A 115,343-nucleotide genomic window follows, 5' to 3' on the forward strand; every position below is an offset into this window, starting at 1 on the left:
AACAACATCAAATCACACATGACGGTCCCTCTGTTCAATCCAAGTGAATCAAAACCGAGGCAACATAACAAGTAATTTAATAGGTCCTGAACCTAGTCAGCGTGTCGATCGCGGCCATCGCATCGGCGTTTTCAAGGCCGACATAGACGCGCGTGCCGTCGCCGGAGGGCCAGACACCGTGTGGCAGGTTGCCGACAGGGATCGTCGCGACCTGTTCGAAATTGTCGGTGCGGAAGACCTTCACCTCGTTGAGGCCGCCAACCGTGATGTAAGCGAAGCTGCCGTTCTTGTTGGTAACGAGGTTGACGTGGTTGGTGATTGGGCCCGTATCGATCGTCTTGATCAGATCGAAAGGCGGCTGGGCATTGAAGACCTGGGTCTTGCCGATGTCCTTCAGGGTAAACCAGACCTGTTTTCCATCCGGCGATGCCGCGATATTGGGGCAGAAGGGGCTTGCCTGCTTCACATGGCCGACAATTTGGTGATCGGCGACGGTGACGACGACCGTCTCGGGATTGAAGGACGAGCAGATGTAGCCGTACTTGCCGTCAGGCGAGAAGATCTGCATGCCGGGACCTGCCGGCACCTTGATCTGCGTCTTCTCCTCGAAGTTGGCGGCGTCGATGACGGAGATATAGTCCTCGCCGCGGACCGTCACCCAGACTTCCTTGCCATCGGGCGTATAAAATGCCTCGTGCGGCGAGCGGCCGACATAGGTGGTGTGCTTCACCGTGTTCGTCGCGGTGTCGATGAAGGTCACGGAATTGGAGCCTATGGAAACCACCGCTATCGTTTTCTTGTCGGGCGAGAAGCCCATGCCGTGGACTAAGACCTGACCCTTGTAGAGCGGCGAGAGGTTGCCAGGCTGCGGATCGCCGAGCTTGATGACGCCGAGAAGCTTGTTGGTGGCCGGATCGGTCACCGACACGGTGTTGGAGAATTGCTCGGCGGCATAGACGCGGTCCTTGCTGCTGACGGGAATGTCCGGATCAGCGGCGGCGAAGGGCGCCTGTCCTGCGAAGGCGGAAAAAGGCAATAGCATGCTGCCCGCCAGCAAGCTGGCGGCAAAAGATGTACGAATGTTCATTGGGAGGACCTCTGGGTTACATCTTCATGTTGGGGTCCATGCCCTGCATGGTCTTGCTGGGCGTGGATCCGGTGGGGGTAGTCTCCGGGGTGACCTGGGTTGGGGCCGCTTCGGATGGGGGGAGCGGATCGCCGATCGCAAGCTTCATGGCCGCGATCTCCTGCTGCTGATCCACGATGATCTCCTGCGCGATGCGCTTGAGCTGTTCGTTCTTGCCGTATTTGAGAACCGCCAGCGCCATCTCGATGGCGCCCTGGTGATGAGGCGTCATCATCGCCACGAAGTCGCGGTCGACATCGCCTGATGGCTTGACCTCCATGTCCGCCATCATCTTGTTCATGGCCGCGTCGTTCTCCGCGAGATAGGCCGCCTCGGGACCGGCGTCATCCATCTGCATCGCCGAATGATCGTGCTGGGCGGGATCATGGGCGAAGGCGGCGCAGGCGCCCGCCGTCGCGAGGATGGTGGCCGCAAGAGCCATCGACTTTCGGGAGGACCAGAGGTTCATCGGCTTCTTCCTTGTTGTTACATCGAGGTAGACACCCGGGCGCAGATTCTATTCCCGAGCGGCGTAACTTTTTTCACGCTTGCTGGAGGGACGCGCCGAGGTTGCCCAACACGCCAAGCTGGCCGAAGATGATCGTTGCGGCCGTGTAGCAATGGAAGGACGTCACCTTGCCGTCCTTCAGATGGAAGACGTCGCAGCAGGGGGCGTGCATTTCCTTGCCTGTGGTCGGGATCGTTCCGGCAGGCAGGGCGAGGGGACCTGAGTGGGTGCCGTTGAGGGTCAGTTCCACGATGACCATGTCGTCGGTCACGTAGAAGTTTCCGAGCTCGCGGTGCATGTCATGAAAGGCGGTGGCGTAGATGTCGACCGTCTTGCCGATATCGTGGCCGTAGTATTTCGCGCCAGCCGACACGTCCCAGAAATAACCGCCCTCAGCGAAGAGGGCGACGAATGCCGCTACGTCCTTCACCTCTGCGGTCCGGTAGAGTTCGCGGATGATTTCTTCGTTGGTAGGCATGTTGTTTCCTTGGCGTTGCTAGAGTCGGATCAGCGGATGGATTTGAAGGCCTTGCGCATTTCCTGCGCGAAGAGGTCGGGTTGCTCGAAAGCGGCGAAGTGACCGCCCTTGTCGACCTCGTTCCAGTAAAAGAGGTTCGGCCAGTGGGCTTCGGCCCACGCTTTCGGTGCGCGGTAGATCTCCTTCGGAAAGATCGTGGCTGCCATCGGCAGTTCGATCCGGCCGGCGTCAAAGCCGCCACCGTTGCGGGCGTTTTCCCAGTAGATGCGGGCGGATGAGGCGGCGGTGTCGGTGAACCAGTAGAGCGAGATGTCATCGAGCATCTCGTCGACCGTGAGCGCGTCTTCCGGTTCGCCGCGATTGTCCGTCCATGCCTGGAATTTCTCGTAGATCCACGTTGCCTGGCCGACGGGTGAATCGGCGAGCGCATATCCGATCGTCTGTGGCCGGGTCGCCTGCTCCTTGAAGTAGCCGAACTGATCGTTCGCGAACTTCATCGCTGCATCCATCGCGGCTTTTTCCTCGGGCGTCGGGTTCTCCGGGAATTTCTCCGGAAAGACCAGCGGCCAGTTCACATGGGCTGCCACCAGCCCATCAGGGCGCACATGTCCGAGCGCATGGGTCACGCCCGATCCCCAGTCTCCGCCCTGCGCGACCCACCTGTCGTAGCCGAGGCGTTTCATCAGCGTGGCCCAGGCATTGGCCGTCCGTACGACTGTCCACCCTTCCGAGGCTGGCTTGTCGGAGAAACCGAAGCCGGGCTGCGAGGGAATGACGACGTGGAACGCGTCCTCGGCCGTGCCGCCGTGCGCGGTCGGGTCGGTGAGGGGGGCAATGACCTTGAGGAACTCGACGACCGACCCTTGCCATCCGTGCGTCAGGATGATCGGCAGGGCGTTTTCATGCTTCGATTTTACATGGATGAAATGAATGCCAAGACCATCGATGCGGGTGCGATACTGCGGAAACGCGTTGATGCGCTTCTCGAATTTCCGCCAATCATATTTGCGCTCCCAATAGGTGATCAAAGACTTAGCCTTGTGGAGCGGAACACCTTGCGACCAGTCAGAGACGGTTTCCTGATTGGGCCATCGCGTATTCTTGAGGCGGCGCTTCAGGTCATCGATGGCGGCTTGCGGAACGGACACCTTGAAAGGCGTGATCTGGTCGGTTGCCGGTGGAAGCAGGATTTCCGCCTGCGCCGCAACCGCTTGAGATGTCAGCGATGCTACGGCGGGTGCTGCCAGGGCGAACTGAAGAATACGCCGGCGCGTTGCGACGGTCGATGGATCGGTCATGTCTTGGTCCTTGGTTTGATTTTCTGTTCCGGCTGCCATGCTGCCGGGGGATCACGATCCGATCCCGATGGCGTCAGGAGACGCGGTCGCGCGGGTCATCGATGTGCTGCTTTGCGACATCGTAGCGGATACCCTGTCGATCGAGGATCCGGACATTCTTCACGACCGTGCTCAGAGCCTTGAGGAAGATCGGCGAGTTCTCGTGCGCTTCGTAGGCGGCTTCGTCTCTCCAGCCCTCGACAAGGTGGAAGGTGTTCGGATCCGTCAGATCCTGCGCGAAGGCGTAGAAAATGCATCCGTCGATCTCGGCTGCCGCCTTCATGTCCGGGATTACCGCGTCGATGAAGGTCTGCCGATCATCCGGGTGAACGCGATAGTAGGCGCTGACGAGCATGTTCGTCGGCAGGGTCTTGTCGTGGTCGGCCATGGCCGTTTTCTCCTTTGGCTGGCTGATGATGTATTTCGGTTGCGGCGGCGCTTAGCGTGACGCGATCAGAACCGTTCCGGATTTGCCGGGCTTTTCGACAAGGGCGGCAGCCTTGCCGACATCCGCGAGATCGAACGTCTGCTCGACCTGAAAGAGCTCCGGCTTGCCGGCTGCGAGATCAAGCGCCAGCTTCAGATCGGCCTTGCGGACGTCTACAGGCAAGCTGGCCCACCGCCCGACCGTCACGCCGGACATGCGAATGTCGCGTGTCGAAAAGTAAAGCGCGGGGACCGAGATCGGCTGCCCGGAAAGATCGCCGTAGGAGACCAGGCTACCGCCTTGGGCGAGCAACCCGACCGCCGCACTGGCCGTCTCGCCGCCAACCGGATCGAGCACGACGCCGATGGGATGGCCGTCGGCGGCCGCAACGACCTTGTCCTGCCAGCCGGGCTTGTCTGTGGAAACCACCGGCAGATCAGGAAACACGACGTTGAGTTCGTTCACGCCGGCTTCGCGCCGGACGATGCCGACGACGTCGAAGCCGCGATCGAGAAGCAGCCCGATCACCAATCTGGCGACCGCGGATCCGGCGGCGGTGAGAACCACGACGTCGCGACCCGGCTTCGCGCCGGATGTCTCGACGGCCCGCAAAAGGAGTGCAGTCGTCAGCGGATTGACGTGCAGCTGTGCTGCGGCTTCGTCCGATACGTTATCGGGGATTTCGGTGACGTATTCGGCCGAGACGATGGCCTTCTCGCTCCAAGCGCCCCTGCCGGGGAAGAAGGCGACGCGGGTGCCCGGCTTCAGATCGACGCCACTGCCCGCTTCCTCGACGATGCCGTAGCCCTCGAAGCCGACGCGCACGCCCTCCTTCGGAAGCGCTGCTCCCGGCTGGTAGCGTCCAGCTATGCCCAGAAGGTCGCCGTGGTGGACCGGCCGGAGAAGTACCCGGATCAGCACTTCGTTGTGCTCTGGATGTCTAGGATCTTCGACGTCGATTGCCTGAAGAACGTCCTCAGGCTTGCCATGCTTGAAATAGACTGCGGCACGCATCGCGAGCTCTCCTTGAGAATGGGAAGTGGAGCGGCTGTTCGCCGCTCCTGCTGTGGGGTTAGACCTGAGCCTGGCCGCCATCGGCGAAGAGCTCTGCGCCGTTGACAAAGCTTGCATCGTCGGAAGCCAGGAACAGGGTCGCCTTGGCGATCTCCTCGGACTCGCCGACGCGGCCGAGCGGGATGCGCGATGCGAGATAGTCGAGCAGGCCCTGCTGCTGCTCCTTGTCGTCGCCGGCGAGTTCGACGAGGCCGGGTGTGCGGGTTGCGCCGGGCGAGACGACGTTGACGCGGATACCGGTGCCCTTGAGATCAAGCGCCCAGGAACGGGCGAGGTTGCGGACGGCGGCCTTGGAGGCGGAGTAGACGGAGAAGGCAGCGGTGCCTTCAGTTCCGGCGGTCGAGCCGGTCAGAACGACCGACGAACCCTTGCCGAGCAGCGGAAGTGCTTTCTGCACCGTAAAGATCACGGCCTTCACGTTGCGGCCGAAGGTGTCGTCGACCTGTTCCTCGGTGATCTGGCCAAGCGGAAGCATGCTGCCGCCACCGGCGTTGACGACGAGGGCGTCGAGGCCGCCCTGTTCCGCCTTAACCTGGGCGAACAGCTTGTCGAGATCAGCGTTATTGGAGGAGTCGGCCTGTACGCCAACCGCGCCATGGCCGATCTCGGCCACTGCCTTGTCCAGCGCATCCTTGCGGCGGCCGGTGATGTAGACGCGAGCGCCTTCGGCGGCGAAGAGCTTGGCGGTCGAGAGACCGATGCCGCTAGTTGCTCCGGTGACGACGGCGATCTTGTTTTCAAGTCTTTTGGTCATTGTACTCTCCTGATGCTGGGCGCGCGAAAGGGTTCAGCCCGAATGCGCGGCCTGTTGAAATTCTGAAACTGTTCGGGAGGTGGCGTTGGCTGTTGGCCTCGTCGCCGTCCGATGAGGAGAAGTTAGTTCGTCAGCTTGGCGGCGAGAAGCCGCTCAGGGTGGAGACATTATCCATGGGGATGGATGGTCTCCGTCGTTACATTGCGTCTGGCATCGACGGCTTCGAATACTTTCGCCGCCCATTCAGTGAAGGCGCGCAGCCGCGGGTTTGGAAATCGATCGGCCGGATAGACGAGGTGCAGCGGATGATTGTCCGGCTTCCAGTCGGGCAACAGCTCGACCAGCGCTCCGCTCTCAAAATAAGGCCGGGCTACGAAACCGAAGCTCTGGCCGATGCCGAGGCCCGCGAGCAGCGCGTTCAGATGCGCGCTGCTTTCGTTGACCGAAACGCCGCTGGAGGTTGGAAGATATTCGCTTCGCTCATCTCCGCGCTGGAACCTCAATGGAAACCTCTTTCCCGATGATGCGGAGAAGTAGCTGACGATCCGGTGCTTTTCGATATCATCCGGCCGCTCCGGCAAAGGCATGCCATCTAAGTAGGTGGGCGATGCGCAAATGACGTAATCCAGTTCGCACAGCTTGCGCGCCTTCATCGACGAGTCCCCAAGGGCTCCGCCGCGAATGACGCAATCGATCCCCTCGCTGATGAGGTCGGCGGGGCGATCGCTGACGCCGAGCATGAGATCGATATCAGGATACTGGCGCTGAAAATCTGAGAGCGCGGGGATGAGTATCTGGTTTGCCAGCACGGAGCCGATATCAACACGCAGCTTTCCCTTGGGCGCGCTGCGGGAACCGGCAACGGTGCCGTCCATGTCATCGAGATCGGCGAGGAGCTTCAGCGCACGCTCATGGTAGGCGACGCCTTCTGTGGTCATCGTAACCGACCGCGTGGTGCGCTCCACGAGCTTCGTTCCGAGGTGCGCTTCAAGATCCTGCACGAGTTTGCTGACAGAGGACCGTGGCAGGTTCAGCGTGTCTGCAGCCTTGGCGAATGACCCGGCTTCCGCGACGCGGACAAATGTTCGAATGGCGAGTATCTGATCCACGGGAGGTCCGGCTGCTGTTGGTTAGACGATGACCATCTAACCGGATCACGATGCCCCGTCATGCAAGTTACTGCGTGATTTGGACGATTGCGCTGTCGACAAAGCGCTCAAGCCAATTTTCTCCTCATTTGCCAAGGCGAACACAGTCAACGCGGCTTGTGAATTTGGGGGTGGCCATTGTGGAAACTCTGGCGACCGCCCTTCCAGCCGGCGACAACCCGGCCGATTTCACGCACAGCCGCCTTCGGCCCCGCGGTGTCGATGAGAATGATCGTAGCCTCTTTGCCCACCGCAAGGCCATGGGGAACGCCGAGCTGGCAAGCAGCGGATCGTGCGACCATGTCGAATACGCCTGATATCTCTGCGTCCCGAGCGAGTTGAGCGACGTTGGCATAGAGGTTGGCCATGCGGATCAGTGAAGCGTCTCCGTAGGGCGTGAACGGGTTGAGGACGTTGTTGGTGGCGATTGAAGTGACAACACCGTGTGCCGCGAGGATATGGGCGGGGGCGACGCCGCGTGGCACCAGATGGTCGTGACCGCGGCCGTTGAGGAAGAGGTCGGTGGCAGGCAGGACGGCCAGCGCGATCCCTGCTTCGGAGAGGTTCTTTGCGATCTCGATTACGGATGCCTCCGGCAATGCCGAGAGGTTGGTGACATGACCGATCGAGACCCGGCCTTGCCAACCGTGGCGTTTGGTGGCCGCGATGACGGCGGGCAGGTCGGTCTTATTGGGGTCGAGGCTGAAGTCGAGATGGAAATCGACAGCGGCATCGTGTTTCACCGCGAGTTCGAAAATCCGCGCAATATGGGCTTCAGGATTGGGGTCGGTGTAGGGGCAGCCACCGATGAGATCGGCGCCGTCGGCGAGTGCTGCGTCGAGCATCGTCAAGGTTTCAGGCTCGTTGGTAAGGCCGTCCTGCGCGAAGGCGCAGATCTCGATATCGATCGCGAAGGAATAGTCCGCTTTGATGCGCTTGATCGCCTCAAAGGAGCGGAAGCCGGCGCGCGGGTCGATCTCGACGAAGGTGCGCATTCGCACCGTGCCATGCGCGATCGCCTTCTCGACGACGCGGGCCGCTCGCTCGTAGACGTCTTCCTCGGTGAAGCCGGGCTTGGCACGTGCTGTTTCGCGCACGGCCTCGGCGAGCGTACCCTCGCAGATCGAGCAGCGATCGAGAATGCAGGCCTTGTCCAGATGGACATGCGTATCGACGAAGCCGCCGAACGCAAAGCTGCCTTCGCCGTCAAAATCCGAAATGGCATCGCAGCGGAAGTTCGGCTCGATCACGGCGATGACGCCGTGATGCACTGCGATATCGACAAGGGCACCATCTTCCTCGATGCGGACATTGCGGATGACGACGTCGAAGAGATGATCGGACATGCTGCTCATAGGCCGATGGCCCCGCCATCGCTGCGTGGGTCGTGCGCGGCTTCCATTCGTCCATCTTCCTGGATGCGGATGATGCCTGCCTGGCCGCCAAGTGGGCTGAGAGCAGAGATGGTCGCGACTTCGTGGCCCATTGAGCCGAGTGCGGCGAGCGTCTCGACGCCGACATTCTCCTCGAGTTTTAGATTGTCACGGCTATCGGAAAAGGTGCGGCCGAGCAGGAAGCGGGGCCGTGATAGGGCGGCCAGCGGATCAAGCCCATGGTCAATCAAAAGGCTAAGCAACAGCGCCAACGTTTGCGGCTGGCCATCCGCGCCCTGCGTTCCGTAGACCAGATGCGGTCGCCCGTCCTTGAGGGCGAGACCAGGGTTGAGCGTGTAGAAGGGTCGTTTGCCAGGTTGGATACAGTTCGGATTTGCGGGATCGGTGCTGAAGGCGGAGCCTCGGTTTTGCCAGAGAATACCGGTGTCGCCGGCAACCACGCCGCTGCCCCAATCGAAATAGATGCTTTGCAGCAGGCAGGCGGCCCGGCCATCGGCATCGACAGCAGCCAGAAACGCGGTGTCGCCCTGCCGGTAGGGAACGGGCCAGTCGGCGGCGCGGTCGGGATCGATTGTTGCGGCCTTTGCGGCCAGACGATCGGGATCAAGAAGCATTCCCGTGGCATCGACGGCGAACTCTGGATCCGTGATCAAATGACGATCGAGGAAGGCCTGTTTCACGGCCTCGACAAGCGCATGGTAGTAGGCAGCGCTGTCGGGCGCCTTATCCTTCGGCGCCAGCTGCGCGAGCACGGCCATGATGCCCAGCGTCGTCACGCCCTGGGTCGGCGGGGGCGGTGCTAGCAGAACGGTGTCGCCATAAGCGAGCCGCACCGGCTCCACCATGCGGGTTCGCGTCGCCGCGAGATCGGCGGCCGTCAGCGGTGAGCCTGCGGCGGCAAGACCGCGCGCGATCCGGCCCGCCAGTTCGCCCTGGTAGAATTCCCTGGCGCCATTTGCAGCGATGGCCTTGAGAGTTTGCGCCAAAGCTGGCTGGCGCTGGATGCCATCTCGCTGGAAGAGGTCGCGAAAGCCCGGCCATGTCTCGGATTCGCCCGCGCGGAAATCGTGCCAGAACGTCTGCGACGGGCTTACGGCAAAGCCGTCTTCGGCGAGTGTGATGGCATGGTGGAGCAATGCAGCAAGTTGCTCGGAGCCGCCCCATACCGTCGCAGAATGATCAAGTACCTTCTCCCAGCTGTCGACCAGGCAGGCGGTGGTCAGCGTCGAGGCGGGACCGCGCGGCGGGATCGGGCCGTCGATCTCGGCATTCGCGGCAGCCTGGCCGATACCGAGGAAGGTGTGTGCATTGCCATCCCGGTCGCAGACCATCCAGACTGCGTCACCGCCAAGGCCGCAGAAATGCGGGTAGGTGATGGAGAGCGCGGCACCGGCGGCGACCAGCGCCTCGATGGCATTTCCGCCGCGCGCTAGCACCTTGGCGCCGGCCTGGCTCGCCGCCCAATGCGGCGTCGTCACCATGCCGTCGCGCGATTGCGCGACGGCTGTTTCGGTCTGCCGGCTCCGGTAGTTCATCAGCGGACCACGGCTCCATTCTCGGCAACCAATCGGCCTTCCTTGAAGACCCGGCGGGGCTTCGGAATGGCGACGACCGCTTCTGGAACATGCTCGGCCGCAAGCGTCACGAAATCGGCCTTCGCGCCAATTTCGATGCCATACCCCTCAAGGTTCAGTGCCTTGGCGCCGGCTGCGGTCACCACGTCGAAGGCGGCGGCAAGTTCTGCGTCGGTGTAGAAGCCGGAGCGATAGGCGATGATCTCGGCGCGGCGCAGCATGTCGCCATCTCCGAAGGGCCACCAGGAATCGCGGATGTTGTCGTTGCCGGAGAAGACCGTGACGCCGGCCGCGCGCAGCAGCGCCACCGGGGGGAAGTTGTGGTTACCAGGCGCATTGGTCATGATCGCGACGCCGCTCTTCGCAATGAGAGCGGCGATCTTCTTGATCGCATCCGGTCCGAGATCGCCGAGGCCATAGGCGTGGCTGACGGCGACGTGGCCTTGCATGCCGAGCGCGACCGTTCGGGCACAGATTTCCTCGATGGTCATCGCGCCCATCGTGCCGGCGTCGTGGAGGTGGATGTCGACGTCGACGCCGCGTTTTTCGGCAATGCCGAAGACCACGTCGAGATGCCCCTTGATGTCGCGGTCGAAGGAGAGCGGATCGAGCCCGCCGACGAGATCGGCGCCCATGCCGATCGCCTCGTCCATCAGTTCAGGTGTGCCGGGGCTTTTCAGGATTCCGCTCTGCGGAAACGCCACCAACTGGATGTCGATGATATCCTTGTAGGCCTTGCGTACGGCAAGAATCGTCTCCAGCGATTTCAGCCCGACCGAGCCGTCGACCATCACATGGCTGCGCATCTGCAGCGCACCGTTTGCGATGCAGAGATCGAGCTGCTTGCGGGCGCGCTCGTCCATCGGCGCGGCTGCCGCCATATTCTCGGCCTGGAAGGCCACGCGCTCGTGCACGTCGAAGCCGTTGGTGCAGGCTTTGTGCGGGATCCACTTGTCGCCATAGAAGCTGGTGTCGAGATGGATGTGCCCCTCGACGAAACTCGGGACCAGAAGCGCGCCGGCAATGTCGACGGTCGTGGCGGCGGCCGGGCTTGCGCCGGCCTTGTTGATTGCCGAGATACGGCCGTCCGAGACGAGGATGTCGTTGAGCGAGCCGTCGGCCAGCTTGGCGTTCGTGAACAGTGTTTCGGTCACTAGGGTCTCCCTTGATGTCTTTGTTCTATCGTTATTTGCGATGCTCCTCCCCAACCAGGGGAGAAGCGATGTCGTGCGGTCGGCGCGGCGCGTCGATCAGTTCTGCGGCAGGGTTCCCTGCACGCCTTCGATCAGCCAGGTCATGCCCTTGATATCGGCATCGGCGAGTTCCTGGCCCTTGGCGACCTTCACGTCACCCTTCTGATCCTTGATCTCGCCGGCAAAGGGCTTCAGCTTGCCGCTGATGATCCCGGCCTCGGCCGCCTTCATTTCGGCGGCGACCGATTCCGGCAGTTCCGAATTGCTCGTCGTCATTTTGACGTAGCCGCCCGGCCCGAGGCCCAGCCAGCGGCTTTCCGGCTTCCAGTCGCCTGCCATCACAGCCTTGGCGGCGTTGATGTGCGCGGCACTCCAGTCCAGTTCGAAGGAAACCAGCTGCTTCTTCTTTACATAGGCGGAGAAATCGCCGGTCGAGCCGATCGACCAGACGCCCTTTTCCTCGGCCGCCAGTCCCTGCACCGGCGTGTTGGGGCTGCCGGAGATCACGTCGGCGCCCTGTGCGATCAGTGCCGCGACGGCGTCCTTTTCCTTGCCGGGATCGACCCAGGCGTTGGCCCAGACAACCTTCAGCGTCACATCGGGGTTGACCGAGCGGGCGCCGAGCAGGAAGGCGTTGAGGCTGTAGATGACCTGTGGCACGGGGAAGGCGCCGACCCAGCCGAGCACGTTGGTCTTGGTCGTGCGGCCGGCGGCGATGCCGGTCAGATAGGTGCCCTCATAGTGGCGGGCTTCGAAGACGCCGAGATTGTTGCCTGCCTCGATACCGGCGCAGCATTCGAAATGCGACTTGGGCAGCATCGGTGCCAGCTTCTTCAGCGATGCGTATTGCGAGAAGGTGGTGCCAAAGATCAGCTTGTTGCCCTGGGCGGAAAGCTGGCGGAACAGGCGCTCGCAATCCTGCACCTGGGCGATGTTTTCGAGCACCGTCACCTTCACCTTGTCGCCGAATTCCTTTTCGAGCGCTTTCCATGCGTTGGCCTGGAAGTATTCCCAGCCCGTATCGGAGATGGCGCCCATATGGATGACACCGACCTTGAGAGGTTCTTCGGCGGCGAGAAGAGGTCTTGCGCCCGCGCCGATCGCAAGCGCGCCGGCCGCGCTGGTTCTCAGGAAGTCGCGTCTGGAAAATGTGGTCATTTCGGTTCCCTCTGTTGATGTTTGATCTGGATGATGGACGGCTGTTTCAGCCCTCGGCGGCAAATGGTTTGCCGAGGGAAGCGGGGACGTTGAGGCGCATCAGCGCGGCGTTGCGCGAGATCAGCACCAGCACGACGATGGTGACGAGATAGGGAAGGGCGGACATGAGTTCCGACGGCAGGCCGATGCCGGCGCTCTGGGCAAAGAGCTGCGCGATGGTGGCGCCGCCGAACAGATAAGCGCCGAGAAAGCAGCGTCCCGCCCGCCAAGTGGAAAAGACCACCAGCGCCACGGCGATCCAGCCGCGCCCGGCGATCAGTCCCTCTGTCCAAAGCGAGGTGTAGACGATCGAGACATAGGCGCCCGCGATGCCGGCGCTGGCGCCGCCGAACAGCGTGGCGAGATAGCGGATCGTGTTGACCGGATAGCCGAGCGCATGCGCGGATGTGGGCGATTCACCGACGGCGCGCAGGATAAGCCCGCTGCGGCTGCGGTTGAGGAAGTACCAGACGCCGGCGAAGAAGACCCAGGACAGCCACGTCAGCGGATGAAGCTGGCCGAGAACCACGCCGAGCAGCGGGATTTTCGCAGCAAGCCTGGATGCCGCCGAAGGCTCGATCACGATCGCCATTCCGATGTAGGGCTTGCCGATGAACGAGGCGAGGCTGGTGCCGAAGATCGTCAATGCCAGCCCGACCGCGATCTGGTTGGCGCGGAAGCCGACGGCAAGAACCGCGAACATCAGGGCGAGCAGTATGGCTGCCAGCATGGCCGCGAAGACGGCAAGCCACAGGCTGCTCGTTGCCATCATGACGATGAAGGCGATCACCGCGCCGATCACCATCATGCCTTCGACGCCCATGTTCAGCACGCCGGAGCGCTCCGCGACGAGCTCGCCGAGTGCTGCGTAGATCAGGGGCGTGCCGGCAACGAGGGTTGCCACGAGAATGGGAAGAATCTGGTCCATCAGGCGGCGGCTCCCTGCCGGTTAGAGGACTGGAAGCGAATTCGGTACTGGATGAAGACATCCGTCGTCAGCAGGAAGAAGAGCAGCGTGCTCTGCAACAGGCCGGTGATTGAAGACGGCATGCCAAGCGACATCTGCGCGACATCGCCCGAGAGGTAGAGCAGCGCCATCAGGAGCCCGGAGAGCAGGATGCCCACCGGGTGCAGCCGCCCGAGGAAGGCGACGATGATCGCCGCGTAACCGTAGCCCGGCGAGGCGGTCGGAAAGATCTGTGCAAGCGGGCCGGCGATCTCGCCGACGCCTGCGATGCCGGCCGCCGCACCGCTCGCCAGCATGCCGATCCAGACCGCGCGGCTGACGCCGAAGCCGGCATAGCGGGCGGCGCCTTCGGAGAGGCCAGTGACCTTGAGCTGGAAGCCGGCGAAGCTGCGGTTCATGAACAGCCAGCCCGCGACAACCGCGCCGAGCGCGAAGAGCACGCTCACATTGGCGCGGGTGTCCTCGATCAGGATCGGGAATAGGGCATCCGGCGCCAGCGGCTCAGACTGCGGGAAGTTGAACCCGGCCGGATCACGCCAGAGGCCGAAGATCAACCAGGACAGCCAGAGTGCGGCGACGTAATTGAGCATCAGGCTGACCAGGATTTCGCTGGCATTGAACTTGACCCGCAACAGCGCGGGGATGGCCGCCCAGAAGATGCCGCCAACGGCGCCGGCGATTACCATCAATGGTAGAACCCACCAGCCGCCGGTCGGCCCAAATTTCAACGCGACATAGCCGGCGAAGATGACGCCTACGGTCAGCTGCCCTTCGGCGCCGACGTTCCAGATGCCGGCACGAAAGCCGATCGCCAGCCCGACGCCGATCAGTACCAAGGGCGCGGCCTTGATCAGCAGTTCGCCGAAGCCGTAGAGATCGGCGAGTGGCGCGGTCAGGAAGGTGATCAGCGCTTCAAGCGGGTTCTGGCCGGCAAGCGCGAAGAGCACCATGGCAACGATCGACGTGAGCCCGATCGCGATGACCGGCGACATCAGGATCATGATGCGCGAGGGATTGGGACGCGGTTCAAAGCGCATGGGCAAGCTCCTTGCTGGCGCGTTCATCTGGCTCGTCGCCGGTATTCTGGCCGGACATGGCAATGCCGATCGCATCGCGGTTCGCCTCGGCGATCGCTATGGCCGCCGTCAGCCGGCCGCCGGCGATAACGGCGATCTGGTCGGAGATCTCGAAGAGCTCGTCGAGCTCCTCGGAAATGACGACGATCGCCGCACCCCGATCGCGCAGGTCGAGCAGCGCCTGGCGGATGACGAGCGCCGCGCCGACGTCAACGCCCCAGGTCGGTTGCGAGACGATCAATACACCCGGCTCCTGCAGGATTTCACGGCCGATGATGAACTTCTGAAGGTTGCCGCCCGACAGGCTGCCGGCTCGCGCCTGTGCGCCGGGTGTTCTGACGTCAAATGCCTGGATGCAGCGCTCGGCATAAGCCTTGACGTGATCGAAGCGGATGAGGCCGGCGCGAACGGCGCCATTGCGATTGGCAGTGAGCAGCACGTTCTCCAGGAGCGGCAGCGAGGGGGCCGAACCCTGCTTCAGCCGGTCCTCGGGAACGGAGCAGAGGCCAAGCCGCCGCCGGCCGGCCGGATCGCGATGGCCCGCCGGCGTGCCGTCGATCATGATCGTGTCGGTGTTCGATAGCGGCGTTTCGCCGGAAAGCGCTGCCAGTAACTCCTGCTGGCCATTGCCCGAGACGCCGGCGATGCCGAGGATCTCGCCACCGCGCACCGCAAAGCTGATGTCGCTGAGTGCCGTTCCGAACGGGTCCTGTGTGGTAAGCGTCAGCCCGGACACGCTGAGACGTGTCTTGCCGGCCGACGTGTCGCCGCGATGACGGAAGCTTGGGAGATCGGCGCCGATCATCATCCGGGCCATCGAGGCCGGGCTTTCCTGTCTTGGATCGCACATGCCGGTGACCCGGCCGCCGCGCAGGATCGTCGCGGTGTGGCAGAGATCCCGGATCTCGTTCAGCTTGTGGCTGATATAGAGAATGCTGCATCCCTCGGCCGCGATCTGGCGCAGCGTTACGAACAGCGTTTCGACCGCCTGTGGCGTCAGCACCGAGGTTGGCTCGTCGAGAATGAGCAGGCGCGGATTTTGCAAAAGCGCGCGGATGATCTCGACCCGCTGCCGCTCGCCGACCGACATCGTATAGATATGCCGCTCCGGCTCCACTGGCAGGCCATAACGCGCGGCGACTTCGGCGATCCTTCTCGATAGCGGTTCGATCGCCGGGCGGCCGGGCAGCGCCAGCGCGATGTTCTCCGCCACCGACAGCGTGTCGAACAGCGCGAAATGCTGGAACACCATGCCGATGCCGAGTTTCTGCGCATCGGCGGGCGAGGCGATCGACACCTCGCGTCCATCCCACAACAGCTCGCCGGAATCCGGCCGCACCATGCCGTAGATGATCTTCATAAGCGTCGACTTGCCGGCGCCGTTCTCGCCGACGACGGCGTGGATTTCGCCCGGACGGACGCAGAGATCGATCCCGTCATTGGCGACGACGGCCGGATAGGCCTTGCGGATTCCTCGCAGTTCGAGGCGGTGTTCGGTATGTGGCGATATCGTATGTGGCATGATGACAATCTTGGCTACATGATCTCTATAATCACGTATGCAACATTGATGCCAGTCAGTATCGATAAGCGAGTCAAAGGCTGCGCAGGCGCGCTATAAGTCTGGATTCATTGCGATAAAATGGCTACGGCGCGAGATTCCGCGCAGATGGGTGCAAAATCGTGAGCGACTTTTCGTCTACATAAAATGCAATTTCATGTATACGTGATTGAAAAAGCGGCAGTCAGTCGGCAGCGCGGGTGGAGAAGCGGGAGAGGATCGAGCCAAGGTCAGGCTCGGCGGCCGCCTCGTCCTCGAACAGCGCGCGGCTTTCCACGGACGAGAGATGATCGTCCATCAAACGCTCGGCAGAGGCGATATCCCCCTTCTTGAGCGCGGCGATGAGCCCGGAGTGCTCGCTGATGGCGCATTCGCTCGAATGCGGGCGGCTGTACATGGCAAGGATCAGCGAGCAGCGCGACACCAACTCGGAGAGATAGCGCTCCAAAAGCGCATTGCCCGCAAGGTCGGCAAGCTTCAGATGGAACTCGCCCGCAAGCCGCGTCGAAAGCCGGACGTCACCCTTGGCATGGGCGGCTTCCTCTTCCTGCACGTGCTCGCGCAAGCCCTTCTCGATAGCCGGGCTCCAGCGTTTGGCCACCGCCTTCATGACTTCGCGCTCCAGCGCACGGCGCACTGCGAACGCGTCGCGTGCTTCCTCAAGGCTCGGTTGGGCGACCGTGGCGGTGCGTTTGTGATAGGTGTCGACCAGCCCCTGCGCCTGCAATTTGGCCAGCACGGCGCGCACCAGGGTGCGGCTCATGGAAAAGTGCCTGCCGATCTCATCCTCCGGCAGCTTGGTGCCGGCTTTGATCGCTTGCTCGATGATGGCCTGTCTAAGGGTGCGATGGGCGATGTCGACGCGGTCGGAATTCGATGACATGGGACTTCAATGAATGTTTCGATGACGTATACGCTATATCGTCATCACGCGTACAACAAGTGCTGAAGCCTATCTCGCAAGCAAGCAGTTATGGCGCCTCCCAAGTGGATGAGTAGGCGCGTCACGATGCCCCGGCTGTTGATAACTATCGTGCCGCAACAAACCGCAATGCGCGACAGAGCATGACCGTGACGATCGTTGAATGGTCCTCGTCGGCGCCGACCTCGAATTTCACCGCCTTTTCGCCGATAACGGGACGGATGGCATCCGCGAACTCCCGCGCGTTGTCGATCATCCGTCGCGCTTCGCGCACTTGATGATAGCGATCCGTCAGGCTTTCCAGGTCCTGCCACGGCGCGAGTTCCTGCTCCCAACGGCCGGCGGAGATATGAAGCCGCGGCGGGCTAGGGGCACGTTCCATCGCGGCGACCGCCTGCATCAGCCCGGCACAGTCCCACCAGATGGAGGGGCTGAAGCTGATATAGCCTGAGAACAACTCAGGGCGGCGGCTCATCAGGTCGAGGACGAAGTAGCCGGCAAGCGAGTGCCCCATCAGCATTCGGCGGCCCGGATCGGCAGGATAGATCGTCTCGATATGCGGCTGTAGCTGCGTGCGCAGAAACGCGACGAATGCGTCCTGTCCGCCGCAGGCGCCGCTGGAGGCATCGGGTAGAGCCGCCTCATCCGGCGCATGGCGCGTGAGGTCGAACTGCCGGCGGTCTATGTTGTAGCTTTCGGTATCAGGGTAGCCGATCCCAACAACGATGGACGGCGATATCCCGGTCGCCTGTGGGCGCCGCGAGACGCGCTTCATCGTTTCTGAGACGGTCACGAAATCGGAATTGCCATCGAGCAGATAGATAACGGGGAAACCCGATGCCGGCGGCTCGACGTCTGGAACCGACACGAAGATTTCGTAATCGAGACCGCTCACGACCGATCGCTGGCGGAACATTTCGCAACCCGCCAGGACATACGGTGTCCGGATCAATGTCGCGGGACATTCAGCCGATTCCTGGTGATGCTGTTTCATGCTGCGATCGCGCCCCGTCATTTCGTCCAATACGCTCCCGTGAGCGGCACGGCCATGAAGCCGCTAAGCTCCTTTCGCACGACCTCCACATCGATATCGGCAAACAGATCCGGATGCACCCAGCGGGCGATCAGCTCAAGTGCCAGAAGATCGAGCGGCGAATTAAAAAGCTGTTGGGAAATGCCGTGAATATTGCCCTTTTCGATCGCCGGAAGCGATGAGAAACCGGGTCGAGCGAGAAGCCGATCCAGCGACGCCTGCGTTTGCGCAGAGCCGTAGTTCGGACCGACCAAGAGACCGCCGCGCTTTTCCATGTATTGGCCGCCGCTGGCGATATAGACATCCGGTTTGGCGGCAAGTGCATATTCCAAGCTGATCTGCCCGGATGGTCTTCCCTTCAGAACCGCGCCGATATTGGCGCCGCCGGCAAAATCGATGAACCGGCCCACATTGCCCGAACCCGGCGAATTGCAGCATGCTTCATCTGTGGACGCATGCGTCTCCATGAAGACGACCGGCTTTTGCAGGGCGCCCGCCTTGCTGATCCTGTCCGTCAGCATGCGTTTCTGTTGCTGCCGGAACGCGACAACCTTCTTCGCCCGTTCATCGCGGCCGATCGCCTTGCCGAGAATATCGAGGCTCTTGTCGCTGTTGACGAAGGGATCGACGGAGAAATCGACGAAGATCACGGGAATGCCGGCCTCGTCGAGCTGCGCCAGTTGCTGCTCCGCCGGACGCGAGTGAAGCGACAGGACCACCAGATCAGGCCTTGCGGCCATCACCTGCTCGACCGCCATGTCCTGCACGTTGCTCGTCGATTTCGGCAAAGTGCCTATTGCCGGGAATTTCGCCAGGTAGGTCGCGTAGAGTTCGCGGCCGAAGCGGTCGATGTCATGCGGCCATGCGGCAACCAGGCTGACGGGATCGTCGCTCAGGAAAGACAGCGCGATGATGAGCCGCCCGTCATCGACCAGAAGCCGGCTCGCCGGCTTCTGGAGGGTAACGCTACGGCCCTTGAGGTCGGTAAGCGTCACCTCAGCATGCGCCGAACCAGCGACGCCTACTACCACAGCCAGCATGGCAATGAGGCTAAACATGCCAAGCATGCAGCGTTTCGTCGAATGGCCCAATCTCGTCACCGCGCCCATCTCCATCACCATTTATAGGCAAGCGTCGCCATGACGGTCCGGCCTGTGCCGTAGAAGCATTGCGCGGCGGAGGCGCAAGCAGCGACATACTCCTTGTTGAAGAGATTCGTCACGTTGACCGCAGCCGTCAGGCCCTTGAAATCAGGATTGTTCTGGCCGAAGTCGTAATGTACGGCCGCGTCGAACAGCGTGTAGCCAGGCACCTTCATCGCGTCGGTATTCGTGGCGTCGCCGTAAGTGCCGCCGATATAGCGCGCGCCGCCGCCGAAACCGAGGCCGGCAAGCGGGCCATCGCTCAGCGTATAATCCGCCCAAAGGTTGGCCATATGCTCCGGCGCGCCAACAGGCGTGTTGCCTTCCACATTCGCGACGTTGCTCTTCGTGACCTTGATGTCGTTGTAGGAGTAAGACGCGATCAGATTGAGGTTATCCGTCACCGCGAACTTCGCTCCCAATTCGACGCCGCGCGAACGAACCTCGCCGGTCTGCGTCTGGCACACCGTTGCACTGCAGCCCATGCTCGTTCCGGTGCCCGGATGGGCGGTGTCCGTCGTGAGTACGTTCTGCTGGGTCAGGTCGTAGAGCGCAACGGTAAAGAGCGCGTCCATGTTCTGCGGCTGATACTTGATGCCGACCTCATACTGCTGGCCCGTCGTCGGCTTGAAGTTGACGCCACCGTAGCCGGTTCCCGTGGTCGGGTCGAAGGAGGTGGAATAGCTGGCGTAGGGGGCAATGCCGTTGTCGAATTCGTAGAGAAGACCGGCTTTCCAGGTGAAGGCGCTGTCGGTCGTGTTGGAATTGCTTGTCACATTCGAGGTGAGATTGGTCGTCGCATTGTCGATGCTCGCCCAATCCTGGCGGCCGGCGAGAACGAAGGACCAATTGTCCATCTTCATCTGATCCTGGATATAGACGCCGGTCTGCCGGCGCGTCTGAGCCTGATGCCCGGTGAACTTAACGTTCGGAGCGGCCTCGTATACGGGGTTGAGATAGTTTAGGTAGGTGGTCGCGCCGTTGCCATAAGTCGAGTTCGCGTCCACCTGCTGGTAGTCGAGGCCCAAAAGCACCGTGTGCTCCAGTGCACCCGTATTGAAATCCGCCTGCGCCTGGTTGTCGACGGCCAGCGCGTTGAACTGTTCGACATAGTGGGTCGACTGGCGTGAAAGGCATAAGTAGCTCACGCCACCGCAACTCGCGGCACTTGCCCATGGGGCGCCCGGCGCGACAGAGTAGGCCTTGAACTCGCTCTCATTATGCATGAAGCGCAGGTTCTGGCGCACCGTCCAGGTATCGTTCAGGTGCTCCTCGAACTCGTATCCCAGCGTCGCCTGCGTGCGCTCGAACTGGTTGTAGTTCGGGTTGCCGCTGAAGAAATCGTAGGGGATCTGGCCGTTCGGGTTCGTCTGCAGTGTGCCGAGCGCCGGCATCCAGTTCGTCAGCGCGGCGTTTGGATCGCGTGTATAGCTCGCCTTCAGGGTCAAGGTCGTGTCGCTGTCGGGCGCCCAGGTGACCGATGGTGCCAGCGCGACGCGTGAGCTGTCCGAATAGTCAATGCCGAGGTTGTATTGGGTGGCGATGCCGGTCAGCCGGTAGAGAAGCTGATCATTGCCGGCGACCGGCCCCGTGAAATCGAAAGCCGCTTCGGAGCGACCATTGTTGCCGAAACGCGTCAACACCTCATGGGAGGCTTCCGCTTCCGGCTCCTTGCTCACCAGATTGACGAGGCCGCCGGGATTGCCGGAACCGTAGAGCACCGATGCCGGCCCGCGGGTGATATCGATACGATCAAGGAAATATGGATCGACCGACGGCACATTGTAGTTGAGCCCCGTCGGCAGCCTCAGACCATCCCAATAATGGATGTAGTTTGCGGCGCCGCCGAAACCGCCGAATCCGCGGATGAAGACGCTGTCGAACCGGTCACCGGGTCGCGAGCCCGTCGTGACGCCCGGTTCGTAGCGCAATGCGGCTGCCACGCTGGTCGCGCCGCGCTTCTCGATGTCCTCTTGCGTCACCACGGAGACCGACTGAGGCGTCTCGATGAGCGGCGTGTCGGTCTTGGTACTGGAGCGCGAGCGTTTGGCGACCGGACCCTTATCCTTCGCGCCGTCTGCCGTGATGGTGATCTTCTGCAGATCGGTCGCCGTCTGTTCCTGCGCGCCGACGGTGGCCGCTCCGAGAATGGCGGGCGTGACGACCGCTGCGCTGAGGAGAATTCGAATAGAAACCATTATGTCCCTCAGTCACCCACGAGGCATATGCTGTCCAGTCCAAAGACCGGAAACAAACGCTCGTTTAAAATATGATGGAATTAATCATGTTTATTCTCTATACGGCGAAGGGGATGTCGGGCCACCGCGAACTTGTTTGAGAAAGCCTCAATATCGTTTGCGGAACACACGGTGGTGGCGCGGCATCATAAAACGGGACTGGTTCGATGAATTCCCTGGTCAAGGCGCAGGATTTTTTTGATCATTTGCAGAAGGAGAACCAATCCTTCCGCCTGCTCGCATCCAACCGGCAGGGCGAGGACACGCTTCTGCGCGGCCGCTTCCAGAAGACACAGATCCGCAGCGGGCTTACCGTCCATTATTCCGACGTGACCAATCTTTGCGACCTACGCACCGAAACCGAAGCGCCGCCGCATCTTGGCATCAAGCTGTTCTTCCAGGGCGGTGTCAGCGCCAGTATCGGTGACAAGGATATTCCGATGCCGGAGCAGCAATCCGGTTCGGGACGCTGGGTGCCCTCAGCCACGCTGTTCTATCAAAGGGAACGGGAGGTCTTTCGCAGGCGCGCGGCGATCGGCGATCGGGTGAGGAAGCTCACCATCAAGATCTTCCCGGAATGGCTGGAATCAGGGGATGTGCTTGGTGGGTCCGGCGCCGATGCGCTGAGGCAGTTCACCTCGACCACGCTCGCGGCTCAATCCTGGAAGCCGAGCGCTTCGCTGATCGCGCTTGCCGAACAGGTGATCAACCCTGCCGGCGTCGAAACCTATCTATCGCGCCTCTATATGGAAAGCCGCATCCTGCAGATCATCGCGGATGCTTTCTCTCAGATCACGAATACTGGCCATGCTCAGCCCGAGCCTCACAGCCTCAGCCCCGTCGAACGCCAGCGCCTGACGCGCGCGGAGGACTTAATCGCGATCAACGGCCCGCCGCTTTCCGTAGACACACTGGCGGCGGAGATCGGCGTGGGCGTCAACACGCTCCAACGTCTGTTCCACAACGCCTACGGGACGACCGTGTTTCACTATATCCGCAAAATCAAGCTGGATGAGGCCCGCGTGGCGTTGGAAACCGGCAAGATGACCATCGCGCAGGCAGCGTTCGTCGCCGGCTATTCAAGCGCCGCGAATTTCGCCACGGCCTTCCGCAAAGTCTTCGGCTTTTCGCCGAAGGACGCGCGCTCCAGGTAGGCTAAGCACCAATCACGCTCTTTATGATTGCATCCTGCGTCTCAAGATAGCGATAGCCCGCCCCCGGGTGCGGCGTCTGCAATCGGGGGCCAAGGCCGAACAGCTTTTCCCGCAGGGTGCCTTTACGATAATCCTTCTTGTACACGCCTCGCTTCTGCAATTCCGGCACGAGCAGATCGACCGCGTCCTCGAAGCTCTCGGGCGTGATGGCATAGGCGAGGTTGAAGCCGTCGACATCGGTATCCTCGACCCATTCCTGCAACAGGTCGGCGACCGTCTGCGGCGAACCGACGAAAACAGGGCCGAAGCCGCCGACTCCAACCCAGTCGGCCATCTCGCGTACCGACCAGACCTTATCAGGATCGATCGTCGTGAAGGTCTCGACGGCGGATTGCACCGCGTTGGTGTAGCGGTGGCGGAGCGGCTCGTCGGGCGAGAACTGGCCGAAATCGATGCCCGTCCAGCCGGAGATCAGCGCCTGCGCGCCCTCGAAGGAAGCGTAGCGGCGATAGTCGTCGAACTTCTTCTTCGCTTCCGCATCGGTCTCGCCGAGGATCACGGTCTGCAGATTGAAGGCGAGGATCTCGCGTGGATTGCGACCGGCGCGCTCGGCTGCCTCCCGGACATTGGCGACATAACGCTTCAGCACCGGCTTAGAGGGCGCTGCGACGAAGATACATTCGGCATGCTCGCCCGCAAAATCCTTGCCACGGCTGGACGCGCCAGCCTGATAGAGCACCGGTGTGCGCTGTGGGGAGGGTTCGCTGAGGTGAATGCCCGGCACCGTGAAGTGCTTGCCTGCGTGGCCGATCGGGTGGACTTTCTCCGGATGCGTGAAGATGCCGGCGGCGCGATCACGAACGACGGCGTCATCTTCCCAGCTACCCTCCCAAAGCTTGTAGCAGACCTCCAGATACTCCTCCGCCAGATCGTAGCGGTCGTCGTGCTTGGTCTGGGCGGATTGCCCGATATTGAGCGCACCGCTGTTGAGATAGGAGGTGACGATGTTCCAACCGACGCGGCCCTTTGTCAGGTGGTCGAGTGTCGAGATGCGCCGGGCGAAGGTGTAGGGATGCTCGAAGGAGAGCGACGCCGTCAGCCCGAAGCCGAGGTTTTCCGTGACATAGGCCATGGTCGGGATCAACTGCAGCGGGTCGTTGACCGGCACTTGCGCGGAATGGCGAAGTGCCGCATCGACATTGCCGTGGAGCACATCGTAGACACCGAGCACGTCCGCGATGAACAGGCCGTCGAACTTGCCGCGCTCCAGCGTTTTTGCCAGATGCACCCAGTAGTCCATGTCCTTGTAGGTCCAGGACTTGTCGCGCGGATGTCGCCAGAGGCCCGGCGACTGGTGTCCGACGCAGTTCATGTCGAAGGCGTTCAATCTGATTTCACGGCTCATGTCATTCTTCCTGCGTATTGTCTGGACACACGCCGATCAGGCGCCGCCGGTCTTTCGGTTGATGAAGCTGAAGGCGAGCACGGCGAAGATGAGCGTGCCGGTGCCGACCTGCTGCCAGTAGAAATTCAGGCCGGTGAGCAGCAGCCCGTTGGCCACGATGCTCAGAAGCAGCACGCCGAGCACCGTGCCGGCAATATTGGGTCGGCCGAGCGGCGAGAGCGTCGTGCCGATGAAGGTCGCGCCGATCGCGTTCAAGAGAAACGCGTTGCCGGAGGAGGGGATGTAGACGGTGACCGTCGCCGTCAAGATCAGGCCGGCGATGGCGGCGACAATTGCGGTCAGAATGAAGGTCACGGCGACGTGCCGGCCAAGGCCGATGCCGGAATAGCGCACCACGCTCGGCTGGATGCCGATCGCGAGCACCACGCGGCCAACGCGTGTGCGGGCGAAGATGAATGCGGCGGCGGCAATGACCACGATCGCGATCAGTAGCGGCAGCGGAAAGCCTGATATCGTGCCGTGGCCGATGAAGCGGAAGGCGTCGGGTACGCCCGATGGCGGCAGATAGACCGGGTTGCCGCCATTGGTCAGCAGTTGCTGGACGCTGCGGCCGATGAACAGCGTGCCGAGCGTCGCCAGAAACGGCGAGACGCCGATCCCCGAGATCAGCACCGCGTTGAAGGCGCCGACGGCCGCGCCGGCGGCGAGGCCGCCAACTAGGCCGATCGCAACCGGCTGCCCGGCAAGGACCAGCGAGACGAAGGCGAAGCTTGCGAAATCGACCGCCGTGCCGACCGAGAGATCGATGCCGCCGGCTGATACCGCGAAGGTCATGGCCACGGAGACGATCGCAAGCAGCGTGAAGTTGTTGACGAGAAGGCTCTGCAGATTGCCTGCAGTCAGGAACGTCGGCGTCGCCAGGGAGAAGGCGGCAAAGACGGCGACGAGCGCCAGGATCAGGCCGTAGCGCGCGAGACCCGAGAGCACACGATGATGCCCGGGCGCGGCGGGAGAGTGGGAAGCTGAAAGCGACATGGTCAGATCTCCCGCTTGCGCAGCAATGTCGTCGCCGAGACGACGATCAGGATGAGGGCTCCCTGGACGCCGCTGACCAGCGTGCTCGAGAGGTTGAGGAGCTGGAAGCCGTTGATGAGGAAGCCGACCAGGAGCGCAGAGAGCAAGGTGCCGGTGATTGTCGGTACGAGCCTGCGGGAGAACACTGCGCCAAGCAGGGCGGTGACGACCACCGGTAGCAGCATCTCGCTGGAGCCCGTCGTGCTGCCGCTCAGGTAGGACACCGACAGAATGCCGGCGATGCCGCCGCACAGGCCACTCGCCAGGAAGGCGCCGGCGAGCAGACGCTTCAGCGGCAGGCCGGCGGCGCGCGCGGCATCGGGGAATTCGCCGATCGCGTAGAGCCGCAGGCCAAACGGCGTGTATTGCACGATCGCGGTCACCACGGCGGTGAAGCCGAGCAGCACACAGGCGAGCACGGGAATGCCGAGGGCATCGGAGGCCGATAGTGCGGTCAGGAAATCGGTGGACGCTGGAACGACCGTGTTCTGAGTGAGCACCAGTTCGAGGCCCGCCACGACATTCATGACGGCAAGCGTCGCAAGCAGCGGCACGATGCCGGCGGAGACAACGGCGACTGCATTGACCGCGCCGATCGCCAGTCCCGTCAGCAGGCTTGCGGCAACTGCGGCAGGGTCGTTATAGCCAAGCTGCGTGACGGTCGCGTAGACGGCGGCGCTGAGGCCCATATTGGCGGCGAGCGAGAGGTCGATTCCTCCGGTGACGACATTGGCGCCGCCGGCGACCAGAACGATGGTCAGGCCGATCGCCAGCACGCCCGAGATAGCGGACTGGCCGAGCACGTTGCCGATGTTGCCTATGCTCAGGAAGTAGGGTGCGGTCAGCGAGAACACCATGAGGATGACCGCGAAGGCGATCAGCGAACCGAAGCGGAGCGCCGCCGCCGCCAGATTGCGGGCGGAGCGTTCCTTGCTTTGTTCAGCGGTAAAGTCGGCCAGATCGCCGATATGGATATCAGCCGACATGGCGCAATCTTTCCGAGGCGCCGGTCGATTCCGCCAGCACTTCATCCGTTGTGGTTTCCGAAGAGATGAATTCGCGCGTCACGCGGCCGCGAAACAGGACCAGGATCCGGTCGGTGATCCCGATCAGTTCCGGCAGGTCAGAGGATAGAACGATGATGCCGGCGCCGCGTTCGGCAAGCTCGCCGATCAGCGTGTAGATCTCGACCTTGGAGCCGATGTCGACACCGACGGTCGGCTCGTCGAGAAGATAGATTTCCGAGTGGCGGCTCAGCCACTTGGCGATCGCTACCTTCTGCTGGTTCCCGCCCGACAGCGTGCGCACTAGCGCATCTCGGCCGGCGGTCTTGATCTGCAGGCGCTTGATGAGATCGTCGCTGTCGCGCCTCTCGCGCTTGCCGTTCAGCACGCCCAGGCTGGTGTAGCGATCAAGGCTCGCGAGCGTGATGTTTTCCGCGACGCTGAGATCGAGCGCGACGCCGTGGCCGCGCCGATCTTCCGGCACCAGTGCGATCTGCCTGACGACGGCGGCCTCCGGCGTACGCGCCCGATCCGCCGCGCCCGCGACGTCGATGTGACCGGACTGCGCGCGCTCCAGCCCGAACAGGGTCCGTACGAGATCCTTGGCGCCCGAGCCGAGCAGGCCGGTGATCCCGAGCACTTCGCTTCGTCGCACGGTGAAGCTGACGTCGGAGAAGCGGTTCGCAGCGGTCAGACCCTCGACCTTGAGGAGCTCTTCGCCGAATTCGACCCGTCGCTTGGGAAACATGTCGGCGATATCGCGCTCGACCATCAGGCGGGCGATGGCGTTCGCCGATGTCTCGGCAATCGGCGTCGAGGCGACGTCGATGCCGTTGCGGAGCACGGTGACGTGGTCGCAGAGCTCTTCGATCTCGTTGAGATAATGCGAGATGTAGATGATGGTGACGCCCTCGTCGCGCAGGCGGCGGATCAGGCGGAAAAGGATATCGGCCTCGCGCCGGACAAGCGCCGCGGTCGGCTCGTCGAAGACGAGCACCTTGGGATGATCAAGCAGTGCGCGGGTGATCTGGACGATCTGCCTTTCGGCGGTCGAGAGCTCGCCGATCAGGGCGTGCGCGGGAAGCTTGATGCCGAAATAATCGGCCAGCGTCTCGTTCGCCTGCCGCTGCATCTGGCGGCGATCGAGGAACGGTGTTCCCGGAAGACGCGGCTCGCGACCAAGAAACAGCGCCTCGCCGACGGTGAAGGTCGGAACGAGCAGGCGGTCCTGGTGGATGAAATGGATGCCATGGGTTTCGGCCAAATGCGGCGTCAGGTGGTCGATGCGCTGGCCCTCGATCTCGATCGTTCCTTCGTCCTGATGATGCAGGCCAGCGAGGATCTTGATCAGCGTCGATTTCCCCGCGCCGTTCTGCCCAACGAGGCCGTGGATCGTGCCGCGGTTGATCGCCAGCGATGCGCCGGCTAGCGCCTGCGCGCCGCCGAAGCGCTTCACGATGCGGTCGAAGCGGATGATGTCGTCAGGCCGCTTGGCGGGCTGCGGAGGGAGTATTGCCGTCATGTCGGGAACCCTAGTGGAGACGAGGGTGACGCGGCGGCTGCCGCGTCACCCGTCCGCAATCAGCCGATGCCGAGCTTCTTGGTGACGTCGTTGACGTTCGCCTTGTTGGCGAGCAGCGCCGGCACGTAGGTTTCGCGCGGCAGTGTCTGGCCGGCGAGCAGTCTGGCGACATTGCGGATCGCCGTGCGGCCGATCTCGGCGGGCTGCTGCGCGGCGTTGGCGCCGGCCGGCGAATTCGGGTCGGCAACGAGCTGCAGGACCTCGGGGCTTCCATCCACGCCATAGGTGCGGATCTCGGTCCGGCCGGCGGCGGAAAGCGCCTGTGTGGCGCCGAGCTGGGGAATATCCCAGGCCGACCAGATGGCCTTGATCGAACCCTTTTCCGGGTACTTATTGAGGATCGCGGTGATCTGCGTGAAGGCGTCCTGAACCGTGTTCGGGATCACGTCGCGCAGTTCCGGCTGGATGATCTTCACCTTCGGGAAGTACTTCACCACATTGACCAGCTGGTCGTAGCGGATCGCGCAGGGCGTGACGCCGTAGAAGCCGTTGAAGACGACGATGTTGCCATCGGCACCGATATCGGAGACCAGCTGTAGCGCGAGATCCTTGCCGATACCCCAGTTGTCCGATGTCGTGTTGTTTATCGAGTTGGTCGAGCCGACATCGACGGTAAGAACCGGAATGCCGGCGTCGCGGGCCTTTTTCAGCCAAGGATCGATGACGCTGAGCGTGCCGAGGATCTGGACGATCGCATCGGGCTTCTGCGCCACCAGCGTCTGCAGTTGCGCGACCAGCTTTCCGTCGTTGCGGCCGGCATCCACCGCGATCGGCTCGCCGCCGAGACGTTTCACTTCCTCGATCTGGGCGTTATAGGCCTGCAGGTCGAAATAGTGGTCGGTGCCGGTGGCGCTGATGGCGATGCGCTTGCCTTTCAGGGAAAGCCCTTCGTCGTCGGCCGCAGCAGCGGTGCCGGCACCGGCAAGAAGGCTGGTGCCGGCGAAGGTCGCGCCAGCCACGGCGGCGAATTTCAGGATTTCGCGGCGGCCGAGGCCGGAAGAGGTTGGTTCAGTCATCTCGATGTCCCTCAGTGATCAATATCCATAGAATATGTAGATTAAATGGAATTAAGAGAAACGCTTTTCCAAAAGGCGACTGCTGAAGGAAATGAACCGGAGGTCAGAAGCTGCCCCGATAGGCGTTTTCGGCGGCATTCCGGTCTCGATAAATGAGCCTGTCTTCGTTCAGGGATTGGCCCGGCCGAGGCCGTAGGTGAGCGCTAGCGCGCCCGCCAGCACGGCGCCCTTGACGAAATCCTGAGTGTAATAGGGCGCATTCAGCATCGTCAGGCCGTTGAGCAGCACTCCGACGAAGACGGCGCCGACGATGGTGCCGAGGACGTTCGGGCGGCGAAGGCCCATAACGGTGAAGCCGATCAGCGAAGCCGCAACGGCGTCCATGAGCAGCGAGCCGCCCGAGGACACGTCGCCACGCCCGACGCGGGCGGCAACGATGATGCCGCCGAGCGAAGCCAGCGTTCCCGAGATCACGTAGGCCAGCGTCTTCAGGCGCGTGGTGGAGGCGCCGGCGAGCCGGGTCGCAACTTCGTTTCCACCGGTAGCGAACAGCAGGCGGCCGATGCGCGTGCGCTCTGTCAGGACGTAGAGAACTACGGCGACCAGGATCATCAGGCCGACGGCCACTGGAACGGTGCCGGCAATGCTGTAGCGGCCAATCAGCAGGAAGCGTGGATCGTAGACGCCGAGCGCAGTCGAGCCATCAGGCAGGATGAGGCCGGCCGAGATCGAGCGACCCGCTGTCGGGATCAGCTGCAGACCCGAGAGCAGGAACATCATCGCCAGCGTCGCCAGCAGATCGGGCACTTTCAGTCGCACGATGACGAAGGCGTTGGTGAGGCCGATGAGCGCTCCGAAGGCGAGAACTAGCGGAACGGTCGCGAAAGCATCGAGGCCAAGCACGATCATCGCGTAGCTGGCGGCCATGACGCTGGAGGCGGCGACCGCGCCGATCGAGAGATCGAAGCCGCCGACGGCAAGCGTGACCGTGACGCCGGCGCCGAGAATGGCAACCACCGACACGGCCTGCAGAATGCTCATCAGGTTGTTGATATTGATGAAGGCCGGCTGGGCAGCCGTGAAGCCGATCACGAGCGCGATGAGGAGGAGGAAAACTGCGCCGGAGCGAATGACCGCAGCCGCGCGGCTCAGAAACGCACCTGTGCCCTGCTGTGACGGCGTCTCGCCAATGGTTTCATCCTGGATGGAGCTCATGCTGGAATTCCTTCGGCAGCGGTTTGGTCTTCGTGTTCTTGCGCAGGGCGGACGCTGTGGTGATCGATGACGAGGATGCGGTCGGCGACCTCGAAGGCCTCTTCCGGATCGGAAGTCGCGATCAGGGTGGCGCGGTCGCTCCGTCCCCTGATGGCTTCGATGATGTCCTGTCGGGCGCCGACATCGACGCCCTGGAACGGCTCGTCGAGCAACAGCAGCCGGCTCGGCTCTGCTTCCCAGCGGGCGAGAACCGTCTTCTGCTGGTTGCCGCCGGAAAGGGTCCATATCGATGCGTTGGGACCGGAGGCCTTGATGCGCAGCCTCTTGATTGCCTGCTCCGCCTCGCGTGTTTCGCGGTTGCCGCACAGGAAACCCCGCGGATACCATTTGCGCAGGTGCGGCAGGCTGATCGTCGCCGCCACGCTGTTTCCTGGCCAAGACGGCGGCATGAGGGAAGAATGGTGCCGATCCTCGGCTGCCATGACGATACCGGCCGCAATCGCAGCTGCGGGGCCGTTCGGTCGGTAGATTTCGCCATCGAGCGTCATGGTCCCTGAAGCCAGCGTTCCGGTGCCGAAGATGGCGGACAGCAGCCGGCTCTTGCCGGCGCCGAGCACGCCGGTGATGGCGACGACTTCGCCCTCGCGGATGGATAGGTCGAATGGTGTGCTGGTCGCGAGAAGCTTGGCATCGGTCATCTTGAAGATGACGTGGCCCGTTTTAGCGCGCGCACCCGGTTGGGCTTTCCCCAGGTTTCGTCCGATCATCGTCTCGATCGCGGCGCTGAAGTCGATGGGCCGTTCGAAGGCGCCGACCACACGACCGCCGCGCATGACCAGTGCCCGATCGGCGATGGCCTGCAGGTCGGCGGTCCGGTGCGAGATATAGAGAACGGCAAGACCCTGCGCGCGCAGGCGCAGCAAGATGTCGAACAGCCGCTGGCTTTCCTCGATCGACAGGCTGGCCGTCGGTTCATCGAGAATCAGCAAGTCCGCCTTGTTTGCAAGGGCACGCGCAATCGCCACCAGTTGCCTGTCGGCGGCGCCGAGGTGCGCGAAATCGCGATCTAGCGGAAGTTCAAAGCCGGCGGCGTCGAGCATGGCCTTTGCCTGCGCGCGGACAGCGCGTTTCGAGACGACGAACGGTTGGCTGCGGTCGGCGAAACGGTTGAGGAGCAAAACATCGGCGACCGTCAGACCCGGTGCGCCGACCAGATCGGTCGATTGGTGCACGGTCACAATGCCGCGCGCCGCTGCTTCTGCCGGCGTTCGCGGCGCGAAGGGTCGACCATCAAGCGTCACATCTCCACCGTCGGCGGAAAGCACGCCGGAGAGGATTTTCACGAGCGTCGATTTGCCCGCGCCGTTCGCGCCCATGAGAGCGACGATCTCGCCCCGGGCGATTGACAGCGAAGTGCCCGACAACGCGAGCGTAGAGTCAAAGCTACGGGTTAGATTTTCAACGGAAATCAGAGACATGGACGAATTACCGGTGAGGAGGATCGAGAGGCGGCCGTTGGGAGGATCGCCTTGGTTTAGACGTCTTCTAAGCGAGCTATTTCGTTTTGAACTGCCCTCAAAAAGACCGGTTTTATTGACGACAAGTTGCACCTGAACCTGGTGCCACAACAGGCAAAGCGTTTCCCGCCCCGCACACAAACCGCACAAAGTTTTCCCGTCGAACGGAAATATCGGACCATTTTATCTACTAAAAATGTAGAAAATATACGCTAATGAAAATGCGGGTGAAAAGCCGCGGACAATTTTGACCTCTCTAGGAGCGCATCATGAAGACCTTCACCCGCCTGGCGCTTTCTGCCGCCACGATTTCATTGGCCGGCCTTAGTGCTGTCCATGCCGAAGGGCTGGCCGGCGCGCCGGCACCATTCGACAAGGGCGGCGTCAAGCTCGCCTTGATCAGCTACATATCTGCCGGCGATTTCTTCCAGGCCTATCAGGCCGGCGCCGAAGCGCAGGCGAAGGCGCTAGGCATCGACCTGCGCGTCTTCCCCGGCCGACAAAACGCCGCCGAACAGCGCGAGCAGATACTGCAGGCTGTCAATCTCGGCGTTCAGGGGATCGTCGTCGATCACGGCCTGCCGGAATCGCTTGGCGACGTCGTACAGCAGGCGCTCGACAAGGGCGTGAAGGTCGTTGCCTTCGACGTCAATTTGAACAATCCCAAGATACCGCAGGTCGAGCAGAGCGATCATGAGCTTGCCAAGCAGGCGCTCGAACAGGCGGTGAAGGAAAATGGCACGAGCTTCAACGCCGGCTATGTCTATGTCGCCGGCTTTGCGCCGCTCGACCGCCGCAACGAGGTCTGGGAGAAATTCAAGGCCGATAACAAGGGTGTTGTCGAGAAGGCACGCTTCGGCAATGTGAGCGACACGACCGCGACATCGACGGCGGACCAGGCGAAGGCGGCGCTGACGGCAAATCCCGACATCAGCGTCGTCTTCGCTCCCTATGACGAGTTCGCGCGCGGCGTGAAACTGGCGGCCAACGATCTCGGCATCGCATCCAAGCTGAAGATCTATTCCGCCGATGTCTCCACCGCCGATATTCAGGAGATCACCGAGGAGGGAAGCCCTTGGGTGGCGACTGTCGCAACCAATCCTGCCGTCGTTGGTGCCGTATCCATTCGCGCCGCAGCCCTGCAGATCGCCGGTGAAGACGTTCCCCACAATATCACGGTCAAGCCGACCCTGTTGACGCAGGCGGCGCTGAGATCGGCCAACGTCAAGACGATCGAGGATCTGGCGAAGAAGCTGCCCGAGTTCAACACCAGCGACGTGGTGACCGCTCCCTGGATTCCGGCAAAGCTTTTCTGACAGAAGGCACACCAGTCCGGCAGATCACCTGCCGGACTGCTCTATTCTCAATGGGAGTTTTCGATGAGCCAATCCAATGTCATTCATGTCGCCGCGCGAGGCGCGACAAGGGCCGAGCTTTTCGCGCGGGCGCAGGAGATCTCGGCTGACCTCGCAAGTCGAGGCGCCGAACTCGACCGTGATGGCCGCCCGCCGCTCAGTGAGATCGTCAAGCTCAAGAATGCCGGGCTGCTCAACGCGCTGCACGCCCCGGCAATCGGCGGAGGCGGCCTCGACTGGGTCGACGGCTTGAAGCTCGTTCGCATCCTTGCCCGTGGTGAAAGCTCGATCGGGCAGCTGCTCGGCTATCACTTCGTCAACAGCCAGTACATCTACTGGGCGATCGAGGACGCGGCTCGCGCCAATGCGCTTGGCACCGAAACGGTTGCCAAGGGCCTTTACTGGGGTGCCGCCGTCAATCCTCGCGATCCTGGTCTCGTGTTGACAAGGCGCGGCAACGGTTATGTGCTGAACGGCCGCAAGTCCTTCTCCACGGCGGCGCGGATCTCCGACTACATCAACGCCAATGCCACGCTGGACGGTAAGATCGCGAGTTTCGTGGTTCCGACCAATCGGCCGGGCTATATCGCCAACGACGACTGGGACAACATCGGCCAGCGGCTTTCCGATAGCGGTAGCGTCGAGTTCCGGGACTTCCCCGTTTACGAGGAGGATTTGATTGGCGCACCGGCCGAGGAGGGAGCAGTACCCCCGGTGCTTGCGAGCTTCAACACACCGCTGATCCAGCTTGTATTCGTGAACTTCTACCTCGGCACCGCCGAAGGCGCTCTCAAGCAGGCGGTCGACTATGTCAGGACGACCACGCGCCCCTGGGTCACGTCGGGCGTCGCCCGCGCGCAAGACGATCCCTATATCCTCGAGCGCGTCGGAGAGTTCACCGCTTCGGTGAAGGCCGCCGCTGCCTTGGCGGATCAGGCTGCCGGCGCGGTCCAGGCCGCGCTGTCTCGTGGTGCTGATGTCACGGCGCGCGAGCGCGGGGAAGCCGCCGCCGAAGCCTATGCGGCCAAGGTGCACGCCACGAATGTGTCGCTCGACATCACTTCCCGCGTATTCGAGCTGACCGGCGCGCGCTCGACGGCCGAATCCTATCGTTTCGACCGCTACTGGAGAAATGTCCGAACGCACACGCTGCATGATCCCGTCTTCTACAAGGCCAAGGAAGTCGGTGAGTTCGTTCTGAACGACAAGATCCCCGAAGTCAGCCTCTATAGTTAAGCAGTGGTCCTCCCGACCCGCTAATAGCCCCGCCGCATGCGCCGGGGCTATTTTCGTCAGTCAGAGGGCTCCGCTTCGTGGCGGTATTGCGCCGTTGAGGTGATAGTTGCCGACAACATGGTATTTCCAGCGTACCGGATCGTGCAGCGTGTGCGTCCGTGCGTTGCGCCAGTGGCGGTCGAGGTTGAGGCCTGTGCTCGTGGAGGCCGTGCCGGCAAGTTCGAAGAGGGCGTTGGAGGCGTCGAGCGCGATCTCCGATGTCAGCACTTTCGCTGCCGCTACGGCGAGCGTCGCCGCAACGACGTTTTCTTCGGTCGGGTCGATCTGGGCGATGTCCACCTTGTTTCCGGCGCGCTCGACGAGCGCGGACGCCGCTTCCAGCTGGATGGCGAGCTCGCCGGCCTTGGCGATGGTCAGCGGATCGTCGGATGCCCTGTCGACACCACTGTCTGTCCACGGCCGCGATCGTGTCTTCACGAACTCGACCATTTCTGAGAAGGCTGCGCGCGCAATGCCGAGATCAATCCCGGCATGGATGATCTGCCCCACCGAACCGATCGTCGTCGGCCGCTCGAAACCTCTATGATGGTGCACGACCGCATCGGCCGGGACGTAGACATTATTAAGCACGGTCGTGCCGCTGCCGGTCGTGCGTTGCCCGAAACCATCCCAGTCATCAAGGATCTCTACGCCATCGCTTCCTTTCCGGACGAAAGACATGGTCAGTCGATCGTTCTCGTCTAATGCGAAAACAGTGATCCAGTCGGCAAATATGACGCCGGTTGAATAAAACTTGCGGCCATTGATGCGATACCCAAGCCCATCACGGGCAATACGGGTGTTGTAGTGTCCGACAGTTTTGGTGCCGCGTTCGGACAGCGCGTTGCCGAACCGATCGCCGGCAAGCGCACGTGCGAAGAAAAAGCGCTTCTGTTCTTCCGTGCCATCCGTTCGAAGCGCTTCAAGAATGTAGAAATGGTTCTGGGGGATTTGCCCGACCGATGCGTCTGCTTCTGCGAGCATAGCAATCACCTCGGCAAGCACGCTGTTGGAGACGTCGATCCCACCATATTCGTGGGGAACGGTGATCGCCAGAAGACCTGCGCGCGATAAGGCATCCAGCTCATGATGAGGAAGCGAGCGTTCTTGATCGCGCAGGGAAGCCCCGATTTTGAAGCGTGCTGCCAACGTCCGCGCGGCCGAGATAGCCTCTTCTTCGCTGGCCAGATGCGTCGTCGCGCCTTCAATTACGTTTGCCTGATGTGGTATCTTGTCCATCTCTCTCTCCAAAGCTGATGAGATAGGGGTGCAAGATGTCTCGATCAAAAAGAAGAATATTAAATCTATAAACTAACGAGGCAATGAAATGTCTTTGCGCCGCCGCATGGCATTTCAACCCGCAAGGGTAAGCCGAGACGATGCCTGGTCGCGCACGTCAGGGAACTCACCAAATTCCCACGTCTTGCGCGTTCCGGCGTCGCGAACTATCTCGGCAATTGCCCCGAATTGCGACGCCAGTGGATTGGTCTTGCGCCAGACCATGCCGATGGTGCGAAAGGGGCGGGGCTCCAGCAAGCGAAACACGCTCACATCCGCCGAGCGCGTCTCGGTGCGCACCGCCATCTGCGGCAAGAGCGTCACGCCGATGCCGGCGCCGACCATCTGTACGAGCGTCGTGAGTGAGCTTCCTTCCATGAGTTCGCGCGGCGGCGCGGTGGCGATGTTGCAAAAGGAGAGCGCCTGCTCGCGGAAACAATGTCCCTCCTCCAGCAAGAGGAGACGCATCTCGTGCAGCATCTCCGAACTCGGCACGGGCTTGCCCGCATCCTCGAGGGGGCGGACGAGAACGAACTCCTCGTTGAAGAGCGGAACCTCCTCAAGCGCCGGCTCTGATACGGGAAGGGCGACGATTGCTGTATCCAATCTCGCCTCGTGCAGATCCTCGATCAATCGCTGGGTCACCGCCTCACGTGGACGCGGATCAAGCCCCGGGTAACGCTGCGTGAGCGTCTTGATCACATCGGGCAACAGGTAGGGAGCGATCGTTGGAATAACGCCGATGCGAAGCCGGCCCGAAAGCGTCGTTTGCGTGGCGCGCGCCAGATCGGCGAGATCGTCGACCGAGCGCAGGATGGCACGCACGCGCTCTGCAAACTCCTCGCCGAGGCTGGTCAGACGGATTTGCCGGCCACCGCGTTCCACGAGCGGAGCGCCTATGAGCTCCTCGAGTTCACGGATTTGCACGGATAGTGCTGGTTGGGAAATGGCGCAGGCTTCCGCGGCACGACCGAAGTGCCCTAGCCGCGCAAGGGCCTCGAAATAACGCAGGTGTTTCATAGACAGGCCGATCATAACTAAAACCTATCAGCCCGTTCAGAATATACAATTGGAATTTATCGGCGGGGGCCCTTAATTCCTATCTCGGGACTTGAACCAGACAGCTGGTTGGGTGCCCCCGCGCAACAACGCTTGCGCAAGGAACATTTGGCACGCGACGCCAACCCGAGTTCGAATTTAGGGAGAGTGAACGTGGACACAAAGACACCATCGGCCGGCAAGTGTCCGGTCATGCACGGCGGCAACACGGCGCTTGGCAAATCGGTCACGCAGTGGTGGCCGAACGCGTTGAACCTGGATATCCTGAGCCAGCACGACACCAAGACCAATCCGCTCGGCAAGGATTTCAACTATCGCGAGGAGCTGAAGAAGCTCGACGTAGAGGCGCTGAAGAGCGATCTGCGCGCACTCATGACCGAAAGCCAGGAATGGTGGCCGGCCGACTGGGGCAGCTATGTCGGCATGATGGCGCGCGTCACCTGGCACGCGGCCGGCTCCTATCGCGCGGCCGACGGCCGTGGCGGCGCCAACACCGGCAACCAGCGTTTCGCTCCACTGAATTCGTGGCCGGATAACGTCAACACCGACAAGGGCCGCCGTCTTCTGTGGCCGATCAAGAAGAAGTACGGCAACCGGATCTCGTGGGCTGACCTGATCGCGCTCGCAGGCACGATCGCTTATGACGTTGCCGGCCTGAAGACCTTCGGCTTCGGCTTTGGTCGCGAAGACATCTGGCAACCGGAAAAGGACGTTTATTGGGGTGACGAGCAGGAATGGCTGGCACCGAGCGATGGTCGCTATGGCGATGTCGCCAAGCCTGCCACGCTTTCGAACCCGCTCGCGGCCGTCCAGATGGGTCTGATCTACGTCAACCCGGAAGGCGTCAACGGCAAGTCCGATCCGCTCGCCACCGCCGCGCAGATGCGCGAAACCTTTGCCCGCATGGGCATGGACGATGAAGAGACCGTTGCGCTGACCGCCGGCGGCCACACCATCGGCAAGAGCCACGGCAACGGCAACCCCGCCGACCTCAGCGCCGATCCTGAAGCGGCAGGTCCGGAAGCCCAGGGCCTTGGATGGTTGAACACCAAGGGTCGCGGCATCGGCCGGAATACCGTGGTGTCAGGCATCGAGGGCGCATGGACTAGCGAGCCGACCAAGTGGGACAACGGCTTCTTCGAAATGCTGTTCAAGCATGAATGGCATCTGGTGAAGAGCCCGGCAGGCGCCACCCAGTGGGAGCCGATCTCGATCGCTGACGCCGATAAGCCTGTCGACGTGGAAGACCCGAGCATCCGCCTCAACCCGATGATGACGGACGCCGACATGGCGCTCCGGGTAGACCCGATCTACCGCGAGATCTCGCTGCGTTTCCGCGACGATTTCTCTGCATTCTCGGATGCCTTCGCTCGCGCCTGGTTCAAGCTGACCCACCGCGACATGGGCCCGAAGGCGCGCTACGTCGGCCCGGATGTTCCGGCTGAAGACCTGCTCTGGCAGGACCCGATACCGGCTGGCAGCACGAGCTACGACGTTTCGGCCGTCAAGGCGAAGATCGCCGCCTCCGGCCTCTCCGTCGCCGACCTCGTCAGCACGGCATGGGACAGCGCCCGCACCTTCCGTGGTTCGGACAACCGCGGCGGAGCCAACGGTGCTCGCATTCGCCTCGCACCGCAGAAGGATTGGGCGGGCAACGAGCCTGAACGTCTCGCCCGCGTTCTCGCTGCGCTCGAACCGATCGCTGCCGCAAGCGGCGCCTCGGTTGCCGACGTGATCGTTCTCGCCGGTAACTACGGTGTCGAACAGGCCGCCAAGGCTGCCGGCTTCGACATTCAGGTGCCGTTCGCGGCCGGTCGTGGCGATGCCACTGCCGAACAGACCGATGCCGAGAGCTTCGCGCCGCTGGAACCGCTCGCTGACGGTTTCCGTAACTGGCAGAAGGAGCACTATGTGGTCAGCGCCGAGGAACTGCTCCTCGACCGCGCCCAGCTGATGGGCCTGACCGCACCTGAGATGACGGCTCTCGTCGGCGGCCTTCGCGTCATCGGCGCCAACCACGGCAGCAGCAGCCATGGCGTCTTCACGTCGAATGTTGGTGCTCTTACCACCGACTTTTTCGTCACCCTTACCGACATGGCCTATTCCTGGGTCCCGACCGGTCGCAACTCTTACGAGATCCGCGATCGAAAGACCGGTGCCGTGCGCTTCACCGCGACCCGCGCCGATCTCGTCTTCGGTTCGAACTCGGTGCTGCGCGCCTATGCAGAAGTCTACGCCCAGGACGACAGCAAGGAGAAGTTCGTGAAGGACTTCGTTGCTGCCTGGACGAAGGTGATGAACGCCGACCGCTTTGACCTGACCGCTTAACGGCGAAATGGTTTAAGGCAGCTCTCGAAAAGAACCTCCCCGCGTGGCTCCATGCGGGGAGGTTTTTCGTTTCATGGGCAGGATATCGTTGCGTTTATCGACGTAAGGCTGCCCGTTAGCCTTTGCCACCACTTGTTGGCCGGGTCGCCGACTTGTCGGTTCTGTTGTCCTTGCTTGGCGACTTCTTGTGAGCGGGATCCCTACCCGCATGCTCACGCGCGTGGGCTTCGGGTCCAGCAACGATTACGCCATTCTGATCCTCGTCCACATGCTCCTTCGCCCGGCGATTTGTAACGTCCTTGGCCATGGTCTCGGTCTCCTTTCGCGATACCTTGCACGTTAATGACCAGCAACGAGCCTTGTTCCATGCCGCCGCAGAAAGCGTCGACACAAGGAGGTGGCCGTTTGCTTGGGAATATGAGACGTTGCTTTCGCACCGGGTTACTCAGCCTGGTAGGAGGTCGTCTTCCGAGACGTGCGAATGCAGCAGGGAGGAAATAATGCCAGATGCAAGAATGATGTCCCAGATGGCTGAACAGGCGGGTTTTATCGCCGCTCTCGATCAGAGCGGCGGATCGACGCCGGGCGCTCTGCGCCTCTACGGCATTGCGGATACCGACTACGGCAATGAAGACGAGATGTTTCGCCTGGTGCACGAGATGCGTGTTCGCATCATGACGGCACCGGCATTCTCCGGCGACAAGGTGATCGGCACCATTCTCTTCGAGAGAACCATGGATGGAGACGCCAAGGGCAAGCCGGTTCCCTCGTTCCTCTGGGAAGACCGTGGTGTCGTCCCGTTCCTCAAGATCGACAAGGGGCTGGCGGCTGAAGTCAACGGCGTTCAGGTCATGAAGCCGATGCCTGAACTCGACGGGTTGCTGGAACGGGCGGTCAAGAAGGGTATCTTCGGCACCAAGATGCGCTCCGTTATAGCCCACGCCAACCGGGCCGGTATCGCCGCCGTCGTGCATCAGCAGTTCACCGTAGGGCAGCGTATCATTGGCCATGGCCTCGTTCCGATCATCGAGCCCGAGGTCTCGATCAATAGCCCGACGAAACGCGAGGCGGAGGTGATCCTGCGCGAAGAAATCCTGCGCGAACTCGACGCTTTGCCGGCGGATCAGAAGGTCATGCTCAAGCTTACGCTGCCGAGCGTCGACGACTTCTACAAGCCGCTTGTCGACCACAAGTCGGTCATCCGCGTTGTCGCCTTATCGGGTGGTTACAGCCGGGCCGAGGCCTGCGAAAAGCTGAGCCATAACCACGGCATGATCGCAAGTTTCTCAAGGGCGCTAGCGGAGGATCTGCGTGTCACGATGAGCGATGCTGAATTCGAGCGTAGCATGAAGGAGGCCATCGATCAGATCTATGCGGCAAGTGCCGTGAAGTAAGGTCGACAATTCGGCCATGACTTATACGGTCGGATATCGTCAGGCGGTTCCGTCGTCGCGAGTTTGGCCAGCAAATAGGCACTCGCTCGTCTGAGGATCTGCATCCCATTCGCGCGGGTGCCCGCCGGCTGCCATCCGGCGCCCGCAAGCGCCTCATGAGTTGAGTAGCTGAAGGCCGCCGCGCGCCAAGGTTACTTTCTATGCAAAATCACGAAAGTTTCATCTCCGGTTTGTGAATGCTTAACGTCATAGGTGATGTAAGCGCCCGACAAAATTGGCGGGGGTGCATTGTGACGTTTCTCTCAAACTTGAAAATTGCCCATCGCGTGATGTTGCTTGCCGTGGTGGCCCTGATCGGTATTGTCGCGATTTCCGCCATCTTTATCGGCCAGCGACAAGTCGAAGCCCGCTATCGCCAGACCGCCGACGGCTTGGCGAAGCAGCAACGCGATGTCGCAACTGCGCGCGACGACATTCGCGACACTTTGTTGTGGGAAAAGGAATTCCTTCTCACGCGGCAAGTCGGCGCTGTTGAAGATTTCGACAAAGCCTTCCAAAGGGCAACTTCGGTGATTGATCGCTTGAAGGACGATGCGCAGCCCGAACAGGCCGCGAAGCTTGAGGCGTTGAGTGGTGCGCTGCGCGCCTATGCCGGCACGTTTTCGGCGCTCGTGGCAAAGGACAAGGAATTGGGACTTGATCAGTCCCAAGGCCTCGAAGGCGCCATGCGCGAGGCAGTGCATTCGATTGAAGGCCAGCTCGAAGGCGTGGCGGATGCCGAGCTAAAGGCCAGCATGTTGATGATGCGGCGCCACGAGAAGGACTTCATCCTGCGCCGAAATCCGGATTACCTCGCCAAGCACACCGCCGAAGTCGCGACGTTTACCGAACTGATGAAGAAGGCATTCCGCCCAGGCGTGCAGCGCATGCGGGCCGCCGAAGCGCTGTCTGTCTACCAGAATGCGTTCCGGCTCTACGGCAAGGCAACGCTCGAGGAGGCCACCGCGCGCGAGGCGGTCAGTTCCGCCTATTCCGCAGTGCAGCCAGTGCTTTCCGATATCATCGAAAGCTACGCCGCGGCAGAGACCGCAACGCTTGCGGAGAACGATCGCGTTGGTCAGCGCAATATCACGATGGTGATCACGTTGGTCGCCGTTGCGATCGGTTTCATCCTGTTCAGCGTATGGCTGATTGGCCGCTCGATCAGCGTGCCGATCCTGATGATTACGGCGGCGATGCGTCGGCTAGCCGACGGAGACGCCCAACAGACTGCGCCGGGTGCCACAAGGCGCGACGAGGTGGGTGCCATGGCGAAGGCGCTCGAAGTGTTCCGGCAGCAGGCTATCACTGCCGCCGCGCTTGAGGCTGAGGCCGTCGCTGCCCGCAGGGATGCGGAGGCTAACCGCGCTCAAATGCAGGAACAGGCGGAAGCGATGGCACGCGAACGACTGCTACAGGCAACCGGCGATCTTGGCGCCGGTCTGAAGCGGCTGGCGGCCGGTGATTTCTCCTTCCAGCTTGTCGAACCCTTCGCACCGGATTTCGAGAGCCTGCGTGGCGATCTGAATGCGACGTTGAGACAACTGGCCGAGGTGATGGGCGAGATCATGCAGTCCAGCCATTCCATCGACAACGGCACCCGCGAAATCAGCGGCGGCGCGAGTCAGCTGGCGCAGCGAACGGAGCGCCAGGCGGCATCGCTCGAGCAGACCGCCGCCGCGCTCGACGAAATAACGGCCAATGTGTCGAATGCCACGAAGCGCGTTGAGGATGCCCAACAGGTGGCGCGTGAAGCCAATGACAGCGCGTCGAAGGGGGCCGTCCTTGTCGATGAGGCAGTCTCCGTGATGGAGCGGATCGAAGGGTCGTCGAAGCGGATCGCCAACATCATCGCAACGATTGATCAGATTGCTTTCCAGACTAACCTGCTTGCGCTCAACGCCGGCGTCGAGGCGGCCCGTGCCGGCGAGGCCGGACGTGGGTTCGCTGTCGTGGCACACGAGGTTCGCGAATTGGCGCAGCGATCCGCCAATGCAGCAAAGGAGATCAAGGCTCTGATCGACGGTTCGACGCTGGAAGTGGAAGAAGGCGTGCGCGCCGTCAGGGACACGGGTGAGGCGCTTCATGGCATCGGCAGGCACGTCGTCGCAATCAATCAGCACATGGAAGCGATCGCGCTGTCCTCGCGCGAACAGAGCATTGGGCTCGTCGAGATCAACACCGCGATGAATGGGATGGACCAGGACACCCAGCAGAACGCCGCGATGGTGGAGGAAAGCAATGCCGCCTCCGCCGTGCTTGCAAGCGAGGCCAACCGTCTGCGCGAACTCGTCTCGGTATTCAAGGTCACGGCCGATAACAGTTACGAGCCGGCTACTGAGCTGCGGTTGGTGAGGGGCGGTCGGCGCTAAGCTGGGTCGCGCGCGTTGTTGCGGATCAGTCACCCCAAAGGGGCAGCGGCTGAGCCCGTAGCTTCGCGCACATTAGCGCTCCCCGATGTATTCCCTGCATCGGCGTGATATAATAACGCCATTGGCGATGTCCGCTGTCGATTGGCCGTATCGGAATAGTCACATGAGCGATGTCGAGACGCTATTTGCTGCTCTGCGTCAGACGGCTGACGCAGAGGCTGTCGCGTGCATCGAAGCTGCTATCGCCGATGGCGCCGATCGCGAGCTGAACCGTATCAACGTGCTCGACTTCTCCCATCGACACCAAGTTGACGAGGAGCGCACGATAGCCGCGTTTTTGCATGCGGCGCGTCTCGGCATCTTCGACATGACCTGGAACGTGCTTTGTCCTGGTTGCGGCGGAGTGCTCGATACCGGGGCAAGCCTCAAGGGTGTCGTCCATGATGTCTATCATTGCGGACTATGTGCGGCGGGTTATGAGCCGACTCTCGATGAGATGGTGGAGGTGACATTCACGGTGAATCCCCGGGTGCGCCGCATCGCTGCGCATGATCCCGACCTCCTGCCGCCGCTCGAATATTACCGGCAGATGTTCTTCAGCTCCGGCGTCGATCTGCCTGATGATCTCGAAGCGAAGTTCGCGCCTATTCAATTGGAGATGATCGATCTGTCTCCGGGCGAAAAGGCCTTCGTCTCGCTTCAGTTGCCGGCTCAGTTCGTCATCATCTTCGACGCTGTCACGCACTCGGCGCAATTTATCGATGTCCAGGGCGAGCCCACCAGCGAGCGTCAGTCGCTCTCGATGGTCATCACCCAGAGCCATGCGCTCAACGAGACGATCACGCTGCGTCCCGGTCTGCTTCGGCTGGCGCTTGAAAACCACACGGACCGCAGAGTGGTGCCGAATGTCTGTGTCGCCGGCGACGAATTGCATGATCTGCTGGGACGCCGGCGACCATTCCTGACGGCCAAGCGGCTGCTGACCAATCAGAGTTTTCGCGACATATACAGAACCGACACGCTCGACGTCGATCAACGCCTGAAGATCACCAGCCTGACCTTCCTGTTCACCGACCTCAGGGGCTCGACAGCGCTTTACGAGCGCGTGGGCGACATCGCAGCATTCGATCTCGTCCGGTCGCATTTCCGCGTTCTCAACGAGATCGTCACCTCCGAGACAGGCGCCGTGGTCAAGACGATAGGGGATGCCGTCATGGCGAGCTTTCCGACGCCCGATCGCGCGGTGGCGGCGGCCTTGCGGATGCGTCAGGCCATGCTGCGTCTTAACGCCGAGCATGGCGCCGACGATCTTCTTTTGAAGATCGGCATCCACGAGGGCTCGTGCCTCGCGGTCAATCTGAACGATCGCCAGGATTATTTCGGCCAGACGGTCAACATCGCCTCACGGGTCCAAGGTCTCGCCGATCCGAACGTCATCATGACCACGGAGGCCGTGGTGCACGACAGCCGTGTGTCGGAGATGCTGCGGGAGCGCAGCATTCATTCCATGTCGCGGATGGCCGAGCTTCAGGGCATCGGCCGCGAGGTCAAGATTTTCGCGCTTTCCTGACCGCAGTCAACCTATCCGGTTCACGAAGGGCGCTTCAGGGCTTCTGTAATCTCAGCGCGCGCGACGCCGATCAGCGTTTCCATCGCCCGACGGGCATCGTCAGGGTTGCGCATGCGGATTGCCTCCAACACGTCCTGGTGTTTCTGGATTGCCTGCTCGTGCGACTGGCTCGCACGGTTGGTCAACCTGAAACTGGCAAGCAACGCCGCGCGGATCGCGCTGGCGAACTGGCGGTAGACCCAGTTGCCGCTGGCATTGATGATCGCGGTGTGAAACTCGAGGTCGGCGCGGCTCCATTCCTCGTTGTCACGCGCGTTCGCATCGACCATGTCCTCGAAGGCCTGGGCGATCCGGGCGAGTTGCTTGGCGGTCGCTTTCGTCGCCGCGTGGGCCGCCGCCGCCGGCTCCAGCAGTTGGCGAGCATCGATCAGCGAGGTGTAGAACGCCTCGTCTCCGCCGATTTCAAGCATCGCGTCGAGCACCAGCGGGTCCAGGTAGTTCCAGTTCTCTCGGTGCAGCACGATCGTCCCGGCCCGGGTGCGCGAGCGCACCATGCCGAGCGCGCCCAGATACTGCATGGATTCGCGCAGACTCGTGCGGCTGACGGCGAATTGCTCGGTCAGTTCCGCCTCATTCGGCAGCGTCGAACCCTCGGCGAATTCGCCGGCCACGATCATGTGCACGAGACGCGACAGCAGGGACTCGCGAACGGTCCTCTTTCCACGAGAGGCGATCTCCACGCCACCTTCTGTCAATTTCCTGTCCGTCCGCGATATCGCCACGATGTGTCTCCGATTCCATCGGTCTCAGCTTGCTGTCAGCCTCAAACCAGTCAAGCGTGGGTGTTGAAAAATACGATTTATAAGCGAAACTGGCCCCCCATCTGGAAACGTTTAGCACAGGATAGCCGTATAAAAGAACATCTTATAAAAAATAAATCCTATTTATATTGACATTGGTAAGACCAGGAATATGGTTGGTGCGGCTGGAGGAGCCGGGCGGGTCCGCGTTCCTGACACCGTCAGATCTCAAGGGAGGGAGCGATGAAGCTCATTACGCGCGCCACCATGTTGGCACTTGGAATATTCGCTGCGGCGGGGCTGTCGCCCGCCTTCGCACAGGACAAAGACCTTAAGGTCGGCGCTATCTACATGGATGCGCAGGGCTTCTACGCTGGCGTCCGCAAGGGCATCCAGACCGGTGCCAACGAAGCCGGCCGCAAGCTCGATGTCATCGAAACCAATGCCCAGGGCGACGCCAGCAAGGAATCGTCCTTCATCGATTCCCTCATCTCTTCCGGCGTTCAGGCGATCATCGTTTCCCCGGTTTCGGCTGACGGCTCCTCGCGCGCCATCCGCCGCGCGCATGACGCGGGCATCCCTGTCGTCTGCTACAACACATGCCTGAACGACGCCGACATGAAAGAGTACATCTCCGCTTACGCCGTCGGCGATCCCTATGACTTCGGCCACAAGCTCGGTGAAGCCGCTGCCGATTACTTCATCGCTGAGAAGAAGGACGCACCGAAGATCGCGGTTCTGAACTGCGAATTCGTGGAAGTCTGCGTGACCCGCCGCAAGGGCTTCGAGGAAGCGCTGAAGGCCAAGGTGCCGGGTGCGCAGATCGTCGCCAACCAGGAAGGCGCGATCCTCGACAAGGCGGTTTCGGTCGCCAGCACCATGCTGTCGTCGAACCCAGATATCGATGCCTTCTTCGGCGAAGCCGGTGGGGCGACCCTTGGTGCGGCGCGCGCCGTCAAGAGCCAGGGCAAGACCGGTCAGGTCGTGGTCTTCGGCGGCGACATGACGACCGAGATCGCTCAGGAACTCTCCGACTTCACGGTCATCAAGGCCGTCGTCGACATCTCGGGCCAGGGTCTCGGCAAGCTGGCGCTCGCCCAGGCGATCAAGACCGTCGATGGCCAGGCGCCTGCCGACATCAAGGTTCCCTACGATATCGACGTTTACAAGTCGTCCGAAGACGGCAAGGCTTGGCTGAAGGCGCACGCCGACGGTATTCCGTGAGACCCAAGGCCTGAGTTTCACGACAATCGAGGCCGCCAGGCGACTGGCGGCATCTTTCATCGGTGGAAAGTTTCATGACACAGACATCACTTGCGCCCAACCTAGCTCACCGCCCGATCGCATCCATCAAGGGGTGCACGCGCCGCTATCCTGGCGTACTCGCGCTCGACAACGCGACATTCCAGGTGGCCGGCGGCGAGGTTAGGGCGCTGCTCGGCAAGAATGGCGCCGGCAAGTCGACGCTGATCCGTATGCTGACCGGCGCGGAAATTCCAGATAGCGGCACCGTCGAAGTTGACGGCGAGGAGTTGCGCCACTCTGGCTCCGGCCGTGCTCAGGACGCCTTCGACAAGGGCGTTCGCGTCGTCTACCAGGAACTGAGCCTTGTTCCCGGCATGACGCTCGCCGAAAACCTGTTTCTTGGACGCTGGCCGCGAAAGGGCGGCGTCATTCAGTATTCCCAGATGGAGGCGGAAGCTTCCGAAGCTATGGGTCGGCTTGGTCTCGACCGTGCGCCCAACACGCTGGTGGCAAGCCTGAGCCCAGCCGAACGCCAGCTGCTGGAGATCGCCCGCGTTCTGCTTGGAAAGCCGAAGCTCGTCATTCTCGACGAGCCGACAAGTTCGCTTGCGGCGGCCGAAGCCGAGAAGGTCATGGCGGCCGTGACGCGCATCGCGTCCGAGGGCATTGCCGTCATCTATGTCAGCCACCGCATGAACGAAATCCGCCAGATCGCGCATTCGGCCACCGTTATGCGTGACGGCCGGATCATCGACACGGTCGACGTCAAGGGCGCCGACACGCGCGAGATCGTCCGGCTCATGCTGGGTTCGGAAGGATCGCAGGCAGCGGCGCTGGAAAACAGAAGCCAGGAAAAGACCGTGCTCGAGGTCCGCAGCCTTGCGCTGACGCCGAAGCTGAGTTCGGTCTCGTTTCACCTGAAGGCGGGCGAGGTTCTTGGCATCGCCGGGTTGCTTGGCGCAGGCCGGACAGAGTTGCTGCAGGCAATCATGGGTGTGCGGCGCCAGGATCAGGGCGAGGTGCTCGTTGACGGCAAGTCAGTCCGGCCCGGACACTACAAGCGCATGCTGTCGCGCGGTTTCGGCTACACGCCGGAAAGCCGCAAGGAAGAGGGCATTGTCCCGCTTCTCGGTGTCGATGAGAACACGCTGGCGACGAACTTTTCCGGTGTCAGCAAAAGCGGCGTTCTCTCCGCCAAGATGATGGCCGAGGCAACGCGCAAGGTCATCGAACGTCTGCACGTCAAGACCGCCCGCACCGACACGCCGATCGGCACGCTGTCCGGTGGTAACCAGCAGAAGGTCGTCATCGGTCGCTGGGTCTATGCCGACAGCCGCGTCCTCCTGCTCGATGAACCGACAAGGGGCGTCGATGTGGAAGCCAAGGCGCAGATCTATGCGATCATCCGCCAACTGGCTGCCGAAGGGCGCAGCGTCATCTTCGTCTCCAGCGAGATCGAGGAACTGCCGCTCGTTTGCGACCGTGTGCTGGTCTTGCGCGACGGAACGCTCTGCGAAGAATTCAAATCACCAAACATCGATCAGGACGCCTTGATGGCCGCCTGCATCGCCGGACATTGAGGGAGAGACGCCATGTCACTCGACCAGGCTGCAACGTCAGCATCATCAAGCAAGAAGTCGGGCTTCAGCTTTTCCCAGCATATGAACGAGCTGAGCCTCTTCGTCGCCATCGTCGTTCTTTATGTGGTCTTCACATCGACGGCCAACGGCTTCCTGTCGTTCAACAACCAGATCAACATCCTTCGCGACGCCGCCACGATCGGCATCGCAGCCTGGGCAGCAACCTTGATCATCATCGCCGGCGAGATCGATGTCAGCGTCGGGCCGATGGTTGCGTTCATCTCGGTGGTTCTGGCCTTCCTGTTGCAATGGGGCGTGCCGACACCGGTCGCCTTCGCGCTGTCGATCGTCATCGGCGCGCTGCTCGGCTCGATTGCCGGCGCTCTGCGCGCCTATTTCGACGTTCCCTCCTTCGTCGCGACGCTTGGCCTCTGGAGCGCTCTTCGCGGAACCGCGCTGTTTGTCACCGACGCGCTTCCCGTCTCGATCGGCCGCAACGACACGCTCGATGCGCTCGATCGCTCCGTGCTCGGCATCCCGCCGGCCGCAGTCATCATGCTGGTCTTCTTCGCGATCTTCGCCTTCGTCAGCCGCAAGACCGCCTTCGGACGCTCCGTCTTTGCGATCGGCGGCAATGCGCATGCGGCGTTCTTGAGCGGCATCAGCGTCTCGAAGATCCGCGTGGCGCTGTTTGCGATCGCCGGCGCCATGGCCGCCATCTCCGGCATCCTGCTGGTCTCCCGCCTGGGCTCGGGCAACGCCACGGCGGCAAACGGGCTTGAGTTCGACGTTATCGCGGCGGTTGTCGTCGGCGGCACGTCGCTCTCCGGCGGACGCGGCTCCATGCTCGGCACGCTGCTCGGTGTTCTCGTCATCACGCTTATCGGCAACGGCCTTGTTTTGCTCGGCATCAATCCGTTCTTCCAGCAGGTCGTGCGCGGTCTCATCATCGTCATCGCTGTCCTCGCCAATATCCAGGCGATCAAGCGCAGCATGTCGCGCAACAAGGGCTGATGCGATGACGGTGCTCGATCTGAAATCCGGATCGCTTTCGCTTCGCGTCTCTTCCAGCGGAGGCCTGGTCCTGGGCTTCTGGAAGGAGACGCAGGGCGAAAGCGTGCCTCTGCTGCGCCCGGCGCCTTCGGTGGAGGCGGACGCACTGTCGTCCGCCTGCTACCCGCTCGTCCCCTTCGGCAACCGCGTCCGCGACAACCGCTTCGTCTTCGACGGTGCGGAGCATCGGTTCGAGCCGAATACCGAATGGGACAAGCATTATCTCCACGGCGAGGGCTGGCAGGCCGATTGGACGGTTGACCAGCAGACCGATGACATGGTCGAGATGAGCTTCGCTCATAGCGGCGGCGGCACACCTTACGTCTATCGCGCCAGCCAGCGCTTCGCGCTCGACGCGTCCGGCCTGACGATGACTCTGACGGTCGAGAACCGCGGCGACAAGGCGATGCCGTTCGGCCTCGGCTGGCATCCCTATTTCCCGATGACGCCGCAGACGACGCTACAAGCGCGGTCGCAGAAATTCTGGACAGAGGTCGAGGGCTGGCTGCCGGGCGAGCGGACGGAGATCCCTGGTGATCTCGACTTCAGCGCGCCGGCTGAGCTGCCGCATCGCTGGGTCAACAACGGTTTCGAAGGCTGGGACGGCAAGGCGAAAATCGTCTGGCCCGAGCGGCGGACGGCGTTGACGCTTGAGGCCGATCCCGTCTTCAAGCACGCCTTCGTCTTCGTGTCCGACACGGGTTTCGATCCGAGCTTCAAGCGCGATTATTTCTGCTTCGAGCCGATGACGCATCTAGCCGATGGCCATCACCTCGCCGATCTCGGCGATCTGAAGGTGCTGGCGCCGCATGAAAGCCTTTCGGGCAGCGTTCGTCTGCGCCCTGAGGCTATTTGAGACTATCAAGACCGGAGTTGGTGAATGTCCGCGAAAGACCGTTACGACTACATCATCATTGGCGGCGGAAGCTCCGCCTGCGTGGTCGCGGCCAAATTGGTGCGAGAGGGCAAGGCGAAGGTTCTGATGCTTGAGCGGGGGCCGGCGAAGGCGAACCCGATCATGCATTTTCCCGCCGGCTACATGAAGTTCCTCGCCAAGGACACTTATCTCGCCATGCACCAGACGAAGCCGCAGCCGCAGCTCGACGGGCGCGGACCGATCGTGCCGCAGGGCAAGGTTCTGGGCGGCGGCAGCACGGTCAACGCCATGGTCTACATGCGTGGTCAGGCGGCGGACTTCGATCTGTGGAACGAGCTTTCGACGCCTGAAGGATCGAACGACGATGCATGGTCCTATCGGGACCTGCTGCCCTATTTCAAGGCGCAGGAAGACAACGACCATCTCGCCGGCGAGTTTCACGGCGTCGGCGGCCCGCTGAAGATCTCGCATCTCGGCCACACCAGCCCGATGACGCGGACTTACGTGAAGACGCTCCAGGGCATGGGTATCCCCTACAATCCGGATTTCAACGGCGCACAGCAGTTCGGCGTCGGCTTCATGCAGCATACGATCGACTGGAGGACGCGCAAGCGCTCGAGCGCCGTCGATGCCTTCCTGGCGCCTGTGATGAGCGATCCGCTTCTGACCATCGAGACCGGTGCCACCGTCACTTCGCTCGATATGGACGGCGATCGTGTCACCGGTGTGCGTTACATGCAGAACGGCACGCCGAAGCAGGCCGAAGCCGGCAACGAGGTTATCCTGGCGGCCGGCGCCTACCAGACGCCCAAGCTGATGATGCTGTCGGGCATCGGGCCGGAAGACGAACTGAAGCGTCATGGTCTGAAGACGATCGTCGCGCTGTCAGGCGTCGGCAAGAACCTGCAGGATCACTATGAGTGCCCCGTCGTCGCGACCACCAAGGGATCGTTCGGCTACTACGGGCAGGATCGCGGCTGGCCGATGATCAAGGCCGGGTTGCAATATCTGATGTTCAAGTCAGGCCCCGTGTCGACCACAGGCGTCGAGACCTGTGCCTTCTACGACCCCGACGGCAACAACGAGCGGCCGACCATCCAGATGTTCTGTGTCCCGACCGTCTATCTCGATCGCGATGTGATGGGCACCGATCCGGGCGACGGGGTGACGATCAACTCGCTGCTGCTGCGGCCGAAGGCGCGCGGTTCCGTCACGCTGTCGTCGAGCGACCCGTTCGCCAACCCGATCGTCGATACGCAGATTTTCGCGCATCCCGACGACCTCAGGCTGACCATGGCGAGCTTCCGTTTTGCCCGCACGGTGCTCGATGCCTCCCCGATGAAGGAGCTGATCGACAAGGAAATCTTTCCCGGCCCCGACGTCACCAGCGACGAGGCCATCGCTGCCCATTGCAAGCGGACCGTCAAGACCGGCTACCATCCTGTAGGGACCTGCAAGATGGGCGCGGACAGCGATCCGGAGGCCGTGCTCGATACGCAGTTGCGGGTTCGCGGTACGCGCGGCCTGCGCGTCGTCGATGCCTCCCTGATGCCTGCCATTGTCAGCGGCAATACCAACGCGGCGGTTCTCGCCGCCGCCGGCAAAGCCGCCGACCTCATTCTCAGCTAACGCGAGTAAGACCATGAAGATCACCAAGCTCACGACCTATATCGTCCCGCCGCGCTGGCTGTTTTTGAAGATCGAGACCGATGAGGGTATCGTCGGCTGGGGTGAACCCGTGGTCGAAGGCCGTGCGCTTACTGTCCAGGCGGCGGTCCACGAGCTCGAGGACTATCTGATCGGCAAGGACCCGTTCCTGATCGAGGATCACTGGACGGTCATGTATCGCGGCGGTTTCTATCGCGGCGGCGCCATTCACATGAGCGCGATCTCCGGCATCGACCAGGCGCTTTGGGATATCAAGGGCAAGGCGCTCGGCCAACCCATCCACTCGCTGCTCGGCGGCCAGGTACGCGACAAGATCAAGGTCTACAGCTGGATCGGTGGCGACCGGCCGGCCGATGTCGCGCGCAATGCGAAGGACGTCGTCGCGCGCGGTTTCAAGGCGATCAAGCTCAATGGCTGCGAGGAAATGCAGATCGTCGATAGCAATGAGAAGATTGACAAGGCCGTTGCAACGATCGCGACAATCCGCGAGGCAATTGGGCCAAATGTCGGCATCGGCGTCGATTTTCACGGCCGCGTGCACAAGCCGATGGCCAAGGTTCTGGCCAAGGAGCTGGAGCCCTACAAGCTGATGTTCATCGAGGAGCCGGTCCTGTCCGAGCACCGCGAAACGCTGAAGGAAATCGCCAACCACTGCTCGACGCCGATCGCGCTGGGCGAGCGTCTCTATTCGCGCTGGGACTTCAAGTCCGTGTTGTCCGATGGCTACGTCGATATCATCCAGCCGGATCTGAGCCACGCCGGCGGCATCACCGAATGCCGCAAGATCGCGGCGATGGCCGAAGCCTATGATGTGGCCGTCGCGCCGCATTGCCCGCTCGGCCCCATCGCGCTCGCCGCCTGCCTGCAGCTTGATGCTGTCAGCTACAATGCCTTCATCCAGGAGCAGAGCCTCGGCATCCATTACAACAAGAGCAACGATATTCTCGACTACATCTCCAACAAGGAGGTGTTCCACTATGCCGATGGCTTCGTCTCGATCCCGCAGGGCCCGGGCCTTGGCGTGGAGGTGGACGAGGCCTATGTGATCGAACGTGCAAAAGAGGGCCACCGCTGGCGCAACCCCGTCTGGCGTCACGAGGACGGCAGTTTCGCCGAGTGGTGAGGGTATCAGTCATGTCCAATCGTCTGCTCGACAAGCGTATTTTGATCACCGGTGCGGCGCAGGGCATCGGCCTTGCGATCGCAAAGGCCTTCGCGCGCGAAGGCGCCAGCCTGTTTCTGATCGATCGCGACGAGGCGCTGCTTTACGAGGAAGCCGCGAAGCTGAAGGGCGAGGGGTACCAAGTCGGCGCTCGTTCGGCCGATATCACCGATGCCAAGGCGATCGTCGCGGCCGTGGCCGAGGCGGAAACCGAGATCGGGCGCATCAACGCGCTGGTCAACAATGCCGGCGTCAACGTGTTTTCGGAGCCGCTGGAGACCAGCGACGAGGAATGGAACCGCTGCTTCGATATCAATCTCAAGGGTGCGTGGAACTGCTCGAAGGCGGTTCTGCCCGGGCTGATCGATCAGGGAGGGGGCGTGATCCTCAACATCGCCTCGACCCACGCCTTCACCATCATCCCGCATACGTTCCCCTATCCGCTGGCAAAGCACGCACTGCTCGGCATGACGAAGTCTCTAGGCCTCGAATACGCGCCCAAGAGCGTCCGCGTAAATGCGCTCGCCCCCGGCTATGTCGCGACCCAGAAGGTCATCGACTACTGGAACGGTTTTCCCGACCCTGAGGCCGCGAAGGCCGAGACGATGAAACTGCATCCCGGCGGCCGCATTGCTACACCGGAAGAGATCGCCATGGCAGCGGTGTTCATGATTTCGGACGAGTGCCCGTTCATGAACGCCACATGCCTGACGGTGGATGGCGGCCTGAGCGTCCAGCAGCATCCTGCATGATCTCGACCCACGTAAGCACCTTGCGTTAGCATCGGCCGGTAGCATAGACCTGTGTCGTGTCAAACTTCAGCGGGGCGATATACGCCCCGGGAGAAAATGCCCGATATGACTGATCATGCGCCGTCCGATATCTATGCAGTTGCTGACATTCATGGACGCGCTGATCTGCTTGAGGCTCTACTCCGCCACATCGCCACCGTCTCCAGTGAACGCCGATCGAAGCCGACCGTGATCTTCCTCGGTGATCTGATCGACCGAGGCCCGCAAAGCCCCGCTGTGCTTGATCTGGTCGCCGCCACACTTGAGCAGTACCCCGGTTCGCATCTCATCCTCGGCAATCACGACTTCTATCTGCGCTCCTTGCTCCGCGAGGAATTGTCCCCCGCAGACGCCGTAAACTGGATGGATTGGGGAGGTGTCGCAACCGTCAGTGCCTATTCCCGGCGGCCGGTGCCGGATTTCAAGGGTATTGCCGCGGATATCCGAAGCGCGTTCCCGCACCATGCCGTTTTGCTCGATAATGCGCTGACCTATAGACAGGTGGGAAGCTTCTGTTTCGTGCATGCCGGGGTGCGCCCTGGTGTCCCACTCGCGGAACAGGACGAATACGACTTACGCTGGATCCGTGCCGGCTTTCTCGACCACATCGACCCGTTCGACCATATGGTCGTGCATGGCCATACGATCACGAATTCACTGCTCCCGGAAGTCTACGACAACCGCATTGCGCTCGATACGGCAGCGTATCGAACGGGTCGTCTGACCGCTGCCGTCATCCGGCAGGACAAGCTATCGCATTTCGTCTGCACGGCACTCGACGCGCGTGGGGAGATTTCAGTTAAAGAGTGGCCTGCCAACGATATTGCTCGCGCCGCTTCCTGACGCAGAAGCGAGTTTCTTGGAGATTGGTCGCAGGCCGACCGATCTTATGGCACACGCAACGAATGTCCCATTCGCGGCCACTTCCTGGTCGATGCACCCGGATAAAGGCGTACTGCCGGCCGGGCGTTAAGGTTTAGTTACCCACCTTGATTGGTGCCCTACCGACCGCAGGAACCGACCAGCAGCTTGGAACTTTATCCCGACATGGTTGTTGGAAGGTTGTAGGTCACCCTTGATCTCACCCAAAACGATCTGAAGTGCGCACTTCCGCTTTTGACCTGGGCCTTTTGGCCCTGGGGCTCATGCCCTTTCAGGACATAACGGAGGAAAGACGATGTACTTGAAATCGACGATTGCGATCCTCGCTGCCGGCTGCGCCAGCGTCCTCGTTCCGCCGCAGGCAGTGGCGTTTGATATCGGGGGATCGAACGGCATCAGCGTCAACGGCAATGGCGGCGGGCTCAACGTGTCCATAGGCGGCACGAACGGCGTCAACGCCACGGTTGGTGGTGGTTCGAACCTCGCCAATGTTTCCGTCGGCGGGACCGGCGGCGTGAATGCCGATGTCGGCGGCAATTCGACCGGCGGCCTTGGCGTGAATGCGACGGTGGGCGGTTCCAGCGGCATCAACAGCGCCACCACGGTCGGCGGCAGCAATTCGTCGGGCGGTCTCGGTGTCGGGACGACCGCGACGATTGGCGGAGCGAGCGGCGTCAACGCCGATGTCGGCGCAACCGTTGGCGGCTCTTCGAACCTTGCAACCGTCGGCGCCATCGCCAACGTCGGGGCGGGTGACAATACGCTTGCCGACATCAACGCCAATCTGGCGGTCGGCGGAGCCTCGACGGGTTCCAGCACCAGCCAGCCCAGCCTCGTCGATCTCGGCACGACCGTGAACCTCGGCGGCACGAATGGCGTGAATGCCGATGTCGGCGCCACCGTTGGCGGTTCGGATATCGCGACTGTCGGTGCCGTGGCCAATGTTGGGGCGGGCGACAATACGCTGGCCGACGTTAATGCCAATGTCGGGATCGGCAGTGGTTCCAACGGTAGCGGTTCGACAAGCGGTGGCCTCATCGACACTGGTGTGACCGCCAGCATCGGCGGTAGCAATGGCGTGAACGCCGATGTTGGCGCAACTGTTGGCGGTTCCGGCCCAAGTGTAGCGGCCATGGCCAATGTCGGGTTGGGCGACAACACGCTGGCGGAAATCAGCCTCGCTATCCCCGGCACCGGATCGGGCGGCACGGATCCCGGGACACCTGGCGTTCCTGGTACGCCCGGAACTCCCGGAAACCCCGGTGGCCCAGGTGCCGGCAACGATCCCGGCGATAACGCCAATGGCGACACGGGTGGCAGCAACAGCCGAAACCTGGCGATGATCAACGACATGTCCGCCAGGGATCGCGCCAAGGCCAAGGCAAGCTGCAAGGACGTGGTGCGTTCCGGCGGCTTCGAGGCGGGCCTCGTCAGCCTTTGCAAGATGGTGATGGCAAGCCGCTGATCTTTCCGAAAATCAAAAGGGCGCCGATTTGGCGCCCTTCCTACGTTTGCTGTCTACTCGAACAGATCGGGATGATCCGCTTCGATCTGCGGCAGGTCCGACAATATCCCATTGAGGTGCGCGCGCATGGCGGCCACCGCCGCATCCGCATCACGCCCATCGATCGCCGTGATGATCGCCTCGTGCTCGGTGATCAGCCGCATCATGGAATCGGGGTGGCGGAGCTGCAGATTGCAGACGCGGTCCATATGCGCCTTGATGTCGGCGATGGCGCTCCATGCAAGGCTGCAGCCGGCCCCTTCGGCAATCGCGATATGAAACTGCTCGTCCTCGCGCCGGAATGCGTTGTGATCGTGCGCCTCCATCGCCATCCGCTGCTTGCCGATGATCGTGTCGATCCGGCGGCGCGTCCAGCTGTCGAAGCTCTCGCTGGCGCGGCGTGCAACGGCGGTCTCCAGCGCCTCGCGCACGAAGCGCGCCTCCATCATCTGCCGCGCCGAGATCCGCACGACGACGGTGCCCCTGTTCGGGCGCACATCGACCAGCTTTGACCGCCCGAGCGCGATCAGCGCCTCGCGCACCGGCTGGCGTGAGACGCCCATGCGCGTCGCGATCTCCTGCTCGGAGAGCCGCGTTCCCGGCGCCAGTTCCAGCTTGATGATCTGCTCGCGCAGGTCGCGTTCCACCTGGGCCGCAGCGGTTTCGCCGGTCTCAATCTTAAAGGATTCGAGGTTCATGTCTTTCGTCGCCGTCATGCGTTGACATCCAATTTAAACCACCATACAGTACCATACAATTCAAACGCAACATAAATCCGGTGGTCTGAAACCGGGTAAAAAGGGAGGGCCGGCACGATGTGTCGGCTTTAAGGGAAACGTGCTGTCCAATTTCATTGCGCCTGATTCCAGTGATCCGCGGCTGAACATTAAATCCCGCTACCAGATGCTTGTCGATGGCAAGTCGGTGGATGCTGCATCCGGCCGCACGATTGACCGCGTCAGCCCCGGTCATGCGGGCGTCGTCGTCGGCACCTGGCCGGAAGCTTCGGCCGATGATGTGCGTTTGGCCGTTGTCGCCGCCCGCCGGGCCTTCGACACCGGCCCGTGGCCGCGCATGTCGGGTGCGGAGCGCTCGCGCCTGATGTTCAAGGTGGCCGATCTCATCCTCGCGCACCAAGAAGAGCTGGCTCTGGCCGAGAGCCTCGAAGTCGGCAAGCCGATCGCCCAGGCACGCGGCGAGATCGGCTTCTGCGCCGACCTCTGGTCCTACGCCGCCGGCCAGGCGCGCGCGCTGGAAGGCCAGGCGCACAACAATATCGGCGACGACCGCTTAGGTCTCGTGCTGCGCGAAGCCGTCGGCGTCGTCGGCATCATCACGCCCTGGAATTTCCCCTTCATCATCGCCTCCGAGCGCGTGCCGTGGGCGATCGGCGCCGGCTGCACCGTCGTCCTCAAGCCGTCCGAGTTCACCTCGGGCACCTCGATCCGCATGGCGGAACTGGCGCGTGAGGCCGGTATTCCCGATGGCGTCTTCAACGTCGTTACCGGCTACGGCGATCCGGCCGGACAGGTGCTAGCCGAAGACCCCGGCGTCGACATGGTGGCCTTCACCGGTTCGGTGCGTGTCGGCACCAAGCTTGGCGAGATCGCAGCGCGCAGCGTCAAGCGCGTCGGGCTGGAGCTCGGCGGCAAGGGGCCGCAGATCGTCTTTGCCGATGCCGACCTCGAGGCGGCCGCCGATGGCATCGCCTATGGCGTCTATCACAATGGCGGGCAGTGCTGCATTTCAGGCAGCCGGCTCCTAGTTCAGGAAGGCATCCGCGACGCTCTGATGGAGCGGCTGATCGACATCTCGCGCAAGGTGACCTTCGGCGATCCGCTGAACGACCGCACCAAGATCGGCGCGATGATCTCGGAAGCCCATGTCGGCAAGGTTCATTCCTATGTTGAAGCCGGCATCGCATCGGGTGCCGAACTGCTGCTCGGCGGCGAGCGCGTCGGCAAGGACAAGGGCATCTACTACGCCCCCACCGTATTCGCCGGCGTGAAGCCCGAGATGTCGATCGCCCGCGAGGAGATCTTCGGGCCGGTGCTTTCGACCTTGACCTTCAAGACCGCGGACGAGGCCGTCGCACTCGCCAATGCCAGCGAGTTCGGCCTTTCCGCCTCGGTCTGGTCCACCAATCTCGAAAACGCCATGCAGAGCATCCGTCGTATTCGCGCCGGCCGCTGCTGGATCAACAGCGTCATCGACGGCACGCCGGAGCTGCCGATCGGCGGCTACAAGAAAAGCGGCCTCGGCCGCGAACTCGGCCGCTATGGCTTTGATGAATATTCCCAGTTCAAGGGCGTGCACGTGACGCTCGGGCGACCGGCGCCGTGGTTCGGCTAAAGCATGTCTCCCGAAAGTGGTCACCGGTTTCAGGATAAAGACATGCGACGAAACAAGAAGCTGAAGCACATGAGCGAATCTGAAAGATCGCGACGCGCTTCAGGGAAGTAAGGGATAGGGCGTTTCCGCTTTGGGAGAAGCGGAACGTCTGGGAGGAAAATCTCGGCCGGCGTGATCTTTGGTCGGAGCCCGCCAGCCGAGACTTGGGTCTTTCGACCCACATTGCACATCCATAAGGGAGGATACGCAAATGAAATTGACCAGGTTGAAAACCGCGGCACTCGCCGCGGGTATCGCCACGATGATGACATCTACGGCATTGGCGGCCGACGTCAAGGCAACGATGATCATCTATCTCGATCCGAGTGTCCAGTTCTTCAACCCCGTGGTGAAGGGCGCCAAGGACGCGGCGGCACAGTTCGGCGTCGATCTCGACGTGCAGTATGCCAACAACGATCCAGTCCGCCAGAACGACCTGATCGAGAGCGCCACTGCAGCCGGCGTCGATGGCATTGCCGTGTCGATCTCTTCGTCGGATGCATTCGACGAAAGCATCTGCGCGGCAGTCAAGGCCGGCATCGTCGTCATCGGCTTCAACAATGACGACCTCGAAGGCGCCAAGGGCAATTGCCGCCAGGCTTATGTCGGCATGAACGAATTCTCCTCCGGCTACGAACTCGGCAACCGGATGATCAAGGAATTCGGCCTGAAGTCCGGCGACGTCGTCTTCAATCCGCGCGAAATCCCCGAGGCGAGCTTCGCGGTCGCGCGTGGCGGCGGCATCGAGAAGGCGATGAAGGAAAACGGCATCAAGGTCGAGACGGTTCGCGCCGGGCTTGATCCGGCCGAAGCGCAGAACATCATGGCGCAGTTCCTGATCGCCAATCCCAACGTCAAGGCCGTGTTCGGCACGGGCTCGGTCACCTCGACCGTTGGCGCCGGCGCCATCAAGGACGCGGGCGTGAAGGTCCCGTTCGGCGGCTTCGATCTCGCGGTCGAGATCGTCAATGCGGTCGAATCTGGCGCGATGTTCGCGACCATGGACCAGCAGCCCTATCTGCAGGGTTACTACCCGATCGCCCAGATCGCGCTTTCGAAGAAGTACGGGCTGACCCCGACCGACGTCGACACCGGCCAGGGCGCCTTCCTCGACAAGTCGCGCATCAGCTCGGTCAAGCCGCTGATCGGCAGCTTCCGCTAACCGCGTTTCGTGGGAGCCTGCCGGCCAAGCCGGCAGGTTCTCCGTCTCCAATCGATCGAGTACCAGACCGTGACACCAATTCTTGAGACAAGTGCCGCGCCCCGGTCGCGGACGCAGAAACAACCGATTATCCGGCAGATCATGGCAATGCCGGCAGGCGCGATCTTCCTCGTCTTCATGACGCTGCAGATCGTCTGCATTGCAGGCGCCTTGCTCTATCCCGATCAGTTCCGCTACCTCTCGCCGCAGAACCTGACAATCCTGATGAAGGCAATCCCCGTGCTTGGCTGCCTGGCGCTCGGCGCGGGTGTGCTGATGATCGCGGGCGAATTCGACCTCTCCATCGGCTCCGTCTACACCTTCACCGCCATCCTGATGGCAAGCCTCGTCGGCGCCGGAATAAGCGCCTTCATAGCTGCCCCTCTCGGCGTCTTGGCCGGCATCATGATCGGCTTGCTCAACGGCCACATCACACTGCGCTTCGGGTTGCCATCCTTCATCGTGACCCTTGGCGGCCTCTTATTCTGGCGCGGCGCGGTGCTGCTCTATAACGGCGCGGTTCAGGTGCGCTTCGATCCGGAGCCGATCTTCACCAGCCTGTTTTCCGGCACGCTACTCGGCATCAACGCCGCCTTCATCTGGATCGTGCTCTTCGTCGTCGGCTTCCATTACCTCGTCCACCGTCACCGTTTTGGCAACCATGTGTTCGCCACCGGCGGCAATCGGGGTGCTGCGGAAGCGATCGGCATCAACACCAACCGCGTCAAGCTGGTGGCCTTCGCAATCGCCGGCGGCATGGCGGCAGTGGCCGGCATCATTGCAACGGCGCGTGTCGGCAGCGTGCAGCCGGGGCAGGGCGCAGGACTGGAACTTCAGGCGATCGCCGCCTGCGTCATCGGTGGACTGTCGCTGCGCGGCGGCCGAGGTTCGATCATCGGCATCTTCCTCGGCGTGCTCCTGATCCACACCATCACCGACGTGCTGCTTCTCTTGCGCGCACCGGGCTTCTATCTCGACATGTTCATCGCGACGCTGATCGTGCTGGCCGCCATCTTCAACCATCTTATCGAGCGGCGAGGTCTTGCGTGATGTCGGCCCCCAATCTTCTTGAACTGCACAACATCTCGGAAAGCTTCGGCGCCCTGACGGCGCTGCGCAATCTGAGCTTCCATATCGGCGAAGGCGAAGTGGTGGGGCTGCTCGGCGACAACGGCGCCGGCAAGTCGACGACCGTCAACCTGATCTCCGGCATCCACAAGCCGACGGACGGTTATCTCAGCGTCGATGGAAAGAAGACGGCATTCACCTGCCGCTCGGACTCCGCCGATGCCGGTATCGAAACCATCTATCAGCATACGGCGCTGGTGGATTCGCTTTCGATCACCCGCAACATCTTCATGGGCCGCGAACTCACCGATCGCTTCGGCTTTTTGCGCCAGCGCGAAATGCGCGAGATCGCCATGGAGGTGCTGCAGAACGCGGTACACATATCCGGCATCGACAGCCCCGATACGCTCGTCGGTAATCTCTCCGGCGGCCAGAAACAGGCCGTCGCCATCGCCCGCGCCGTCTATTTCAAGAAACGCGTGCTGCTTCTCGACGAGCCGACCTCGGCGCTCTCAGTGCGCGAGACGGAAGCACTCTTGAACCAGGTGCTGAAGCTCAAGGCGGAAAACGTCTCCAGCGTGCTTGTGACCCACAACATCTACCACGCCTATCAGGTCTGCGACCGCTTCGTGATCATGAGCCACGGCACCAAGGTGTTCGATGTCGACAAGGCGGACACGACGATCAACCAGCTGACCGAATATGTCGTGCTCACCTGATCCCACCCAACAGACAGAAAGGGCATAGCCCGTGACCATTTCAGTATCAGTACGCCAGGTCGTTGGACCTGAAGATGCGGCAAGGCGCGACACGCAGGGCCTGCGGGACGGCTTCGTGATCGACAACCTGTTTCGCCCGGGCGAGGCCAATCTCACCTACAGCCATCTCGATCGCATGATCGTCGGCGGGGTGGTGCCGGACACCAAGCCTATCGAGATCGCCGCGATCGCCCAGACCGGCACGGAGCGTTTTCTCGACCGGCGCGAGGCCGCCATCGTCAATATCGGCGGCGCCGGTACCGTCAGCGTAGGGGGTAAGGCTTACGAACTCGGCTTTCAGGAAGCGCTTTATATCGGAATGGGCGAGGGAGCCTTGAGCTTCGCAAGCCGCGATCAAGGCGAGCCGGCGCTCTTCTACCTCTTGAGCGCGCCCGCGCATCGGACGTGCCCGACGGTGCACATCACCCGCGAAATGGCGAGGAAGGTGGTCGTCGGCTCGGCGGAGGAATCCAACGCCCGCACCATCAACCAGTACGTCCACCCCGATGTCTGCGACAGCTGCCAGTTGCTCGTGGGGCTGACCATGTTCGAGCCCGGCTCCGTCTGGAACACCATGCCGGCGCATGTGCATGATCGGCGCATGGAGGTCTATCTCTACTTCGGCATGCAGGAGCAGACGCGAATCTTCCATTTCATGGGAGAGCCGAGCGAGACGCGGCATGTCGTGCTGAAGAACCACGACGCCGTACTGTCTCCCGGCTGGTCGATCCATTCCGGCGCCGGAACCGGCCGCTACGCCTTTATCTGGGCCATGGCCGGCGATAACATGAGTTTCACCGATATGGACAAGGTACCGATGGAAGACCTGCGATGATACTTTTCGATCTCACCGGCCGCTGGGCCATCGTCACCGGCGCCAATACCGGCATCGGCCAGGCTATCGCCGTTGGTCTTGCGCAAGCGGGTGCCGACATCGTCGGCGTCGGCCGCTCGGCGATGGACGAGACAGCGGACGCGGTCACATCGACGGGGCGCCGGTTCGTATCGCTCAAGGCGGACCTGTCCGATACCGGGGAAGCGAAGGCCGTTGTCGAACGCGCCCTTGCCGCCGGCGCCTCGCCCGATATCCTCGTCAACAATGCCGGCATCATCCGCCGCGCCGACGCCCTGGAGTTCACGGAAGAGGATTGGGACGCGGTGCTCGACACCAACTTGAAATCGGTGTTCTTCCTCTGCCAGGCCTTCGCGAAAGCCGCGGTCGGGCGGCAATCGCCGGCAAAGATCATCAACATTGCCTCGCTCCTCGCCTTCCAGGGCGGCATCCGCATTCCGTCCTATACGGCCGCAAAGAGCGGGCTTGCGGGGATCACCAGGTTGATGGCGAACGAGTGGGCGTCGAAGGGCATCAACGTCAACGCCATCGCGCCAGGCTATGTCGAAACCAACAACACCGAGGCGCTTCGCGCCGATGCCGAGCGCAGCGCCGATATCCTGAAGCGCATCCCGGCCGCCCGCTGGGCCAAGGCCGAGGATATGGCGGGCACGGCGGTCTATCTTGCCTCGCGCGCTTCCGATTATGTTCATGGCACGGTGCTGCCGGTCGATGGCGGCTGGCTTGCCCGATAGGAGATTATGATGGCCGATCACTACACGCTTCCCGACGACATCATCTGGACCGAAGTCGCGCCCGGCAACCGCCGCGCCGTGCTGTCCCATCGCCCCGAGGCGATGCTTGTCGCTTTCCGCTTCGAGCCCGGCGCCATCGGCGCGCTGCACTCGCATCCGCATACGCAGGTGAGCTACGTCGCCGAAGGTGCCTTCGATGTCACCATTGATGGCGTCACCACGAGACTCGGTGCCGGCTCCAGCTTCATCGTGGCGCCTAACCTCGTGCACGGCGTCGTTGCAGTGGAGAAGGGACTGCTGATCGACACCTTCACGCCTCGGCGAGATGACTTTCTGTAGGGGAATGTCGGGGCGGCGTGGCTGCTGTGGCGGGCGCCGCCCAAGCGACCTGAAATTCAGCGCCGCAAACCGTCCATGACAAGACGGACGATCCGGTGTGCCCGTTCGTGCCACTCCGGTCCGTCGGGTATCGAGTAGATGCCGAACAAGGCATTCAACACATCCGCCGATGCGATGTCATCCTTGATCGCTCCGGTCGCTGCCGCATTGTCAAGCAATTGGCCAAACGCCGTTTGCAGCAGTTGCGAGCCTTCGTTAAATAATGCCGAGTTGGATGTGAACAGCAGTTTCAGGCTGTTGGCCATACCGCGCTTCGCAGCCATGTAACTGACGAACCGATGCATCCACTCCTCAAGGGCGACGTCCGGCTCTTTTTCTGCCATCAGTTCGGCGGCAGCGCTGGCGAGCAACTCCAACTCGCGCCGATAAACGACCTCAACAAGATGTTCACGCGTAGGGAAATGACGGTATAGCGTGCCGATCCCAACGCCTGCGCTCCGAGCGATTTCTTCGAGTGATGCCTTGGCGCCGCGTTCTGCAAAAGCATTGGCGGCAACCTCGACCAGAATATCCCGATTGCGGCGTGCATCTGCGCGCATGTGAGGCCTTGCAGGCGCAATTCGCGGCGACTCCTTCGACACTCGAATATTTTCTCCAAACCGAAGACTTGACGATAACGCGCCAGCCACTACGTTAAACGGAGGCGCCTCCGATTTGGTTCGGCGCCATTTAATTCTTAAATTAGTTCGGGGCTGGATGTCATGCTGAAATCAAGGCCGACATCGGGCAGAGTTCAAAAATATGCAGGCTTCATGGCCGCGACTTTTGAGCGTAACACATGTCGATAAGCGGGAGCGTGCAATGACGAAGTCGATCGATTTTAGTCTGCATAACAATCGGGAAGGCAGCGAGTTCCGCATTCATCACAGCCATGCCTATCTCGACCTGCCGAATAATCTTAAGGTGGACCACCAGACGCCGACGAAAGCGTTCTCGACCGACAGTGTGCTGGAGATTCTTGATTTCGCGCTCCGAGCGATGGAAAGCGGACATCGCGTCGCTCTTTGCACACTCGTTGAAATTCGTGGAGGTTCGTCCCGACCACTTGGCGCTCATATGGCTGTCGCCGATGACGGTCTCTATTGCGGGTATGTCTCGGGCGGATGCACCGAAGCGGCTATTGCGGCAGAGGCGTTGCAAGCTCTTTTGGAGCGGCAAGATCGTACGGTCATGCTCGGCGAAGGGTCGCCTTTCTTCGATATCCTTCTGCCGTGTGGGGGTGGTGTCACTGTCGCGATCCATGTGTTGCACGACGTTAGGCCGATCGGGGCCGTTGTCGACTGTCTGCGGCGTCGCGAGAGCGCCTCTTTGTCCTATGTGCCAAGCGTGCAGTCACTCGCTTTTCAGTCGGGAACGACCGAGACCGGCTGGGAAGGTGGGGCCTTCCTGACATCTTATCGGCCGCGCGCAAGGATACTTCTTTCAGGTCGCACGCTAGAGGTCGAGGTCGCTGCCAAGGTGGCGCGGGCAGCGGATTATGAGGTTCTGGTGTATGACGCGGTTCCCGGCGGGATACCCGACGAACACTTGATTGACGCCGACACGGCCGTCGCCCTTTTGCAACATGATCTGGACCTCGAAATACCCGTTCTCGAGGCCGCATTGCATGCACGGCCGTTTTATCTCGGAGCGCTTGGCAGCCGTCGAACGCATGAAAAACGCATGCGACGCCTTAGCGATCTTGGCTATTCACAGAAAACGATAGACCGGATCAAAGCGCCGATTGGTCTTTTCGGACGGACCCGTGATGCCCAATCGCTTGCCCTCTCGGTGGTCGCGGATATTGCCGCCAGTCGGCAAGCGGCCCTTGCGGAGGCTTGAAGTTATGTGCTGCCGCGCGGTCAATGCGCCGGAAGCTTTGTGTCGAGTTTTGTTATACGGCGGTACCTATCGCCTGCGTTTCAGCCAAAGGAGATGTCCTGATGCATTTTACCATCAATGGAGAGGCAATAGAGGTCGAGGCCGATATCCGCACGTCGCTGCTCGATCTCATGCGCAACTATCTGGGTTTTACCGGAACGAAAAAAGGATGTGACCAGGGTGCGTGTGGCGCCTGCACCGTATTGGTGGATGGCGAACGTATCAATTCCTGTCTGGCCCTGGCGGTACAATATCAGGGCCGCAACATCACGACGGTCGAGGGGCTCGCGGCAAATGGCAACCTTCATCCGCTACAGCTGGCTTTCGTGGAGCATGACGGGTTTCAGTGCGGCTATTGCACGCCTGGCCAACTCTGTTCCGCCATCGGGATGGCGGGCGAGATAGAGCGCAACATCCCGAGCGTCGTGACCGACGATCTGGCAGCCTCCGATATTCCGATCGATGAACGCGAAATCCGCGAACGCATGAGCGGCAATCTTTGCCGGTGCGGCGCCTATAACGGCATAGTCGAGGCGATCTCCGAAACGCTGGCCCATCGGGCTGCGACTCCATCCGAGGAGAGGGCACGGGCATGAACATCTTTTCCTATCATCAAGCGTCGGACGCCACCTCGGCAATAGCGTTGAAACATGCCGGTCCTGCCGCCAAATACCTTGGCGGTGGCACCAATCTCGTCGATTTGATGCGAGAGACTGTCGAACAGCCGGAAACGCTGGTCGATATCACCCATCTCGCCTGCGATATCGAACAACGCGCCGATGGCAGTCTGCTTATCGGCGCCGCCGCTAAGAACACGGCGGTCGCAGCGCATCCGGCGGTACGATCGAATTATCCACTGCTGTCGCGTTCCATCCTGGCGGGTGCGAGTGCACAGATACGCAACGTCGCGACGGTCGGGGGCAATATTTTGCAGCGCACCCGCTGTCGGTACTTTTACGACAATGCGGCCCACTGCAACAAGCGCCAGCCGCAGGCTGGTTGCGATGCTCTGGAAGGTTTCAATCGGTACCACGCAATCCTTGGCGCTTCCGACGCCTGTGTGGCCACTCACCCGTCAGACATGTGCGTGGCTCTTGTTGCGCTGGATGCCGTCGTTCACCTCCAGGGCACGGCCGGTACTCGCAGCATTCCCTTGCGGGATCTGCACCGCCTGCCGGGAGATCGCCCAGACCTAGAGACCGACCTGCAGCCGGACGAACTGATTACGGCCATTGAAATTCCGGCACTGCCATTCGCGAACCGGTCGACCTACCGAAAGGTTCGTGATCGCGCCAGCTACGCTTTCGCGCTTATCTCCGTTGCCGCCGCGCTCGATCTCGATGAAACGGGGAAGGTGCGGGATGTTCGGCTGGCACTGGGTGGAGTCGCTCACAAACCGTGGCGCGCTTTGAAGGCGGAAGCTGTTCTTAAAGGCCAGACAGCCGACACGGCCGCCTTCCGCGCTGCCGCTGAAGCCGAGCTCGCCGATGCCGTCGGCCTGCGCGACAATGCATTCAAGATCGAACTGGCGAAACGCACGATCGTTGCCGTTCTCGACGAATTGAAGGGAGACAACGCATGAGCGCTCAACCTCAGACCGGAGTCAAAACATCCGGACGCTGGCAACCTGCCGTCACCACCGATCCGATGCTGCACAAGCATGGTGCGCTTGGGCATCCCGTCTCGCGTATCGACGGTCCGTTGAAAGTTCAGGGGAAAGCGCGTTTCGCAGCAGAGTTTCCCTATGAAAATATCAGTTATGCAGCGCTTGCCTATAGCAGCATCGCACGTGGCCGGATCACATCGCTTGACTTGGTTGCAGCAGAAAGTGCGCCAGGCGTCATTCTTGTCATGACCTATCACAACGCACCGCGCATGAAAGCGCCGTCGCTGATGATGTCGTCGCCGACCGCGGCCGGTTCGAGTGATCTGCCGGTGATGCAAAACGACGAAATCCACTGGAACGGCCAGCCGATCGCGCTCGTTCTGGCTGAAACGCAGGAACAGGCGGACTACGCTGCCTCGCTCGTCAAGGTCGCCTATGCGAGCCTGCCGGCCGTCCTCTCCTTCGAGGAGGCAAAGAAAACGCCGCGGCAATTGGAAACGCTGCTTGGTCAGCCGCCGTTGCTCGAGATCGGCGATGCCGAAACGGCGCTGGCAAACGCTGCAGTCAAGGTGGATGTTACCTACCGCACGCCGCGCCATAACCACAATGCCATCGAGTTGCATGCCGCCACCGTCGCCTGGAACGGCGATGAACTGCATCTGCACGATGCCAGCCAATTGCTCGATCTAACGGCTGGCCAGCTCGGCGACATATTTGGTCTCGAACCGGACAAGGTGCGGGTGACTTCTCCTTATGTCGGAGGCGGCTTTGGCGGCAAGTGTCTCTGGGACCACCAGATCCTCGCTATTGCCGCGTCGAAAATGGCGGGACGGCCGGTGCGCATCATGCTTTCCCGCGAAGGTGTCTTTCGTATCGTCGGCGGCCGTACGGTGACGGAGCAGCGGGTGGCGCTCGGCGCGAGTTCTGATGGAAAGCTGGAGGCGCTGATCCATACAGGCACCGCGGCGATGACACCACACAATTCCTGTCCCGAACAGTTCACCTTTCCAGCCCGCCATCTCTACGCGGCCAAGACTTTCAAGCTTGAGCAGGACGTGGCCGACATGGACATGCTCGTCAACACATTCATGCGGGCGCCAGGCGAGTCTGTCGGTACTTTCGCTCTCGAATGCGCGCTTGACGAACTGGCCGAACAGCTGAAGCTCGACCCGATCGAATTGCGCCGTCGTATTGAGCCGGAAAAGGATCCGACCACCGGTAAGCCGTTTTCATCGCGTTTCCTAATCGAGGCTTATGAGAAAGGCGCCGAACGTTTCGGATGGCAGAACCGCAGCGAAACGCCACGCCAGAAACGCGAAGGCGAATGGCTGATTGGCATGGGCTGCGCCACGGCAACCTATCCCTATCACCGCTTTCCCGGCGGTGCAGCGCGGATCAGGTTGACGGTGGAGGGGCACGTTACCGTTTCGACCGCAGTCCATGACATGGGCATGGGAACAGCGACGGCCCAGGCGCAGCACATCGCTGCCCGCCTAGGCGTTCCGTTCGAAAATATCACCTTTGAATATGGCGACAGCAGCCTGCCACGCGGGGTGATTGCCGGCGGCTCGACGCAGACGGCTTCCATCGGCGGGGCGGTGATCGCCGCGACCGAGGTGTTCGTCGAGGAACTGATCAAACTTGCCGGCAATGATTCGCCACTCGCCGGTCTGTCGCTCGCCGATGTCGAGCCGCGAGACGGCGGGCTTGGCCATCGCGACAACGCCGATCGGTTCGAAAGCTACCAGTCCATCCTTTCAAGGGCTGGACGTGACGAACTCGTGTGCGAGGCGGATGCGCCGGCGCCGGCGGAGATGGAAGTCTTTTCCATGCATTCCTATGGCGCCCAGTTCTGCGAGGTGCGGGTCAGCGCGATTACCGGTGAAATTCGGGTGTCACGTTTCCTGGGTTCCTTTGACGCTGGCCAGATTCTAAATTCCAAGACAGCGACCAGCCAGTTCAAGGGCGGCATCGTCATGGGCATCGGGCTTGCGCTGACCGAGGAAACCAATTTCGACGAGCGGACCGGCCGGGTCGTGAATGCCTCGCTTGCAGAGTATCACGTGCCGGTACAGATGGATGTTCCCGCGATCGATATCATCTATACCAACAAGCCCGATCCTCAGGCGCCGATGGGCGCGCGCGGCATTGGTGAAATCGGCATCACCGGCGTCGGCGCGGCTGTCGCCAACGCCGTCTATAACGCCACCGGGATCCGTATCCGTGACCTGCCCATAACCCTGGACAAGGTCATGGTGGCGCCAGAGGCCTAAGGCGACTGGCGTTCAGTTGAAGAGCGCCTAAGCCGATTGTCTCAAAATGATCTCGGCATTCAACAGGACCTGTTCGGGTCCGTTGGATGCCGAACCCTCAGCTTCCTGATCCAGTTTCTGCAGCAGCAGTTGCATGGCAATGCGACCGATGTCGTTGTAGCTCTGCGCCACGGTGGTGATCGGCGGGCAGGCATAGCGGGACAGCGGGTGGTCGTCGTGGCCGGCGATGCGCAGGCTACAATCGGGCGTGCGGCCAATTTTAACGCCAGCCTGAAATGCCGCCGCTATGGCGCCGAATGCCACGCGGTCGTTGGCGCAAAGTATGGTCGCGGTCGGAAAGCCTCCGCTCTCGAGAATACGCTTCGTCTCGTCATAGCCGAATTTCTCGAAGTCCCAGCCAGCCGCCCGCTCGATCGGCAGCACGATCGGCTCCATCCGCAGCTCGGTCATCGCCTCGAGATAGGCCGTCTCGCGGGTCGACGCATTGGTGTTGACCGACGGCATGCCGAGATAGCATGGCGGCTCTCCCGAACGGCAGAGATAGTCCACGATCAGCTGGAAGCTCTGGCGGTTGTTGGTGCCGACGAAGGGAGAGACATCGTCCAGCGGCGAATCCACGAAGATCAGCGGGATCGACGCAGACAGCGTAAGCAATGTCTCGTGGTGTGACTGCACGCCAAGCGGGGCAATGATTGCGCCTGCGACGTTCATCGACTTGAGCGTTTCGATGGCGCGCGCTTCCATCAGCGCATTGCCATCCGACGACAGCACGAAGGCGAGAAAGCCGGCATCATTGGCGATGAGCTCGACCCGGCGCGTCAGCGCCATGTAGAATGGGTCCGTCGAATTGGGAATGATGATCCCGATGATGTTGCTGCGCCGGCGATTGAGGTTGACGGCAAACAAGTTGGGGCGAAAGCCGCTCTCCTTGAGGGCGGCTTCGATGATGTCGCGGGTCTTGCGCCGCACGGAGCTCGGGTCGTTGAAGTACTTCGAGACGGTCGGCCGCGACAGGCCGACATACTCGGAAAAGTCCTCCATCGTTCTGATCGGCCTGTCTGACAAACGCGCGTCCCACTCATTTTTTATTTAATCGATTGAAATCGTTGGTGCAGTTCAATCAAAACTTTTGCGCCGGCGCAAGCCGCGCCTTTAGGCGCGGCAAGCTTCGAAGTAATCTTCCAGCACGCGGTCGACGGCCGCAAGCGCCAGCGAACGGGCATCCGGTTTGACCTTCCCGTCACGCACGCCGACATAGGCGCCGGTCAGGTACTGGTTGATCAGAGTCTCCGGGATCTGCACGCCATCCAACAGCGAAAACAGCGCCTTCACGGCCGCGTCGATCTCCGGCTGGGGCCAGTAGTAGCGGATACGGTCGCTGTAGCTGAAGTGGCGCTGGATGTGCTTTTCGGCCTCCGTGCCGTGATAATACTTGTCCCAGTTCTTCGGATCCGCGGTCAGAACGCGCTCGATGGTGGCAACCAGCGTCTCCTTGCGCATATCAGGAAACAAGAAGGCGGCGATCTGGTCGAGTCCGTAATAGGCTTCGCGCAGTGCAAAGGTCAGGCCGGGGCCAACCTTCAGGATCGCGAAACCATCCAAGACGAGCTGACGCAGCATGTCGCGGGTCTGGTAGTCGGTGGAGTGGGCCTCGAAGATCATGCCCGGCATGTCCGAAAGCGTGGCGCTCAGTGCGGCCGCCTTTTCCGGTGCGTAGGCAATGACGTTTTCGTTGCCGAATTCCACGCCCGGCTGGACTACGGCGCCGACCACACGAGAGAACGCGTCCGACACGCCGGCGGCCTCGAAAGCCTTGCGGTGGATGGCAATGGTTTCGCGCGCGGCGTCCGGCTTGGTCACCTCGAGCTCTTCGATCTCTTCCATGGCGCCGCCGGGGATCGGCACTTCCGTGCCGACGATGTAAACAGGCTTGATGCCATCCGAGCCCTTCAGTGCCGCCTCGGCCACGGAGGCGAGCTTCGTTGCGCGCTCAGCGGTGATCGCGTCGGGCAGGGCGACCGGCTCGCCGGCGCAGCCCATGCTGGTATCGAGATGCAGCTTGGTGAAGCCGGCCTTGGCGAAAGCCTCGATCATCACGCAGGCCTTGGCCATCGCCTCGTCGGCGGGCAGGCTCTTCCATGGATTGGGACCGAGATGGTCGCCGCCGAGGATCAGCTTTTCAAGCGGGAAGCCGGTCTCGGCCGCTATCTTCTCCACGAAGGCACGGAAATCGGCAGGCGTCATGCCGGTATAGCCGCCGTCCTGGTTCACCTGGTTGCAGGTGGCTTCGACGAGCAGGTGAGCATCCTGCTTCAGAGCATGCAGCATCGACGCCTCGATGACGAGGGGATGGGCTGAGCAGATCGAGGGAATGCCCTTTACGCCATTGCCGTGGCGCCATTGTGCGATATCCGTGAGGTAGCTCTTCTGCATGTCAGGCTTGTCCTTGCGCTTTGATGAGGGCGTCGAGTTCGGCTTGGGTGGATGCGCCTTCCATTGGGCCGGCCTTGGTGACAGCGCGGGCGCCGGAGGCGTTGGCGTAACGCAGCGCTTCGGCCGGGTGCATTCCCTTCAGCCAGAAGGTGACGAAGGTCGCGCCGAAGCAGTCGCCGGCGCCGGTCGGGTCGACTTCCTCGACCTTGTAGCCCTCAAGATCGATCTGGGTGGTCTTGTCGAAATAGCTGGAACCCTTTTCGCCACGCTTGATGACGATGGCCTTGATGCCCTTGGCGAGCAGCTCGGCGACGGCTTCCTTCTCCGTCTTTGCCTCGGCGAACAGGAACAGTTCCTCGCCGCTCGGCATGAATAGATCGGTCACTGAGAGCACGGTCTGCAGCGCCTCGCGCATGCCCGGGCTATCGAGGATTTCAGGGCGCAGATTGGGGTCGAAGGACACTGTGCCACCAGCGGCCTTGATGCGTTCGACGGCTGTGAGGATACTCTTCACCACGCTTGGCGCGTAGAGGGCGGTGCCCATGACGTGCATGTGCGTGCAGGTGTCGATCAGCGTCAGCGTCTTGTCCGAAAGCTCGATCTCGCCGCAGGCGCTGTGGCGGATGTTGAAGACGAAGGCGCGGCTGCCGTCCTCGCGGTAACGCACGAAGGCGCTGCCGGTCGTGCCCTGCGGGACAATCTCGATGCCCGAGACATCGACACCGTCCTCGGTCAGGCGATTGATGTTGACCCAGCCGAAGTCGTCATCGCCGACGCGGGAGATGATGGCGCAATCCTGGCCGAGCTTGCCGACCTGATCGATGAAGATGGCCGGTGCGCCCGAAGGGAAGGGGCCGATCAGCGGCACAGCTTCACGAAAGCCGTTGCCGCGATTGGTGGCGACGATTTCTACCAGGATTTCGCCGATGGTGAGGATTTTCGACATGGCTATCTGCTCTTGAGGGTTACTGCTTGGCGCGCTTCGAGCGCACGTCGAGATAGACGGCGACGAGGATGACGAGGCCCTTGACGATGAGCTGGTAGAAGTAAGGCACCGACAACATGTTCATGCCGTTGTTGAGCACGCCGATGATGAGCGCGCCGATCAGCGTGCCGATCATGGTGCCGACACCGCCGGCAAGGCTCGTGCCGCCGAGAACGGCTGCCGCGATGGCGTCGAGCTCGTAGCTCATGCCGGCGTTGGTTTGGGCCGAGAACAGGCGCGAGGACAGCAGGATGCCGCTGATCGCCGCCATGATGCCCGAGATCATGAAGATGATGATCTTCAGGCGATCGACCTTGATGCCGGAATAGAGCGCTGCCTCGCGGTTGCCACCGGTCAGATAGGCGCGGCGGCCGAACTTGGTCTTGCTGAGCAGGATGTGGTTGAACAGGAAAAGCACCGCCACGACCCAGATGACGATCGGGATGCCGATGAAGCTCTGGGTACCGATGGCCGTCCAGGTCGGCTCCATGATCATCGCAGGTGCGCCGTTCGTCGGCAGGCTGACCATGCCGCGATAGATACCCATCGTGGCCACTGTGACGATGAAGGACGGCAGCAGGAATTTCGCGGTCAGGACGCCATTGGCGAGACCCAGAAGCGCGCCGGCTGCGAGTGTCAGGACGAGGGCGGGAACGAAGCCCATGCCGAACGCGAAACATTGCGCGCCCACCATGCCGGCGACCGCGATGATCGAGCCGATCGAGAGGTCGATTTCACCCAGCAGGATGACCCAGGTCATGCCGAAGGCGGCGATCGCGATGACAGATACCTGCTGCAGCACGTTCAGGAAATTGGCAACGGACATGAACCGCTGGTTGGTGATCGAGAAGATCACGCAAAGGACGATCAGCGATAGGAAAATACCGCCATACTGCTTCATTACCTGCCGGAATGCGGCATTGGCTGCGCTCTTGTCGCTCATAATACAAATCCCGTAGCAAAGCTCATGATCTTCTCCGGTGTCATCTGATCGCCGGCAACGATGGCGGTGGCCCGCCCTTCGCTCATCACGACGGCGCGGTCGCTCATGCCGATGACTTCGGGGAGTTCGGAGGACACCAGCAGGATTGCCGTGCCTTCCGCCGCCAGCTGGCGGATGATCTTGTAAATTTCAAACTTGGCGCCGACATCGACGCCGCGTGTCGGCTCGTCGAGGATGAGGATCCTCGGCTTGGTCAGCAGCCACTTGGCCAGCACGATCTTCTGCTGGTTGCCGCCGGACAGCGATCCCGCCGAGGTCTCGAGCGACGCCGTCTTGATGGCGAGCCGGCCGACTTCCACCTTCGCGTCGTCGCGTTCGCGGCGGCGCTTGAGGAAGCCGAAGGGGTTGGAATAGTTGTCTAGCGCCACCATCGAGATGTTACTCTCGACACTGTGGCTGAGCACCAGCCCCTCTTCCTTGCGGTTTTCGGTGACGAAGCCGACACGCCGGTTGATGGCATCGACGGGGGAGGTGATGGTCACCGCGCTGCCGTCGATCGAGATGGTGCCGGATGTCGGCTGCGTCATGCCAAACAGTGTCTTCATTACCTCCGAGCGGCCGGAACCGATCAGGCCGAAGAAGCCGAGGATCTCGCCCGGGCGCACATCGAAGGAGATATCCTCGAACTCGTCGTGGCTGGAGAGCCCGCTCACCGCCAGAACCGGCTTTTCGGTAAGCGCTGGAGCGGGTACATCGCGCGGCGGATAAATCTCGTTCATGTCGCGGCCGACCATCAGGGCGATCAGCTCGTCGATTGTGGCTTCGGACTTGTCGCGCGTGGTGATGTAGCTGCCATCTCGCACGACGGTGATGTCGTCGCTGAGCCGCATGATCTCTTCCATGCGGTGCGAGATGTAGATCACGGCCACGCCGCGCGCCTTCAATTGCGCGATGATCTCGAACAGGATTTCGGCTTCGCTGTCGCTGAGCGAGGATGTCGGCTCGTCGAGGATGACGACCTTGGCGTCGATGCTGAGGCCCTTGGCGATCTCGACCAGCTGGCGCTGGGCGATCGACAGGTCGCCGACGCGCTCCTGGACGGATATCGGCAGCTTCAGATCGGCGACGATCGCGGCTGCCTGGCGCACCAGCGCCTTGTCGTTGATGAAGCCGGCCCTGGTCGGCTCGCGGGTCGCGAGAATGTTCTCGGCCACGCTCAAATTGTTGCAGAGGCTGAGCTCCTGGAAGACGATCGTCAGACCCGCTGCCGCCGCATCCTGCGGATTGGCCGGCGCATAGGGTTTGCCGTCGAGGAGGATCGAGCCCGATGTCGGCTGGTAGACGCCGGCGAGGATCTTCATCAGCGTCGATTTTCCGGCGCCGTTTTCGCCGAGGATCGTATGGACCCTGCCGGGGCGGACCTTCAGCTGCATGCTTTTCAACGCGGTCACCGCGCCGAAAACTTTCGTAATGTCCTTGATCTCGAGGATCGCGTTGTCGCCGGAGGTTTCCATGGCGTCACCTTTCACCAAGAGCCGCAGGCATCGGATGGATGCGTGGGGCGCTCTGATTTGTCGCGGAGATGTCGCTGCTTTCCGGCGGCCGGTCCGTCAAAGAGCCCGGCCGCCGGAAGGAGCGGTCACTGTGCGATACTTGGGACCTTCGCACAGTGCGCCTTGGGAGGACTTACTGCTTCTTGACGTAGACGCCGGGAACGATAGGCTGCTCGGCAGGCACGTCCTTGCCGGCCTTGAGGTCCAGCGCGGTATCGACGGCGAGCTTGCCCATCTGGTCCGGGAACTGCTGGATCACGCCAACCATGTCGGGATCGCTGTCGACAGCCTTGATCGCCTCAGGCATGCCGTCGAAGCCGATGACCTTGACCTTGCCAGTCAGGCCGGAAGACTTGACCGCAACCGCTGCAGCAAGAGCCGCGTCGTCACCGAAGCCGAAGATGCCGTTGATGTCAGGGTTTGCCTGCAGCATGTTCTGCGCAACAGCGAGAGCCTCGGCGCGGGTGATGCCGGTCTGGATAGACACGATCTTGATGTCGGGGTGCTTGGCAATGGCTTCCTTGAAACCGTTGACGCGGTTCACGACCGACTGGACCAGCGGATAGTCGATGATCGCGACATTGCCCTTGCCGCCGAGCTGTTCGGCCATCAGTTCGCCCGCCTTGACGCCACCGGCGTAGTTGTCGGTGCCGATGTAGGACGAAACCTTGGCGCCTTCGACAGGAACGTCGACGGTGATGACCTTGATGCCGGCGGCCTGAGCGCGAGCGACTGCTGCGAGCGCGCCCTTGCTGTCGACTGGCGACATGATGATGACGTCGACGCCCTTGACGATGAAGTCCTCGATGTCGGCGAGCTGCTTGTTCAGGTCCTGATTGGCAATCGCGATCTCGACGGAGACGTTCTTCGCCTTGGCTTCAGCGGTGATCGCCTTGGCAAGCTCGTTATAGAAAGGATGCTGCTGCGTCAGCAGCGATGCGCCAATACCCTCGGCCTGCGCGGTGACGGCGACCAGCGTGAACGCGGCGGAGACGAGCAGCGACTTTGCGATGTGAGAAATAGTCAATTCTTCCTCCCGGAAACGTATCGAGGCCTGTGCTTGGGACCGCCGGATCTGGCCGCCTCCTGAGCCAACCGACGCCGCCTATTCATCACTAAACTTTGCGCGCGTCAACTTTAAAATCGATATGCGTCAAATTGAGTTGAGGTGTTGCGTGCACGTGATTACGCCACTCATACCGATGCATGAGGTGATGCGTTTCGCAATTCGGCGCGTCGGTGCCAGGTGACGGAGGTAAATATCGCTGGTGCTTCAGGCTGTTGCTGACAATCAGAGCCGTGGTCTTAGAAGCTCGTTGCGAGGTTCATCTGGATGGCGTTGGAGCGAAGGCCTTTGCCGAATTCGCCGGAATAGTTCAGCGTTAACCGCGCGGACTTTGAGAGCTTCGCGGAGACGCCGATCTCCGCCATGACGGAATCACGAGGTATCTCTGTGCCCTCGATTATGAAGGGCGAGCCACCCGAAAACGCCATGCGCGAGTACGGCGTTACGTCGCCTGCGATATGCCGCCAGCCCAGCAAGCCGGAAACGGAGAGAGGCAATTCGTTTTCCGGCCAATCCATCGCCCAGCGCAGTCCGACCGTTGATGAGGTGATCGCGGCGTTTCCACCGGTTACCGAGAGTGCGGCGTCGCCACCCTTCTCCTGGAAGCCATCAGTATCGAGATTGATGTAGGCCAGATTCGCGAACGGTTGAACTTTGACCATGTCCCACTCGTAGGTCCACGAAAGATCGGCAAAGACCTGACTGGTGGCGCTCGCATAGTTTGCCGATAGCTGGTCCGTAAATGTGCCAAATGCGATATCACGCCGCGTGGATGCTTCGTTGTGTGCGTAGATGGCGCCTCCGGCGAGTTGCACGGGGCCGATATCGCCCATGGCGTAAAGCCCGGCGTAATAAGCGTTTGCGTCTACCTGATCGAACGATTGTTGACCGTAACCGACCATGCCGCCGACACGCCAGTGATCGGAGACCGGCGCATCCGCCCCGAACAGGGCACCAGTGAAGCGCGCATCGATCCCGGCAGCGTTGTCGCCGCCTGACAGAACGTTAGACGACAGGAATCCGGAGGTCCAGAAGGTTGCGTCGGTTTCACGCTGATGGGGCCCCCAGGCGATCTCGTCGAGGATTGCTTCGCGCGGAAAGCGGCTTTGCCATAGCAAAGCGCTTTTGAGCGAAGCATGGGCTTCGCCGCTCAGCTGCAAAAAGGCACTCGCGGCAGTGGCGGTGTCGAGCGACAGGATCGCGTCGTAGACGGCGCGGCCTGATCCCAGCGCTTCGACGGCCGTGGCGGTTGCCCGGCCATTTGCCGTATCGGCCACGTCCGCGAATTGCACGCCGTTGCGATCCAGCCGCATGTCGATGGTGGTGGCGTCGTATATCAACGTTGGCGATAGAAAGGCGAAGTCGCTCGTCACAGTGTCGAACGTACCGGTTATGCTGCCGCCGGTCAGGATCGTGTAGCTGGTTGCTGTCGCGTAATTGCCGGTTGCTGCCTTGACGGCAAGTGTCCCGCCCTGGATGGAAACGGTGCCCGTCGCATCCACTCTGTCGGAAAGGTCGCTGGTCGCGATGTCAACCTGATAGGTGGAGCCCGTCGCGAACGTCACGTCGCCATTGACCCCCAGCGTTGCGATCCCCGGGCCTGGCGCCAATATGCCGCCTGCGTTCACGAGAATGCCCCCGACGGTGCCGTTGCCGGATAGCAGGCCGCCATCGTCGACGTCGACGGCCCCGGATATAACCCCATCGTTGATCAGCGAGCCGCCGGAAACCGTGGCTGTGCCAGATATCGTGCCGGTGTTGGAAAATGTCCCAGCGTTATTCTGGAGCGCCGCAATCATTCCGTCGTTCGCGGCCATGCCGGAATTCGTCACTGTCCCCGCCGTCGCCCCGCTGTTGTTGACGAAGTTGCCTGCAGCGCCGACATCGACATCTGCCAATGTCGCGTTGTTGACGACGCTGCCACCGGCCACGGTCGTCACGCCGGTCACCGAGCCACCCGCATTGTTGGTGAATGTCCCGCCGTCGTTCTGCACGGAGGCGATCGTCCCGGCATTGGTGACGGTCCCGGCGTTCCTGATGGCTCCGGCGGTGGCGCCCGTGTTGTTGATGAAGGCTGCCGCAGCGGCGACATCGGCATCCGTGATGACGAAGTTGTTCGTGACAGTTCCACCCTCAACGGCAGTCGCCCCGGTGATCGTGCCGCCCGCGTTGTTGGTGAAGGTGCCCGCCGTATTGGTCAGACTGGCGATTGTGCCAGCATTGGATGCCGTGCCGGCATTGGTGACAGCGCCCGCGATTGCCCCGCTGGCGTTGGTGAACGTGCCGGCCGTGCCGACATTGACGTTATTCAGGCTCGCATTGTTCGTGACGCTGCCGCCGCTGATGTTCGTGCCGCCGGTAACGGTTCCGCCGGCGTTGTTGGTGAACGTCCCGCCATCGCTCTGCACGGAGGCAATCGTCCCGGCGTTGCTGGCCGTGCCCGCATTCCTGACAGCGCCTGCCGTTGCTCCGGTGTTGTTGACGAAGGTTGCGGCCGCGGCGACATCGGCGTCGGTGATCACGAAGTTGTTCGTGACGGTTCCGCCTTCGACGGCAGTCTTGCCTGTGATGATGCCGCCAGCGTTGTTGGTGAAGCTGCCTGCCGTGTTGGTGAGGCTCGCCACCGTGCCGGCATTGGACGCGGTGCCGGCGTTTGTCACGGCGCCTGCGGTCGCTCCACTATTGTTGACGAAGGTCGCGGCTGCCGCGACATCGGCGTCGGTGATGACGAAGTTGTTCGTGACCGTACCACCCGAGACGGTCGTCCTTCCCGTCACGGTGCCGTCGTTTGTGAAACTGCCCGCTGTGTTCGTTACGTCGCCGACCGTGCCGGCGCTCGAAGCGGTGCCCGCGTTCGTAACCGCCTCGATGGTCCCACCGCTATTGTTGACGAGCGTTCCGCCCGTGGAGACATTGACCTGACCTGTGGTGCCGCTGTTCGTAAGTGCTGTCCCCGCCCCAACGACGGCACTGCCGAGCGTGCCGTTGACCGAAACATTGCCATTGTTGAGATCGAGTTGGCCGTTGAGGTGGCCGTCGAGGGACAAGCTGCCGCCATCGAGACTGACATCCGAGTTCATCACGCCGCCGCTGTTGATGCTGACGGTGCCCGACGTGATCGTCGTGCCGTTCGTCGTGGTCAATACGCCTGTATTGCTGATGGTAACGTTGCCGCCACCCACATCCAGGTGGCCGACCGTCACTTCGTTGGAGACTTGAGGAGAGCCGCTATCGACGCGCGCCGTGTCAGTGGCATCGGGCGCGGTTGGGGTCCAATTCGCCGCGTTGCTGAAATCGTTGTCCGTAGCCCCGGACCAGGCCGATTGCGCAAAGCCATGTGCAGGCAGTGCGATGGACGCCAGCGCCGTAAACAAGCCTAGACGGCGAGAAAATGCCGGGAGTAGTTGTTTCATCTGCAGGCCGACGCTTAGCGGACACCCACCAGACATCGGCGGGACGGTTAACAATTCCTATCGGCAACGTGGTTAACGAAGCCTTAAATTAGCTCTGGCGAGGCAACGATACATTGTTGGGATGAGCAGAATGGCCGCTTCTTCTCTTGCAACATGGTTTGCCGCCGGAGTAAGCATCTGCCAATCAAATAAGCATCGACGTGGTGTGGTGAACCTTGACCGGGTTTGCCGCCGGAATTTCGTCACAGAATGGCGTCACGGAGCGCCTTGAAAATCATGAACAGGCAGGCGGCTCTTGTCGCGGGCGGAAACGCCGTTTTGGTTGGTATCGTCCTGATGCTCGTCGGCGATTTCATGTTCGCCCTCAACGACGCCATGGGCAAATGGCTCGTTGCGAGCTTTTCCGTCGGTCAGGTTCTGCTCATTCGCTCGCTCGGCGCCTTCTTCGTGCTTGGGCCGATGTTGTCGCGCCAACCGATCACCTCGCTCTATCGGGTGGAGAAGCCGCAATGGCAATTGGTGCGCGTCATTCTCGCCACCGCTGATACCGGGCTGTTCTACGCCGCCGTCGCCTATCTTCCGCTTGCCGACGTCATGACCTTCTACATGGCCGGTCCGATCTACGTCGCGGCGCTCTCGCATTTCCTGCTTGGCGAACGGATCGGCTGGCGGCGCTGGCTGGCGGTGCTGGTCGGTTTCATCGGTGTTGTGATCGCGCTGCGCCCGTCGTCGGCGATGCTCTCATGGCCCTCGATGTTCGGTCTGATCGGCAGCATTTCCTTCTCGTTGACGCTGGTGCTCGGTCGCGTCCTGCGATCGACGCCTGACGCCACGCTTGTGACGTTGCAGACGCTTGGATGTCTTGCTGTCGGGGCAGTGCTTAGCGTTGGCACTTGGAGTGCATTTAGCGGGAGCCAGCTGATGGCTTTGTTGCTGCTTGGCGTCGTTTCGTGCTCCGCGCATCTGATGATTACCCGCTCGCTGAAGCTTGCACCCGCCTCGCTGTTGGCGCCGCTTCAATACACGCTGTTGCTCTGGGCGATCATCTTCGGCTGGATGTTCTTCGGCGAGTTTCCCGACCGACAGACGCTGATCGGCGCTGCAGTGATCGTGCTGGCTGGGCTGTTCATCTTCCACCGCGCCAAGGTCAAGGATGTCGAGCCGCTGGTGCCGAACGACGCGAGCCACGGGTAAGGTTTGGCCGTGGATCTGCCAATGCGCTAGATCCCGGATCCATCGAGCTGCAGGATATCATCGCCTTCCCAGGGGGAGGGCAGCGAGCTCTGGCTGATGTTGGCTGAAGGCATGGGCATCCAGCATTTCAATTCCGGATCGGGATATTCGATGATGCGACCGGGCGCGGAATCGGATGAGCGCCAGCCTTCCGAGCCAAACCGATCGCCGTTCGACCAGTAGGCAAGATCGACCTGCGCCGGCCCCTGTTCTGATGGATGGATCGTCACGAGAATCCGGCTGCCGTCCTTCGGGGCGCTTGCCATGTGGCGCCACTGGTTTGCGTCTTCCATCAACGTCCTCCCACATTGCTGCAGTTCACAAGTGTGGCGTCGCCGTCGGAAACGTCAACTCAAACTTCGCGATATGCCCTCGGCAATTTCGCCAATTCAAACGGGAAGTGGCGGCATCGGTGGCGCGTCGAGCCCAGCAAATGGGTCACGCCACGCCTCGATATCATTCAAGCGGTCCGACCAGCGCTGGATGGCAGGATAGTCCGAGATCGGCAGTTTCGCGGCATCGTTGAATGGTAGGAAGGTTGCCATGCGGAAATCCGCGAAGGAGATCGTGTCGCCAACGAGCCACATGCGATCGGCAAGCTCGGCCTCAAGCAGTGTCGCCGCCCGGTGGAACTGCTTCAGCCCGTTTTCGACCTGCTCTTCCTCACAGGTGCCAATCCCGTAACGCGGCTTCGTCCCACGCTCCCAATGGACTGCGTCACATGCCTTCACAAAATTATCCTTCGCCCAACTCATCCAGCGGATCATCTCCGGTTCATCGTCATCGGTGCGCCAGAAATTCGAACCGGTATGTCGGGACAGATAGCAAGCGATCGCATCGGTTTCCCAAAGCGATCGTCCCGGGCGCTCAAGGATCGGAAGCAGGAGATTGGGATTAAGGGGGAGGTAGCGTTCCGATTGCCCAGGCTCCAGAGGAGCCGCGAATTCAAATTCGATGGTTGCGTCCAGATACCTGGCAACAGCAACAGCGAGACGTGGGTTTGGATTTCTGCTGAAATAGAGCTTCATGCCGGTCTCCTCTCGGTGCTTTCCCCGTCTAGGACGAACGAGGATCTGCCTTGCCGACACTGTCGGATGAAAATGATCGGAGGATTATATCGAAGGAGCGGAAGATTATTTGGCCCCGAGGCTGAGACCGTTTCGCTTTACCGTCAACGCCTTTCCGCGCCGCGTCTTCGACGCCCGGGACCATGGCCACTGACCGTTAATCTCGGCCTCAAGGGAGAAGCTGAGGAAGGTCCTGATCAGGACGATCAGCCCGAGCAGGCCGACGCTTTCCCAGGTCAACGGCGATATGATTGTCGCGATGATGTCCGCGCCGATCAGGATTTCGAGCCCGAGCAAGATGCCGCGTCCTAGGTTCGCGCGGTATCTGTCATAGGCGTCATGCGTCGCCGGGGACACCAGATCTCTGATATAGCGGACCGTTGCGACAACCACGCCGGCCAGGATGACGCCGACGCCGAAGAACTCCAGGCCCGATGCCATCGGCTTGAGGATCGGTGCGATCAGACTTGCCAAGCCGCCGATTTCGCCAACTGTGTCCATTGCGGCATTCCTTCTGCTTCGGTCCGGTAGTTGTGGGTGTGAGAATTATGCTTCGGCGCCTGCCGTGCTGGCGAAGAGTGCGATCGCGCCCAGAATGGCTGGCAGGGTGAAGGCTGCGGCCGGAGCGAACATGTAGCCGGCGGCGCCGAGGCCACAGCCGAGGGCGAAGGTGATAACCGCGGTGCCCATTTTCACGATCCGCGCCTTCAGCGCAGCCGTCTCTTCCGATTTCGCGCTGACCAAGAGGTCGGCAAGGTCGAGCATGATCTGCGTTGTCGTCCCAGTCATCAAGGTGGAAGGAGGTGCCTTCGAAAGGTGCGCCCTGTGGAGCCCGTTCTGAATGGCCATCGCGGAAACAAGGGCAAGTCCGACGACAAGCGTCACGACGTTTTCGTCCGCGTGAAACGGTCCATGATAGAGCGCGAAGATCGCTACACCAGCGAGAAGAGCCAGCTTCACGATGAGCATCGGGCGGATCGGGGATCGATCCGAGGCCTGCAATTTCAGGCAGGCCAGACGCGATGCGAAGACAACGAAGCAGAATACCGGGAGCGCCAAGAGCTTCGACAAAGCTCCGCCAAGGCCGAGTGCCGCAGTTGCGCCCAAGGTGACGAAGTTTCCGGTGACGTGGGCAGTGAAGAGGCCCGATAGCGCGAGAAATCCGAGCGTATCCACGTAGCCCGCGTTGAAGCTCAGGAGTTTGGGGAGGGAAGGTAACTTCATGATCTCAATCTCAATTCTTCTCAAATGGCGGCAAACTGAACAGCGGCTCGAAGCCGCCTTCGGCGAACCTCGCGTTCGTCTGATGAGGAGATATTGAAGGGAATTGCCCTGGCGAACAATTGCACGAATGATTTCGATTTAATTGCGATTGTCGCAATTATCCAGCCGCAGTATCAGACCAAAGCTGCGCGGACGCTTTTGGGTTCTAAACGGCGCTGTTGTCTGACGGCTGCAATTCCGCCGGTGGTGCCAGTCAGATGGTTGCCTCAGACCTCGATGGGGTCTCAGCAGCCGGCCGTTTGATCAGTGGCACTGCCCGCAGCACCAACGGACTGAGCGTATCCGTCTCGCGCTCGACGATCTCGAACAGTTGCCGGCGCATGCGCGGCTCCCAGAACTTGTTGATATGCGAGGCCACGCCTTGCGCGGCCTCGGCTTCGGGCTGGGTCGCGAAGAAGCCCGCGATCTGGTTGGCCATATAGACAAGCTTGTCGTGGGTGCCGTGTGACATCGCCTTACTCCGCCGCCTCGAGCCTGCCAGAAATCCGTCGGCTCTGCCGCGCCTGCTCGTCATACTCCACCTGCCAGTCCGTCGGCCCGTTGGAAGGCGAGACCTGGACTGCGGTCACCTTGTACTCGGGACAATTGGTCGCCCAGTCGGAGAAGTCAGTGGTGATGACGTTGGCCTGCGTATCCGGATGATGGAAAGTCGTATAGACCACACCCGGCGAGACGCGATCGGTGATGAGCGCCCTCAGCGTCGTATCGCCGGAGCGGCTCATCAGCTTCACCCAGTCGCCATCACGGATGCCGCGTTGTTCGGCGTCGTGCGGGTGCACCTCCAGCCGATCTTCGGAATGCCAGACAACATTTTCGGTACGGCGCGTCTGCGCCCCGACATTATACTGGCTGAGAATGCGCCCTGTCGTCAAAAGCAGCGGGAAGCGCGGGCCGGTGCGTTCGTCGGTGGCGATGTACTCGGTGCGGATAAACTTGCCCTTTCCGCGCACGAAGCCATCGACATGCATGATCGGCGATCCCTCGGGATGCGCCTCGTTGCACGGCCACTGCACGGAGCCCATCCTCTCCAGATAGTCGTAGGACACCATGGCGAAGCTCGGCGTCGTTACCGCGATCTCGTCCATGATCTCGGACGGATGCTGGTAATTCCAGGTAAGCCCCATCGCCTGCGCCAACTTCTGCGTCACTTCCCAGTCGGCATAGCCGTTCTTAGGGCTCATCACCTTGCGCACGCGGTTGATGCGCCGCTCGGCATTGGTGAAGGTTCCGTCCTTCTCGAGGAAACTCGAGCCCGGCAGGAAGACATGCGCGTAGTTCGCCGTCTCGTTCAGGAAGAGATCGTGGACGACCACGCATTCCATCGCCGCCAACCCGGCCGCCACGTGCTTGGTATCGGGGTCCGACTGCAGGATATCCTCGCCCTGGACGTAGAGCCCCTTGAAGGAGCCATCGACGGCGGCATCCAGCATGTTGGGAATGCGCAGGCCGGGCTCGTCGCTGATCTTCACGCCCCACAGCCTCTCGAAGATGTCGCGCGTCGCATCGTCGGAGACATGGCGATAGCCGGGTAGCTCGTGCGGGAAGGAGCCCATGTCGCAGGAGCCCTGCACATTGTTCTGGCCGCGCAGCGGGTTCACACCAACGCCGGGACGGCCGATATTGCCGGTTACCATCGCGAGGTTGGCGATCGCCATGACCGTCGTCGAACCCTGGCTGTGCTCGGTGACGCCGAGCCCGTAGTAGATCGCGCCATTACCGCCGGTGGCATAGAGGCGGGCAGCGCCCCGCAGCATGTCGGCGGGCACGCCTGTCAACGCTTCCGTTGCCTCGGGACTATGATGCGGCTCGGCGACAAAGGCCGCCCAGTCCTCGAACTCCGACCAGTCGCAGCGCTCGCGGATGAAGCGCTCGTCGAACAGGCCCTCGGTGACGATCACATGCGCCAGCGAGGTCATGACGGCGACGTTGGTGCCCGGCTTCAACGGCAGATGGTAGGCCGCCTCGACATGCGGCGAGCGCACGATATCGGTGCGGCGCGGATCGATGACGATCAGCTTGGCGCCCTGGCGCAGCCGCTTCTTGAGGCGCGACCCGAAGACCGGGTGACCATCCGTCGGGTTGGCGCCGATGATGACGACGACATCGCTCTTTTCAACACTGTCGAAATTCTGCGTGCCGGCCGAGGTGCCGAAAGCCTGGCCGAGGCCATAGCCTGTCGGCGAATGGCAGACGCGGGCGCAGGTGTCGACATTGTTGTTCTGGAAGCCGGCGCGCACCAGCTTTTGCACCAGATAGGTTTCCTCGTTGGTGCAGCGCGAGGATGTGATGCCGCCGATTGAATCGCGGCCGTACTGGTATTGGATGCGCCGAAACTCGGAGGCGACATGCGCGAAGGCCTCGTCCCAGGTCACCTCGCGCCATGGATCTGTAATCTTCTCACGCACCATCGGGTTCAAGATCCGGTCCTTGTGGCTGGAATAGCCGTAGGCGAAGCGGCCCTTGACGCAGGAGTGCCCGCGGTTCGCCTGCCCATCCTTCCACGGCACCATGCGCACCAGTTCCTCGCCCCGCATCTCCGCCTTGAACGAACAGCCGACGCCGCAATAGGCGCAGGTGGTCACCACGGAATGCTCCGGCTGGCCGATCTCGATCACCGACTTCTCGGTCAGCGTGGCCGTCGGGCAGGCCTGCACGCAGGCACCGCAGGAGACGCACTCGGACGAGACGAAATCCTCGTGCATGCCGGCCGAAACGCGGGAATCGAAGCCGCGCCCCTCGATGGTCAGTGCAAACGTGCCCTGGACTTCCTCGCAAGCACGCACGCAGCGCGAACAGACGATGCATTTCGCGGGATCAAAGGTGAAATAGGGGTTGCTCTCATCCTTCGGTGCCCACTTGGCATTGAGCCCGCCATTGTCGCGCGCCTTGACATGGTTGTCGCCGTCATAGCCGTAGCGCACATCGCGCAAACCAACGGCGCCCGCCATGTCCTGCAGCTCGCAATCGCCATTGGCCGCACAGGTGAGACAGTCGAGCGGGTGGTCGGAAATATAGAGCTCCATCACCCCGCGACGGACGTCCTTGAGCCGGTTGGTCTGCGTCGACACCACCATGCCCGCAGCAACGGGCGTGGTGCAGGACGCCGGCAGGCCGTTGCGTCCCTGTGTCTCGACCAGACAGAGCCGGCAGGAGCCGAAGGCATCGATCATGTCGGTGGCGCAGAGCTTGGGGATCTCGATGCCTGCATCCATCGATGCGCGCATGATGGACGTGCCCTCTGGCACGGTCACCTGGTTGCCGTCGATTGTCAGCGTCACCATGGTCTCGGAGGCGGAGGCCGGCGTGCCGTAGTCGATTTCATGAACGAGGGACATGGTGTGCCTCCGTGAGAGAATGATCTGCTGTCGTGGATGGCGCTAAGACCCCTCCCCAACCCCTCCCCACAAGGGGGAGGGGCTTCACTGCAGCGCGGTCATCGCGCTGCAGTGGCTCTTCCGCATGTGGAAGCGTTGAGACGGGAATGGGAAGGGTCAGGCATCCTGAGCCCCTCCCCCTTGTGGGGAGGGGTTGGGGAGGGGAATAGACGTTAGATGCAGCGCTCATCATTCCGCAGCCTCCACCATCGGCCCCGGCGCGAAATCGTCAGGAAAATGCGTCATCGCGCTCAGCACGGGATAGGGTGTGAACCCGCCCAGCGCGCAGAGCGAACCAAATTTCATCGTGTTGCAGAGATCGGCCAGCAGCGCCCTGTTCTTCTCCGGCTCGATACCGCTGGCGATCTTGTCTGCCGTCTCCACCCCGCGCGTCGAACCGATACGGCAGGGTGTGCACTTGCCGCAGCTCTCCACCGCGCAAAATTCCATCGCAAAGCGCGCCTGCTTCAGCATGTCGGCGCTGTCGTCAAAGACGACGATGCCGGCATGCCCGATAAGCCCATCTTTCGCGGCAAAGGCTTCATAGTCGAACGGCGTATCGAACAGCGCGCGCGGAAAATAGGCCCCCAGCGGTCCGCCCACCTGCACCGCCTTGACCGGCCGTCCGGATGCCGTGCCGCCCGCGATCTCGTCGACGATCTCGCCAAGCGTCAGGCCGAACGCCACCTCATGCAGACCGGGATGCTTCACATTACCGGCGATCTGCAGCGGGATCGTGCCGCGCGAGCGGCCCATGCCGAAATCGCGATAATGGGCAGCGCCCTTATCCATAATGACAGGGACGGAGGCGAGCGAGATCACGTTGTTGATGACGGTGGGACAGTCGAACAGGCCCTTGTGCGCGGGCAATGGCGGCTTGGCGCGCACGATGCCGCGCTTGCCCTCCAGGCTATTCAATAGCGCCGTTTCCTCGCCGCAGACATAGGCGCCGGCGCCGGTGCGGATCTCGATCTCGAACGCCTTGCCCGAGCCGAGCACCGATGGACCGAGCACGCCGACGCGTCCGGCGATCTCCACCGCGTCCGTCATGGCGGCAATCGCATGCGGATACTCAGAGCGGATATAGACGAAGCCCTTGGTCGCCCCGGTCGCCAGCCCCGCGATCGCCATGCCCTCGATCAGCACGAAAGGATCGCCCTCCATGATCATCCGGTCGGCGAATGTGCCGCTGTCGCCCTCGTCGGCATTGCAGACGATGTATTTGCGCGCACCCGGCGCATCGAGCACGGTCTTCCATTTGATGCCCGTCGGGAACCCCGCGCCGCCGCGCCCGCGCAGACCGGAATCGGTGACGTCCTTGACGATATCGGCAGGCTGCATGGCGACGGCACGGCGAAGGCCAGCCAAGCCGCCATGCGCCTCATAATCGGCAAGCGAGAGCGGATCGATCACACCGCAGCGCGCGAAGGTCAATCTTGTCTGTCGCTTTAGAAACGCGATCTCCTCGACCGCGCCAAGACAGAGCCGGTGATCGCCGCCCGACATCAGCCCGGCATCGAACAATCCCGCGACATCGCGCGCTTTGACGGCGCCGTAGCCGATCCGCTGCCCGGCGACTTCAACCTCTACCAGCGGCTCCAGCCAGTGCATGCCGCGCGAGCCATTGCGCACGATCACGGCATCAATACCGCGATCGGCGATCTCCCTGGCGACCGCATCAGCCACCTTGTCGGCGCCGAGCGCCAGTGCGGCCGCATCGCGCGGGATATAGATCCGGACACTCATCTGCGTGCCTCCGTGATCATCTCTTCGAGATCGGCGACATCGACCCTGCCATGAATCTCTCCATCAAGCATCACTGATGGAGAGCACGAACAGAGACCGAGACAGAAGACGGGTTCCAGCGTGATCGCGCCGTCGGGCGTCGTACCATGCCAATCGATGCCCAGCATCGCCTTCACCCGCTCGGCCAGATGGTCTCCGCCCATCGACTGACAGGATTCGGCGCGACAGAGCTTCAGCACATGTCGGCCGGCCGGGTGGTTGCGATAGTCGTGGTAGAAGGTAACGACCCCGTGCACTTCGGCCCGCGACAGGTTGAGCTCATGCGCGATGACGGGAAGCGCCTCCTGCGGCACATAGCCGAACACATCCTGGATCTCGTGGAGGATCGGCAACATCGGCCCTTCGAGCGTCTTCAGACGGTCGACGATGTCGCGCACCTGTTCGGAGATATCGCCATTGGCGACACGAATATTCATCAGCGGCCCTCCCAGACCAGCAGCGACGTCCACGGGCGTTCGGCAAGCTCTCCTCCAGAAAGCCATCAGCCGACGATGCGGAACCGTCAAATCAATATAGAACTTTCTCAGGGAAGGACGAAGCGATCAATAAAGCTGTCACGTCAGTCGATAGGATTTTCCTATTGAAAATCCGGCTTCTCGACGAGAACGCGCGCCTCGTGCAGTAGCGCGGAGACCAGTGGGGTGAATGGTTCGCGGTGGGTCGCCACGAGACCAACCACATGGTGCGCCTGCGGCTCGACAATAGGGATCATCCGGATTTCGGCCGGAAAGCCGAACGATTTCGCGACATTGCGTGGCATGATGCTGGCCCAGCGGCCAGTACGGACATGCGAGAACAGCACGATCATCGAATTGGATTCGAGCGTCGGCTGCGCCGTCACTCCAGCTTCTGACAGTAGCTGATTGATAATGCGCCGGTTTTGCATATCGGCCGTCAACAGACAGAGCCTGATATCGCCAACCTCCTTCCAGGTCACGCTCTCTCGATCGGACAGTGGGCTGCCGGCCGCAGTGATGAGATTATACTGTTCGGCATAGAGCGGAACGCTGGTCACGCGCCCGAGCGGCTCGTTTTCGAGATACGTAATGCCGGCGTCGATCTCGAGATTCTCAAGCATGCTCAGCACTTGCAGCGAATTGCGCGAGACGATTGAGAAGGTGACGTCGGGATGACGCTCCTGAAAAGGTGCGGTCAACTGCGGCAGCATCGACAATGCTGTCGGGATGGCGGCGATCCTGATATGGCCGGCAAGGCCAGCGCGGGCGGCGCGCATTTCCTGGCGCATGGTGCGCGCGTCGCCGACAATCCGGCGGGCCCACTCCAGCACGCGCTGCCCCTCCGGGGTCAGACCCTGAAAGCGCGAGCCACGCTGCACGAGGATGACGCCGAGTTGGTCTTCCAGCTGGCGAATGGCGGCGGAGAGGGAGGGTTGGGATATGCCGCATTCCTGGGCGGCGCGGCCGAAATGCTTTTCATTGGCAACCGCGATGAAAAATTCCAGTTTGTCGATCATGCGGCCTCCCTGCCGAGGGCAAGCTTACCGCCACAAGATCAAATGGTGAAGAGCCTGGAATTCCATCCGGCGAGACCTGCCATGCGGGGACACGGCAGGTCTGTGTCTTTCGACACTTAGTTACAGACACGAACCGACTCGACATGCGAGCCGCCGTCATAGGCGTTCTGGACCTCGCGATCCTCATACCAGCAACGTGGGCGGGGCGGCGGCGGATCCACGTAACGAGGGCCGGAATTGGCGATGGCGCCACCAATCAACCCGCCAACCACTCCTGCGGCAACACCGCCGGCAATAGCGCGTCCTGTGTCGTCATGATGATGGTGATCTCGCGCCATCACCGGGCTAAAACCTCCGACGAGCGCGATTGTTGCAGCAAAAACTGCGGCTAACGTTCTCTTCATCGGACTGCTCCTTTCTGAAAATCATGATAGCTGAACGTCGCAGACGCGGTTTGGTTCGATCTTTGTGAGGATCAACGGGCCGGCCAGTGTGTGAGCCCACCTAAAAACAAGGCTCCCGCGAACAGGTCGCGGGAGCCTCATGGTGTAACACTATTTTGTATGGCTTAGAGCCCGTGCGTGCCGTCGTAACCGTTGATATCAGGCGCGCTCCAGCCTTCCGGCGGACGGGCCGGCTTGTAGATCTCGACCACCAGCGGATAGCAGGCAACCGCGTCCGAGGAATGCTCGGAGGAGCAATCGCCGCCGGGGCAGGCCGACATGCAGCCGAGGAGATCGATCTCGGCGAAAAACTCGAGATAATCGCCGGGACGAACCGGGCTTGCCTTCATGAAATACTGGCCGGTATCGCGCGTGAAGCCGGTGCACATGAAGACGTTGAGCACGTCGTGAATATAGGTGCCGGCCTCCTGCAGCGACTTTCCGGTCTTCGCGGCGAAGGCGCGGGTCAGGTTGGAGTGGCAGCAGTGGTGATACTGGCCGCCATTGCTCAAGAGATTGTGCGTATAGGGATCGCAGCGCGTGCCGATGACGTCATGTACCGAGCCGCCGAATTCGTCGAAACCGTACCAGTCGAGCGTGTCGTGGGTGATCGTCGCGATCGGGCGCAGATAGGGCATGTTGGAGAAGAGCTGGTCGCCGAGGCCGACATGCGTGCCGTTCAGCGCCCGGGTCTTGCCGGTGAAGAGGCGTTCCTCAAGATTGTTGGCGTTGAAGAGGTTGAGATCGCCCACCTGCGAGCCCTCGCTGGAGAGAATCCGGCAGAAATGGCCGGCCGGCACGGTCCAGCAGGCAGCATCACGCGGCGGCACGACCACGCGCTCGACGAACTCCAGATCGTCGCGCAAGGCGCGGTATGCCGTAAGATCCGGGCGCGGCAGCGTCTCGACGGGATAACAGATCACCGGCTTGATCGCCTTGCGGCTCGCTGCGTCTTCCGGTCCACTGGTAATCGGCTGGGGCTTCATCCCTCATTTTCTCCTGATATGCCGGGCGGGCTGCCGTCAATCGGCAGGCGTCGCCAATGTCTTCTTGGGGCGGGGCAGGTTCTGGGCGCGGGCGGCTTCCAGCACCACGCGTTCGGATTCCTGCAGATAGAGCTCGAGTGCGCGGGTGGCTGCCGTGCGGTCGCCGTCGCAGAGCAGGCCGCAGATTTCCACGTCGCGCGCCACCCACGGTTCCTGGAACCGACGCGCATCGGGCGCCATCGAGAAGGCGAGGCGGGCCTGGGCGGCGACGGTCGCGAACACGTCGTTCAGCCGCGGGCTGCCGATGAAATCTACGATCTGCTGGTGAAACTCCAGCGAAGCGGTGCCGCACTGCTGCCAGTCCTTGGCCAATGCCGCACGCTGCACCGCCTCGACGCGGGCGACCAACTCGGACATCGCTTCCTGCGAGGCGTAGGCGCTGCAGGTGACGCCGCGCAGCTCGAGCGTCATGCGGATCGCGTAGATCTCGCTGATCTCGGTGGAATTCAGCGCCCGCACCGTCGCGCCGTAATGCGCACGGTGCTCGATCAAACCTTCGGCAACCAGATCCCGCAGCGCCTCGCGCAACGTGTTGCGCGAAACGTTCAGCGCTTCCGCCCACACGACCTCACGCAGCGGCGCGCCGGGTGCAAGCTCGCCACGCAGAATCTTGTCGCGCAGCAGGCCGGCGGCGGTCTGCGTCAGCACAAGAGGTCGGTCGGGGGGATTCTGGTTGGTCAATAGGGTCTCCTTGGTGATTTATTTTTGTTGAACAACTTACGCATGTCAAGAGAGGTGAAGTCCGCATGTCAGGATGCCGGCGATGAGGCGAGGGAAGTTCCGAGGTGTCATGCACTGGAGGTCTCGCTTTCCATGATTGGCAGATCCATGCGCCTCCTGCTTCGGAATTGGATATGCTGTTCGACGTCTTTTTCGGCGTATTGCCATGCCTTCGCTGAGATGCTTCGTTTTATCTCGTTATTTCAGTCGCTTGTCCGCTGCCCGTCAAGCGCCTGCGTCGGGATGCGGATGGCGAATCTGCTCGAAATCAGTCCCTTGATGAAACTTTATGCATCGAGGGGGATTGCAATCTCATAATTGTTCAACAAAAATGAGCCATCAATCGAGAGGAACAGTCCATGAAAAAACTCCTTGCTGGTCTCATCATGTTGGCGGCGCCCCTGACGGCGGCCCATGCGGAAACGCTGAAGATCGGTGTCGATCTCACCTATCCGCCCTACAACTACTTCGACGACGCCAACCAGCCCGCCGGCTTCGACGTCGAGCTGATGAAGCTGATCGGCAAGAAGACCGGTAGCGACGTCTCGTTTCATGACACCCGTTTCGAAAATTTGATCCTCGGCGTCTCCAGCGATCAGTTCAACGTCATCGCCTCCACGCTCTATGTGACGGCCCCGCGCGCCAAGCAGATCGACTACATCCCTTACATGAAGACGGGCGTTTCGATCGCGGTTTCGGCCGCCGGTGGCCAGAACTTCACCAAGCCGGAAGAGCTTTGCGGCAAGCGCGTCGGCTCGATCAAGGGCGCGGCATGGATCCCCGAGCTCGAGAAGCTGAACACGACGGTTTGCGCCGCTAGCCCGATCGATTCCCGCGAATTCCCGACCTCGCCCGAGGCAACGCAGGCCGTCATGTCCGGCGGCGTGGACGCGCAGCTCGAAAACTCGGCGGTGCTCGCCGATGCCGCCAAGAAGCTGAACGGCCGCCTGAAGGTCACCTCCACCGAACAGCTCTATCCCGTCATCGTCGGCTTCGGCGTGAAGAAGGGCAACACCGAGGTCGCATCCTTCCTGCGCGACACGCTGGCGAAGCTCGATGGCGATGCCGATTACGAGGCGCTGTTTGCCAAGTATGGCGTGGCCAAGTCCACGGACGCCGAGTTCAAGGCGGCTGTCGGGCAGTAAGCGTTCCAGGCGGGTGCCGGTGAGGCGCTCGCCTGACTGATCAACACAGGAATGCGCGGCGCTTCGGCGCCGCTGCTCTTTTGGGGATACCCGCCCATGAACTTCGACTGGAATTACCTCTTCAGCCTCGTGCTCTATCCGGACTTCTGGCGCGCGACGGCGCTCGTCGCCTGGCTCGGCGTGCTGACCTGGGTCATCGGAACCGTGCTCGGCTTCCTGCTCGCGCTTGCCCGGCAATCGAGGCTGCGCGCGGTGCGCTGGTTCGCGAAGACCTATATCTGGCTCTTCCGCAGCCTGCCGCTGCTGGTGCTGCTCATCTTCGTCTATAACCTGCCGCAGTTCATGCCGGCACTCGGACCGGTGCTGTCGGTGCCTTTCTGGGCCGGGCTGATCGCGCTGGTCATCTCCGAAACCGCCTATCTCGCGGAAATCCACCGTGCCGGCCTCATCGCCGTCGATCAGGGGCAGCATGAGGCAGCACACGCGCTCGGCGTCCGCCCTGTCGGCAAGTATCGGCATATCATTCTGCCGCAGGCGATCCGCGTGGCGTTGCCTTCGCTCGGCAACGAATTCATCACCATCGTCAAGCTGACCTCGCTAGTCTCGGTCATCTCGCTCGCGGAAATCCTGCTCGTCGGCCAGCGGCTCTATACCCGCAACTTCATGGTCATCGAAACGCTGGTCGCGGTGTCGTTCTACTACGTGCTCGTCGTCTCGATCTTCAGCTTCTTCCTGGCGCGCCTCGAGGGTAGCCTTGACATATCCAGGATGACCGGCGCCGAGATCGCCGTGCCGGCAGCCGTCGCCCAGGGAAGCGCCGCTGGCAGCGAACGCCGCGTCGGTGAAGAGGTCGTGGTCGGCATTGATGGCATCAGCAAGAGCTTCGGCGACAAGCGGGCGCTGTCTGACGTGTCGCTTCAGGTGCGCAAGGGCGAGGTGCTGAGCATCATCGGTCCCTCGGGCTCCGGCAAGACAACGCTCATCCGCACGATCAATGCGCTGCAGGATATTGACGACGGCCGCATCACGCTCGATGGAGACGAGTGGATCACGGCGGACGCGAAGGGATACCGCATGGTTCCCGATTTTCATCACCGCGTCACCTGTCTAGGTATGGTGTTCCAGTCGTTCAATCTCTTCCCGCATATGACGGCGCTTGAGAATGTGACCTTCGGTCCGCGTTATCACGGCAATCGCGACAAGCAGGCGGTGCGCGCGGCGGCGATGAACCACCTGGCCCGTGTCGGTCTGGCGGCGCATGCAAACAAGTATCCGCACCAGCTCTCGGGCGGCCAGAAGCAGCGCGTGGCGATTGCCCGCGCGCTTGCCATGGACCCCGAGATCATGCTGTTCGACGAGCCGACCTCGGCACTCGATCCGGAACTGGTGGGCGAAGTGCTGCAGGTGATCGAGGGCCTTGCCCGCGAAGGCATGACCATGGTGATCGTCACCCACGAAATGCGCTTCGTCAGCCGCGTCAGCGACCGCGTCGTAATGATGGAAAATGGCCACGTTGTCGTCAACATGACAGCTGAAGAGCTGGAGAGTTCCCCGGCCGATAGCCGCATCCAGCAGTTCATGCGGCAGAGCTGATCGCTCTATATGATCTGAACAGAAGAAAGCCGGCGGATCGCAAGACCCGCCGGCTTTCCTGTTTGAGCTCTACTCTTCCTCTTACGCGATGATCGCCAGCTCCGCGCCGAGAGCGACGCTGTCGCCCACCTTGGCGCTGAGCTTGATCGTGCCGGCCTTGGGCGCGGCGACGCGTGTCTCCATCTTCATGGCTTCGATGACTGCCACGATCTCGCCCTCGGCAACCGTCGCATTGTCCTCGACCAGCCACTGCCGAAACGTGCCTGGAATGGGAGCGGTAACGGCGCCTTCGCGCTGCTGGGACGCTTGTGGAGCGAATGCCTGCGGGGCAACGGCGAGGCCGGAAAACAGCGCCGACGGCAAGCCGATCTCGTGGCGCTTGCCGTCGATCTCGATGAAGCTGCGGATGAGGTTGCCGTCGGCTGGCTCGATCCTCGGCGAGGAGGAGACACCACGGAATTCGGTCTCGATCCAATTGGTAAAGACCTTGAAGCCGTCCTCGCCGGTAAAGTCCTTCTCTTCGAGAACGGCGCGATGGAAGGGCAGCACGGATGCCACGCCCTCGATGCGGAACTCGGCAAGTGCGCGCCGCGCGCGAACAAGCGCTTCCTCGCGAGTGGCGCCGGTTACGATCAGTTTCGCCATCATGGAATCATAGAGGCCGGGGATTTCTGAGCCGCTTTCAACGCCGGTGTCGAGGCGGATGCCCGGACCGGACGGCGCGCGGAAGCGGGTGATGAGACCCGGCGTCGGCAGGAAGCCGCGGCCCGGATCTTCGGCGTTGATCCGGAATTCGAAGGCATGGCCGCGCGGCTTGGGCGTATCCGTCACCGAGAGCGGCTCGCCATCGGCAATCCGCAGCTGCTCGATGACGATATCGATGCCGGTGGTCTCCTCGGTCACGGGATGCTCCACCTGCAGGCGCGTGTTGACCTCGAGGAAGGAGATCGTGCCGTTCTGCGAGAGCAGGAACTCGACCGTGCCGGCGCCGGTATAGCCGGCCTTGGCGCAGATCGCGCGGGCGGCATCATGGATGCGCTGGCGCTGCTTCTCGGTGATGAAGGGAGCCGGCGCCTCTTCGACGAGTTTCTGGTTGCGGCGCTGCAACGAGCAGTCGCGAGTGCCGAGGACGACGGTGTTGCCGTGGCTGTCGGCGATCACCTGCGCCTCGATGTGGCGCGGCTTTTCCAGGAACTGCTCGGCGTAACATTCACCGCGGCCGAAGGCCTCGACGGCCTCGCGAACGGCGGAATCGAAGAGTTCGCCGACTTCATCGATATGGTGCGCCACCTTCATACCGCGCCCGCCACCGCCGAATGCGGCCTTGATCGCCAGCGGCAATCCGGCTTCGCGGGCGAAAGCAACAGCTTCGGCGGCCGAAGCCAGCGGGCCGGCGGAGCCCTTCACCAGCGGTGCGCCGACGCTTTCGGCAATCCGCCGCGCCTCGACCTTGTCGCCGAGCGCCGTGATGACATCAGGCGCCGGACCGACCCAGAGCAGGCCGGCATCGATGACGGCCTGCGCAAACTCCGCGCGTTCCGAGAGAAACCCATAGCCAGGGTGGACGGCGTCGGCGCCGGCGCGCTTGGCGATCTCGAGGATCTTCTCGATGTTCAGATAAGTATCTACGGGGCGACCGGCGCCGAGGCCATAGGCTTCATCCGCAAGTTCGGCATGCAGCGAGCTGGCGTCGGCATCAGAATAGATCGCGACCGAGGCGACGCCATAGTCGCGGGCGGCGCGGGTGATGCGGATGGCGATTTCGCCGCGATTGGCAATGAGCAGCTTTTTCATGAAATCAGTGTCCTGTTCGGCTCGGTGCCGGCGATGATCTCGCGCGGCTCGAAGACGGAGATCGGATTGAAACGGATGCGGGCGCCGATCGGGATCTGGCCGGCGAGGTCGAGATGGTGGCTGGCGACGACGCCGATGACCGGATAGCCGCCTGTCAGGGGATGATCGGCCAGGAAGAGGACGGGCTGGCCGCTATGCGGCACCTGGATTGCGCCGAGCGCTGTACCCTCCGACGGCAGTTCCGCATTGTCGGAACGCTCAATCGCCACCTTGCCATCAAGGCGCATGCCGACGCGGCTGGATTGAGGCGTTACGTCCCACTCCTGCGATGTCAGCGTGGCGACGCCTTGCTCGGTGAACCAGTCCGTGCGCGGACCAAGCACGATATCAAGCGTCACGACCTCGCCGGCACGCGGCAGGCGACGCTGCTTGGCGTCGGTCGGCATGACCGCAAGTGATCGGTGCTCGGCCGGAACCAGGATATCACCGGCCGCGATCGGCGCCGGGCCGACCTTGGCAAGGGTGTCGGTGGCAGCCGATCCGAGCACTGGCTGGACCTCGAACCCGCCGCGCAGGGCGAGGTAGCTCATCATGCCCTCGGGCGGAATGCCCAGTACCAGCTCGTCTCCGGCATCAAGGGCGATCGGGCTTGCGAAGCCTGCACTGCTCTCGCCACCAGCCGCCGCGCGGATCGTCAGAGGGCAGGCGGCGCCGGTTACGGCGACGGTCTCCGGCCGGTCGACCTTGAACGCGAAGCCTCCGAAGAGCACTTCGATCACGGCGGCATCGCGCGGGTTCCCGAGGCAGCGATTGGCCGCGATCATCGCCGTGCGGTCGAGCGCGCCGGATTCGGAGACGCCCTGGCTGGCAAGGCCCGGTCTGCCGAGATCCTGGAAGAGCGCGGGACGGTCGGCGCGGGTAACCAGCAGTCCGGCTTTTTGCGCTGCAGCTTCATCGACCGAGGGCTTTGGTGAGGAGACCGGGACGACAGCGCCCTTGGCGATGTCGCGGAAGCGCACGCGGTCACCGGGCGCCAGGAGTGCGGCACGCTCCCGCGTCGTGTCCCACATCGCGAGCGGTGTCTTGCCAAGCAGCTGCCAGCCGCCGGGGCTGTCGGATGGGTAGATGCCGCCGAACTTGCCGGCGATGGCGACCGAGCCGGCGGGGATCTTTACCCGTGGGCTCTTGCGGCGCGGCACGTCGAAACGAGGGTCGTCACAGGTCATATAGGCGAAGCCGGGGGCAAAGCCGGTGAAGGCGACGGTGTAGGTCGCCTCGGTGTGGCGCTGGATGACTTCTTCGATCGCGCAGCCGAGCATCTCGGCGACATCCTCGAGGTCTTCGCCATCATAGGCGACCGGAATCTCGAACAGCTCGCCGCCTCTGGACGAGCGCGTGGAGAGGTCGAGGGCAGCGATCTTTTCGTAGAGTGCTGTGGCACTCGTTAGCCACGGATCGAAGCGCACCATGACAGTGCGCGCGCCTGGGATCACTTCGCGTACACCTTCGAGCCCCGCCGCCAAAAGGGCGTCGAGCAGGGTCAGGGTTGCGGCCAGATCGTCGAGCTCGACGAGGAAACTGTCGCTGCCGGATGGCAGGAAACGCAGGCGCTCGCTCATGACGACATATCGACGAAGGACTTGAGCTCGACGCCGCGCGCTTCCAGCGTCTGCCGCAGCGTACGGGCGATCGCGACGGCCGCCGGCGTGTCCCCGTGGATGCAGATAGACTGCGCGTCGAGCGCGATTTCGGTTCCGTCGATCGCCACAACGCGGCTTTCCGTGACCATGCGCAACATGCGCTCGGCGACGGCTTGCGGATCATGGATCACCGAACCGTCCAACCGGCGGCTGACGAGGCTGCCGTCGACGTTGTAGGCGCGGTCGGCGAAGGCCTCGCAGACCACAGCCAGCCCGGCCTCACGCGCCTGCGCCACGATCGGCGCGCCGGCCAGCGCCATCAATACGAGGCTCGGATCGATCGACTTGATGCCTTCGATGACATCGGCGGCCTGGCGGGCGTCATGGGCGATGGTGTTGTAGAGCGCGCCATGCGGCTTTACGTAGCACACCTTCGTTCCGGCCGCTTTCGCGAGGCCCTGCAGGGCGCCGATCTGGTAGATCGTGTCGCCGACGAGTTCGGCGCTCGACGGATCCATGTTGCGCCGACCGAAGCCAACGAGATCGCGGTAACCGATATGGGCGCCGACGGCGACACCGCGCCGCGCCGCTTCCTTGAGCACCGTCAGGATTCCGGCCGGGTCGCCGGCGTGGAAGCCGCAGGCGATATTGGCGCTGGTCACCGTCGCCAGCATGGCGGCGTCGTCGCCCATCGGCCATGGGCCGAAGCTTTCGCCGAGATCGCTGTTCAGATCGATTGCCGCCATGTTCCATCTCCATTGAAAATACCGACGTCACGGATTATTGTTCAATAAAGGAATATTGATTGTTGAACAATATCCGTTGGACTCATTTTTGAGAAGTGCTGTCTGAATGGGTCATAGGGTGGGTTCGTGCACTCTCTCGAGCGATATGGTGTTCTTGGGCAAATGGGGAAAGAGCGTTGATGATGCGCACTGTTGTTGCCGAAATGGAAGACGAGCCGCTGACGGCGCAGATTGCGGCAAAAATCCGTGAGATGTTGATCTCGGGCGAGCTGGCGCCGGGCGCCAAGCTTTCCGAACAGCAGATCGCTGCCCAGTTCGGAATCTCGCGCAACACGCTGCGGGAGATATTCCGCCTGCTGACGAGCCAGAACCTGCTGGTTCACATACCCAACCGCGGCGTCTTCGTTGCCACGCCGGGCGAGGCTTCGGTGGTGGATATCTACAGGGTGAGGTACGTCATCCAGAAGGGTGCAGTTCGTGCCGCCGTCCGCACGCACCCCGCGCTAGGCCGCATGAGAGAGCTTCTGGCGCGCACCGAGGCGTCGCGCGCGGCTGGCGATTGGCGAAGCGTCGGCACGATCAATATGGAGTTTCATCGCTCGATGGTGGAGCTATGCGATAGCCCGCGGCTAAGCGCCTGCTTTGAGCTCACTCTGGCGGAGCTCCGATTGGTGTTCGCTCAGTTCGAGGATACCGCCCATCTGCATGACCCCTATATCGCCCTGAACGGCGAGCTTCTCGCATCGCTCGAGGCTGGGGATGTCGAGGCGGCGTCGGCTCAATTGGACGCCTATCTTGCGCGCTCGGAGAGATCCGTTCTCGCGGCTCTGCAAACAGCCAAGGAGAAGCCTTCGTCGCGTATTTGACGATCCGGCCGTCTCACCGCCACCAGATCAGGCGCTTGTCCGCGGCGACCAGCAGGCCGTAGAGTGCCAGGCTCGTCAAGGAAGATACAAGAATGGCCGACCAAACCGTCTGTGAATCCATTTCGGCGGTGGCGCGATAGACGATCTGCCCGATACCTTTGTAAGCACCAAGCATCTCGGCAACGATCACCGCGATGGTGCTACGTGCAAGCCCAATGCGCAAGCCAGTTGCGATGGACGGCATGGCGGCTGGAAGCTGGAGGCGCCACAGCAGCGCAAACCGGCCGGCGCCGAAGCTTCGCAGAAGGTTCACATGCCCATCTTCCGTGCGCGAGAAACCCTCCAGTGCCGACAATAACACCGCGAAGCTAACGGCAAGCGCTGCAATCGCGATCTTTGACGCAGCACCCATGCCAAACCACAGCAGCGCGAGTGGCACGAAGGCGATCGATGGCACAGTGTTCAAGGCGATGATCAGCGGTAACAACAGTATGCGCAGCGTCGGTACGAGAAGAAACAGACAGGCAAGCAGCAAGCCGAGCGCCGACCCGACCGCGAAGCCGGAAACGGCCTCAAGGGTCGTCAACCATAGGCCATCCGCCAGACGCGGCAGTGACGTCATGGTGGCGGACGCTATGGCGCTGGGTGCGGGCAGGACATATTGCGGGATGTTGCCGAAGGATGCAGCAACCTCCCAGACGATGAGAAGCACTACGATGGCGAAGAGGACCGGAATTGCCTCGGTGGCCAGGGTTTTCAGACGATGCGCCACCAGACGTACTTCCTTTCAACAAAGGCTAGAAGACCATATAGCAGCGCGCCTAGCAGACCGCAGATGACGATCAAAACCCAGACGCGCTCGACCTGTTCGAAATAAAGCGCCTGCAGCAACATCACGCCGAGCCCGACGCTATCGCCGAACCACTCGCCGACGATGGCTCCGATGAGGCTGAGCGATACGCCGAGCTTCAGGCCGGTGAATACCGAGGGCAGCGCGGTTGGCAATGCAAGGCGCCAGAAGATTTGGGCCCTCGACGCGCCAAAGCTCAAAAATAGCGCGACACGCTTCTCGTCGACCATCTGCAGGCCGCGCAGCGTTGCAACGGAAACGGGGAAGAAAGTGAGGTAGAGCGCGATAGCGACTTTGGCGAGAATTCCATTGCCGAACCAGATGACGACAATGGCGCCAAAAGCGATCACGGGAACGCTTTGCAAGGCGACGAAGAGCGGCAATACGGAGCGCTCGAGAAACCTGTTGCTGGCAAAGAGTATACCGAAGCCGGCTCCCAGCGCCACGCCGGCGACGAAGCCGAGCGCGGTCTCAGCAAGAGTGTGCAGGAAACTGTTCCAGAGCTCGGAACTGACGGATGCGGCGTCGGCGATGACGCGGCCAAGCGAAGGGAGATAGCGCGGTGGCACATCGAAGAGCGGCACGAGCACCAACCATGCGAACACCGCGAGCACGATGCCGGCCGCCGGATGCTCAAGGAAAAGACGTCGCCTCATGAAAACTCCGAAGATAAGGGTGCAGGACGGCTCAAGTCGCGCGGCACCGTGACCACGGCGTTCTCACGCCACGCGTTTCTGTCATCTGAGACGGGAGCAGATCCAAATCTGATCCGCTCCCGGTTGCGACGATCACATCGACTTCGCGGATGCGGGCGTCTTGGCCCAGAAGGTCTGGTCGAAGGCCGCTTCCAGATCGATCGGCTTTTTCAGCGCCTTGTATTCGATCAGGCTGTCGTGGACGGCCTTGATCGAGGCCATGTCGATGGCGCCCAGGCCCTGGCTGCCGCCGAGCTTGGCGCGCATCAGCTTCTCGATCTCTTCAAGCATCAGTTCCTGGTGCTTGCGCTCGAGACCGGAGCCTGCTGCCATGACGATATCGGTGGCCTCAGCCTTGTTCTCGAAGGCGTACTTCCAGCCCTTGAGCGTGGCATCCAGGAAGGCCTGAACCACTTCCGGCTTTTCCTTGATCATCTTCTCCGAGGTGACGATCGAATCCTGCTGCGTGGTGACGCCGGAATCGTCTGGCAGGAAGGTCTTGATGTTGTTGATGCCCTGTTCTTTCAGCGTGTTCAGCTCGTTGTAGAGCGTCACGGTCGCAACATCGTACTGCTTGTCGATGAAGGGCTGCATCGAGAAAGGCTGCGAGACGACGTTGACGTCGCTCTGCGAGAGCCCCTCGTGCGCGAGCACTGAATAGAGCGTGAACTGCGGGCCGGTCATCCAGGTAGCGACCGACTTGCCCTTGAAGTCCTTGACCGAGTTGATGCCGGAATTGTCGTAGGTGACATAGGCGAAAGGGGTCATCTGCTGCGACATGCCGATGCAGATCAGCGGCAGCCCCTTTTCGCGGGCATAAAGAACGCCTTCCGTACCGCTGGCGATGCCGAAGGTATCGGCGCCGGAGGCAACCAGCGTTTCGACGTTGATGTTCGGGCCGCCGGGGCTGATCGTCGCGTCGAGGCCGGCGTCCTTGTAGAAGCCCTTGGCCTTGGCGACGTAGACGCCGGCGAACTGCGCCTGGGCGACCCACTTGAGGCGGATCGATACGGCCTCCGCGGCGTGGGCTGAAACTGAGCCACCAATTGCGGTAGCAAGAAATGCGAGCGACAAAACACTGTGCTTGAAAGAGCGCTTCATGGTGTAGTTCCCCTTTTTGTGTATGCAGAAAGATGATTGCAATATACATGCCAGTTTGTTCTGCGCCCGTTTAAGGTTCTTTCTCTTGGATTCGACCCGGTAAAAGGCCTGTGTTCCAGCCACGCATTGATTAGAAAATGCGATTTGTGCCTATTATGTATTCATTTTTGACAAATGTGATTTTTTAGGCTGAATTGCCTGCGACGATTGCCATGCCGACAATGCAAAGAGGATAACCGATGACTGATGAGCCACTGTGGTCCGCCGAGTTTACCCAGCTTGGGGAGGCGATGCGCAGCGGCGCAATTTCCTCTGTCGCGTTGACGGAGTTGATGCTTGAGCGGATCGCCACGCATGACGGTGACTTGCATTCCTATGCGGCAGTCGCGCCGGACGTGGCGCTCGCCGCTGCGCACAAGGCGGATGCCGAGATCGAGGTCGGCAACTGGCGCGGGCCGCTCCATGGCATTCCGCTCGCCGTCAAGGATGCCTTTGCGACCGTTGATATTCCGACGGGTTTCGGCAGCCCTGTTTTCGCGGGCCAAGAGATAGTCGAGGAATCGACTGCGACCGCGCGTCTCCGGGCGGCCGGCGCTGTCATGCTTGGCAAGCTGACGTTGACCGAAGGCGTCTATGCCGATCACCATCCGTCGATCGTGCCTCCGATCAATCCCTTCGGCGCCGCGCACTGGACCGGAACGTCGTCATCGGGTTCGGGCGTGGCGGTCACGTCGGGCCTCGCCTATGCCACGCTTGGCACGGACACCGGCGGCTCCATTCGCTTGCCGTCGTCCTGCTGCGGCGTTGTTGGCATCAAGCCGACCTGGGGCCGCGTGAGCCGCCACGGTGTCTTCCCGCTTGCGAACTCGCTCGATCACGTCGGCCCGATGGCCCGCAGCGTTGCTGATGCCGCCGCCCTTCTCGGCGCCATCGCCGGACCTGATACGGCGGATGCGACGGCAGTGCAGGTTCCCGTCGATGACTATCTCGCCGCTGCTCTGTCCGCCGATGTCAACGGCCTGACGATCGGTATCGATCGAGCATTCATCGCGTCGCGCGCGACCGACGAGGTCGTGGCGTCGATCGAGGCCGTGGTCGAGGTGATGCGCGGTCTCGGCGCCCGTTTCGTGGATGTCAGCTTCCCGGACCCCGACGCGGTGCTGCGCGGCTGGGCGGTGCAGTGCGCGGTCGAATGCGCGATGGCGCACGAAGCGACCTATCCGGCGCGCAAGGGCGAGTACGGCGAGCGGATGTCCGCCCTGCTCGAGCGCGGTCGCGCCCATACGGCACGCGACATGGCGGTAGCGCTGGAGGATCGCCGCGAATTCAACGGCCGCATCGCGCGCATGTTCGCCGATATCGACCTGCTCATGGTGCCCGGGTTGCCGGTTGCCGGCCCCTCACTGGAGTTCATGTCATCGCTCGGCGAAGACCCCGCCGCGATCCTTGCGATCGGGCCGTTCACGGCGCCCTTCGACGTTTGCGGCTACCCGACGATCACCATGCCGTGCGGTGAGAGCACCAAGGGAATTCCCGTCGGCTTCCAGTTCGTCGGTCGCCCCTTCGCCGAGGCTTTGCTATGCCGGGCAGGCGGAGCCTACCAGACGAAGACGTCGTTCCACCGCAGACGTCCGACGCTTCGGGGCTAGGTTTCAGAGTGAGGTCGATCCCGGTCAGTAGCCGCGCACGGGATCGACCAGCGCCTCGAGCTCTTCGCCTTTCAGATAGGCGTCGAGGTTCTTCATCAGCCGCTGCTGGAAAGCCTGATCCTGATCGCCGCCTGCCCAGGAAATGTGCGGGCTGATGAAGACGTTGGGCAAGGTGTAGAGCGGGTGTCCGTCCGGCAACGGCTCCGGCGTCGTCACATCGAGCGTCGCGCTGCCGATATATCCAGCCATGAGTGCCGCCACCAGAGCTTCCTGACCGATGAGGCCGCCGCGCGATATATTGATGAGATGCAAGCCCGGCTTGGCGGCGCGGAGCAGATCGGCATCGATCATGCCTTCCGTCTCCGCGGTCAGCGGCGCGGCGATGACGAGGTGGTCGGCAACTGCTAAGATCTCATGGATCCCGGCCGCTGTGATGCCACGCTCACCCTCCCAGGCGGTGCGGCGGTTGACCATGACATTCATGTCGAAGGCAAGCGCCCGGCGGGCGATCGCCTGGCCGAGACTTCCGTAGCCGATGAGGCCGAGCGTCTTGCCGTATAGGCGGCCGATGTCGTGCCGGCGCCAGTCCGCCTCGCTGCGGGCGCGCGTCTCTTCCAGCCGCTTTTCGCTGCGCAGTATCGCCGCGAAGACGAACTCGGCGATCGGCAGCGCGTTCAGTCCACGCCCACAAGTCATGACCCGGCCCTGCAGGAGGGGCGGCGGATAGATCTCGATACCCGTCGTCTGCGATTGCACCCATTTCAACCGCTCTGGAAACCGCCAGTCGCGTGGCGCTTGCTTCCAGTTGGCAAAGCCGCCCGTCACCAGGATGTCGGCATCCGGTGCGATCTTCCATGGCTCCGCCGGGAAGGAATCCTGGATCACGACCGGCCGGGAAGGATGCTCTTCGAGCGCTTTGCCGAGTTCTGGGCCGAGCTGATTGAGGATGACGAGGCGTTGTGGGTCGGACATGGATTTTCTCCTCCGCGCGACGGTTGTCGCGCGGTCTCTGCATGAACTGAGCTTGGAGCGTCTTACTGCGCGCGGCTCATATGCGCCGGCAGCGACGAAATGAAGTCGGTCAACTGGTCGCCGAGCAGCTGGACGTGGTCGCTGGCAGCCTTGCGCGCCGCTTCCGGATCGCCCGCATCGATCGCATCCATGATACGGACGTGCTCGGTAAGCGTGCTCAGCATGCGGCCGGGCTGGTAGGTGGCGCGCATGCGGTAGGCGCCGATGCGGCGGCGAAGCTGGATCGCCTGATCCGCGATGAAATGCGTGTGGGCCGCTTCGTAAAGCTGGTCGTGGAATTTCTGGTTCACCTTGTAAAAGGCGACAGGATCACCGGAATTGTAGGCTTCGACCAGTTCCTCGTGCACCTTGCGCATGCCGGCTCGTTCGGCGGGCGTTGCGCGGCGGGCGGCAAGTCGGGCACAAAGACCTTCGAGAGCCGACATCACGTCGAACATCTCGATCAGCGCTGGAATGGAAAGCAGCGCCACATGTGTGCCCTGGCGGCCGCGCGTCTCAACAAGCCCGATGGCCAGCAGCGCCTTGATGGCTTCGCGTACCGGCGTGCGTGACAGGCCGAAGCGGCGCGCGAGTTCCATCTCGTCCAGCCGCTCGCCGGGTTCGAGCCTGCCGTCCAGGATCATCTGCTCAAGCTGTTCACGCAGCTCGCCGGCGCGGGTAGGAGCGCGCACCCCGTTTGCCGCCTCGGGCAGACGCGTGTCATCCTGATCCAATGCGGTCACTCCTCTCGCCGAACTGCGAATGGCCAATTTGTATTTTGCTGGCGGCATTTATACTTTTCTTTTTGCGGTGCATTCAATGGGTGGATTATGGGTATACGAGCGTCGCAAGGCAGCTTCGGAGCTTTTCCACAATCATCGCGGGAGCTTCGATCATCGGGAAGTGTCCGGAGTCGTATTCGACGACGTCGATACTGCTGAAACAGGCCATCGGCTTCGGATCCGCCAACCGCGCGACCCAGGCAGAATTGAGCATCACGGCGGGGCAGTTGACCAGTGGCCAGCGCTCTTCGGCGTCCCAGGCGAAGAGGTCGTCCTTAACGTCGAGCGCGAAGGCCGCGGGGGCCGAAGTGATCATGCTGTCGGTGATTGCCTGGCGCATCGCCTCGTCCGTGGACGGATGCACGATGATATCGATCATGGCGCGCATGCGGCCCGCGTAGTCGGCGGCGAACTCCTCGTGGCGTCTGACGAGCTCGTCGTCCGGAACACGGCCGTAATAGTCGCGGTCGGTCAGCGTATCGAGGCCGATCAGCGCCGTGACGCGATCCGGCGCGACGATCGCCACCTCGGTCATGATCGGGCCGCCCATCGAGTGACCGATCAGCGTCGCGCCTTCGATATCGAGACGAGCCAGGAGATGAGCGACAGCGGCACCCATCGCGCGGATCGTCTGGCCGGCTGGCGGCGGCGGGAGCATTCCGCCGAAACCGGGATGCGAGACCGCCAGCACCCGGTGGTCTCGCGCCAGTTCGGGCGCGATCGCGTCCCAGTGCTCTGCATTGCCGCACCAGCCGTGGATCAGCACCAGCCAGTCGCCTTCGCTTCCGAAGACGCGATAGCCGATCTGTCCGCCCATCGGGGCGTCCAGCGTCGAAAGCGGAGCAAGGCTGCGGGCCGGTGCGTTCATGGCCTAACCCTTGATCCCGCTGGTGGTCATGCCCTGCGTGAAATACTTCTGCAGCAGCAGGAAGAGCAGGATGAGCGGTACGGTCGCGACAGTCGCGCCTGCAAAGGTTTCGCCCCAGTTCGGTAGCTGCGTCGGCGAACCTTGTTGGGCGATTGCCACCTGGATGACCTGGATTGCCGGATCCTGGATGATGACGAGCGGCCACAGGAAGCTGTTCCACGAAAACAGGAAGGTGATGAGGCCGAGCGTCAGCATCGGCACCTTCACGTTCGGCAGCACGATCGAAAAGAAGATGCGCACATGACCGGCGCCATCGATCCGCGCGGCGTCCTCGAGCTCGACCGGTAGTTCCTCGAATGCCTGCTTCAGCAGGAACAGGCCGAAGGGGCTGGCGATCCAGGGGATCATAACGCCGAGAAGGGAGTTGGAGAGGCCAAGCCCGGAAACCACCTGATAGAGCGGCACCATCATCGCCTCGATCGGCAGCAGGAAGGTGAGCAGGATCAACACGAAGACGATCTTGGCACCGGGAAAGCGAATGCGCGTCAGCGAGTAGGCGGCCATCGAGCAGAGCAGCAGCGTCAGCGCCACCTGGCCGCCGGCAACGATGGCGGTGTTCATCAGCGCGGTCAGCACATTGGTGCGCTCGAACAACGTGCGATAGTTCTCGAACGTTCCCTCGACCGGCAGGAAGGCGCGCCAGGAGAGCGGTGTCACGTCGTTGAACAGCGTCAGCTGGTTCTTGAAGGACGACGAGACGATCCAGGCATAAGGCGCCAGGAAGCAGCACAGGATGACGACGATGACGAGGGCGACCATGGCGCCGCGCCGGAGATGTTGCTTCTTCATGTCAGTAATTCCAGCGAGAGCGCAGCAGAGCCATCTGCGCCATGGAGATGGCAAGCACCACGAGCAGCAGCGCCACCGAGAGTGCCGAGGCATAGCCGGCCTGCTGCATGATGAAGGCGCTGTTGTAGATGTGGTAGACGATCAGGTTGGTGCTGTCCTGCGGTCCGCCCTGGGTCATCAGGAAGGCGGGCGCGAAGGCCTGCAGCGAAAACACCGTCATGATCACGACGACGAAGAGCGTCGTACGGGACAGAAGCGGGATCGTCACGTTCCAGAGAACCTGGCGGCGCGTGGCGCCGTCGATACGGGCGGCCTCCGTCAGTTCCACCGGCAGGCCCTGCAGGCCGGCGAGGAACAGGATGGCGCCGAAGCCGACCTGCTGCCAGAGCGTCATGGCGATCAGGGCCGGAAGCGCCTGGCTCGTCGACGTCAGGAAGGGCTGGTTGCCGATACCGACGATGTTCAGCACACCGTTGATCAGGCCGTTCGAGGGGTCGAGCAGGAAAGACCACATGGTGGCGACGACCACGGAGGAGGTCACGACCGGCAGCATGATCATGGTGCGGACAAGGCCGCGCGCCGGCAGCTTCGAATTGAGGAAGAGCGCCAGCGAGAAGGCGACCGGGATGACGAAGACGACGACGCCGAGCGCGAAGAGGAAGGTAACGCCGAAGGAGACGGCGGCATCGTCATAATCGATCATGTCGGTGAAGTTGCGCAACCCGACGAACTTTGCGGCGGCCGGGTTGAGCAGGGAGTAGTCATAGACGCTGTTGCGGGCCATGACGAGCAAGGGCACGTACTGGAAAACCAGCAACAGGATCATGAACGGCGCAAGGAAGCCGGCCGCAAACAGCCAATCCCGCTTCTGCCGCTTGGTAGCGGGTTTTCGCGTTTTTGGTTTCGCTGTGGCCGAAGCCGTGGATAGGGTATTTGAGACCGACATTCTTGCGTCCAATGCTTAGCGATCGAGAACTCGCTGTACTTTCTTCTCGGCGTCCGCCATCAGGTCGGCTGGATCGCCGCCGAAGGCCACGGCACGCAGAGCATCGGTAACGAGCTTGTCGTACTGGGCGAACTTCGGACCCGGAGGACGCGGCTGGCCCCATTCCTGCAGCTGATCGACGAAGACCTTCATCGGATAGGAATTGTAGGTCTCGAAGCGTGGGAAGAGGCTCTTCAGTGTAGGAAGATTGCCGCGCTGGCTGACGTTCATGTAGGCGTATTCACCCGTGGACATGTCGACCACGAACTTTGCAGCGATATCGGGATGCTTGGAACGCGCCGTCGCGCCGATCGTGGTCGAGCCGGTGTGGACGATCGGGGTCTTGAAGTACGGGATCGGGGTGATGCCCCATTCGATCTTCGGATCCTTGATCAGCGCGCTGCCGGCGGCAGGCGTATCGATGTAGAAGCAGGCCTTGCCGTCGAAGAAGGCATTCGGAATGCCGACCTTGGGCGCGACACCTTCGGAATTGAAGAGCGACTTGTAGAACTTCAGGGCTTCGATCGCTTCCGGCGTGTTCAGGTATCCCTCGACCGACTTACCGTCCTTGGAGAGTGCCCAGAAGGTCTTGTAGGCGGAGCTTTCCGGATCGGCCTTCGGGTCGCCGGCTGAACGCTGGTAGATCAGGTCCTGATAGACGAGGCCGGGCTGGCCGTTGCCGAAACGGGTCGGGCCGAGACCCCAGACGCTCGGTGCGCCGGCCGGCCCCTGCTGGCAGGCCTTGAAAGCAGCCAGTGCTTCCGGCCAGGTCCAGGCCTTGTCGAGCGTCTGCGGCGGCTTGATGCCGGCGGCTTCGACGAGCTTCTTGTTGTAGTACATGGCGACCGTGGTCTGCTCGATGCCCGGCGAATAGACCTCGCCTTCGTAGCTGTGCTCGGCCTTGGTTGCGGGAAGGATGTCCTCGTCCCAGCCCTTTGGCAGGTACTTGGTGATGGGCAGCAGGATACCGGAGGCGGCGTAAGACTGGGTGTTCGGACCGTCGTAAACCAGCACGTCAGGCGGATTGGAGCTCGCGGCCTGAACGGAGATCGTGTCGGCCAGCTGGGCGAAGGGAACTTCGTTGATCTCGAACTTGACGCAGGGATTTTCCTTCTGCCAGGCCTCCATCGGCGCCGGATAGGGGTAGTTTCCCGGCGTGCGCAAAATGCGCAGCGTCACGGCCTCGCCGGTACAGGCAGCGCTGTCCTGGGCAAATGCGCCGGTGCCGCCAAGCGCGGTGGCGCCAAGCAGGCCGGCGAGAAAGAGTATGCGTGCATTCATCAGCTGTTCTCCTTGTTTTTATGCAGTCGTACAGGCAGTGGTCGCGTCAGATGGCGCGGCCGGTATCCGGGTCGAAGAGAGACATGCGGTCACGGGCGATGCGCAGCGACTGCGTCTGCCCCTCGGCCGCGGCGAACTCCGGCGGCAGCATGGCCGAACAGGCAACGCCCTCGAGCGTGAAATGAACGAGTGTCGTCGGGCCGAGCAGTTCGGCCATGTCGACTGGGACGGAGATCTCCGTTGTGCCATCGGCCAGGAAATGTTCGGGGCGCAGGCCGATCTCGACACGGCGGCCGGCGTAGGCCTTCAAGGCTTCGAGCTTGTCGGCGGGAGCGGCGAGCATGGCCCCCGCAAACTTCAGCGTCGGCACTTCGCCTTCCATAACGACGTCGGCCGGCAGGAAATTCATGGTCGGGCTGCCGATGAAACCCGCGACGAAACGCGTGGCCGGACGTTCGTAGAGTTCCTGCGGCGTTCCCTGCTGCTCGATCAGACCCTTGTTCAGCACCACCACGCGGTCGGCCAGCGTCATCGCCTCGACCTGATCGTGGGTGACGTAGACAGTGGTCGCCTTTAGCCGTTTGTGTAGGCGGCGGATTTCCGCGCGCATCTGCCCGCGGAGCTTCGCATCGAGGTTGGAAAGTGGCTCGTCGAACAGGAAGACGGCGGGATCGCGGACCATCGCGCGACCCATGGCGACGCGCTGGCGCTGGCCACCTGAGAGCTGCTTGGGGCGGCGCTCCAGCAGGGCGGAGATATCGAGGACCTTGGCCGCATCCTCGACGCGGCGGCGAATCTCGGCCTTTTCCATGCCCGAGAGCTTCAGGCCGAAGCTCATGTTCTGCGCCACCGTCATATGCGGATAAAGCGCGTAGTTCTGGAACACCATGGCGATGTTGCGATCGCGCGGCTCCAGCTCGTCCACACGCCGGTTGCCGATCCAGATCTCGCCGTCGGTCAACTCCTCAAGGCCCGCCAACATACGGAGCGTCGTCGACTTGCCGCAGCCCGACGGGCCGACAAGCACCACGAACTCACCGCTGCGAATGTTCAGGTTCAGGTTCTCGATCGTATTCGCCGAGGCGTTTTCGTAAGTCTTCCCTACGTTTTTGAGGGACACATCTGCCATGAAAATTCCAGCCGTCTGTTTCAGAGGTCATTCCGCCCGAGGGCTTGGATGCGACATTATGCCTTTTCGGTATTCGTGCAATAGCTATTCGTATACACGAAATGAGTTTTCGAAAATAATCGCGCAAACGCTAAACAAATAAGCTGCGTGCCTCATTAATTCGCATTGCGTGCGAAAATGTTCGTCAAATTGCGCTTTGGTGGTAAAAAATTCCAATTGGATCGCAAAAAACTCTATGGACATGATCATAAATCGGCGTATGCAAGAAGGCGAAATATGTATTCATATAGGAGATGCAGGTGGAACTTAATCTTGCTGGAAAGACGGCACTGATCACTGGAGCCTCGCAGGGCATCGGTCATGCCATCGCGAAAGTACTGGCTGCTGAAGGATGTCACCTTCACCTTGCCGCCCGTAACGGCGCGGCGATGGAAGAGCTGAAGGCCGAGCTGGCGCAGTATCCGGTCAACGTTACCGTACATGAAGCTGATCTCGGCACGACCGAGGCCATGGTGGCGCTCGACAAGGCCTGCGGCGACTACGATATTCTGATGAACAATGCAGGCGATATCCCTGCAGGTTCGATTGAGGACGTCACGGACGAATCGATCCGTCGCGGCTTCGATCTCAAGGTGTTCGGCTACATCACGCTGGCGCGTGAGTTCTGGAAGCGCCGCAAGGGCAAGGGCGGCGTCATCATCAACGTCATCGGCAATTCCGGCGAGAATTGGGATGCCGCATACTTTGCCGGTTCCACTGGCAATGCCGCGCTGATGAGTTTCACCAAGGCGCTCGGCGGCCGCAGCATGGACGAAGGCATCCGCGTCGTCGGCGTCAACCCCGGCCCGGTCGATACCCCGCGCATGTTCAAGATCATGAAGCGCAAGGCGATCGACATGCTCGGCGACGAGAGCCGCTGGGAAGAACTCTACGACAAGTACCCGGGCAAGCGTCCGGCAACCGCCGAAGAAGTCGCCGATCTCTGCGTCTTCCTGGCGTCGCCCAAGGCCGGCTACATCAGCGGCACGGTCGTCACGATCGACGGCGGCATTGCAGCACGCGGTTCGGTGATCTGATTCATGGCCGACGCACGCACCCGCAACCGCTATTTCGACGACCTGTTCTCCACGCCTGATCTGGCGTGGATGGGTCAGAACACCAACCATGTGCCCGCCCATCCGGCGGTCGCGGAAGCCATGATCCGCTCGGTCGAGGCGGGCGAGTTCAACGCCTATGCCCCGCCGATGGGCTTCGAGGCACTGCGCAGCGCGATCGTCGCCGATCTCGGCGTCGCCGGAACCTCGGCCGAAGCGCTTGTCACTGAAGGCGGCGTCAATGCGCTCGCGATGATCTGCAAAGCGCGGTCGAAGCCTGGCACCACGTTCGTTACCACCGACCCCACCTGGAAGTGGCCGTGCATGTTCGCCGAGCAGGCTGGTGCCGAAGTTGTCCAGATTCCGATCTACGACGCTTCCGTCAACTACAAGCTGGCGCCCGAGGCACTGCGCGCCAACGTCGATGAGCGTTGCGCCATCATCTACATCGTCGATCCGAACAATCCGCTCGGCATCCGTTATGACCGCGAAGAGATCGAAGCCTTCGCCGAGATCGCCCGTTCGGTCGGCGCGCTGCTGATCCACGATTGCACCTATCGCGATTTCGCCGAAGGCCATACGCCGGTGTTGCAGGTCGCGCCCGAGGGCACGGTGGTTTCGCTGTCGTTCTCCAAGTGGCTCGGTCTCGCCGGCATGCGCATCGGTGCGCTCGTCGCCGAGCCGAAGCTGGTCGACGAGTTCTCGGCAGCCTCCACCTCGGTGCTTGGTGCATCGGTCGTGGCCCAGCGCGCGGCGATGGCTGGCCTTTCGGTCAAGTCGGAATGGATGAAGGACGTGCGCCGCATCGACAGCGCCAACAAGGCGATGATCATCGAGGCCTCCAAGGCGACCGGTCTTTCGGTTCCGATCCCGGTCTCGCATGGCAACTTCCTGGTTCTCGAGACCGCCTCCACCGGCGTTTCTCCCGAGGCCATCGTCGAAGCCGCCCGTCGCGAGGGTGTAATGATCCGCCAGGGTCGTTACCACACGGCCGCGTTCGGTGATCGCTTCATCAAGGTCTCGACCTCGGTACCATCGGCCTGGGCGGAGCGCTTCTGCGAAGGCCTTCCGCGCTATATCGAAACCGCGCGCACGCTCAACGACGTTCCGGCCCTTTTCTAGGGCCGGCATATCCATCGACGATACGAGGCAAAGAGGCTTTCACATGTACGCGACCGCCAAGGATGGAACGAAGCTTTACTACGAGACGGCAGGAGAGGGCGGAACGCCGATCCTGTTCATCCACGAGTTCGGCGGCAATTACGATGCCTGGGAACCGCAGATGAGCTTCTTTGCCCGTCGTCACCGCTGCATCACCTATGCGGCGCGCGGTTATGCGCCATCCGATATCCCCACGGATATGGAGATGTATTCGCAGGCCAATGCCGCCGATGACGCGGTTGCCGTGCTCGATGCGCTCGGCATCGAAAAGGCGCATATCGCCGGCCTGTCCATGGGCGGCTTCGCCACCCTGCATTTCGGCCTTCGCACGCCGGAGCGCGCGCTGTCGCTAACGGTTGCCGGCGCCGGTTACGGGACAGAGCGGGAAACCGCTGACTATTTCCGCAACACCTCGCTGAAAGTCGCCGACAATTTCGAGAAGGATCCGGTTGGGTTCTCGAAGATCTATTCGCTCGGCGCCAGCCGGGTGCAGTTCCAGAACAAGGATCCGCGTGGCTGGGCGGCCTTTGCCGAGCGCCTGTCGCATCATTCGGCTATCGGTGCCGCCAACACCATGCGCGGTGTCCAGTGCCGCCGCCCGTCCTTCTGGGATCTCGAAGAGCAGCTGAAGACGATGAGGGTGCCGACGCTGGTCATGACCGGCGACGAGGACGATCACTGCCTGCAGCCTTCGATCTACCTCAAGAAAATGTTGCCGGCTGCAGGTCTCGCCATCTTCCCGAAGACCGGCCATACGCTGAACCTCGAAGAACCTATGCTGTTCAATTCCCTCGTGTCCGACTTCATCGCCCAGGTGGAGCAGGGCGCCTGGAAAGTGCGCGATCCGCGCGCTGATCCCGGCCAGGTGATGCGGACGGAGTAAAAGACATGGCGCGGCCCGCAATCTCTCCCGACCGGCTCTGGACCCGCCTGATGGCCCTCGGCAAGGATGGCGCGCTGCCCGGTGGCGGCGTCAACCGTCAGGCGCTCTCGGGCGAGGAGATCCTGGCATGGCGGCGGATCATCGCCTGGGGTGCGGCGGCCGGCCTCGAAGCTTCGACCGATCCGGCGGGCAATCTGTTTCTTACCCTCAAAGGCGTGCTTCCCCACCTGGCGCCTGTCGTTGCCGGCAGTCACATCGACAGCCAGCCGACAGGCGGTCTTTTTGATGGGGCCTTCGGCGTGCTCGCCGCGCTCGAGGCCGTGACCGCGATATCGGAAGCAGGCCTGACGCTCGAGCGTTCTATCACGGTCGTCGGCTGGATGAACGAAGAGGGCAGCCGCTTCGCTCCCGGCATGATGGGCTCCGAGCTCTTTACTGGTATGCGCACTTCCGAAGAAGTGATGGCCGTGCGCGATGCGGACGGTATTAGCGTCGGTGAAGCTCTCGGCTCGTTGCATGCCGCGTTCCCCGATTTGCCTCGTCGCGAGCTTGGTTTTCCGATGCACGCCTACATCGAGCCACATATCGAGCAGGCCGATGTGTTGGAAACGGAAGGGGCCGTTATCGGCGTCGTCTCCGGCATCCAAGGCAAGAAAACCTACGATATCACGATCACCGGCCGCGAGGCACATGCCGGCACCGAGCCGATGAGCCGCCGGCAGGATGCGGTGCGGGCGTTCGCGCGCATGGCGACGCGGATGCATGATGCGATGGCCGGCGAGGATCTGATCAAGTTCACCATCGGCCGCGTCGTCGTCGAGCCCAATGCGCCGTCAGTCGTCCCGGCCAAGGTTAGCTTCCGCATCGACCTGCGCCATCCCGAAAATACCGTGCTGGAAGCGTGCGGCGCCCGGCTGGAAGAGATCGCACGCGCCGAGGCCGGCGCCTGCCAGGTCGAGATCCGCCGCCTCGTAGACGCGCCTTCCAACGGTTTCGACGAGGGACTGAAGCAGGCGATCCGGGTTTCGGCGGACCGGCATGGATTGTCGCGTCTGGACGTTCTTTCTGCGGCCGGACACGATGCGCGGCAGATGGCGCCGTTGACGCGGTCCGCGATGATCTTCATTCCCTGCCGGGGCGGCATCAGCCACCACCCGGACGAATGGTCCGAACCGGATCATGTCGCCGCCGGCGCGACCGTTCTTCTCGACCTGCTTCTGGAGGAAGCCGGTGTTTCGTTCAACCAAGGAGATGCATGATGAGCACAGCCAACGACATGGCCGAAATGCCGGTCCAACTGCCGCGCGAGCCCGCGAACGCAGCCGAGGCGCGCAGCCGCTATTTCAATTCCGGCAATGCCTTCAACATAAAGCTTCCCGCCGTGCCGGGGCACATCTTCATGGACGAGCCGGCTGAGGCGATGAAGATGGAGAAGACCGGTTTCATCAACTGCGACCAGTCACAGAAGATGGAATGCGGCTTTGCCGCGACGACGCCGCTGATGCTGGCGCGCTATGCGGTCGTTAAGGCCGGTGAAACGCTGGACACGACGCTCGTGAACACGGCGTCGATCTGGTACGTCATCAAGGGCAGCTCCAGCTTGGTCGTCGGTGACGAGACGGCGACGCTCGGCAAGGGCGACGTCTTCCTTATGCCGGGTGGCATCGCATCCGCGATCACCGCCACGGACGACTGCGTCTTCTGGGCTGTCGGCAACGATCCGCAGCTGAAGTTCGACACCTCCGCGCCGGTGACCGGCAAGGAAGCCGCGGTGCAGTTCGTGCATTATCCGGCCGATGAAATCACCCATCAGCTCGACGTGGTCTACAGCTCGAACGCCAATGCCTCGACCTCAGGTCACGCGCTGATCTTCTCGGCCGAAAAGACTGAA

Annotated in this window: 101 protein-coding genes and 1 pseudogene (1 of these 102 running past the window's edge); 37 read left to right on the forward strand and 65 right to left on the reverse strand. The window is 62.0% G+C overall.

Annotated elements, in window-relative coordinates:
- Positions 1–94 precede the first annotated feature (94 nt).
- The 19 genes and pseudogenes from ACIQUB_RS20175 to ACIQUB_RS20265 form a co-directional block, all read right to left on the reverse strand.
- Positions 95–1,087: pseudogene (locus ACIQUB_RS20175) on the reverse strand (YncE family protein); the annotation flags it as partial.
- 16 nt (positions 1,088–1,103) lie between these two features.
- Positions 1,104–1,595, reverse strand: a complete 492-nt coding sequence (locus tag ACIQUB_RS20180; protein ID WP_402931514.1) for a DUF305 domain-containing protein — start codon at positions 1,593–1,595, stop codon at positions 1,104–1,106.
- Between the two features lie 73 nt (positions 1,596–1,668).
- Complete coding sequence (locus ACIQUB_RS20185; RefSeq protein WP_402931516.1) at positions 1,669–2,112, reverse strand: nuclear transport factor 2 family protein; 444 nt, start codon at positions 2,110–2,112, stop codon at positions 1,669–1,671.
- 29 nt (positions 2,113–2,141) lie between these two features.
- The gene (locus ACIQUB_RS20190) at positions 2,142–3,410 is read right to left on the reverse strand and encodes an epoxide hydrolase family protein (protein ID WP_402931518.1); all 1,269 of its coding nucleotides are present in this window, start codon (positions 3,408–3,410) and stop codon (positions 2,142–2,144) included.
- A gap of 73 nt (positions 3,411–3,483) precedes the next feature.
- Positions 3,484–3,837, reverse strand: coding sequence for a putative quinol monooxygenase (locus ACIQUB_RS20195; protein WP_402931520.1), 354 nt, complete (start codon positions 3,835–3,837; stop codon positions 3,484–3,486).
- 51 nt (positions 3,838–3,888) lie between these two features.
- Positions 3,889–4,890 carry a zinc-binding dehydrogenase gene (locus ACIQUB_RS20200; protein WP_402931522.1) on the reverse strand — a complete coding sequence of 334 codons (1,002 nt, stop codon included), beginning with the start codon at positions 4,888–4,890 and terminating at the stop codon, positions 3,889–3,891.
- A gap of 58 nt (positions 4,891–4,948) precedes the next feature.
- A complete protein-coding gene (locus tag ACIQUB_RS20205) occupies positions 4,949–5,704 on the reverse strand; it encodes an SDR family NAD(P)-dependent oxidoreductase (RefSeq protein WP_402931524.1) in 756 nt (251 codons plus the stop codon).
- 167 nt (positions 5,705–5,871) lie between these two features.
- Entirely contained in the window at positions 5,872–6,813 is a 942-nt protein-coding gene (locus tag ACIQUB_RS20210; protein ID WP_402931526.1) for a LysR substrate-binding domain-containing protein, read from the reverse strand.
- Between the two features lie 146 nt (positions 6,814–6,959).
- A complete protein-coding gene (locus ACIQUB_RS20215) occupies positions 6,960–8,207 on the reverse strand; it encodes an amidohydrolase family protein (protein ID WP_402931528.1) in 1,248 nt (415 codons plus the stop codon).
- Complete coding sequence (locus ACIQUB_RS20220; RefSeq protein ID WP_402931530.1) at positions 8,204–9,781, reverse strand: gamma-glutamyltransferase family protein; 1,578 nt, start codon at positions 9,779–9,781, stop codon at positions 8,204–8,206. Before ACIQUB_RS20220 ends, ACIQUB_RS20215 begins: the two co-directional genes overlap by 4 nt.
- Positions 9,781–10,974 (reverse strand): amidohydrolase family protein, encoded by a 1,194-nt coding sequence (locus ACIQUB_RS20225; protein WP_402931532.1) that lies wholly within the window; start codon positions 10,972–10,974, stop codon positions 9,781–9,783. Before ACIQUB_RS20225 ends, ACIQUB_RS20220 begins: the two co-directional genes overlap by 1 nt.
- 96 nt (positions 10,975–11,070) lie before the next feature.
- Complete coding sequence (locus ACIQUB_RS20230; RefSeq protein WP_402931534.1) at positions 11,071–12,171, reverse strand: BMP family ABC transporter substrate-binding protein; 1,101 nt, start codon at positions 12,169–12,171, stop codon at positions 11,071–11,073.
- Between the two features lie 46 nt (positions 12,172–12,217).
- Complete coding sequence (locus tag ACIQUB_RS20235) at positions 12,218–13,138, reverse strand: ABC transporter permease (protein ID WP_402931536.1); 921 nt, start codon at positions 13,136–13,138, stop codon at positions 12,218–12,220.
- Complete coding sequence (locus ACIQUB_RS20240; protein ID WP_402931538.1) at positions 13,138–14,214, reverse strand: ABC transporter permease; 1,077 nt, start codon at positions 14,212–14,214, stop codon at positions 13,138–13,140. Before ACIQUB_RS20240 ends, ACIQUB_RS20235 begins: the two co-directional genes overlap by 1 nt.
- Positions 14,204–15,775 (reverse strand): ABC transporter ATP-binding protein, encoded by a 1,572-nt coding sequence (locus ACIQUB_RS20245; protein ID WP_402931540.1) that lies wholly within the window; start codon positions 15,773–15,775, stop codon positions 14,204–14,206. Before ACIQUB_RS20245 ends, ACIQUB_RS20240 begins: the two co-directional genes overlap by 11 nt.
- Before the next feature lie 223 nt (positions 15,776–15,998).
- Complete coding sequence (locus ACIQUB_RS20250) at positions 15,999–16,697, reverse strand: GntR family transcriptional regulator (protein WP_402931542.1); 699 nt, start codon at positions 16,695–16,697, stop codon at positions 15,999–16,001.
- A 145-nt stretch (positions 16,698–16,842) separates the two neighbouring features.
- Positions 16,843–17,730 (reverse strand): alpha/beta hydrolase, encoded by an 888-nt coding sequence (locus tag ACIQUB_RS20255; protein WP_402931544.1) that lies wholly within the window; start codon positions 17,728–17,730, stop codon positions 16,843–16,845.
- Between the two features lie 17 nt (positions 17,731–17,747).
- Complete coding sequence (locus tag ACIQUB_RS20260) at positions 17,748–18,836, reverse strand: ABC transporter substrate-binding protein (RefSeq protein WP_402931546.1); 1,089 nt, start codon at positions 18,834–18,836, stop codon at positions 17,748–17,750.
- A 47-nt stretch (positions 18,837–18,883) separates the two neighbouring features.
- Positions 18,884–21,109 (reverse strand): TonB-dependent siderophore receptor, encoded by a 2,226-nt coding sequence (locus ACIQUB_RS20265; RefSeq protein WP_402931548.1) that lies wholly within the window; start codon positions 21,107–21,109, stop codon positions 18,884–18,886.
- Positions 21,110–21,315: 206 nt separating this feature from the next.
- Here ACIQUB_RS20265 and ACIQUB_RS20270 point away from each other — a divergent pair, with 206 nt between their 5' ends.
- Complete coding sequence (locus ACIQUB_RS20270) at positions 21,316–22,302, forward strand: helix-turn-helix transcriptional regulator (protein WP_402931550.1); 987 nt, start codon at positions 21,316–21,318, stop codon at positions 22,300–22,302.
- A gap of 1 nt (position 22,303) precedes the next feature.
- On the opposite strand, the gene ACIQUB_RS20275 is transcribed toward ACIQUB_RS20270, so the two are convergent.
- The 7 genes from ACIQUB_RS20275 to ACIQUB_RS20305 all read right to left on the reverse strand — a co-directional run bounded on the left by ACIQUB_RS20275 (position 22,304) and on the right by ACIQUB_RS20305 (position 31,076).
- Positions 22,304–23,707, reverse strand: a complete 1,404-nt coding sequence (locus ACIQUB_RS20275) for an LLM class flavin-dependent oxidoreductase (protein WP_402931552.1) — start codon at positions 23,705–23,707, stop codon at positions 22,304–22,306.
- A 36-nt stretch (positions 23,708–23,743) separates the two neighbouring features.
- Positions 23,744–24,742, reverse strand: coding sequence for an ABC transporter permease (locus tag ACIQUB_RS20280; protein WP_402931554.1), 999 nt, complete (start codon positions 24,740–24,742; stop codon positions 23,744–23,746).
- A gap of 2 nt (positions 24,743–24,744) precedes the next feature.
- Positions 24,745–25,767 carry an ABC transporter permease gene (locus tag ACIQUB_RS20285; protein ID WP_402931556.1) on the reverse strand — a complete coding sequence of 341 codons (1,023 nt, stop codon included), beginning with the start codon at positions 25,765–25,767 and terminating at the stop codon, positions 24,745–24,747.
- Positions 25,757–27,307 carry a sugar ABC transporter ATP-binding protein gene (locus ACIQUB_RS20290; protein ID WP_402931558.1) on the reverse strand — a complete coding sequence of 517 codons (1,551 nt, stop codon included), beginning with the start codon at positions 27,305–27,307 and terminating at the stop codon, positions 25,757–25,759. Before ACIQUB_RS20290 ends, ACIQUB_RS20285 begins: the two co-directional genes overlap by 11 nt.
- 59 nt (positions 27,308–27,366) lie before the next feature.
- The gene (locus ACIQUB_RS20295; protein WP_402931560.1) at positions 27,367–28,383 is read right to left on the reverse strand and encodes a sugar ABC transporter substrate-binding protein; all 1,017 of its coding nucleotides are present in this window, start codon (positions 28,381–28,383) and stop codon (positions 27,367–27,369) included.
- Between the two features lie 168 nt (positions 28,384–28,551).
- Positions 28,552–29,598: an ABC transporter permease gene (locus ACIQUB_RS20300; RefSeq protein ID WP_402931562.1), complete on the reverse strand. Its 1,047-nt coding sequence runs from the start codon at positions 29,596–29,598 to the stop codon at positions 28,552–28,554.
- Positions 29,595–31,076 carry a sugar ABC transporter ATP-binding protein gene (locus tag ACIQUB_RS20305; RefSeq protein ID WP_402931564.1) on the reverse strand — a complete coding sequence of 494 codons (1,482 nt, stop codon included), beginning with the start codon at positions 31,074–31,076 and terminating at the stop codon, positions 29,595–29,597. The genes ACIQUB_RS20300 and ACIQUB_RS20305 overlap by 4 nt, the downstream gene beginning before the upstream one ends.
- 308 nt (positions 31,077–31,384) lie before the next feature.
- On the opposite strand from ACIQUB_RS20305, the gene ACIQUB_RS20310 reads away from it, so the two are divergent.
- Together ACIQUB_RS20310 and ACIQUB_RS20315 are read left to right on the forward strand one after the other, a co-directional pair.
- Positions 31,385–32,431 carry a substrate-binding domain-containing protein gene (locus ACIQUB_RS20310; RefSeq protein ID WP_402931566.1) on the forward strand — a complete coding sequence of 349 codons (1,047 nt, stop codon included), beginning with the start codon at positions 31,385–31,387 and terminating at the stop codon, positions 32,429–32,431.
- 63 nt (positions 32,432–32,494) lie between these two features.
- A complete protein-coding gene (locus tag ACIQUB_RS20315) occupies positions 32,495–33,706 on the forward strand; it encodes an acyl-CoA dehydrogenase family protein (RefSeq protein WP_402931568.1) in 1,212 nt (403 codons plus the stop codon).
- Positions 33,707–33,766: 60 nt separating this feature from the next.
- Here the strand turns inward: ACIQUB_RS20315 and ACIQUB_RS20320 are convergent, their stop codons facing one another.
- Both ACIQUB_RS20320 and ACIQUB_RS20325 read right to left on the reverse strand, forming a co-directional pair.
- Entirely contained in the window at positions 33,767–34,984 is a 1,218-nt protein-coding gene (locus tag ACIQUB_RS20320) for an SfnB family sulfur acquisition oxidoreductase (RefSeq protein ID WP_402931980.1), read from the reverse strand.
- Between the two features lie 114 nt (positions 34,985–35,098).
- On the reverse strand, positions 35,099–36,058 hold the full coding sequence (locus tag ACIQUB_RS20325; RefSeq protein WP_402931570.1) for a hydrogen peroxide-inducible genes activator: 960 nt from the start codon (positions 36,056–36,058) through the stop codon (positions 35,099–35,101).
- Between the two features lie 177 nt (positions 36,059–36,235).
- Here ACIQUB_RS20325 and katG point away from each other — a divergent pair, with 177 nt between their 5' ends.
- On the forward strand, positions 36,236–38,410 hold the full coding sequence (katG, locus tag ACIQUB_RS20330; RefSeq protein WP_402931572.1) for a catalase/peroxidase HPI: 2,175 nt from the start codon (positions 36,236–36,238) through the stop codon (positions 38,408–38,410).
- 115 nt (positions 38,411–38,525) lie between these two features.
- Here katG and ACIQUB_RS20335 read toward each other — a convergent pair whose 3' ends face one another.
- Positions 38,526–38,717 (reverse strand): hypothetical protein, encoded by a 192-nt coding sequence (locus tag ACIQUB_RS20335; RefSeq protein WP_402931573.1) that lies wholly within the window; start codon positions 38,715–38,717, stop codon positions 38,526–38,528.
- A gap of 193 nt (positions 38,718–38,910) precedes the next feature.
- Here ACIQUB_RS20335 and ACIQUB_RS20340 point away from each other — a divergent pair, with 193 nt between their 5' ends.
- Entirely contained in the window at positions 38,911–39,804 is an 894-nt protein-coding gene (locus ACIQUB_RS20340; RefSeq protein WP_402931575.1) for a fructose bisphosphate aldolase, read from the forward strand.
- A gap of 302 nt (positions 39,805–40,106) precedes the next feature.
- Here ACIQUB_RS20340 and ACIQUB_RS20345 read toward each other — a convergent pair whose 3' ends face one another.
- Entirely contained in the window at positions 40,107–40,361 is a 255-nt protein-coding gene (locus ACIQUB_RS20345) for a hypothetical protein (protein ID WP_402931577.1), read from the reverse strand.
- 12 nt (positions 40,362–40,373) lie between these two features.
- Between ACIQUB_RS20345 and ACIQUB_RS20350 the strand changes: the two genes are divergently transcribed.
- Both ACIQUB_RS20350 and ACIQUB_RS20355 read left to right on the forward strand, forming a co-directional pair.
- The gene (locus ACIQUB_RS20350; RefSeq protein WP_402931579.1) at positions 40,374–42,215 is read left to right on the forward strand and encodes a methyl-accepting chemotaxis protein; all 1,842 of its coding nucleotides are present in this window, start codon (positions 40,374–40,376) and stop codon (positions 42,213–42,215) included.
- A gap of 163 nt (positions 42,216–42,378) precedes the next feature.
- Positions 42,379–43,785, forward strand: a complete 1,407-nt coding sequence (locus ACIQUB_RS20355; protein WP_402931581.1) for an adenylate/guanylate cyclase domain-containing protein — start codon at positions 42,379–42,381, stop codon at positions 43,783–43,785.
- A gap of 20 nt (positions 43,786–43,805) precedes the next feature.
- Here ACIQUB_RS20355 and ACIQUB_RS20360 read toward each other — a convergent pair whose 3' ends face one another.
- A complete protein-coding gene (locus ACIQUB_RS20360; RefSeq protein ID WP_402931583.1) occupies positions 43,806–44,567 on the reverse strand; it encodes a FadR/GntR family transcriptional regulator in 762 nt (253 codons plus the stop codon).
- 261 nt (positions 44,568–44,828) lie between these two features.
- Between ACIQUB_RS20360 and ACIQUB_RS20365 the strand changes: the two genes are divergently transcribed.
- The 9 genes from ACIQUB_RS20365 to ACIQUB_RS20405 all read left to right on the forward strand — a co-directional run bounded on the left by ACIQUB_RS20365 (position 44,829) and on the right by ACIQUB_RS20405 (position 55,308).
- The gene (locus tag ACIQUB_RS20365; RefSeq protein ID WP_402931585.1) at positions 44,829–45,809 is read left to right on the forward strand and encodes a substrate-binding domain-containing protein; all 981 of its coding nucleotides are present in this window, start codon (positions 44,829–44,831) and stop codon (positions 45,807–45,809) included.
- 74 nt (positions 45,810–45,883) lie between these two features.
- On the forward strand, positions 45,884–47,410 hold the full coding sequence (locus tag ACIQUB_RS20370; RefSeq protein ID WP_402931587.1) for a sugar ABC transporter ATP-binding protein: 1,527 nt from the start codon (positions 45,884–45,886) through the stop codon (positions 47,408–47,410).
- Positions 47,411–47,422: 12 nt separating this feature from the next.
- Positions 47,423–48,424: an ABC transporter permease gene (locus ACIQUB_RS20375; RefSeq protein ID WP_402931589.1), complete on the forward strand. Its 1,002-nt coding sequence runs from the start codon at positions 47,423–47,425 to the stop codon at positions 48,422–48,424.
- A 4-nt stretch (positions 48,425–48,428) separates the two neighbouring features.
- The gene (locus tag ACIQUB_RS20380; RefSeq protein ID WP_402931591.1) at positions 48,429–49,319 is read left to right on the forward strand and encodes an aldose 1-epimerase; all 891 of its coding nucleotides are present in this window, start codon (positions 48,429–48,431) and stop codon (positions 49,317–49,319) included.
- A gap of 24 nt (positions 49,320–49,343) precedes the next feature.
- Positions 49,344–50,969, forward strand: coding sequence for a GMC family oxidoreductase (locus ACIQUB_RS20385; RefSeq protein ID WP_402931593.1), 1,626 nt, complete (start codon positions 49,344–49,346; stop codon positions 50,967–50,969).
- A gap of 13 nt (positions 50,970–50,982) precedes the next feature.
- Positions 50,983–52,131 carry a galactonate dehydratase gene (gene dgoD / locus ACIQUB_RS20390; protein ID WP_209192348.1) on the forward strand — a complete coding sequence of 383 codons (1,149 nt, stop codon included), beginning with the start codon at positions 50,983–50,985 and terminating at the stop codon, positions 52,129–52,131.
- An 11-nt stretch (positions 52,132–52,142) separates the two neighbouring features.
- Complete coding sequence (locus ACIQUB_RS20395; RefSeq protein ID WP_402931596.1) at positions 52,143–52,922, forward strand: SDR family oxidoreductase; 780 nt, start codon at positions 52,143–52,145, stop codon at positions 52,920–52,922.
- Positions 52,923–53,027: 105 nt separating this feature from the next.
- On the forward strand, positions 53,028–53,804 hold the full coding sequence (locus ACIQUB_RS20400) for a metallophosphoesterase (RefSeq protein ID WP_402931598.1): 777 nt from the start codon (positions 53,028–53,030) through the stop codon (positions 53,802–53,804).
- A 334-nt stretch (positions 53,805–54,138) separates the two neighbouring features.
- Positions 54,139–55,308: a beta strand repeat-containing protein gene (locus ACIQUB_RS20405; RefSeq protein WP_402931600.1), complete on the forward strand. Its 1,170-nt coding sequence runs from the start codon at positions 54,139–54,141 to the stop codon at positions 55,306–55,308.
- Between the two features lie 53 nt (positions 55,309–55,361).
- Here ACIQUB_RS20405 and ACIQUB_RS20410 read toward each other — a convergent pair whose 3' ends face one another.
- Entirely contained in the window at positions 55,362–56,063 is a 702-nt protein-coding gene (locus ACIQUB_RS20410; protein ID WP_402931602.1) for a GntR family transcriptional regulator, read from the reverse strand.
- 121 nt (positions 56,064–56,184) lie between these two features.
- Here ACIQUB_RS20410 and ACIQUB_RS20415 point away from each other — a divergent pair, with 121 nt between their 5' ends.
- The 7 genes from ACIQUB_RS20415 to ACIQUB_RS20445 all read left to right on the forward strand — a co-directional run bounded on the left by ACIQUB_RS20415 (position 56,185) and on the right by ACIQUB_RS20445 (position 62,691).
- Complete coding sequence (locus tag ACIQUB_RS20415; RefSeq protein ID WP_402931604.1) at positions 56,185–57,699, forward strand: aldehyde dehydrogenase family protein; 1,515 nt, start codon at positions 56,185–56,187, stop codon at positions 57,697–57,699.
- Between the two features lie 250 nt (positions 57,700–57,949).
- Positions 57,950–58,900, forward strand: coding sequence for a substrate-binding domain-containing protein (locus ACIQUB_RS20420; protein WP_402931605.1), 951 nt, complete (start codon positions 57,950–57,952; stop codon positions 58,898–58,900).
- 69 nt (positions 58,901–58,969) lie between these two features.
- Positions 58,970–59,989: an ABC transporter permease gene (locus tag ACIQUB_RS20425; protein WP_402931607.1), complete on the forward strand. Its 1,020-nt coding sequence runs from the start codon at positions 58,970–58,972 to the stop codon at positions 59,987–59,989.
- The gene (locus ACIQUB_RS20430) at positions 59,989–60,726 is read left to right on the forward strand and encodes an ATP-binding cassette domain-containing protein (protein WP_402931609.1); all 738 of its coding nucleotides are present in this window, start codon (positions 59,989–59,991) and stop codon (positions 60,724–60,726) included. Before ACIQUB_RS20425 ends, ACIQUB_RS20430 begins: the two co-directional genes overlap by 1 nt.
- A 31-nt stretch (positions 60,727–60,757) precedes the next feature.
- The gene (gene kduI, locus ACIQUB_RS20435; protein ID WP_402931611.1) at positions 60,758–61,600 is read left to right on the forward strand and encodes a 5-dehydro-4-deoxy-D-glucuronate isomerase; all 843 of its coding nucleotides are present in this window, start codon (positions 60,758–60,760) and stop codon (positions 61,598–61,600) included.
- The gene (gene kduD / locus ACIQUB_RS20440; RefSeq protein ID WP_402931613.1) at positions 61,597–62,352 is read left to right on the forward strand and encodes a 2-dehydro-3-deoxy-D-gluconate 5-dehydrogenase KduD; all 756 of its coding nucleotides are present in this window, start codon (positions 61,597–61,599) and stop codon (positions 62,350–62,352) included. Before kduI ends, kduD begins: the two co-directional genes overlap by 4 nt.
- Positions 62,353–62,361: 9 nt before the next feature.
- Positions 62,362–62,691, forward strand: a complete 330-nt coding sequence (locus ACIQUB_RS20445) for a cupin domain-containing protein (protein ID WP_402931615.1) — start codon at positions 62,362–62,364, stop codon at positions 62,689–62,691.
- Positions 62,692–62,747: 56 nt separating this feature from the next.
- Here ACIQUB_RS20445 and ACIQUB_RS20450 read toward each other — a convergent pair whose 3' ends face one another.
- The gene (locus tag ACIQUB_RS20450) at positions 62,748–63,290 is read right to left on the reverse strand and encodes a TetR/AcrR family transcriptional regulator (protein ID WP_402931617.1); all 543 of its coding nucleotides are present in this window, start codon (positions 63,288–63,290) and stop codon (positions 62,748–62,750) included.
- Between the two features lie 262 nt (positions 63,291–63,552).
- Between ACIQUB_RS20450 and ACIQUB_RS20455 the strand changes: the two genes are divergently transcribed.
- From ACIQUB_RS20455 to ACIQUB_RS20470, 4 genes are all read left to right on the forward strand, one after another.
- Positions 63,553–64,572, forward strand: coding sequence for an XdhC family protein (locus ACIQUB_RS20455; RefSeq protein WP_402931619.1), 1,020 nt, complete (start codon positions 63,553–63,555; stop codon positions 64,570–64,572).
- A gap of 101 nt (positions 64,573–64,673) precedes the next feature.
- Positions 64,674–65,207, forward strand: coding sequence for a 2Fe-2S iron-sulfur cluster-binding protein (locus tag ACIQUB_RS20460; RefSeq protein WP_402931981.1), 534 nt, complete (start codon positions 64,674–64,676; stop codon positions 65,205–65,207).
- Positions 65,204–66,193, forward strand: a complete 990-nt coding sequence (locus ACIQUB_RS20465) for an FAD binding domain-containing protein (RefSeq protein WP_402931621.1) — start codon at positions 65,204–65,206, stop codon at positions 66,191–66,193. Before ACIQUB_RS20460 ends, ACIQUB_RS20465 begins: the two co-directional genes overlap by 4 nt.
- Positions 66,190–68,490, forward strand: coding sequence for a xanthine dehydrogenase family protein molybdopterin-binding subunit (locus tag ACIQUB_RS20470; protein ID WP_402931623.1), 2,301 nt, complete (start codon positions 66,190–66,192; stop codon positions 68,488–68,490). Before ACIQUB_RS20465 ends, ACIQUB_RS20470 begins: the two co-directional genes overlap by 4 nt.
- 27 nt (positions 68,491–68,517) lie before the next feature.
- Here ACIQUB_RS20470 and ACIQUB_RS20475 read toward each other — a convergent pair whose 3' ends face one another.
- From ACIQUB_RS20475 to ACIQUB_RS20505, 7 genes are all read right to left on the reverse strand, one after another.
- Positions 68,518–69,531, reverse strand: coding sequence for a LacI family DNA-binding transcriptional regulator (locus ACIQUB_RS20475; RefSeq protein ID WP_402931983.1), 1,014 nt, complete (start codon positions 69,529–69,531; stop codon positions 68,518–68,520).
- Positions 69,532–69,642: 111 nt separating this feature from the next.
- Positions 69,643–70,923: a D-tagatose-bisphosphate aldolase, class II, non-catalytic subunit gene (locus ACIQUB_RS20480; RefSeq protein WP_402931624.1), complete on the reverse strand. Its 1,281-nt coding sequence runs from the start codon at positions 70,921–70,923 to the stop codon at positions 69,643–69,645.
- A 1-nt stretch (position 70,924) separates the two neighbouring features.
- On the reverse strand, positions 70,925–71,869 hold the full coding sequence (locus ACIQUB_RS20485) for a sugar kinase (protein ID WP_402931626.1): 945 nt from the start codon (positions 71,867–71,869) through the stop codon (positions 70,925–70,927).
- A 19-nt stretch (positions 71,870–71,888) separates the two neighbouring features.
- On the reverse strand, positions 71,889–72,851 hold the full coding sequence (locus ACIQUB_RS20490) for an ABC transporter permease (protein WP_037179243.1): 963 nt from the start codon (positions 72,849–72,851) through the stop codon (positions 71,889–71,891).
- Positions 72,848–74,365, reverse strand: a complete 1,518-nt coding sequence (locus ACIQUB_RS20495) for a sugar ABC transporter ATP-binding protein (RefSeq protein WP_402931628.1) — start codon at positions 74,363–74,365, stop codon at positions 72,848–72,850. Before ACIQUB_RS20495 ends, ACIQUB_RS20490 begins: the two co-directional genes overlap by 4 nt.
- Positions 74,366–74,537: 172 nt before the next feature.
- Complete coding sequence (locus ACIQUB_RS20500; RefSeq protein WP_402931985.1) at positions 74,538–75,425, reverse strand: substrate-binding domain-containing protein; 888 nt, start codon at positions 75,423–75,425, stop codon at positions 74,538–74,540.
- Positions 75,426–75,709: 284 nt separating this feature from the next.
- The gene (locus ACIQUB_RS20505) at positions 75,710–78,883 is read right to left on the reverse strand and encodes an autotransporter domain-containing protein (protein WP_402931629.1); all 3,174 of its coding nucleotides are present in this window, start codon (positions 78,881–78,883) and stop codon (positions 75,710–75,712) included.
- Positions 78,884–79,159: 276 nt separating this feature from the next.
- Here ACIQUB_RS20505 and ACIQUB_RS20510 point away from each other — a divergent pair, with 276 nt between their 5' ends.
- Positions 79,160–80,077, forward strand: coding sequence for a DMT family transporter (locus ACIQUB_RS20510; protein ID WP_113235012.1), 918 nt, complete (start codon positions 79,160–79,162; stop codon positions 80,075–80,077).
- Between the two features lie 26 nt (positions 80,078–80,103).
- Here the strand turns inward: ACIQUB_RS20510 and ACIQUB_RS20515 are convergent, their stop codons facing one another.
- From ACIQUB_RS20515 to ACIQUB_RS20570, 12 genes are all read right to left on the reverse strand, one after another.
- The gene (locus tag ACIQUB_RS20515) at positions 80,104–80,409 is read right to left on the reverse strand and encodes a hypothetical protein (RefSeq protein ID WP_113235010.1); all 306 of its coding nucleotides are present in this window, start codon (positions 80,407–80,409) and stop codon (positions 80,104–80,106) included.
- Positions 80,410–80,505: 96 nt separating this feature from the next.
- Positions 80,506–81,144: a glutathione S-transferase family protein gene (locus tag ACIQUB_RS20520; protein WP_402931632.1), complete on the reverse strand. Its 639-nt coding sequence runs from the start codon at positions 81,142–81,144 to the stop codon at positions 80,506–80,508.
- A gap of 105 nt (positions 81,145–81,249) precedes the next feature.
- Positions 81,250–81,684, reverse strand: a complete 435-nt coding sequence (locus ACIQUB_RS20525) for a DUF1622 domain-containing protein (RefSeq protein ID WP_402931634.1) — start codon at positions 81,682–81,684, stop codon at positions 81,250–81,252.
- Positions 81,685–81,729: 45 nt separating this feature from the next.
- Positions 81,730–82,407: a YoaK family protein gene (locus ACIQUB_RS20530; RefSeq protein WP_402931636.1), complete on the reverse strand. Its 678-nt coding sequence runs from the start codon at positions 82,405–82,407 to the stop codon at positions 81,730–81,732.
- Positions 82,408–82,660: 253 nt separating this feature from the next.
- Entirely contained in the window at positions 82,661–82,918 is a 258-nt protein-coding gene (locus tag ACIQUB_RS20535) for a formate dehydrogenase subunit delta (RefSeq protein ID WP_402931638.1), read from the reverse strand.
- A 4-nt stretch (positions 82,919–82,922) separates the two neighbouring features.
- Positions 82,923–85,802, reverse strand: coding sequence for a formate dehydrogenase subunit alpha (gene fdhF / locus ACIQUB_RS20540; protein ID WP_402931640.1), 2,880 nt, complete (start codon positions 85,800–85,802; stop codon positions 82,923–82,925).
- Positions 85,803–86,030: 228 nt separating this feature from the next.
- Entirely contained in the window at positions 86,031–87,587 is a 1,557-nt protein-coding gene (locus tag ACIQUB_RS20545; RefSeq protein ID WP_402931642.1) for a formate dehydrogenase beta subunit, read from the reverse strand.
- Positions 87,584–88,063 (reverse strand): formate dehydrogenase subunit gamma, encoded by a 480-nt coding sequence (locus ACIQUB_RS20550; protein ID WP_402931644.1) that lies wholly within the window; start codon positions 88,061–88,063, stop codon positions 87,584–87,586. The genes ACIQUB_RS20545 and ACIQUB_RS20550 overlap by 4 nt, the downstream gene beginning before the upstream one ends.
- Before the next feature lie 161 nt (positions 88,064–88,224).
- Positions 88,225–89,121 carry a LysR family transcriptional regulator gene (locus ACIQUB_RS20555; RefSeq protein WP_402931646.1) on the reverse strand — a complete coding sequence of 299 codons (897 nt, stop codon included), beginning with the start codon at positions 89,119–89,121 and terminating at the stop codon, positions 88,225–88,227.
- 116 nt (positions 89,122–89,237) lie between these two features.
- The gene (locus tag ACIQUB_RS20560) at positions 89,238–89,525 is read right to left on the reverse strand and encodes a hypothetical protein (protein WP_402931648.1); all 288 of its coding nucleotides are present in this window, start codon (positions 89,523–89,525) and stop codon (positions 89,238–89,240) included.
- Between the two features lie 164 nt (positions 89,526–89,689).
- Positions 89,690–90,550: an urea carboxylase-associated family protein gene (locus ACIQUB_RS20565; RefSeq protein ID WP_402931650.1), complete on the reverse strand. Its 861-nt coding sequence runs from the start codon at positions 90,548–90,550 to the stop codon at positions 89,690–89,692.
- 36 nt (positions 90,551–90,586) lie between these two features.
- Entirely contained in the window at positions 90,587–91,291 is a 705-nt protein-coding gene (locus tag ACIQUB_RS20570) for a GntR family transcriptional regulator (protein WP_402931652.1), read from the reverse strand.
- 398 nt (positions 91,292–91,689) lie between these two features.
- Here ACIQUB_RS20570 and ACIQUB_RS20575 point away from each other — a divergent pair, with 398 nt between their 5' ends.
- Positions 91,690–92,475 (forward strand): transporter substrate-binding domain-containing protein, encoded by a 786-nt coding sequence (locus ACIQUB_RS20575; protein WP_402931654.1) that lies wholly within the window; start codon positions 91,690–91,692, stop codon positions 92,473–92,475.
- A gap of 96 nt (positions 92,476–92,571) precedes the next feature.
- Positions 92,572–94,068 (forward strand): amino acid ABC transporter permease/ATP-binding protein, encoded by a 1,497-nt coding sequence (locus ACIQUB_RS20580; protein WP_402931656.1) that lies wholly within the window; start codon positions 92,572–92,574, stop codon positions 94,066–94,068.
- A gap of 81 nt (positions 94,069–94,149) precedes the next feature.
- Here ACIQUB_RS20580 and ACIQUB_RS20585 read toward each other — a convergent pair whose 3' ends face one another.
- From ACIQUB_RS20585 to ACIQUB_RS20595, 3 genes are read right to left on the reverse strand one after another with little or no spacing between them, the layout of a single operon-like run.
- Positions 94,150–95,862: an acetyl/propionyl/methylcrotonyl-CoA carboxylase subunit alpha gene (locus ACIQUB_RS20585; protein WP_402931658.1), complete on the reverse strand. Its 1,713-nt coding sequence runs from the start codon at positions 95,860–95,862 to the stop codon at positions 94,150–94,152.
- The gene (locus ACIQUB_RS20590) at positions 95,859–97,481 is read right to left on the reverse strand and encodes a 5-oxoprolinase/urea amidolyase family protein (protein WP_402931660.1); all 1,623 of its coding nucleotides are present in this window, start codon (positions 97,479–97,481) and stop codon (positions 95,859–95,861) included. The genes ACIQUB_RS20585 and ACIQUB_RS20590 overlap by 4 nt, the downstream gene beginning before the upstream one ends.
- Positions 97,478–98,248 carry a LamB/YcsF family protein gene (locus ACIQUB_RS20595; protein ID WP_402931662.1) on the reverse strand — a complete coding sequence of 257 codons (771 nt, stop codon included), beginning with the start codon at positions 98,246–98,248 and terminating at the stop codon, positions 97,478–97,480. Before ACIQUB_RS20595 ends, ACIQUB_RS20590 begins: the two co-directional genes overlap by 4 nt.
- A 179-nt stretch (positions 98,249–98,427) precedes the next feature.
- On the opposite strand from ACIQUB_RS20595, the gene ACIQUB_RS20600 reads away from it, so the two are divergent.
- Positions 98,428–99,114 (forward strand): GntR family transcriptional regulator, encoded by a 687-nt coding sequence (locus ACIQUB_RS20600; RefSeq protein ID WP_402931664.1) that lies wholly within the window; start codon positions 98,428–98,430, stop codon positions 99,112–99,114.
- A gap of 13 nt (positions 99,115–99,127) precedes the next feature.
- Here ACIQUB_RS20600 and ACIQUB_RS20605 read toward each other — a convergent pair whose 3' ends face one another.
- From ACIQUB_RS20605 to ACIQUB_RS20615, 3 genes are all read right to left on the reverse strand, one after another.
- Positions 99,128–99,886, reverse strand: a complete 759-nt coding sequence (locus tag ACIQUB_RS20605) for an ABC transporter permease (protein WP_402931665.1) — start codon at positions 99,884–99,886, stop codon at positions 99,128–99,130.
- Positions 99,871–100,620 carry an ABC transporter permease gene (locus ACIQUB_RS20610; RefSeq protein ID WP_113234980.1) on the reverse strand — a complete coding sequence of 250 codons (750 nt, stop codon included), beginning with the start codon at positions 100,618–100,620 and terminating at the stop codon, positions 99,871–99,873. The genes ACIQUB_RS20605 and ACIQUB_RS20610 overlap by 16 nt, the downstream gene beginning before the upstream one ends.
- A gap of 132 nt (positions 100,621–100,752) precedes the next feature.
- A complete protein-coding gene (locus ACIQUB_RS20615) occupies positions 100,753–101,760 on the reverse strand; it encodes an ABC transporter substrate-binding protein (protein WP_402931667.1) in 1,008 nt (335 codons plus the stop codon).
- A gap of 239 nt (positions 101,761–101,999) precedes the next feature.
- Here ACIQUB_RS20615 and ACIQUB_RS20620 point away from each other — a divergent pair, with 239 nt between their 5' ends.
- Complete coding sequence (locus ACIQUB_RS20620) at positions 102,000–103,409, forward strand: amidase (protein WP_402931669.1); 1,410 nt, start codon at positions 102,000–102,002, stop codon at positions 103,407–103,409.
- Positions 103,410–103,433: 24 nt separating this feature from the next.
- On the opposite strand, the gene ACIQUB_RS20625 is transcribed toward ACIQUB_RS20620, so the two are convergent.
- The 7 genes from ACIQUB_RS20625 to ACIQUB_RS20655 form a co-directional block, all read right to left on the reverse strand.
- The gene (locus ACIQUB_RS20625) at positions 103,434–104,381 is read right to left on the reverse strand and encodes an NAD(P)-dependent oxidoreductase (protein WP_402931671.1); all 948 of its coding nucleotides are present in this window, start codon (positions 104,379–104,381) and stop codon (positions 103,434–103,436) included.
- Between the two features lie 62 nt (positions 104,382–104,443).
- Complete coding sequence (locus ACIQUB_RS20630) at positions 104,444–105,163, reverse strand: GntR family transcriptional regulator (RefSeq protein ID WP_402931673.1); 720 nt, start codon at positions 105,161–105,163, stop codon at positions 104,444–104,446.
- An 85-nt stretch (positions 105,164–105,248) separates the two neighbouring features.
- Positions 105,249–106,070 carry an alpha/beta fold hydrolase gene (locus tag ACIQUB_RS20635; protein WP_402931675.1) on the reverse strand — a complete coding sequence of 274 codons (822 nt, stop codon included), beginning with the start codon at positions 106,068–106,070 and terminating at the stop codon, positions 105,249–105,251.
- 3 nt (positions 106,071–106,073) lie between these two features.
- Positions 106,074–106,919, reverse strand: a complete 846-nt coding sequence (locus ACIQUB_RS20640) for a carbohydrate ABC transporter permease (protein WP_113234974.1) — start codon at positions 106,917–106,919, stop codon at positions 106,074–106,076.
- 1 nt (position 106,920) lies between these two features.
- Positions 106,921–107,865, reverse strand: coding sequence for a carbohydrate ABC transporter permease (locus ACIQUB_RS20645; protein ID WP_402931678.1), 945 nt, complete (start codon positions 107,863–107,865; stop codon positions 106,921–106,923).
- Between the two features lie 15 nt (positions 107,866–107,880).
- A complete protein-coding gene (locus ACIQUB_RS20650) occupies positions 107,881–109,185 on the reverse strand; it encodes an ABC transporter substrate-binding protein (RefSeq protein WP_402931680.1) in 1,305 nt (434 codons plus the stop codon).
- A gap of 46 nt (positions 109,186–109,231) precedes the next feature.
- Complete coding sequence (locus ACIQUB_RS20655) at positions 109,232–110,314, reverse strand: ABC transporter ATP-binding protein (protein ID WP_402931682.1); 1,083 nt, start codon at positions 110,312–110,314, stop codon at positions 109,232–109,234.
- Positions 110,315–110,607: 293 nt separating this feature from the next.
- On the opposite strand from ACIQUB_RS20655, the gene ACIQUB_RS20660 reads away from it, so the two are divergent.
- The 5 genes in view from ACIQUB_RS20660 to ACIQUB_RS20680 are tightly spaced (at most 43 nt apart) and all read left to right on the forward strand, a layout consistent with a single transcriptional unit that may run on beyond the window.
- Positions 110,608–111,390, forward strand: a complete 783-nt coding sequence (locus ACIQUB_RS20660; protein WP_289718282.1) for an SDR family oxidoreductase — start codon at positions 110,608–110,610, stop codon at positions 111,388–111,390.
- A gap of 3 nt (positions 111,391–111,393) precedes the next feature.
- Complete coding sequence (locus ACIQUB_RS20665) at positions 111,394–112,530, forward strand: pyridoxal phosphate-dependent aminotransferase (RefSeq protein ID WP_402931684.1); 1,137 nt, start codon at positions 111,394–111,396, stop codon at positions 112,528–112,530.
- 43 nt (positions 112,531–112,573) lie between these two features.
- The gene (locus tag ACIQUB_RS20670; protein WP_402931686.1) at positions 112,574–113,452 is read left to right on the forward strand and encodes an alpha/beta fold hydrolase; all 879 of its coding nucleotides are present in this window, start codon (positions 112,574–112,576) and stop codon (positions 113,450–113,452) included.
- 5 nt (positions 113,453–113,457) lie between these two features.
- Complete coding sequence (locus ACIQUB_RS20675; protein ID WP_402931688.1) at positions 113,458–114,711, forward strand: hydantoinase/carbamoylase family amidase; 1,254 nt, start codon at positions 113,458–113,460, stop codon at positions 114,709–114,711.
- Positions 114,711–115,343, forward strand: the 5' portion of a protein-coding gene (locus tag ACIQUB_RS20680) for a cupin domain-containing protein (protein WP_402931690.1). 297 nt of this gene lie beyond the right edge of the window; only the first 633 of its 930 coding nucleotides appear in the window; its start codon is at positions 114,711–114,713; its stop codon lies off the right edge, out of view. The genes ACIQUB_RS20675 and ACIQUB_RS20680 overlap by 1 nt, the downstream gene beginning before the upstream one ends.

The sequence above is a fragment of the Rhizobium sp. NPDC090275 genome (assembly GCF_044772225.1).
Classification (GTDB): Bacteria; Pseudomonadota; Alphaproteobacteria; order Rhizobiales; family Rhizobiaceae; genus Rhizobium.

Bases quoted from the DNA above. Each gene is read 5' to 3' on its own strand.
- ACIQUB_RS20235 (WP_402931536.1), bottom strand. From the start codon at position 13,138: ATGGACCAGATTCTTCCCATTCTCGTGGCAACCCTCGTTGCCGGCACG.
- ACIQUB_RS20245 (WP_402931540.1), bottom strand. From the start codon at position 15,775: ATGCCACATACGATATCGCCACATACCGAACACCGCCTCGAACTGCGA.
- ACIQUB_RS20515 (WP_113235010.1), bottom strand. From the start codon at position 80,409: ATGGAAGACGCAAACCAGTGGCGCCACATGGCAAGCGCCCCGAAGGAC.
- ACIQUB_RS20490 (WP_037179243.1), bottom strand. From the start codon at position 72,851: ATGAGCGACAAGAGCGCAGCCAATGCCGCATTCCGGCAGGTAATGAAG.
- ACIQUB_RS20645 (WP_402931678.1), bottom strand. From the start codon at position 107,865: ATGTCGGTCTCAAATACCCTATCCACGGCTTCGGCCACAGCGAAACCA.
- ACIQUB_RS20480 (WP_402931624.1), bottom strand. From the start codon at position 70,923: ATGCAGAAGAGCTACCTCACGGATATCGCACAATGGCGCCACGGCAAT.
- ACIQUB_RS20315 (WP_402931568.1), top strand. From the start codon at position 32,495: ATGAGCCAATCCAATGTCATTCATGTCGCCGCGCGAGGCGCGACAAGG.
- ACIQUB_RS20520 (WP_402931632.1), bottom strand. From the start codon at position 81,144: ATGAAGCTCTATTTCAGCAGAAATCCAAACCCACGTCTCGCTGTTGCT.
- ACIQUB_RS20460 (WP_402931981.1), top strand. From the start codon at position 64,674: ATGCATTTTACCATCAATGGAGAGGCAATAGAGGTCGAGGCCGATATC.
- ACIQUB_RS20465 (WP_402931621.1), top strand. From the start codon at position 65,204: ATGAACATCTTTTCCTATCATCAAGCGTCGGACGCCACCTCGGCAATA.
- ACIQUB_RS20445 (WP_402931615.1), top strand. From the start codon at position 62,362: ATGGCCGATCACTACACGCTTCCCGACGACATCATCTGGACCGAAGTC.
- ACIQUB_RS20475 (WP_402931983.1), bottom strand. From the start codon at position 69,531: ATGGAGGACTTTTCCGAGTATGTCGGCCTGTCGCGGCCGACCGTCTCG.
- ACIQUB_RS20220 (WP_402931530.1), bottom strand. From the start codon at position 9,781: ATGAACTACCGGAGCCGGCAGACCGAAACAGCCGTCGCGCAATCGCGC.
- ACIQUB_RS20530 (WP_402931636.1), bottom strand. From the start codon at position 82,407: ATGAAGTTACCTTCCCTCCCCAAACTCCTGAGCTTCAACGCGGGCTAC.
- kduD (WP_402931613.1), top strand. From the start codon at position 61,597: ATGATACTTTTCGATCTCACCGGCCGCTGGGCCATCGTCACCGGCGCC.
- ACIQUB_RS20625 (WP_402931671.1), bottom strand. From the start codon at position 104,381: ATGTCCGACCCACAACGCCTCGTCATCCTCAATCAGCTCGGCCCAGAA.
- ACIQUB_RS20185 (WP_402931516.1), bottom strand. From the start codon at position 2,112: ATGCCTACCAACGAAGAAATCATCCGCGAACTCTACCGGACCGCAGAG.
- ACIQUB_RS20550 (WP_402931644.1), bottom strand. From the start codon at position 88,063: ATGAATATTCGTGTCGCCAATGGCGATATCTCCGAACAGGTGCGCGAC.
- ACIQUB_RS20375 (WP_402931589.1), top strand. From the start codon at position 47,423: ATGTCACTCGACCAGGCTGCAACGTCAGCATCATCAAGCAAGAAGTCG.
- ACIQUB_RS20660 (WP_289718282.1), top strand. From the start codon at position 110,608: ATGCAGGTGGAACTTAATCTTGCTGGAAAGACGGCACTGATCACTGGA.
- ACIQUB_RS20400 (WP_402931598.1), top strand. From the start codon at position 53,028: ATGACTGATCATGCGCCGTCCGATATCTATGCAGTTGCTGACATTCAT.
- ACIQUB_RS20270 (WP_402931550.1), top strand. From the start codon at position 21,316: ATGAATTCCCTGGTCAAGGCGCAGGATTTTTTTGATCATTTGCAGAAG.
- ACIQUB_RS20670 (WP_402931686.1), top strand. From the start codon at position 112,574: ATGTACGCGACCGCCAAGGATGGAACGAAGCTTTACTACGAGACGGCA.
- ACIQUB_RS20675 (WP_402931688.1), top strand. From the start codon at position 113,458: ATGGCGCGGCCCGCAATCTCTCCCGACCGGCTCTGGACCCGCCTGATG.
- ACIQUB_RS20410 (WP_402931602.1), bottom strand. From the start codon at position 56,063: ATGACGGCGACGAAAGACATGAACCTCGAATCCTTTAAGATTGAGACC.
- ACIQUB_RS20300 (WP_402931562.1), bottom strand. From the start codon at position 29,598: ATGAGCTCCATCCAGGATGAAACCATTGGCGAGACGCCGTCACAGCAG.
- ACIQUB_RS20495 (WP_402931628.1), bottom strand. From the start codon at position 74,365: ATGGAAACCTCCGGCGACAACGCGATCCTCGAGATCAAGGACATTACG.
- ACIQUB_RS20320 (WP_402931980.1), bottom strand. From the start codon at position 34,984: ATGGACAAGATACCACATCAGGCAAACGTAATTGAAGGCGCGACGACG.
- ACIQUB_RS20305 (WP_402931564.1), bottom strand. From the start codon at position 31,076: ATGTCTCTGATTTCCGTTGAAAATCTAACCCGTAGCTTTGACTCTACG.
- ACIQUB_RS20455 (WP_402931619.1), top strand. From the start codon at position 63,553: ATGACGAAGTCGATCGATTTTAGTCTGCATAACAATCGGGAAGGCAGC.
- ACIQUB_RS20470 (WP_402931623.1), top strand. From the start codon at position 66,190: ATGAGCGCTCAACCTCAGACCGGAGTCAAAACATCCGGACGCTGGCAA.
- ACIQUB_RS20275 (WP_402931552.1), bottom strand. From the start codon at position 23,707: ATGAGCCGTGAAATCAGATTGAACGCCTTCGACATGAACTGCGTCGGA.
- ACIQUB_RS20510 (WP_113235012.1), top strand. From the start codon at position 79,160: ATGAACAGGCAGGCGGCTCTTGTCGCGGGCGGAAACGCCGTTTTGGTT.
- ACIQUB_RS20450 (WP_402931617.1), bottom strand. From the start codon at position 63,290: ATGCGCGCAGATGCACGCCGCAATCGGGATATTCTGGTCGAGGTTGCC.
- ACIQUB_RS20340 (WP_402931575.1), top strand. From the start codon at position 38,911: ATGCCAGATGCAAGAATGATGTCCCAGATGGCTGAACAGGCGGGTTTT.
- ACIQUB_RS20395 (WP_402931596.1), top strand. From the start codon at position 52,143: ATGTCCAATCGTCTGCTCGACAAGCGTATTTTGATCACCGGTGCGGCG.
- ACIQUB_RS20575 (WP_402931654.1), top strand. From the start codon at position 91,690: ATGAAAAAACTCCTTGCTGGTCTCATCATGTTGGCGGCGCCCCTGACG.
- ACIQUB_RS20610 (WP_113234980.1), bottom strand. From the start codon at position 100,620: ATGAGGCGACGTCTTTTCCTTGAGCATCCGGCGGCCGGCATCGTGCTC.
- ACIQUB_RS20195 (WP_402931520.1), bottom strand. From the start codon at position 3,837: ATGGCCGACCACGACAAGACCCTGCCGACGAACATGCTCGTCAGCGCC.
- ACIQUB_RS20215 (WP_402931528.1), bottom strand. From the start codon at position 8,207: ATGAGCAGCATGTCCGATCATCTCTTCGACGTCGTCATCCGCAATGTC.
- ACIQUB_RS20295 (WP_402931560.1), bottom strand. From the start codon at position 28,383: ATGACTGAACCAACCTCTTCCGGCCTCGGCCGCCGCGAAATCCTGAAA.
- ACIQUB_RS20255 (WP_402931544.1), bottom strand. From the start codon at position 17,730: ATGAAACAGCATCACCAGGAATCGGCTGAATGTCCCGCGACATTGATC.
- ACIQUB_RS20485 (WP_402931626.1), bottom strand. From the start codon at position 71,869: ATGTCGAAAATCCTCACCATCGGCGAAATCCTGGTAGAAATCGTCGCC.
- ACIQUB_RS20525 (WP_402931634.1), bottom strand. From the start codon at position 81,684: ATGGACACAGTTGGCGAAATCGGCGGCTTGGCAAGTCTGATCGCACCG.
- ACIQUB_RS20365 (WP_402931585.1), top strand. From the start codon at position 44,829: ATGAAGCTCATTACGCGCGCCACCATGTTGGCACTTGGAATATTCGCT.
- ACIQUB_RS20585 (WP_402931658.1), bottom strand. From the start codon at position 95,862: ATGAAAAAGCTGCTCATTGCCAATCGCGGCGAAATCGCCATCCGCATC.
- ACIQUB_RS20230 (WP_402931534.1), bottom strand. From the start codon at position 12,171: ATGACCACATTTTCCAGACGCGACTTCCTGAGAACCAGCGCGGCCGGC.
- ACIQUB_RS20600 (WP_402931664.1), top strand. From the start codon at position 98,428: ATGATGCGCACTGTTGTTGCCGAAATGGAAGACGAGCCGCTGACGGCG.
- ACIQUB_RS20385 (WP_402931593.1), top strand. From the start codon at position 49,344: ATGTCCGCGAAAGACCGTTACGACTACATCATCATTGGCGGCGGAAGC.
- ACIQUB_RS20260 (WP_402931546.1), bottom strand. From the start codon at position 18,836: ATGCTTGGCATGTTTAGCCTCATTGCCATGCTGGCTGTGGTAGTAGGC.
- ACIQUB_RS20310 (WP_402931566.1), top strand. From the start codon at position 31,385: ATGAAGACCTTCACCCGCCTGGCGCTTTCTGCCGCCACGATTTCATTG.
- ACIQUB_RS20650 (WP_402931680.1), bottom strand. From the start codon at position 109,185: ATGAATGCACGCATACTCTTTCTCGCCGGCCTGCTTGGCGCCACCGCG.
- ACIQUB_RS20290 (WP_402931558.1), bottom strand. From the start codon at position 27,307: ATGACGGCAATACTCCCTCCGCAGCCCGCCAAGCGGCCTGACGACATC.
- ACIQUB_RS20285 (WP_402931556.1), bottom strand. From the start codon at position 25,767: ATGTCGGCTGATATCCATATCGGCGATCTGGCCGACTTTACCGCTGAA.
- ACIQUB_RS20565 (WP_402931650.1), bottom strand. From the start codon at position 90,550: ATGAAGCCCCAGCCGATTACCAGTGGACCGGAAGACGCAGCGAGCCGC.
- ACIQUB_RS20430 (WP_402931609.1), top strand. From the start codon at position 59,989: ATGTCGGCCCCCAATCTTCTTGAACTGCACAACATCTCGGAAAGCTTC.
- ACIQUB_RS20545 (WP_402931642.1), bottom strand. From the start codon at position 87,587: ATGAGTGTCCGGATCTATATCCCGCGCGATGCGGCCGCACTGGCGCTC.
- ACIQUB_RS20325 (WP_402931570.1), bottom strand. From the start codon at position 36,058: ATGATCGGCCTGTCTATGAAACACCTGCGTTATTTCGAGGCCCTTGCG.
- ACIQUB_RS20590 (WP_402931660.1), bottom strand. From the start codon at position 97,481: ATGAGCGAGCGCCTGCGTTTCCTGCCATCCGGCAGCGACAGTTTCCTC.
- ACIQUB_RS20580 (WP_402931656.1), top strand. From the start codon at position 92,572: ATGAACTTCGACTGGAATTACCTCTTCAGCCTCGTGCTCTATCCGGAC.
- ACIQUB_RS20205 (WP_402931524.1), bottom strand. From the start codon at position 5,704: ATGACCAAAAGACTTGAAAACAAGATCGCCGTCGTCACCGGAGCAACT.
- ACIQUB_RS20665 (WP_402931684.1), top strand. From the start codon at position 111,394: ATGGCCGACGCACGCACCCGCAACCGCTATTTCGACGACCTGTTCTCC.
- ACIQUB_RS20640 (WP_113234974.1), bottom strand. From the start codon at position 106,919: ATGAAGAAGCAACATCTCCGGCGCGGCGCCATGGTCGCCCTCGTCATC.
- ACIQUB_RS20265 (WP_402931548.1), bottom strand. From the start codon at position 21,109: ATGGTTTCTATTCGAATTCTCCTCAGCGCAGCGGTCGTCACGCCCGCC.
- ACIQUB_RS20615 (WP_402931667.1), bottom strand. From the start codon at position 101,760: ATGAAGCGCTCTTTCAAGCACAGTGTTTTGTCGCTCGCATTTCTTGCT.
- ACIQUB_RS20555 (WP_402931646.1), bottom strand. From the start codon at position 89,121: ATGATCGACAAACTGGAATTTTTCATCGCGGTTGCCAATGAAAAGCAT.
- ACIQUB_RS20560 (WP_402931648.1), bottom strand. From the start codon at position 89,525: ATGAAGAGAACGTTAGCCGCAGTTTTTGCTGCAACAATCGCGCTCGTC.
- ACIQUB_RS20595 (WP_402931662.1), bottom strand. From the start codon at position 98,248: ATGGCGGCAATCGATCTGAACAGCGATCTCGGCGAAAGCTTCGGCCCA.
- dgoD (WP_209192348.1), top strand. From the start codon at position 50,983: ATGAAGATCACCAAGCTCACGACCTATATCGTCCCGCCGCGCTGGCTG.
- ACIQUB_RS20190 (WP_402931518.1), bottom strand. From the start codon at position 3,410: ATGACCGATCCATCGACCGTCGCAACGCGCCGGCGTATTCTTCAGTTC.
- ACIQUB_RS20240 (WP_402931538.1), bottom strand. From the start codon at position 14,214: ATGCGCTTTGAACCGCGTCCCAATCCCTCGCGCATCATGATCCTGATG.
- ACIQUB_RS20335 (WP_402931573.1), bottom strand. From the start codon at position 38,717: ATGGCCAAGGACGTTACAAATCGCCGGGCGAAGGAGCATGTGGACGAG.
- ACIQUB_RS20635 (WP_402931675.1), bottom strand. From the start codon at position 106,070: ATGAACGCACCGGCCCGCAGCCTTGCTCCGCTTTCGACGCTGGACGCC.
- ACIQUB_RS20405 (WP_402931600.1), top strand. From the start codon at position 54,139: ATGTACTTGAAATCGACGATTGCGATCCTCGCTGCCGGCTGCGCCAGC.
- ACIQUB_RS20250 (WP_402931542.1), bottom strand. From the start codon at position 16,697: ATGTCATCGAATTCCGACCGCGTCGACATCGCCCATCGCACCCTTAGA.
- ACIQUB_RS20420 (WP_402931605.1), top strand. From the start codon at position 57,950: ATGAAATTGACCAGGTTGAAAACCGCGGCACTCGCCGCGGGTATCGCC.
- ACIQUB_RS20620 (WP_402931669.1), top strand. From the start codon at position 102,000: ATGACTGATGAGCCACTGTGGTCCGCCGAGTTTACCCAGCTTGGGGAG.
- ACIQUB_RS20505 (WP_402931629.1), bottom strand. From the start codon at position 78,883: ATGAAACAACTACTCCCGGCATTTTCTCGCCGTCTAGGCTTGTTTACG.
- ACIQUB_RS20180 (WP_402931514.1), bottom strand. From the start codon at position 1,595: ATGAACCTCTGGTCCTCCCGAAAGTCGATGGCTCTTGCGGCCACCATC.
- ACIQUB_RS20380 (WP_402931591.1), top strand. From the start codon at position 48,429: ATGACGGTGCTCGATCTGAAATCCGGATCGCTTTCGCTTCGCGTCTCT.
- ACIQUB_RS20655 (WP_402931682.1), bottom strand. From the start codon at position 110,314: ATGGCAGATGTGTCCCTCAAAAACGTAGGGAAGACTTACGAAAACGCC.
- ACIQUB_RS20200 (WP_402931522.1), bottom strand. From the start codon at position 4,890: ATGCGTGCCGCAGTCTATTTCAAGCATGGCAAGCCTGAGGACGTTCTT.
- ACIQUB_RS20355 (WP_402931581.1), top strand. From the start codon at position 42,379: ATGAGCGATGTCGAGACGCTATTTGCTGCTCTGCGTCAGACGGCTGAC.
- ACIQUB_RS20535 (WP_402931638.1), bottom strand. From the start codon at position 82,918: ATGTCACACGGCACCCACGACAAGCTTGTCTATATGGCCAACCAGATC.
- ACIQUB_RS20370 (WP_402931587.1), top strand. From the start codon at position 45,884: ATGACACAGACATCACTTGCGCCCAACCTAGCTCACCGCCCGATCGCA.
- ACIQUB_RS20280 (WP_402931554.1), bottom strand. From the start codon at position 24,742: ATGTCGCTTTCAGCTTCCCACTCTCCCGCCGCGCCCGGGCATCATCGT.
- fdhF (WP_402931640.1), bottom strand. From the start codon at position 85,802: ATGTCCCTCGTTCATGAAATCGACTACGGCACGCCGGCCTCCGCCTCC.